The sequence below is a fragment of the Pusillimonas sp. DMV24BSW_D genome, assembly GCF_011388195.1.
In the GTDB taxonomy this organism is placed as follows: domain Bacteria; phylum Pseudomonadota; class Gammaproteobacteria; order Burkholderiales; family Burkholderiaceae_B; genus Neopusillimonas; species Neopusillimonas aestuarii.
On sequence record NZ_CP049990.1, the window covers coordinates 1,028,150 to 1,139,036 of the forward strand.

114 protein-coding genes, 2 tRNA genes, 3 rRNA genes and 1 riboswitch (2 of these 120 cut by a window edge) are annotated in these 110,887 nt (G+C 53.4%); of the genes, 68 read left to right on the forward strand and 51 right to left on the reverse strand.

The window, feature by feature from the left end; all coding sequences use genetic code 11:
• The 4 genes from G9Q38_RS04950 to lipA form a co-directional block, all read left to right on the forward strand.
• Positions 1-209: the 3' portion of a D-amino acid aminotransferase gene (locus tag G9Q38_RS04950; RefSeq protein WP_166128415.1), read on the forward strand. The gene continues 661 nt to the left of window position 1, outside the view; 209 of the gene's 870 nt are visible here — the last part of the coding sequence; the start codon falls outside the window, past its left edge; the stop codon is at positions 207-209.
• A gap of 7 nt (positions 210-216) precedes the next feature.
• Positions 217-492 (forward strand): DUF493 family protein, encoded by a 276-nt coding sequence (locus G9Q38_RS04955; protein WP_119442564.1) that lies wholly within the window; start codon positions 217-219, stop codon positions 490-492.
• Between the two features lie 5 nt (positions 493-497).
• Complete coding sequence (lipB, locus tag G9Q38_RS04960) at positions 498-1,136, forward strand: lipoyl(octanoyl) transferase LipB (protein ID WP_255455263.1); 639 nt, start codon at positions 498-500, stop codon at positions 1,134-1,136.
• Positions 1,137-1,252: 116 nt separating this feature from the next.
• On the forward strand, positions 1,253-2,224 hold the full coding sequence (gene lipA, locus G9Q38_RS04965) for a lipoyl synthase (RefSeq protein WP_370523882.1): 972 nt from the start codon (positions 1,253-1,255) through the stop codon (positions 2,222-2,224).
• A gap of 85 nt (positions 2,225-2,309) precedes the next feature.
• On the opposite strand, the gene G9Q38_RS04970 is transcribed toward lipA, so the two are convergent.
• Both G9Q38_RS04970 and G9Q38_RS04975 read right to left on the reverse strand, forming a co-directional pair.
• Positions 2,310-3,365, reverse strand: a complete 1,056-nt coding sequence (locus tag G9Q38_RS04970; protein WP_228276198.1) for a Rieske 2Fe-2S domain-containing protein — start codon at positions 3,363-3,365, stop codon at positions 2,310-2,312.
• 136 nt (positions 3,366-3,501) lie between these two features.
• A complete protein-coding gene (locus tag G9Q38_RS04975; RefSeq protein ID WP_166128427.1) occupies positions 3,502-4,212 on the reverse strand; it encodes a GntR family transcriptional regulator in 711 nt (236 codons plus the stop codon).
• Positions 4,213-4,460: 248 nt separating this feature from the next.
• On the opposite strand from G9Q38_RS04975, the gene G9Q38_RS04980 reads away from it, so the two are divergent.
• From G9Q38_RS04980 to G9Q38_RS05005, 6 genes are all read left to right on the forward strand, one after another.
• The gene (locus G9Q38_RS04980; protein ID WP_119442330.1) at positions 4,461-5,579 is read left to right on the forward strand and encodes an alcohol dehydrogenase catalytic domain-containing protein; all 1,119 of its coding nucleotides are present in this window, start codon (positions 4,461-4,463) and stop codon (positions 5,577-5,579) included.
• Between the two features lie 112 nt (positions 5,580-5,691).
• Positions 5,692-6,912: an amino acid ABC transporter substrate-binding protein gene (locus tag G9Q38_RS04985; RefSeq protein WP_166132318.1), complete on the forward strand. Its 1,221-nt coding sequence runs from the start codon at positions 5,692-5,694 to the stop codon at positions 6,910-6,912.
• A gap of 12 nt (positions 6,913-6,924) precedes the next feature.
• Positions 6,925-7,800: a branched-chain amino acid ABC transporter permease gene (locus G9Q38_RS04990; RefSeq protein ID WP_114420440.1), complete on the forward strand. Its 876-nt coding sequence runs from the start codon at positions 6,925-6,927 to the stop codon at positions 7,798-7,800.
• Positions 7,797-8,714, forward strand: a complete 918-nt coding sequence (locus tag G9Q38_RS04995; RefSeq protein ID WP_228276199.1) for a branched-chain amino acid ABC transporter permease — start codon at positions 7,797-7,799, stop codon at positions 8,712-8,714. The genes G9Q38_RS04990 and G9Q38_RS04995 overlap by 4 nt, the downstream gene beginning before the upstream one ends.
• Positions 8,707-9,441: an ABC transporter ATP-binding protein gene (locus tag G9Q38_RS05000; protein WP_166128430.1), complete on the forward strand. Its 735-nt coding sequence runs from the start codon at positions 8,707-8,709 to the stop codon at positions 9,439-9,441. The genes G9Q38_RS04995 and G9Q38_RS05000 overlap by 8 nt, the downstream gene beginning before the upstream one ends.
• On the forward strand, positions 9,434-10,141 hold the full coding sequence (locus G9Q38_RS05005) for an ABC transporter ATP-binding protein (RefSeq protein WP_166128433.1): 708 nt from the start codon (positions 9,434-9,436) through the stop codon (positions 10,139-10,141). The genes G9Q38_RS05000 and G9Q38_RS05005 overlap by 8 nt, the downstream gene beginning before the upstream one ends.
• Before the next feature lie 100 nt (positions 10,142-10,241).
• On the opposite strand, the gene G9Q38_RS05010 is transcribed toward G9Q38_RS05005, so the two are convergent.
• The gene (locus tag G9Q38_RS05010; protein WP_166128435.1) at positions 10,242-10,802 is read right to left on the reverse strand and encodes a cupin domain-containing protein; all 561 of its coding nucleotides are present in this window, start codon (positions 10,800-10,802) and stop codon (positions 10,242-10,244) included.
• 222 nt (positions 10,803-11,024) lie between these two features.
• Between G9Q38_RS05010 and G9Q38_RS05015 the strand changes: the two genes are divergently transcribed.
• Both G9Q38_RS05015 and G9Q38_RS05020 read left to right on the forward strand, forming a co-directional pair.
• Complete coding sequence (locus tag G9Q38_RS05015) at positions 11,025-11,603, forward strand: amino acid synthesis family protein (protein WP_166128438.1); 579 nt, start codon at positions 11,025-11,027, stop codon at positions 11,601-11,603.
• A 56-nt stretch (positions 11,604-11,659) separates the two neighbouring features.
• Positions 11,660-13,240 carry a bifunctional 3-(3-hydroxy-phenyl)propionate/3-hydroxycinnamic acid hydroxylase gene (locus G9Q38_RS05020; protein WP_166128442.1) on the forward strand — a complete coding sequence of 527 codons (1,581 nt, stop codon included), beginning with the start codon at positions 11,660-11,662 and terminating at the stop codon, positions 13,238-13,240.
• Positions 13,241-13,260: 20 nt separating this feature from the next.
• On the opposite strand, the gene G9Q38_RS05025 is transcribed toward G9Q38_RS05020, so the two are convergent.
• On the reverse strand, positions 13,261-13,803 hold the full coding sequence (locus G9Q38_RS05025; protein WP_166128444.1) for a cob(I)yrinic acid a,c-diamide adenosyltransferase: 543 nt from the start codon (positions 13,801-13,803) through the stop codon (positions 13,261-13,263).
• Positions 13,804-13,875: 72 nt separating this feature from the next.
• Here G9Q38_RS05025 and G9Q38_RS05030 point away from each other — a divergent pair, with 72 nt between their 5' ends.
• On the forward strand, positions 13,876-14,184 hold the full coding sequence (locus G9Q38_RS05030; protein WP_166128447.1) for a copper-binding protein: 309 nt from the start codon (positions 13,876-13,878) through the stop codon (positions 14,182-14,184).
• A 14-nt stretch (positions 14,185-14,198) separates the two neighbouring features.
• Here G9Q38_RS05030 and hslU read toward each other — a convergent pair whose 3' ends face one another.
• The 5 genes from hslU to G9Q38_RS05055 form a co-directional block, all read right to left on the reverse strand.
• Positions 14,199-15,530, reverse strand: coding sequence for an ATP-dependent protease ATPase subunit HslU (hslU, locus tag G9Q38_RS05035; protein WP_166128450.1), 1,332 nt, complete (start codon positions 15,528-15,530; stop codon positions 14,199-14,201).
• Between the two features lie 15 nt (positions 15,531-15,545).
• A complete protein-coding gene (gene hslV / locus G9Q38_RS05040) occupies positions 15,546-16,079 on the reverse strand; it encodes an ATP-dependent protease subunit HslV (RefSeq protein ID WP_114420448.1) in 534 nt (177 codons plus the stop codon).
• Between the two features lie 147 nt (positions 16,080-16,226).
• Positions 16,227-16,676: an RNA polymerase-binding protein DksA gene (dksA, locus tag G9Q38_RS05045; RefSeq protein WP_114420449.1), complete on the reverse strand. Its 450-nt coding sequence runs from the start codon at positions 16,674-16,676 to the stop codon at positions 16,227-16,229.
• 43 nt (positions 16,677-16,719) lie between these two features.
• A complete protein-coding gene (locus G9Q38_RS05050) occupies positions 16,720-17,781 on the reverse strand; it encodes a CobW family GTP-binding protein (protein ID WP_166128452.1) in 1,062 nt (353 codons plus the stop codon).
• 166 nt (positions 17,782-17,947) lie between these two features.
• Entirely contained in the window at positions 17,948-18,448 is a 501-nt protein-coding gene (locus G9Q38_RS05055) for a Fur family transcriptional regulator (RefSeq protein WP_166128455.1), read from the reverse strand.
• 231 nt (positions 18,449-18,679) lie between these two features.
• Here G9Q38_RS05055 and G9Q38_RS05060 point away from each other — a divergent pair, with 231 nt between their 5' ends.
• From G9Q38_RS05060 to G9Q38_RS05070, 3 genes are read left to right on the forward strand one after another with little or no spacing between them, the layout of a single operon-like run.
• Positions 18,680-19,396, forward strand: a complete 717-nt coding sequence (locus G9Q38_RS05060; protein WP_166128457.1) for a metal ABC transporter ATP-binding protein — start codon at positions 18,680-18,682, stop codon at positions 19,394-19,396.
• Positions 19,397-19,440: 44 nt separating this feature from the next.
• Positions 19,441-20,283 (forward strand): metal ABC transporter permease, encoded by an 843-nt coding sequence (locus G9Q38_RS05065; protein ID WP_370523903.1) that lies wholly within the window; start codon positions 19,441-19,443, stop codon positions 20,281-20,283.
• Between the two features lie 22 nt (positions 20,284-20,305).
• On the forward strand, positions 20,306-21,256 hold the full coding sequence (locus G9Q38_RS05070) for a metal ABC transporter solute-binding protein, Zn/Mn family (RefSeq protein WP_166128463.1): 951 nt from the start codon (positions 20,306-20,308) through the stop codon (positions 21,254-21,256).
• Positions 21,257-21,279: 23 nt separating this feature from the next.
• Here G9Q38_RS05070 and xerC read toward each other — a convergent pair whose 3' ends face one another.
• The 5 genes from xerC to G9Q38_RS05095 are packed head-to-tail and all read right to left on the reverse strand — an operon-like array spanning position 21,280 to position 25,539.
• Complete coding sequence (gene xerC, locus G9Q38_RS05075) at positions 21,280-22,242, reverse strand: tyrosine recombinase XerC (RefSeq protein ID WP_166128465.1); 963 nt, start codon at positions 22,240-22,242, stop codon at positions 21,280-21,282.
• A gap of 1 nt (position 22,243) precedes the next feature.
• Positions 22,244-22,897, reverse strand: a complete 654-nt coding sequence (locus G9Q38_RS05080) for a DUF484 family protein (RefSeq protein ID WP_166128468.1) — start codon at positions 22,895-22,897, stop codon at positions 22,244-22,246.
• Between the two features lie 17 nt (positions 22,898-22,914).
• Positions 22,915-23,790 carry a diaminopimelate epimerase gene (gene dapF / locus G9Q38_RS05085; RefSeq protein WP_228276200.1) on the reverse strand — a complete coding sequence of 292 codons (876 nt, stop codon included), beginning with the start codon at positions 23,788-23,790 and terminating at the stop codon, positions 22,915-22,917.
• A gap of 8 nt (positions 23,791-23,798) precedes the next feature.
• Entirely contained in the window at positions 23,799-24,689 is an 891-nt protein-coding gene (locus G9Q38_RS05090) for a lysophospholipid acyltransferase family protein (protein WP_166128470.1), read from the reverse strand.
• A complete protein-coding gene (locus tag G9Q38_RS05095; RefSeq protein WP_166128473.1) occupies positions 24,679-25,539 on the reverse strand; it encodes a lysophospholipid acyltransferase family protein in 861 nt (286 codons plus the stop codon). The genes G9Q38_RS05090 and G9Q38_RS05095 overlap by 11 nt, the downstream gene beginning before the upstream one ends.
• 250 nt (positions 25,540-25,789) lie before the next feature.
• Between G9Q38_RS05095 and metK the strand changes: the two genes are divergently transcribed.
• From metK to metF, 5 genes are all read left to right on the forward strand, one after another.
• The gene (gene metK / locus G9Q38_RS05100; RefSeq protein ID WP_119442313.1) at positions 25,790-26,953 is read left to right on the forward strand and encodes a methionine adenosyltransferase; all 1,164 of its coding nucleotides are present in this window, start codon (positions 25,790-25,792) and stop codon (positions 26,951-26,953) included.
• Between the two features lie 14 nt (positions 26,954-26,967).
• The gene (locus G9Q38_RS05105) at positions 26,968-27,183 is read left to right on the forward strand and encodes a DUF1289 domain-containing protein (RefSeq protein ID WP_166128475.1); all 216 of its coding nucleotides are present in this window, start codon (positions 26,968-26,970) and stop codon (positions 27,181-27,183) included.
• Positions 27,184-27,247: 64 nt separating this feature from the next.
• Positions 27,248-27,329, forward strand: a riboswitch (S-adenosyl-L-homocysteine riboswitch).
• A gap of 75 nt (positions 27,330-27,404) precedes the next feature.
• Positions 27,405-28,820, forward strand: a complete 1,416-nt coding sequence (ahcY, locus tag G9Q38_RS05110; RefSeq protein ID WP_166128478.1) for an adenosylhomocysteinase — start codon at positions 27,405-27,407, stop codon at positions 28,818-28,820.
• A 60-nt stretch (positions 28,821-28,880) separates the two neighbouring features.
• Positions 28,881-29,219 carry a phage holin family protein gene (locus G9Q38_RS05115; protein ID WP_119442312.1) on the forward strand — a complete coding sequence of 113 codons (339 nt, stop codon included), beginning with the start codon at positions 28,881-28,883 and terminating at the stop codon, positions 29,217-29,219.
• Positions 29,216-30,049: a methylenetetrahydrofolate reductase [NAD(P)H] gene (metF, locus tag G9Q38_RS05120; RefSeq protein ID WP_166128481.1), complete on the forward strand. Its 834-nt coding sequence runs from the start codon at positions 29,216-29,218 to the stop codon at positions 30,047-30,049. The genes G9Q38_RS05115 and metF overlap by 4 nt, the downstream gene beginning before the upstream one ends.
• On the opposite strand, the gene G9Q38_RS05125 is transcribed toward metF, so the two are convergent.
• Positions 30,042-30,665 (reverse strand): 5-formyltetrahydrofolate cyclo-ligase, encoded by a 624-nt coding sequence (locus G9Q38_RS05125; RefSeq protein ID WP_166128483.1) that lies wholly within the window; start codon positions 30,663-30,665, stop codon positions 30,042-30,044. The genes metF and G9Q38_RS05125 overlap by 8 nt on opposite strands.
• 29 nt (positions 30,666-30,694) lie before the next feature.
• Between G9Q38_RS05125 and G9Q38_RS05130 the strand changes: the two genes are divergently transcribed.
• Both G9Q38_RS05130 and G9Q38_RS05135 read left to right on the forward strand, forming a co-directional pair.
• Entirely contained in the window at positions 30,695-32,710 is a 2,016-nt protein-coding gene (locus G9Q38_RS05130; protein ID WP_166128486.1) for a lytic transglycosylase domain-containing protein, read from the forward strand.
• On the forward strand, positions 32,710-33,849 hold the full coding sequence (locus G9Q38_RS05135; RefSeq protein WP_166128489.1) for a tRNA nucleotidyltransferase/poly(A) polymerase-related protein: 1,140 nt from the start codon (positions 32,710-32,712) through the stop codon (positions 33,847-33,849). The genes G9Q38_RS05130 and G9Q38_RS05135 overlap by 1 nt, the downstream gene beginning before the upstream one ends.
• 24 nt (positions 33,850-33,873) lie before the next feature.
• On the opposite strand, the gene G9Q38_RS05140 is transcribed toward G9Q38_RS05135, so the two are convergent.
• The 3 genes from G9Q38_RS05140 to G9Q38_RS05150 form a co-directional block, all read right to left on the reverse strand.
• Positions 33,874-35,058 carry a class I SAM-dependent methyltransferase gene (locus tag G9Q38_RS05140; RefSeq protein ID WP_166132321.1) on the reverse strand — a complete coding sequence of 395 codons (1,185 nt, stop codon included), beginning with the start codon at positions 35,056-35,058 and terminating at the stop codon, positions 33,874-33,876.
• Positions 35,059-35,285: 227 nt separating this feature from the next.
• Positions 35,286-35,918: an NAD(P)H:quinone oxidoreductase gene (wrbA, locus tag G9Q38_RS05145; RefSeq protein WP_166128491.1), complete on the reverse strand. Its 633-nt coding sequence runs from the start codon at positions 35,916-35,918 to the stop codon at positions 35,286-35,288.
• A 71-nt stretch (positions 35,919-35,989) separates the two neighbouring features.
• A complete protein-coding gene (locus G9Q38_RS05150; RefSeq protein WP_166128494.1) occupies positions 35,990-36,688 on the reverse strand; it encodes a pirin family protein in 699 nt (232 codons plus the stop codon).
• 116 nt (positions 36,689-36,804) lie between these two features.
• Here G9Q38_RS05150 and G9Q38_RS05155 point away from each other — a divergent pair, with 116 nt between their 5' ends.
• Entirely contained in the window at positions 36,805-37,698 is an 894-nt protein-coding gene (locus G9Q38_RS05155; protein WP_166128496.1) for a LysR family transcriptional regulator, read from the forward strand.
• A gap of 32 nt (positions 37,699-37,730) precedes the next feature.
• Positions 37,731-38,399: a nitroreductase gene (locus G9Q38_RS05160; protein WP_228276201.1), complete on the forward strand. Its 669-nt coding sequence runs from the start codon at positions 37,731-37,733 to the stop codon at positions 38,397-38,399.
• Here the strand turns inward: G9Q38_RS05160 and G9Q38_RS05165 are convergent.
• From G9Q38_RS05165 to rpe, 8 genes are all read right to left on the reverse strand, one after another.
• The gene (locus G9Q38_RS05165; RefSeq protein WP_228276202.1) at positions 38,361-39,803 is read right to left on the reverse strand and encodes a DEAD/DEAH box helicase; all 1,443 of its coding nucleotides are present in this window, start codon (positions 39,801-39,803) and stop codon (positions 38,361-38,363) included. The two genes, G9Q38_RS05160 and G9Q38_RS05165, sit on opposite strands and share 39 nt — an antisense overlap.
• 311 nt (positions 39,804-40,114) lie before the next feature.
• On the reverse strand, positions 40,115-40,840 hold the full coding sequence (locus G9Q38_RS05170; protein WP_166128500.1) for a uracil-DNA glycosylase: 726 nt from the start codon (positions 40,838-40,840) through the stop codon (positions 40,115-40,117).
• 36 nt (positions 40,841-40,876) lie between these two features.
• The gene (gene trpC, locus G9Q38_RS05175) at positions 40,877-41,665 is read right to left on the reverse strand and encodes an indole-3-glycerol phosphate synthase TrpC (RefSeq protein WP_166128503.1); all 789 of its coding nucleotides are present in this window, start codon (positions 41,663-41,665) and stop codon (positions 40,877-40,879) included.
• A complete protein-coding gene (gene trpD, locus G9Q38_RS05180; RefSeq protein ID WP_119442301.1) occupies positions 41,662-42,696 on the reverse strand; it encodes an anthranilate phosphoribosyltransferase in 1,035 nt (344 codons plus the stop codon). The genes trpC and trpD overlap by 4 nt, the downstream gene beginning before the upstream one ends.
• A gap of 15 nt (positions 42,697-42,711) precedes the next feature.
• Positions 42,712-43,275: an anthranilate synthase component II gene (locus G9Q38_RS05185; protein WP_119442300.1), complete on the reverse strand. Its 564-nt coding sequence runs from the start codon at positions 43,273-43,275 to the stop codon at positions 42,712-42,714.
• Positions 43,276-43,297: 22 nt separating this feature from the next.
• Positions 43,298-44,818 (reverse strand): anthranilate synthase component I, encoded by a 1,521-nt coding sequence (trpE, locus tag G9Q38_RS05190; protein ID WP_166128506.1) that lies wholly within the window; start codon positions 44,816-44,818, stop codon positions 43,298-43,300.
• A 277-nt stretch (positions 44,819-45,095) separates the two neighbouring features.
• Positions 45,096-45,764, reverse strand: coding sequence for a phosphoglycolate phosphatase (locus G9Q38_RS05195; protein WP_166128508.1), 669 nt, complete (start codon positions 45,762-45,764; stop codon positions 45,096-45,098).
• Entirely contained in the window at positions 45,761-46,474 is a 714-nt protein-coding gene (gene rpe / locus G9Q38_RS05200) for a ribulose-phosphate 3-epimerase (protein ID WP_166128511.1), read from the reverse strand. Before rpe ends, G9Q38_RS05195 begins: the two co-directional genes overlap by 4 nt.
• Before the next feature lie 94 nt (positions 46,475-46,568).
• Between rpe and apaG the strand changes: the two genes are divergently transcribed.
• The 4 genes from apaG to G9Q38_RS05220 are packed head-to-tail and all read left to right on the forward strand — an operon-like array spanning position 46,569 to position 50,352.
• Positions 46,569-46,943: a Co2+/Mg2+ efflux facilitator ApaG/CorD gene (apaG, locus tag G9Q38_RS05205; protein WP_114420478.1), complete on the forward strand. Its 375-nt coding sequence runs from the start codon at positions 46,569-46,571 to the stop codon at positions 46,941-46,943.
• Positions 46,944-46,983: 40 nt separating this feature from the next.
• Positions 46,984-48,270: a murein transglycosylase A gene (gene mltA / locus G9Q38_RS05210; protein ID WP_205962340.1), complete on the forward strand. Its 1,287-nt coding sequence runs from the start codon at positions 46,984-46,986 to the stop codon at positions 48,268-48,270.
• A complete protein-coding gene (locus tag G9Q38_RS05215; protein WP_166128516.1) occupies positions 48,267-49,439 on the forward strand; it encodes an FAD-dependent monooxygenase in 1,173 nt (390 codons plus the stop codon). Before mltA ends, G9Q38_RS05215 begins: the two co-directional genes overlap by 4 nt.
• A gap of 40 nt (positions 49,440-49,479) precedes the next feature.
• Positions 49,480-50,352: a DsbC family protein gene (locus tag G9Q38_RS05220; protein ID WP_166128519.1), complete on the forward strand. Its 873-nt coding sequence runs from the start codon at positions 49,480-49,482 to the stop codon at positions 50,350-50,352.
• A gap of 35 nt (positions 50,353-50,387) precedes the next feature.
• On the opposite strand, the gene G9Q38_RS05225 is transcribed toward G9Q38_RS05220, so the two are convergent.
• A complete protein-coding gene (locus G9Q38_RS05225; protein ID WP_166128521.1) occupies positions 50,388-51,044 on the reverse strand; it encodes a TetR/AcrR family transcriptional regulator in 657 nt (218 codons plus the stop codon).
• 132 nt (positions 51,045-51,176) lie between these two features.
• Here G9Q38_RS05225 and G9Q38_RS05230 point away from each other — a divergent pair, with 132 nt between their 5' ends.
• Together G9Q38_RS05230 and G9Q38_RS05235 are read left to right on the forward strand one after the other, a co-directional pair.
• Positions 51,177-52,256, forward strand: a complete 1,080-nt coding sequence (locus tag G9Q38_RS05230) for an aromatic ring-hydroxylating dioxygenase subunit alpha (protein WP_166128524.1) — start codon at positions 51,177-51,179, stop codon at positions 52,254-52,256.
• 31 nt (positions 52,257-52,287) lie between these two features.
• Positions 52,288-53,460: an ABC transporter substrate-binding protein gene (locus tag G9Q38_RS05235; RefSeq protein ID WP_166128526.1), complete on the forward strand. Its 1,173-nt coding sequence runs from the start codon at positions 52,288-52,290 to the stop codon at positions 53,458-53,460.
• A gap of 27 nt (positions 53,461-53,487) precedes the next feature.
• On the opposite strand, the gene G9Q38_RS05240 is transcribed toward G9Q38_RS05235, so the two are convergent.
• The gene (locus G9Q38_RS05240; protein ID WP_166128529.1) at positions 53,488-54,420 is read right to left on the reverse strand and encodes a LysR family transcriptional regulator; all 933 of its coding nucleotides are present in this window, start codon (positions 54,418-54,420) and stop codon (positions 53,488-53,490) included.
• A 136-nt stretch (positions 54,421-54,556) separates the two neighbouring features.
• On the opposite strand from G9Q38_RS05240, the gene G9Q38_RS05245 reads away from it, so the two are divergent.
• The 14 genes from G9Q38_RS05245 to G9Q38_RS05310 all read left to right on the forward strand — a co-directional run bounded on the left by G9Q38_RS05245 (position 54,557) and on the right by G9Q38_RS05310 (position 65,958).
• Entirely contained in the window at positions 54,557-55,819 is a 1,263-nt protein-coding gene (locus G9Q38_RS05245; protein ID WP_166128531.1) for an aromatic ring-hydroxylating dioxygenase subunit alpha, read from the forward strand.
• 2 nt (positions 55,820-55,821) lie between these two features.
• Positions 55,822-56,292 (forward strand): aromatic-ring-hydroxylating dioxygenase subunit beta, encoded by a 471-nt coding sequence (locus tag G9Q38_RS05250; RefSeq protein WP_166128534.1) that lies wholly within the window; start codon positions 55,822-55,824, stop codon positions 56,290-56,292.
• Between the two features lie 7 nt (positions 56,293-56,299).
• Positions 56,300-56,620 (forward strand): non-heme iron oxygenase ferredoxin subunit, encoded by a 321-nt coding sequence (locus tag G9Q38_RS05255; RefSeq protein ID WP_119442292.1) that lies wholly within the window; start codon positions 56,300-56,302, stop codon positions 56,618-56,620.
• 134 nt (positions 56,621-56,754) lie between these two features.
• Positions 56,755-57,678, forward strand: coding sequence for a branched-chain amino acid ABC transporter permease (locus G9Q38_RS05260; protein WP_370523883.1), 924 nt, complete (start codon positions 56,755-56,757; stop codon positions 57,676-57,678).
• A gap of 3 nt (positions 57,679-57,681) precedes the next feature.
• Entirely contained in the window at positions 57,682-58,689 is a 1,008-nt protein-coding gene (locus tag G9Q38_RS05265) for a branched-chain amino acid ABC transporter permease (protein ID WP_166128537.1), read from the forward strand.
• Complete coding sequence (locus tag G9Q38_RS05270) at positions 58,686-59,453, forward strand: ABC transporter ATP-binding protein (RefSeq protein WP_166128539.1); 768 nt, start codon at positions 58,686-58,688, stop codon at positions 59,451-59,453. The genes G9Q38_RS05265 and G9Q38_RS05270 overlap by 4 nt, the downstream gene beginning before the upstream one ends.
• Complete coding sequence (locus tag G9Q38_RS05275) at positions 59,450-60,163, forward strand: ABC transporter ATP-binding protein (RefSeq protein WP_166128542.1); 714 nt, start codon at positions 59,450-59,452, stop codon at positions 60,161-60,163. The genes G9Q38_RS05270 and G9Q38_RS05275 overlap by 4 nt, the downstream gene beginning before the upstream one ends.
• Positions 60,164-60,170: 7 nt before the next feature.
• Positions 60,171-61,076, forward strand: coding sequence for a LysR family transcriptional regulator (locus G9Q38_RS05280; RefSeq protein ID WP_166128544.1), 906 nt, complete (start codon positions 60,171-60,173; stop codon positions 61,074-61,076).
• Positions 61,077-61,245: 169 nt separating this feature from the next.
• Entirely contained in the window at positions 61,246-62,148 is a 903-nt protein-coding gene (locus G9Q38_RS05285) for an NAD(P)-dependent oxidoreductase (RefSeq protein ID WP_228276203.1), read from the forward strand.
• Positions 62,145-62,459 (forward strand): NIPSNAP family protein, encoded by a 315-nt coding sequence (locus G9Q38_RS05290; protein WP_166128547.1) that lies wholly within the window; start codon positions 62,145-62,147, stop codon positions 62,457-62,459. Before G9Q38_RS05285 ends, G9Q38_RS05290 begins: the two co-directional genes overlap by 4 nt.
• Before the next feature lie 15 nt (positions 62,460-62,474).
• Positions 62,475-63,398: a VOC family protein gene (locus tag G9Q38_RS05295; protein WP_166128549.1), complete on the forward strand. Its 924-nt coding sequence runs from the start codon at positions 62,475-62,477 to the stop codon at positions 63,396-63,398.
• Between the two features lies 1 nt (position 63,399).
• Positions 63,400-63,774 carry a YciI family protein gene (locus G9Q38_RS05300; protein WP_166128552.1) on the forward strand — a complete coding sequence of 125 codons (375 nt, stop codon included), beginning with the start codon at positions 63,400-63,402 and terminating at the stop codon, positions 63,772-63,774.
• A gap of 18 nt (positions 63,775-63,792) precedes the next feature.
• On the forward strand, positions 63,793-64,740 hold the full coding sequence (locus tag G9Q38_RS05305) for a fumarylacetoacetate hydrolase family protein (RefSeq protein ID WP_166128554.1): 948 nt from the start codon (positions 63,793-63,795) through the stop codon (positions 64,738-64,740).
• 39 nt (positions 64,741-64,779) lie between these two features.
• Positions 64,780-65,958, forward strand: a complete 1,179-nt coding sequence (locus G9Q38_RS05310) for an ABC transporter substrate-binding protein (RefSeq protein ID WP_166128557.1) — start codon at positions 64,780-64,782, stop codon at positions 65,956-65,958.
• A gap of 49 nt (positions 65,959-66,007) precedes the next feature.
• Here G9Q38_RS05310 and G9Q38_RS05315 read toward each other — a convergent pair whose 3' ends face one another.
• The gene (locus G9Q38_RS05315) at positions 66,008-66,496 is read right to left on the reverse strand and encodes an Lrp/AsnC family transcriptional regulator (protein WP_166128559.1); all 489 of its coding nucleotides are present in this window, start codon (positions 66,494-66,496) and stop codon (positions 66,008-66,010) included.
• Positions 66,497-66,618: 122 nt separating this feature from the next.
• Between G9Q38_RS05315 and mdeB the strand changes: the two genes are divergently transcribed.
• The 6 genes from mdeB (at position 66,619) to rrf (ending at position 75,264) form a co-directional block, all read left to right on the forward strand.
• Complete coding sequence (gene mdeB, locus G9Q38_RS05320) at positions 66,619-69,318, forward strand: alpha-ketoglutarate dehydrogenase (protein ID WP_166128562.1); 2,700 nt, start codon at positions 66,619-66,621, stop codon at positions 69,316-69,318.
• Positions 69,319-69,810: 492 nt separating this feature from the next.
• Positions 69,811-71,349 (forward strand): 16S ribosomal RNA (locus tag G9Q38_RS05325).
• A 103-nt stretch (positions 71,350-71,452) separates the two neighbouring features.
• Positions 71,453-71,529 (forward strand) — tRNA-Ile (locus tag G9Q38_RS05330).
• A gap of 12 nt (positions 71,530-71,541) precedes the next feature.
• Positions 71,542-71,617, forward strand: a tRNA-Ala gene (locus tag G9Q38_RS05335).
• Positions 71,618-72,055: 438 nt separating this feature from the next.
• Positions 72,056-74,941: ribosomal RNA gene (locus G9Q38_RS05340) — 23S ribosomal RNA — on the forward strand.
• A 210-nt stretch (positions 74,942-75,151) separates the two neighbouring features.
• Positions 75,152-75,264 (forward strand): 5S ribosomal RNA (gene rrf / locus G9Q38_RS05345).
• Together the 16S, 23S and 5S rRNA genes with 2 tRNA genes alongside form the textbook arrangement of a ribosomal RNA operon.
• A 63-nt stretch (positions 75,265-75,327) precedes the next feature.
• On the opposite strand, the gene G9Q38_RS05350 is transcribed toward rrf, so the two are convergent.
• Positions 75,328-75,993, reverse strand: a complete 666-nt coding sequence (locus G9Q38_RS05350; RefSeq protein WP_166128564.1) for an outer membrane protein — start codon at positions 75,991-75,993, stop codon at positions 75,328-75,330.
• A gap of 185 nt (positions 75,994-76,178) precedes the next feature.
• On the opposite strand from G9Q38_RS05350, the gene G9Q38_RS05355 reads away from it, so the two are divergent.
• From G9Q38_RS05355 to G9Q38_RS05365, 3 genes are read left to right on the forward strand one after another with little or no spacing between them, the layout of a single operon-like run.
• Positions 76,179-77,126 carry a pseudouridine synthase gene (locus G9Q38_RS05355; RefSeq protein ID WP_228276204.1) on the forward strand — a complete coding sequence of 316 codons (948 nt, stop codon included), beginning with the start codon at positions 76,179-76,181 and terminating at the stop codon, positions 77,124-77,126.
• A 58-nt stretch (positions 77,127-77,184) separates the two neighbouring features.
• Entirely contained in the window at positions 77,185-77,874 is a 690-nt protein-coding gene (locus G9Q38_RS05360) for a YggS family pyridoxal phosphate-dependent enzyme (RefSeq protein ID WP_166128567.1), read from the forward strand.
• Positions 77,875-77,910: 36 nt separating this feature from the next.
• Positions 77,911-78,915, forward strand: a complete 1,005-nt coding sequence (locus G9Q38_RS05365) for an amino acid ABC transporter substrate-binding protein (protein WP_166132325.1) — start codon at positions 77,911-77,913, stop codon at positions 78,913-78,915.
• A 32-nt stretch (positions 78,916-78,947) separates the two neighbouring features.
• Here the strand turns inward: G9Q38_RS05365 and G9Q38_RS05370 are convergent, their stop codons facing one another.
• Positions 78,948-79,418 carry a hypothetical protein gene (locus G9Q38_RS05370; RefSeq protein WP_166128570.1) on the reverse strand — a complete coding sequence of 157 codons (471 nt, stop codon included), beginning with the start codon at positions 79,416-79,418 and terminating at the stop codon, positions 78,948-78,950.
• A 54-nt stretch (positions 79,419-79,472) separates the two neighbouring features.
• On the reverse strand, positions 79,473-80,690 hold the full coding sequence (dprA, locus tag G9Q38_RS05375; protein WP_166128572.1) for a DNA-processing protein DprA: 1,218 nt from the start codon (positions 80,688-80,690) through the stop codon (positions 79,473-79,475).
• Positions 80,691-80,804: 114 nt separating this feature from the next.
• Between dprA and def the strand changes: the two genes are divergently transcribed.
• Together def and fmt are read left to right on the forward strand one after the other, a co-directional pair.
• Positions 80,805-81,317, forward strand: coding sequence for a peptide deformylase (gene def, locus G9Q38_RS05380; protein WP_228276205.1), 513 nt, complete (start codon positions 80,805-80,807; stop codon positions 81,315-81,317).
• Positions 81,318-81,322: 5 nt separating this feature from the next.
• Positions 81,323-82,264: a methionyl-tRNA formyltransferase gene (gene fmt / locus G9Q38_RS05385; protein WP_166128577.1), complete on the forward strand. Its 942-nt coding sequence runs from the start codon at positions 81,323-81,325 to the stop codon at positions 82,262-82,264.
• 14 nt (positions 82,265-82,278) lie between these two features.
• On the opposite strand, the gene rimO is transcribed toward fmt, so the two are convergent.
• Positions 82,279-83,595, reverse strand: a complete 1,317-nt coding sequence (rimO, locus tag G9Q38_RS05390) for a 30S ribosomal protein S12 methylthiotransferase RimO (RefSeq protein WP_166128580.1) — start codon at positions 83,593-83,595, stop codon at positions 82,279-82,281.
• 169 nt (positions 83,596-83,764) lie between these two features.
• Between rimO and rsmB the strand changes: the two genes are divergently transcribed.
• From rsmB to G9Q38_RS05415, 5 genes are all read left to right on the forward strand, one after another.
• Positions 83,765-85,069, forward strand: a complete 1,305-nt coding sequence (gene rsmB / locus G9Q38_RS05395) for a 16S rRNA (cytosine(967)-C(5))-methyltransferase RsmB (protein WP_166132326.1) — start codon at positions 83,765-83,767, stop codon at positions 85,067-85,069.
• Between the two features lie 21 nt (positions 85,070-85,090).
• Positions 85,091-85,669: a DUF4390 domain-containing protein gene (locus tag G9Q38_RS05400; RefSeq protein WP_166128582.1), complete on the forward strand. Its 579-nt coding sequence runs from the start codon at positions 85,091-85,093 to the stop codon at positions 85,667-85,669.
• Positions 85,666-88,005 carry a sensor histidine kinase gene (locus G9Q38_RS05405; protein ID WP_166128586.1) on the forward strand — a complete coding sequence of 780 codons (2,340 nt, stop codon included), beginning with the start codon at positions 85,666-85,668 and terminating at the stop codon, positions 88,003-88,005. The genes G9Q38_RS05400 and G9Q38_RS05405 overlap by 4 nt, the downstream gene beginning before the upstream one ends.
• A gap of 10 nt (positions 88,006-88,015) precedes the next feature.
• Positions 88,016-88,723, forward strand: a complete 708-nt coding sequence (locus G9Q38_RS05410; protein WP_119441304.1) for a response regulator — start codon at positions 88,016-88,018, stop codon at positions 88,721-88,723.
• A 71-nt stretch (positions 88,724-88,794) separates the two neighbouring features.
• The gene (locus tag G9Q38_RS05415; RefSeq protein ID WP_166128589.1) at positions 88,795-91,788 is read left to right on the forward strand and encodes an autotransporter domain-containing protein; all 2,994 of its coding nucleotides are present in this window, start codon (positions 88,795-88,797) and stop codon (positions 91,786-91,788) included.
• 4 nt (positions 91,789-91,792) lie between these two features.
• Here the strand turns inward: G9Q38_RS05415 and G9Q38_RS05420 are convergent, their stop codons facing one another.
• Positions 91,793-92,704 (reverse strand): methyltransferase domain-containing protein, encoded by a 912-nt coding sequence (locus tag G9Q38_RS05420; RefSeq protein ID WP_166128592.1) that lies wholly within the window; start codon positions 92,702-92,704, stop codon positions 91,793-91,795.
• A 76-nt stretch (positions 92,705-92,780) separates the two neighbouring features.
• Here G9Q38_RS05420 and G9Q38_RS05425 point away from each other — a divergent pair, with 76 nt between their 5' ends.
• Positions 92,781-93,515 carry a ComF family protein gene (locus G9Q38_RS05425; RefSeq protein ID WP_166128594.1) on the forward strand — a complete coding sequence of 245 codons (735 nt, stop codon included), beginning with the start codon at positions 92,781-92,783 and terminating at the stop codon, positions 93,513-93,515.
• 9 nt (positions 93,516-93,524) lie between these two features.
• Positions 93,525-93,995, forward strand: coding sequence for a tRNA (cytidine(34)-2'-O)-methyltransferase (locus tag G9Q38_RS05430; protein WP_166128597.1), 471 nt, complete (start codon positions 93,525-93,527; stop codon positions 93,993-93,995).
• Here G9Q38_RS05430 and G9Q38_RS05435 read toward each other — a convergent pair.
• The 4 genes from G9Q38_RS05435 to G9Q38_RS05450 are packed head-to-tail and all read right to left on the reverse strand — an operon-like array spanning position 93,992 to position 96,277.
• Positions 93,992-95,062 (reverse strand): NAD(P)H-dependent glycerol-3-phosphate dehydrogenase, encoded by a 1,071-nt coding sequence (locus G9Q38_RS05435; protein WP_166128600.1) that lies wholly within the window; start codon positions 95,060-95,062, stop codon positions 93,992-93,994. The two genes, G9Q38_RS05430 and G9Q38_RS05435, sit on opposite strands and share 4 nt — an antisense overlap.
• An 11-nt stretch (positions 95,063-95,073) precedes the next feature.
• A complete protein-coding gene (gene secB, locus G9Q38_RS05440) occupies positions 95,074-95,589 on the reverse strand; it encodes a protein-export chaperone SecB (RefSeq protein WP_114421347.1) in 516 nt (171 codons plus the stop codon).
• A 53-nt stretch (positions 95,590-95,642) separates the two neighbouring features.
• On the reverse strand, positions 95,643-95,900 hold the full coding sequence (gene grxC / locus G9Q38_RS05445; protein WP_119441300.1) for a glutaredoxin 3: 258 nt from the start codon (positions 95,898-95,900) through the stop codon (positions 95,643-95,645).
• Positions 95,901-95,947: 47 nt separating this feature from the next.
• A complete protein-coding gene (locus G9Q38_RS05450) occupies positions 95,948-96,277 on the reverse strand; it encodes a rhodanese-like domain-containing protein (protein WP_228276206.1) in 330 nt (109 codons plus the stop codon).
• Between the two features lie 174 nt (positions 96,278-96,451).
• Here G9Q38_RS05450 and gpmA point away from each other — a divergent pair, with 174 nt between their 5' ends.
• From gpmA to G9Q38_RS05470, 4 genes are read left to right on the forward strand one after another with little or no spacing between them, the layout of a single operon-like run.
• Positions 96,452-97,204, forward strand: coding sequence for a 2,3-diphosphoglycerate-dependent phosphoglycerate mutase (gene gpmA / locus G9Q38_RS05455; RefSeq protein ID WP_166128605.1), 753 nt, complete (start codon positions 96,452-96,454; stop codon positions 97,202-97,204).
• 5 nt (positions 97,205-97,209) lie between these two features.
• Complete coding sequence (locus tag G9Q38_RS05460; protein WP_166128608.1) at positions 97,210-98,562, forward strand: murein hydrolase activator EnvC family protein; 1,353 nt, start codon at positions 97,210-97,212, stop codon at positions 98,560-98,562.
• Positions 98,563-98,616: 54 nt separating this feature from the next.
• Positions 98,617-100,128 (forward strand): S41 family peptidase, encoded by a 1,512-nt coding sequence (locus G9Q38_RS05465; RefSeq protein ID WP_166128611.1) that lies wholly within the window; start codon positions 98,617-98,619, stop codon positions 100,126-100,128.
• Complete coding sequence (locus G9Q38_RS05470; protein ID WP_166128614.1) at positions 100,128-100,880, forward strand: HesA/MoeB/ThiF family protein; 753 nt, start codon at positions 100,128-100,130, stop codon at positions 100,878-100,880. Before G9Q38_RS05465 ends, G9Q38_RS05470 begins: the two co-directional genes overlap by 1 nt.
• Positions 100,881-100,895: 15 nt before the next feature.
• Here G9Q38_RS05470 and G9Q38_RS05475 read toward each other — a convergent pair whose 3' ends face one another.
• The 6 genes from G9Q38_RS05475 to G9Q38_RS05500 are packed head-to-tail and all read right to left on the reverse strand — an operon-like array spanning position 100,896 to position 104,901.
• Positions 100,896-101,627: a pyrimidine 5'-nucleotidase gene (locus G9Q38_RS05475; RefSeq protein WP_166128617.1), complete on the reverse strand. Its 732-nt coding sequence runs from the start codon at positions 101,625-101,627 to the stop codon at positions 100,896-100,898.
• Between the two features lie 2 nt (positions 101,628-101,629).
• Entirely contained in the window at positions 101,630-102,532 is a 903-nt protein-coding gene (gene argB, locus G9Q38_RS05480) for an acetylglutamate kinase (protein WP_370523884.1), read from the reverse strand.
• A 19-nt stretch (positions 102,533-102,551) separates the two neighbouring features.
• A complete protein-coding gene (locus tag G9Q38_RS05485) occupies positions 102,552-103,046 on the reverse strand; it encodes a TlpA disulfide reductase family protein (RefSeq protein ID WP_166128619.1) in 495 nt (164 codons plus the stop codon).
• The gene (locus G9Q38_RS05490) at positions 103,043-103,762 is read right to left on the reverse strand and encodes a BON domain-containing protein (RefSeq protein ID WP_166128622.1); all 720 of its coding nucleotides are present in this window, start codon (positions 103,760-103,762) and stop codon (positions 103,043-103,045) included. The genes G9Q38_RS05485 and G9Q38_RS05490 overlap by 4 nt, the downstream gene beginning before the upstream one ends.
• Complete coding sequence (locus G9Q38_RS05495) at positions 103,762-104,355, reverse strand: phosphoheptose isomerase (protein ID WP_166128624.1); 594 nt, start codon at positions 104,353-104,355, stop codon at positions 103,762-103,764. The genes G9Q38_RS05490 and G9Q38_RS05495 overlap by 1 nt, the downstream gene beginning before the upstream one ends.
• 54 nt (positions 104,356-104,409) lie before the next feature.
• The gene (locus tag G9Q38_RS05500) at positions 104,410-104,901 is read right to left on the reverse strand and encodes a YraN family protein (RefSeq protein WP_166128627.1); all 492 of its coding nucleotides are present in this window, start codon (positions 104,899-104,901) and stop codon (positions 104,410-104,412) included.
• Positions 104,902-104,934: 33 nt separating this feature from the next.
• Between G9Q38_RS05500 and rsmI the strand changes: the two genes are divergently transcribed.
• Entirely contained in the window at positions 104,935-105,867 is a 933-nt protein-coding gene (gene rsmI, locus G9Q38_RS05505; RefSeq protein ID WP_166128630.1) for a 16S rRNA (cytidine(1402)-2'-O)-methyltransferase, read from the forward strand.
• A gap of 7 nt (positions 105,868-105,874) precedes the next feature.
• Here rsmI and G9Q38_RS05510 read toward each other — a convergent pair whose 3' ends face one another.
• The 7 genes from G9Q38_RS05510 to lptA all read right to left on the reverse strand — a co-directional run.
• On the reverse strand, positions 105,875-106,927 hold the full coding sequence (locus G9Q38_RS05510; RefSeq protein ID WP_166128633.1) for a septal ring lytic transglycosylase RlpA family protein: 1,053 nt from the start codon (positions 106,925-106,927) through the stop codon (positions 105,875-105,877).
• The gene (gene rapZ, locus G9Q38_RS05515) at positions 106,924-107,793 is read right to left on the reverse strand and encodes an RNase adapter RapZ (RefSeq protein ID WP_114421333.1); all 870 of its coding nucleotides are present in this window, start codon (positions 107,791-107,793) and stop codon (positions 106,924-106,926) included. The genes G9Q38_RS05510 and rapZ overlap by 4 nt, the downstream gene beginning before the upstream one ends.
• 6 nt (positions 107,794-107,799) lie before the next feature.
• Entirely contained in the window at positions 107,800-108,729 is a 930-nt protein-coding gene (gene hprK, locus G9Q38_RS05520; RefSeq protein WP_119441289.1) for an HPr(Ser) kinase/phosphatase, read from the reverse strand.
• A 21-nt stretch (positions 108,730-108,750) separates the two neighbouring features.
• Positions 108,751-109,209 (reverse strand): PTS sugar transporter subunit IIA, encoded by a 459-nt coding sequence (locus G9Q38_RS05525; RefSeq protein ID WP_166128636.1) that lies wholly within the window; start codon positions 109,207-109,209, stop codon positions 108,751-108,753.
• Between the two features lie 172 nt (positions 109,210-109,381).
• Entirely contained in the window at positions 109,382-109,711 is a 330-nt protein-coding gene (gene hpf, locus G9Q38_RS05530) for a ribosome hibernation-promoting factor, HPF/YfiA family (protein ID WP_114421330.1), read from the reverse strand.
• Positions 109,712-109,871: 160 nt separating this feature from the next.
• Positions 109,872-110,663, reverse strand: coding sequence for an LPS export ABC transporter ATP-binding protein (gene lptB / locus G9Q38_RS05535; RefSeq protein ID WP_166128639.1), 792 nt, complete (start codon positions 110,661-110,663; stop codon positions 109,872-109,874).
• Between the two features lie 14 nt (positions 110,664-110,677).
• Positions 110,678-110,887: the 3' end of a lipopolysaccharide transport periplasmic protein LptA gene (gene lptA / locus G9Q38_RS05540; protein WP_166128641.1), read on the reverse strand. Its footprint extends 390 nt past the window's final position; only the last 210 of its 600 coding nucleotides appear in the window; its start codon lies off the right edge, out of view; it ends in the stop codon at positions 110,678-110,680.

The following is a 110,887-nucleotide window of genomic DNA, read 5'->3' on the forward strand; positions in this document are numbered from 1 at the left end:
AGCTGGCGCGTAACGCCGGCATTCCATTTGAGGCGCGTCCTGTTTCAGCTGAAGAGGTAAACAACGCCGATGAACTAATGTTAACGTCGGCAACCAAAGAAGTGTTGCCAATCGTGCGTTACAACGGTAATCCGGTTGGCACGGGTAAGCCCGGCCCGGTCTATGCGTTACTGCGGGCAAGTTACGATCGTGTGATAGAGAGTCTTTAACATGGCCATGCCCCCAATTCCTCCTGAGCAATCTTTAATTGAGTACCCTTGTGACTTTCCGATTAAGGTAATGGGTAAGGCTCATCCGGAGTTCGCGCAGGTGCTTACAGAAGTGGTGCTGCAGTTCGATACGACATTTGACCCCGCAACGGTTGAAATGCGGCCAAGTCGCAGCGGAAACTATTTGGGTCTGACGTTTACCGTAACGGCAACCTCGCGCGAACAGCTCGACGACCTCTATCGTGCGCTGCATGGTCATCCTATGGTGTCGATTGTGCTGTGATCAATGTGAGGTGGTTGCCGCGTCCCGCATCGTATACAACAGTCTGGCAAGACATGCGGGCGTTTACCGAAGCACGCACATCTACAACAGGCGATGAAATCTGGTTGGTTGAACATGAACCTGTATACACCCTAGGGCTGGCCGGGAAAGCGGAGCATGTGTTGAACCCAGGCGCGATTCCCGTTGTGAGAACCGACCGTGGCGGGCAGGTTACTTATCACGGTCCCGGCCAGGTTGTGGCCTATTGTTTGTTCGATCTTCGTCGCTATGGTTTGTACGTTAAAGAATACGTAAATCGGCTGGAAGAAGTTGTTATTAACCTGTTGCATGCTTACGGCCTGGAAGGGGCGTGTCGCAAGGCGGGTGCGCCCGGCGTGTATGTGCCCATCGATGATCGCACAACGAAACAACTGGCGAAAATCGCGGCTTTGGGCATTAAAGTACGTAACGGTTGCACCTATCATGGCGTTGCCCTGAATGTGGAAATGGATTTGACCCCCTTTCTGGGTATTAATCCGTGCGGCTATGAAGGCTTGGTAACGGTTGATCTGGCCGGCTGTGGCGTGCATACCACTGTTTCAGAGGCGGGTAATTTGCTGGCCCGGTATTTGTTGCAGGCTTTTCCTGCGCGTGAGACAAGTTGAGCCCCTTTTGTTGTCAAGGGGAATTGGCCTTTCCGGCCGATGGGGCAGTAGAATAGGGTTTTTACCAATATAACCGGCACACGGCAACGTGTTGCGAGACAGAAAGGATGAAGTCCATGACTGATTCAGCTGTGGGTCAGGCCGCTACAGGCTACGACCCAACACAGAAGCAGAAATCTCAAGCCAAAACGTCGCGGATTCCAATCAAGATCGTGCCCGCTGAACGGTTGAAAAAGCCCGATTGGATTCGGGTTAAAGCTGCCGCACCCGGTTCTCGCTTTTACGACATCAAGCGGATTTTGCGTGAGCATAATTTGCATACGGTTTGCGAAGAGGCGTCGTGTCCCAACATAGGTGAGTGCTTTGGTAAAGGCACGGCGACTTTCATGATTATGGGCGACAAGTGCACGCGTCGTTGCCCTTTCTGTGATGTGGGGCATGGACGCCCCGATCCGCTGGATGAAAAAGAACCGGAAAATCTGGCTCGCACTATTGCCGATCTCAAGTTGTCGTATGTGGTGATTACTTCGGTAGACCGTGACGATTTACGCGATGGCGGGGCGGCACACTTTGTGGAGTGTATTCGTCAAGTACGTGCGCTGTCGCCAAAGACACAAATCGAAATTCTGGTGCCTGATTTTCGTGCGCGGCTGGAACGCGCTTTGGGTATCTTGAACGCTTGCCCTCCCGATGTGATGAATCACAATCTGGAAACGGTGCCCAGATTATATAAACAGGCTCGTCCGGGCTCCGATTACCACCACTCCCTTAAATTGCTTGCGGAGTTCAAGGCGCTGCATCCCGACGTGCCCACCAAGTCGGGCTTGATGCTGGGTTTGGGCGAAACAGATGAAGAGATTCTGGAAGTCATGCGTGACATGCGTGAACACAATGTCGATATGCTGACGATTGGCCAGTATTTGCAGCCCTCTGAGCATCACTTGCCGGTGGTTCGGTATCCGCATCCCGATACTTATGCCATGCTTGAAAAAGAAGCATATGCCATGGGCTTTACCCATGCTGCGGTCGGTCCAATGGTGCGATCTTCCTATCACGCCGATCAGCAGGCGCATGCTGCAGGCGTTTAATTCAATATTGTCGGCAGTTAGGTAAGTTGAGCGTTATGGTGAGTTTAAAAAGCCATCCCGATAATAGTCGGGATGGCTTTTTATCTTAGGCCTTTGCCGTTTCAGCTTGGGGTGTTTTTGAGTCTTCTATCTCAAGCAGTTTCAACAAATTACGGCGAACCTTCACTGATGCGATGTCGTTAGACATCAGTACAGGGTCAAGATCGAAGAACTCCTCGCCATTCATTTCCTCCTGAACGCCCTGAATGATGGGACCGTCTTCCAGTTCGAAGGCGTCGCGCATGGCTTTGAGCTTCATTGCATTGAAGTCGGCGTCGTCTTCCAGGTGGTTGCGTCGTGTTGCGAAGAAATAGTGGGTGCTGTCTTCGGTTTCGGGCGTACAGGTATGCAGGTCGTAGGCGCCAACCCCCTGTTCAAAAGGTGTGTCGCCTTGCGCGCCGCCGACGGAAAGCTGGATGTTGGCAGGCGGCATCCACTCAACGGTGAAAAAGTGTCGCGCTTCGGCCTGAGGATCGGGCAAGAAGTGAGACAGAACAAAGATCGGGGGGGTTTGTTTCCATTCCCAGCGTGCAAATACGGAGCGTTCTGTTTCTTTTACCTCAGGAATGATCGGTGATAGTTGTCCGCGGGTGGAGATGGCGTCGCCGTGGACATGGTCGATATGGCTTAGGTCCATCACGTTATCGATCATGAGCTGGTAGTTGGCATTCATGTGCATGTGGGTATAGCCAATGCCGGTGGGAGGGCCGTTATCCAGGGGGCTGTAGTCGGGCAGTTGTGCCGGGTCGGCTGGTTCGTCGCCCATCCAAATCCAGATAAAACCGTATTTTTCCTGCAAAGGGTAAGTGGGAACCTTGGCCGCTTTCGGTATGTTGCCTGAGCCGTGCGGGTTGTGCGTGCATTGGCCGGTGCAGTCAAACTTCAGGGCGTGGTAATGGCATACGATTTGGTCGCCGTCGCGTTTGCCCAGGTGCAGAGGAGCGAAGCGATGTGGGCAGCGGTCGCGCATGGCGACCGGGTCACCGTTCTGTTTGCGGTAAAGCAACACATTCGTGCCTAATAACTTACGGTGAAATAGATCTTCCGGGCCAACTTCGCTGGACAAGGCAGCGACGTACCACGCATTTTTCAGGTAACGCATAAGACTCCTCCGGGTATGGTGCATGCCATACGGTTTATTCAATTAATAAGCGCGCAAAAAAAAGCGCATGACAAAGGTCATGCGCAAATTCTATGCATAAAATTGATTTTTATGTATCAGGGTTTTTGCTATGCTTTTATCTGGCGATTGCGATTTCCTGATCGGCCTCATGCATGGCAAGGACGCTTTCCATCACGCTTTGCTCAGTACCGCGAATGTGCTTTTTTAACAGCGAGACGGCAGCGCGTTTGTCGCGTTTCAGAACCGCTTTCATGATGAGTTGATGTTCCTGATTCTTTTTGCGGTGTGCTTTGCGAAAACGTGCGGAATAGCGCCGATATCTTTCTGCATTGTCGAAAAGTTGTTCGATAAGATTCAGTAGCAAAGGCGAGGAGCAGCCGGAATAAATGGCCAAGTGGAATGCGCGGTGGCGCTCCGACCACGATTCATCCAGCGCAATAGGCCCTTCGCTGAGCCTTTGTTCCGCCAGCCGAAGGCTGTGTGATGCAGCCACGATGCGCTCCTCCCATTCATCATCGCCGCTTTCCATGGCGTCTTTCAACGCTTCTGTTTCAATCAGTAGACGCACACGAGTAAGGTCTTTCAGACCGTCAATTGACAGCGGAGCAACGCGAAAACCGCGATTTTCTATAGAACGAACCAGGCCTTGTTCGGCCAGTCGTGCCAGTGCTTCGCGTACTGGGCTACTACTGAATCCATAGCGTGAGCTGAGCTCGTCGACGCGCAGGCGCTCTTCCGGCGGGAATTCGCATTGAACAATGGCCTTGCGCAACGTGCGGTAAGCCTGTTCGGTAAGCGGATAGTTTGCAATGTTGTCTGAAGCCATGGCTGATCTCGACATATTGTTTTGGCGTTGTTGACGAATCCGAATTGTAGATCATGCGCTCTCGTTTGGTGGTGGGGCGGCGGGTATACCCTTGTTAGTAAAAACCCTTGTGCTCAAAAGTATGTTTTATGCATAGAAATTGTGTTTAAATAGTTTTTGTCATGAAAAGATAACTTTAAGCTAACTCTTGTAAATCGCTTAGCAAACATATCGCCTGAGAAAAAAAGGCGCAGCAACAAGGAGACAAAATGTCCATTCCAAAGACAATGAAAGCAGCCCGCATGCACGACGTGGGTTCCCCCATGAAAATTGAGGAAGTGCCGGTGCCCGAAGTGCGTTCCAACGACGTACTGGTTAAGGTTCATTCGTGTGGCATCGTGCCTAATTTGGGCAACGTGCTGAAAAACTGGACAACCTGGTTCCCGGAGCGCCCATTGCCACCTCTGCCGGCTATTTTCGGCTTGGATCCTGCCGGTGAAATTGTGGCGGTTGGCTCTCAGGTTCACTACTGGCAGCCTGGTGATCGCGTTTACGTGAATCCCGGTCGTCACTGTGGCGGGTGCCGTGCGTGTCGCGATGGTCGTCATGAGCACTGCGAGTACTACACCTTCAACGGTTACTTTGGTTTCAGCGAAAAGTCTTTGAAGATTTTCGATGACTATCCTTATGGCGGTTTGTGTCAGTACATGACCGCACCTCAGTATTCGCTTGTATCCCTTCCCGATAGCGTTTCGTACGATCAAGCTGCGCGTTTGGGCTATTTGGGTACGGCGTACGCCGGTTTGCGTAAAGCGCAAATTCGCCCCGGCCAAACCGTCATGGTGAGCGGTGCAAGCGGCACGCTGGGTCTGGGGGCTATTCTGCTGGCCTTGGGGATGGGGGCGACTCGTATCCTGGGTGTGGCGCGTAATAAAGAGCTGTTGGCCCGCGTTAAAGCGCTGGCGCCTGAGCGCATCGAGGTCAAGTCCATAAATGATAATGAATCAGTTGAAGACTGGGTTCAGCGCATGACGGCAAACGAAGGGCTCGACCTGTACGTCGATTGCATTGGGCCGGGCGGTGGTCATGACATCTTGTTGTCGGCAATGCGTGTGCTCAAGCGTGGCGGCAAAGCCGTTGATATCGGCGCCATTGCAGGTGATGTGCCGGTTGACTTGCACACCGTCATGGATTTGCAGCAAACGGTCATTGGTTCGTGCTGGTTCACTGCGGCGGAAGGTCAGGATATGGCCGATATGGCGGGTGCGGGAACATTGAATATGTCTGTATTCGAGCATGTGGCCAGTCCTCTCGAGCAAATCAACGAGGCGATTTCCGGTATTGAAAATCGCAGCGGCGGCTTTAGTAATTTTGTGATTCACCCTTAACGGTTGTCGTCGGAAGCGACCGCTTTTATTTCCCCTGCAACCCTTGCTGCCGGATATTCATGGCAGCGGGGAGCAGATTACGCAGTATTCAAACAACAGGAAGGAGACAGGTATGGGAAATCGATTCAGCCGGCGTGACTTTGTGAAAGTGGCAGGGGTGTCTGCCGCTGCAATGGCCACGCCAACCATTTCGTTTGCGCAGGCAGATCGTGACACTTTGCGATTTGGCTGGGCAATTTCAAAAACCGGCCCGTTTACTGCTGGGGCCAGTTCCACTCAAATCCCCAATTATCATTTATGGGTGGATGACGTCAACAAGGCCGGCGGCCTGATGGTAGACGGTAAAAAGAAGTTGATCGAGGTTTTTGAATACGATGACCGCAGTCAGCCCGAAGAGGCTGTTCGCGCTATTGATCGTTTGGTTAACCAGGATAAAGTCGACTTTTTGCTACCGCCTTGGGGAACCGGCATGAACATGGCTGTTGCGCCTGTGTTTTTCCGTAATAAGTTTCCCATGATTGCGCCCACCTTCATTACTGAGCGCATGCCCGAACTCGTTAAGCGCTGGGATAATGTTTTTGCCTTGTTGCAACCCAATGCCCCCTACGGGACGGCGATTGTCGACGTGCTTCAGGAAATGCGCAAGGCAGGCAAAATCAATAATCGCGTAGCGATTGTGAACGTAACCGACCAAGGTGGTATTGAACTGGTCAAAGCGGCACGTGACGCTTTCGCCAATACCGATTTTGAAATCGTACACGAAGCCGGTTATCCCATTGGCACTCAGGATCTCACGCCAATTATCACTGCCGCCCAGCAAAGCAATCCCGACGTATTCCTGGCATTCAGCTATCCGCCCGACTCCATGGGGCTCACTGAAGCAGCGAGGGTGCGCGGCTTTAATCCGAAGGTGTTCTACATCGGTGTGGGTTCGGCGCTGCCTATTTACCGCAAGCGCTTCGCGGCGGCAACGGAAGGTGTCATGGGCCCAGGCGGCTGGAACCCTGAAACCCCGGAACTGCAAGCCTATATCGAGCGCTTCCAGGCTCTGAATGGAGGGCTGCCCGACCAATGGGTCAGCTATCTGTGTTATTCGGGTCTGCAGGCTTTGGGCCAGGCTATCGAAACCGTGGGAACGGTTGATCGCCCTGCAATTATCAAAGTGCTTCAGCAGGAAACCTTCGAGACGATTTCCGGCCCCTTGCGCTTTGAAAACAATATTGCACGCGATGCGTGGTTGGTTGGTCAGTGGCAGGGCGATACGTTCTGGGGGGTTGCGCCCAAAGATCGGGAAGGTGCCAAGCCTATTATCGATAAGCCAAACTGGAGCTAATCCGGAGTTAGTATGCCCTTAATTGATGCTTTATTATTTGGGCTAACCTTGGGGGGAGCCTACGCCTTGCTGGCGCTAGGCTTCAACCTGCAATACGGCGTGGCGCGAATTCTGAATCTTGCCTATGGCGAGATGCTGATTCTTGCTGCGCTGGTTGCTATGGTTATGTTTACCCAGTTGGGAATCTCACCGCTTATTTCCACTATTTTATTGGGAACGCTGGCCGCGATACTTGGCGCGTTTCTCTACCGTTACGCGCTGGTACCGCTGGTAAAGCGAAGCCGCAGCCAGGAAGAGCTTGAAGGCGACAGTATTCTTGCAACTTTTGGATTGTTGTTCTTCCTCCAGGGAGTCATGCTCGCGCTTTTTGGCGGCAACTATCTAAGCTACTCATTCTTGTCGGTTGCCGTCGATGTGCTGGGTACAACCGTATCGGCAAATCGCCTTATTGCGCTTTTGGCAGCCATTTTGTTTGCCCTGGGGCTTTATTGGATTCTGTTGCGAACGCGGGTAGGTACGGCTTTACGCGCTGTTGCAGTGAACCCCGGCGCTGCGCCGCTGGTGGGTGTGAATGTTATTCGGATTGCCATGTTGGGCTTTGCCCTGGGCACCGGGATGGTGGCGGCAGCGGGCGTCTTGCTAAGCATGTTTTCTACGTTCAGTGCGACGATGGGTGTGGTGTATACCATGAAAGCCCTGATTGTCGTCATTATGGGTGGCGTGGGCAATTTTGTGGGCTGTGTTATTGCCGCATTAATGTTGGGGCTCATTGAAAGTTTTGTGTCGGCTTATGTTGATTCGGGCTTAACCCTGGCTGCCAACTACGCTATTTTCCTGCTTGTGCTGATTTTCCGTCCCGCCGGTTTGTTCGGGAGGGCGGTGTCGTGAAACAGTTGAATCCATTATCCATTGTCTTGTTTGTTGTTGTCTTTGGTGCGCTGGCCGTTGTTCCCCAATTTACCAACGACTATATTGTTTCCCTGCTGATTGGTTTGCTAATGTATGCCAACCTGGCCACTGCCTGGGGGGTGTTTTGTGGCACAACCCGGCGTGTTTCACTCGCGACAGCAGCTTTTGTCGGGGTGGGATGCTATACCGTCGCCTTGTTTTCAGAAACACTACCCTGGCCGCTGGTGCTGGTGTTGTCGGCTGTATTTGGCGGGATCCTGGCTTTGTTGATTGGTTTATGTACCTTGCGTTTGTCGGGTATGTACTTCGTGATTTTTACTTTCGGTGTGGCGGAAATGATTCGCCAGTTGGTGAATTGGTATGAGTCCAATATCAGCGGGTCTGTGGGGCGTTATATCTTTCTCGACGTGACGTCGGCTGAAATCTATTGGCAGCTTCTCATTTTGTTTGCCCTGGTGTGGATCCTCGGTTTCTGGCTTTCGCGTTCGCGGCTCGGTTTCGCCCTGCGTTTAATCGGCGAGGACCAGGTTGCCGCCGGCAATTGTGGCATAAATACGGTTAAGGTTCGGTTGCTGGTATTTGTGGGTACCTCAATGATTATGTCGGTGGTGGGCGCAATTATTGCGCCGCGTTGGGCCTATATTGAACCCTCGATCGCCTTCAATGCGCTAGTGTCATTCCAGGTATTGGTCATGGCGTTGTTGGGTGGGATTGCGCTGTATTTTGGGCCGGTTATCGGCGTCGTGCCACTCATTCTGGCTTTTGAAGTATTGACCAAATATTTTCCGGATCATTTCAGCATGGTGCTGGGGGCGATCTTTCTAATTATTGTGTACTGGTTGCCAGGCGGTATTCTCGGCTTGTTGCGGCGATGGGGGGCGATTCGTGGCTGATGCATTACTCCAGGTAAAAGGCCTTGAGCGTCGGTTCGGCGGATTAAGAGCCGTTGACGGCTTGTCGCTCGAGGTTCAGGCCGGTGAAATCTTAGGGTTGCTGGGGCCAAACGGTTCCGGCAAAACAACCGCAATTAATTTGATCAGCGGCGTGCTTGTACCTAATGCAGGCTCGATCAAAGTTAACGGGCACGAAGTGGCCGGTATGCCGTCGTATCGCATTTCGTCATACGGGATCAGTCGTACCTATCAACTGGTGCGGTTGTTTAGTGGCATGACCGTGCGACAAAACGTGGTGGCGGGCATGGCGTTTGTTCACGATCATGAGTTCGGTTCGCGGGCCGATGAAAAGGCCGACGCCTTATTGGCCAAAGTAGGGCTTGCAGGCCAGGGCGATACCCTGGCTGGTGACCTTACCTATATGAATCAGAAGAAGGTCGAGCTCGCCCGGGCATTGGCCAGTCGGCCCAAGTTGCTGTTACTCGATGAATGGCTGGCAGGATTAAACCCAACTGAGCTTATTGATGCCATGAAGCTCGTTGCCTCAATCAGGGAAGAGAATATTTCTATTGTCATGGTAGAGCATGTAATTGAAGCGGTTCGTTCTTTATGTGACCGCTGTGTCGTAATGAGCGCAGGCATGCCGATTGCTTCGGGTACACCGGCCGAAGTGCTGGCCGATCCGGAAGTGGTCCGGGCTTATCTTGGAGAAGACGAGGATGCTTGAAGTTAAGGCATTAAGTGCCTGGTATGGCATGCATAAAGCGTTGGATGATGTTTCCTTGAATGTTCAGCGCGGTGAAGTGGTGACCGTGTTGGGTGCAAATGGTGCGGGGAAATCTACATTGCTGAAGGCGCTGGCTGGGCTGATTCCTGTGTCGGCAGACGCGCAAATCAATCTGGACGGGCGATCTTTGTGTTCGCTGCGTGACTTCGAGCGTGTTGAGGCGGGTATCGCGCTTGTGCCCGAGGGGCGGGGTATTTTTGGTGAACTAACGGTGCGTGAAAACCTGTTTATGGGGGCTTACCCAAAGCGGGCACGCGTTGGTGAAACCGAAAACCTGGAACGCATTTTGTCGTTGTTTCCTCGTTTGAGCGAGCGCCTCTCGCAAACGGCAAGAACAATGAGTGGCGGTGAGCAGCAAATGGTCGCGATTGGCCGTGCGCTGATGTCGAGTCCCGAAGTTCTATTGTTGGATGAGCCTTCGTTGGGGTTGTCTCCGCTTATGGTTTCCGAGTTGTTCAAAACACTTGCCCGTGTTTGTGAAACAGGCGTCACCATTCTGATGGTCGAGCAAAATGCAAAGCGAAGCTTGAAATTATCTGATCGAGGCTACTTGATTGAGCAGGGCCGGATTGTTGGGACGGGAGCAGCGCAAGAGCTTTTGAACGACGAATCGGTAAAGAAGGCTTATTTGGGGGGATAGCACGCTGGTTGGTTTACCGCCTGGAAGCACAGCCCCCTGCCGTGAATTGCCGTGTAGCGGCAAACAACCGACAGGGCGCTGTGATTTTTGCTGTGCGAACTTATTGCCGGCGTTCGGCGCCGATCAGTACAAACAGCATGGTGGCGGCGTCAGTGCCTTTATTACGCCAGCCGTGACGTGCGCCATTTTGGATGACGACATCGTGTTTTTTCAGATGTAGTTCCTCACCCGTGCCCAGGTCCAGCCATATTTCACCGTCCAGAACGACGGCGTAGTCGACGGTATCCGTCGTGTGCATGGCCGGATCGTCCATTTCGAATGTTTGCGCCAGTCCGGGTGTTTTTTGGGCGACTTCGGCACCGAATGCCGCACCGTCGAACGAAGGATCACCCATTAAAGCGTCGGATGGAAAGGTGACGATCATGAAGCGGGTGCCGCCGACGGGGGGCAGGAAGTTTGTGGTGGGTTGTACCGGATCGGTCGCCAGTTCGGCGTTGCCCACTTTTGGCTGCGACGGCGTCGCCCATAAAAGCGTGTTGGCAAAGGCTGGGTGGTTGTCGAAAGTACGTACTGTTTGCGTGTCGCTGATTACGCTTGGCTTGCCGTTTTTGTTGGCAATGACCACGCGGCGGATAGGTTGGGGTGAGGTGGCTTGAACCATATGGGTCTCCTTCTGAATTTTGTGCGTAATTTTAATAATTATGTATATTATTTTATGGAAGGGCAATAGGATTAACCCCAGATAATACGTTCTGCACAATGATCAGAGGGCCTTTTTATGGTTAATACTTATGCATAAAATATTTATTTATGCATTAAAATAAGAAATGCCAACGGTGTTCAACCGGCTTTTTTCGCTCCATTTAATTCGGAACCTATAACCATGTCACTTATCGATATCCGCAAGCAAAGCTTGAATATTGAAACCATCTATCACGAGGGTGGACCGCGGTCAGCGCATCCAACCCGGGTGGCAACGGCTTGTGCCGTTATCCGTAATCCTTATGCCGGCACCTATCAGGAAGACTTAATGCCGTTTATGGCGGCGTTGCGCGAGTTGGGCAAAACGCTGTCTGCCGAGCTGGTAAACGCGCTCGGGGCCGACAATATCGAAGTGTATGGCAAAGGTGCGATTGTGGGCGTGAATGGCGAGCTTGAGCACGGTGCGGTATGGCATGAGGCCGGCGGTTGGGCTTTGCGTGCCGCGTTGGGTGAACCCAAAGCGATGGTGCCTTCCGCCAAGGCTGTGGCGGCTGCCGGCTATCGTTTGATCGTACCGTTGCATTATATTCATGCCTCTTATGTGCGCAGTCACTACACCATTGGTGAGGCGGGCATTCAAGATGCGCCGCGCCCTAATGAAATTCTGTTTGCGTTGCTTGCGGGCACGGGTGGTCGTATTCACGCACGCTTGGGTGGTCTGGCCAAAGAGGCCGTGAGCGTTCATGATGGGCAACGGTAATTTTTGTGCACACAGGTTCGACTGGTCGCGACGCCTGGAGCTGAAAGGTAAGTAAGATGAAGCACTACGATGTCATTATTGCGGGCTATGGGCCAACCGGCGCCACGCTGGCGAATTTGCTGGTTGCGCGGGGGCTTCAAGTGGCTGTTTTCGATAAGCTGCCCGACTTATACCCCTTGCCTCGGGCGATTGGAATAGACCACGAGGGTTTGCGCATCATGCAGGAAGTTGGGATTGCCGATGCGCTTCAGGATTTTATAGCGCCTTATCGGCCCAGCGAGTATCGCGGTGTCGATGGTCAACCCATCCTGCGCCTCGATGCCGCGCCTGCCCCGCACCGTCTGGGTTGGGCGCCCAATTATGTTTTTAATCAGCCCGCGCTGGAAAGTGCTTTGCGTAATCGCTTGTCCAAGCAAGACGCAGCGCATATTTTTCTTGAGGCTGAGGTGATCGATAACGGGCAGGATGCCGATTCGGCCTGGGTAGACGTCAAGCTGAAAGGCGAAACGCAAGTGACTCGATTCACTGGTTCCTATTTGATTGCTTGCGATGGTGGCGGCAGTCCTATCCGCAAGCGTTTGGGTATCGAGCTGGAGGATCTGGGTTTTGATGAGGCGTGGCTGGTTATCGATGCGATCGTCAACGACGAAAAGTTGGCGCAGTTGCCCGATACCCAGGTTCAGTATTGTGAGCCTGATCGTCCCTGCACGTTTGTGGTGGGACCGGGGAACCATCGGCGTTGGGAAGTGATGTTGCTGCCCGGCGAGCAAAATTCGGGGGATTATCCCGAAGAAGTGTTGTGGCCCATATTATCCCGGTGGTTGAAGCTGGGTGAGGGTCGCTTGTGGCGCCATGCCGCTTATCGCTTTCATGGGCTCGTAGCGCGCCACTGGCGTAAAGGGCGCACTCTTCTTGCCGGCGATGCGGCGCATATGACCCCGCCGTTTATGGCTCAAGGAATGGTTCAGGGCATGCGCGATGCGCTTAATCTTGCCTGGAAGCTGGAGTGGGTATTAAAAGGGGCCGGAAATGATGCTCTTCTCGACTCTTACGAGCAGGAGCGTCATCCGCATGTGGTTGCCACCACGCGCGCGGCAATGGAGCTGGGTCGAATTATTTGTGAACGAGACGCCGATAAAGCCCGTCGTCGCGACGCAGACCTGCGCGCGAAGCAGGGTGGCGTCGTTAAAACAACGATTCGTCAGAACATGATTCCAGGTTTGACGTCCGGCTTGATCGACATAACTGCGCCGGGCGCAGGAACATTGTTTCCCCAGCCGTATGTCACTGTTCATGAGTCGGGTGAGCCGCGTTCAGGTTGGCTGGATCAATTTGTTCAGGGCCGTTCTTGTCTGTTATCGATCGGCCTGGTTTCCAAAACGGAGTCCGATCAGTTGCACAACCTGGCGCAACGAATCAATGCAACGTTGGTATGCATCGGCGCCGACGACAATAGGGCGTCGCCGTATTCAGGCATTTGTGTAACGGAAGAAGAGGCGGTAATGGCGCCCTGGCTTGAGTCTTTGAATTGCCGCTACGTCATTTCACGACCCGATCATTATGTGTATGGGGCCGCGCCCGACTTGGCGACGCTGGAAAATCTTGTTAATCGTTATGTGCGCGACTTGGGCGGTTAAGGCGTGAAGCGACAGGCGAATTAGCCTTCTTTACCCGGGTTGCGCCACATTTCTTCTTTTTCGTTAAGTGTGCGGGCCAACACAAAGCATAAGTCGGAGAGCCGGTTCAAATATTGTTTTACAGGGTCCGAGACCGCCTCATGTTCGCTTAGCGCGATAACATTACGTTCGGCGCGACGACACACTGTGCGGGCCACATGGGCCAAGGCCGTGGCGCGGGTTCCGCCGGGCAAAACAAACTCTTTCAATGGTGCCAGCATGGCATTGAATTTCTTCAACGCTTGATCCAGTCGGGCAATTTGCTCTGTTTTTATGGCAGCGTAGCCGGGAATGCACAGCTCGGCGCCGACACTAAACAAATCGTTCTGAACTTGGCCAAGCAGCGTGTTGATTTCTTCAGGCAGTGGCTCGGTTCGCCATAAACCAATCATGCTGTTCAGTTCGTCGACATCTCCCATGGCCTGAACGCGTCGCGCATGTTTGTTGATACGGGTGCCGTCACCCAGTGCGGTGGTGCCGTCGTCACCGGTGCGTGTTGCGATAACTGACAGTCTGTTTGCCATGATGGATGCTCAGTGTTGGTATGATGTCATTGAATGGATTGTAATTTCTCTAATAAAAGCAGGGGTAGCGCAATGGTTTGGTCGCGCAGAAAAGCAATTTCCGGTTTGGTGGCAATGGCCGGCATATTAACGGCGTTTTCGTTTGCTCCGGTTCGGGCTCAGCAGGCCACAGCCTCCGGGAAAGTGCGTCGGGTGAATCCGTCGGCCGGTAAAATTACCATTATGCATGGTGAAATCGTCGAACTTAAGCTTCCCGCCATGACGCTTGTTTATCGCGTGGAACCGCAACTCATCCAGGAAATTCAGCCCGGCGATCAGGTCACGTTTACGGTGGTCCGCCAGAATGGCGATTACGTGATTATTGAAATTCGCAAGGGCTGATTACACCATGGTTTTTACAGTACGTAGCGCGCAAGGTCTTCTTTGCCGGCCACGTCTTCCAGTTGGTTGTTTACATATGTGGTATCAATAACAACCGTTTTCCCGCCATTGGATGTTGCCTCGTACGACAATTCCTCAAGCAGTTTTTCCATTACCGTATGCAAACGTCGTGCGCCGATATTTTCAGTGCGTTCGTTTACTTCATAAGCCAGCTCGGCCAGGCGCTGAATACCGTCGTCGGTGAATTCCAGATTTACTTCCTCGGTTGCCATGAGCGCCCGATATTGTTTGGTCAGTGACGCGTCAGTGTCACACAGTATTCGCACAAAATCCTGAGCTGTTAGCGAATCGAGCTCTACACGGATCGGAAACCGGCCCTGCAACTCCGGGATCAGGTCGGATGGTCGAGCCAGGTGAAACGCTCCCGAAGCGATGAACAGAATGTGATCGGTTTTCACCACGCCGTATTTGGTGTTCACGCTGGTGCCCTCCACCAATGGCAAAAGGTCACGTTGAACCCCTTGGCGGGACACATCACCACTGGTTTGTTCCTGTCGGGTGGTGATTTTGTCGATTTCATCCAGGAACACAATGCCATTTTGTTCCGCGTTGGTAATGGCGGTGCTGCGTAGCTCTTCTTCATTGACGCGTCGGGCTGCTTCTTCCTCGGTAATAAGACGGAAGGCCTCCTTAACCGTCATTTTCCGGGTCTTTTTCTTTTCCCGTCCCATGCCTGCGAACATGCCTTTAAGCTGCTCGGTCATCTCTTCCATGCCCGGCGGCGCCATGATTTCCATTTGCGGCATGGGTTGTTCAACTTCAATTTCGATTTCCGTCTCGTCGAGCTGACCTTCCCGCAGACGTTTGCGGAACGTTTGCCGCGCCGCATTCTCTTCGCGTTGTGGCTGTCCGTGCGCATCGCGAGGGGGAGGTATCAGGACATCAAGAATTCGGTCTTCCGCCGCATCTTCAGCCTGGGTTTTGACCCGTTTCATTTCAAGCTCACGGGTTTGTTTGATGGAAATGTCGACCAGGTCGCGAATAATGGTGTCGACATCGCGCCCGACATAGCCCACTTCAGTGAATTTGGTCGCTTCAATTTTGATAAAAGGGGCGTTGGCCAGCTTGGCCAGGCGTCGCGCTATCTCGGTTTTGCCGACCCCGGTGGGGCCGATCATGAGAATGTTCTTTGGCACGATCTCATTACGCAGCGGCTGAGGGACCTGCTGGCGGCGCCAGCGGTTACGCAAGGCGACGGCTACGGATCGTTTCGCTTTCTTTTGGCCAACAATGTGCTTGTCGAGTTCGGAGACAATTTCCCCGGGGGTCATGTTCAGGGCGGACATAAATTTGCTTTTCAGTTACAGGGTTTCAATAACGTGATTCTGGTTCGTGTAAATGCACAGGTCGCCGGCGATACCCAATGATTTCTTTACAATTTCCTCGGCGGAAAGGTCGGTATTCTGTAATAGTGCCAATGCAGCCGATTGCGCGTAAGCGCCGCCGGAACCAATGGCGGCTAAACCATACTCGGGCTCAAGCACGTCGCCATTACCACTGAGGATCAGGGAGTGCTCTTTATCGGCCACAATCAGCATGGCTTCAAGCCGGCGCAAAACCCGATCTGTGCGCCAGTCACGAGTTAGCTCGACAGCTGCGCGCAACAAGTGGCCCTGATGTTTTTCCAGTTTCCCCTCAAAGCGTTCCTGTAGGGTGAAAGCATCGGCGGTGGCACCGGCAAAACCGGCCAGTACTTTGTCGTGAAATAAACGGCGGATTTTCCGGGCCGTTCCTTTAAATACGATATTGCCCAGGGTTACTTGACCATCGCCGCCGATGGCCACCTGGTCGCCGCGCCGAACGCAGACAATGGTAGTAGCGTGAAATTGTTCCATATTCCTTCCTTTGAACGCTTTATTTGGGGCTGAAAGAGAAACTTTCAAGCCCCTTTCAAGGGTCGGGCGTTAAGGAAATAAAAAACGGCACTGTGTTTTTCGACACAATGCCGTTTTGTTTATGGTGAACCCACCGGGGCCGGCTATTTAGTCGCCATAAAGTTTTTGCCGCATTTCACGCCGCTCTTGTGCTTCCAGCGAGAGGGTTGCGGTTGGCCGTGCAAGCAGACGGGGAATGCCAATGGGTTCGCCCGTTTCCTCGCACCACCCATACGTGCCACTGTCTATCATCGTGAGCGATTGCTGAACTTTCTTCAATAGCTTGCGTTCACGATCACGCGTGCGCAGTTCCAGCGCATGCTCTTCTTCAATGGTGGCGCGATCGGCGGGGTCGGGAACAAATTGGGTTTCACGCAGGTGTTCGGTTGTAACGCCGGCGTTTGTCAGGATGTCTTGCTCAAGCTGTTTGAGCCGATCACGGAAAAAGGCCAGTTGTGCCTCGTTCATATAGTCGGACTCGGGCATGGCTAACAGTTCTTTTTCGGTGAGCGGCTTGGCTTGCGCTTCTTCTTTGGTGTTGCCTGATTTGGTGGCCATGATGTACCCCTAAAAATAGACGTCTTGTGCTTAATAATAAGTGTTAAGCAAGACAATTATCCAGGCCCTGACGGAAAATGTCTTCGGGCAGTTTTCGACCAATAAAAACCATTTTGGTTCCACGTTTTTCATTGGCTTGCCAGGCTTTGCCCGGCTCGGCACCCATCATCATGTGAACCCCTTGGAACAGCATGCGACGGTTAATGCCTTTTATATACAGAATTCCTTTGTAGCGCAGAAGGTCGGGCCCATAAACCTGCACGATGCCCCCCAAAAACTCTTCCAGTTTTTCCGGGTCGAATGCCTCATTTGAACGATATACAAACGCCCCGATTTCATCGCTGTGATGCGCGTGATGGTGATCATGGTGATGCCCGTGATGATGGTCGTGCCCATGGTCGTGATCGTGTGCCGCGTCGGGGTGGGTGTCCGCCAGGAACGCCGGGTCGATATCCAGGATCGTGTTCAGGTTAAAGCCGCTGATGTCGAGCAAGTCTTTAATGTCGGCTTCGCCGAAATGCACCGTTGTGATGGGCGCGCGAGGGTTCATATGCACAATGCGTGAACGCAGTGCTTGAAACTCGTCGTCGCTTACCAGGTCTTTCTTGGAAACCAGGATGCGGTCGGCAAAGCCTACTTGCTTCTGGGCTTCTTCCTGTTCGTTCAGCGTTTCCATGCCGTGCTTGGCGTCGACAATGGTAATGACGGAGTCGAGCCGATAGTATTCGGCGATGTCGTCATCCATGAAAAACGTCTGGCATACCGGGCCCGGGTTGGCCATGCCGGTTGTTTCAATCACAATGCGGTCGAAGGCGATGTCGCCGGCTTTACGCTTGGCGCGCAGCTCGCCAAGGGCACGTTGCAAATCGCCGCGAATAGTGCAGCACACGCAACCATTGCTTAATTCGATGATTTGCTCGTCGCTTTCCTGAACCAGCAATTCGTTATCAATGCTTTCCGGTCCGAACTCATTTTCAATAACGGCAATGCGCTGCCCATGGTTTTCCGACAGCAAGCGCTTAAGCAGGGTGGTTTTACCGGCGCCAAGAAAGCCAGTAAGGATGGTGACGGGCACCATATTGTCAATTTTCAAACCGGTGGTCATAACAGCTCACAACGCACAGCCCTAAGAGGGAAAAATAGATTCCCGAATCATTTGGGGATGCATAAAAAAATATCAACGTGCGATTACAGCACAGGCCGGCGCCAAGAGCAAACGGTTTGCTTAGTTGTTGTATTTCAAGCGTTTTTTGGTTCGGGTTAGTACTGACTCATGCCAGAGGTGTTTCATGTTGCTGACTACTGTGTCGTTGCTGATGGCAACGATTGCATAAAGCCCGCAACTCGGTTTCGTGGTGTTCCAGAACAAAGCCCGCACTGGCCACTTTGCGTGCCAGTTTCTTGTGAAGCTCAGGGTCGCTGAATTCTGCAACCGCGCCACATTGGGTGCAGATGACCAGGATGTCGTGAGGCTCGCCGGCGGCATCCATGCAGGCTGCCCATGCGTTGACGGCGTCAAGTCGGTGAATAAGCCCTTCTTCAATTAAGAAGTCCAGCGCGCGGTAGACGGTGGGAGGAGCGGCGCCGGGCTGAAATTCCCGGATTTCTTCCAGAAGCTCGTAAGCTTTCACACTACGCTGTCGCCGCAACAAAATTTCCAGTACTTTGCGTCGAATAGGCGTGAGTCGGCGTCCTCGCTGGCTACAAAGCTTTTCCGCAGTTTTTAATTGTTTGGCGATGCCCGAGGACAATTCGCTGGCTTGACGAGGCATAGTGTATCCGTGTGCCGTATGTTATAACATTACTCTAGCAACGTTGTAGATTCAACTTCTCATTATCCTCAATTATGTCTGTTTTTGCTCGATCTGTGCGTCAACGTCAACCATATCGCGGCTCCATCGTTCTGTTTTCCGCTTGGGCTCGTGCATGGCGTACTGCAATCGTGGTCGCTTTTTTATGGGCGGTGACGGGCTGGGCCATGCAGTGGTGGTAGGTTGCGGCTTATGAACCAGGCGATGATTGAGCTTGATGAGGTTTCGTTGGGTTGGCGCGATCGTGTTGCGCTTCGCGATGTGTCCGGTCGTTTTGTGCAAGGGTCCTTAACGGCTATTGTCGGGCCGAATGGCGCGGGTAAGTCAACCCTTGTTAAGGCGTTGATGGGGCAATTAAGCCCGTTAAGCGGCGAGATCCGTTTTGCGCCCGACGCCCAAAACAACGTGGCCTGTTTGCCGCAGCTTGGTGAGCTTGACCGAAGTTTCCCGATTAGTGTGTATGACCTTGTCGCCATGGGGGCGTGGCGACGTACTGGGTGGTGGAAGGGTTTTGGCCTATCTGAACACGACCGCGTGTTGCAGGCACTTGATACGGTAGGTCTGGCAGATTTCAGCCGGCGCATTATTGGTACGCTTTCCGGCGGGCAGCTTCAGCGCGCCTTGTTTGCACGGTTAATGCTTCACAACGCTAGCGTGCTGATTCTCGACGAGCCGTTCGCCGCCGTCGATCGACACACAACGGACGACTTGCTGGAACTGTTACTGATTTGGCACAACGAGGGGCGTACGGTGATTGTCGTATTGCATGATCTTGATTGTGTCCGTAACTTGTTCCCAGAAACCCTTTTGTTGGCGGGACAGGTTGTTGGTTGGGGGCAAACCGCGCAGGTGTTAACCACCGAGAATTTGCACCTGGCGCGCCACTTGTGCGCAGGAGATTACCTGTGAGCGGAATCGATTTCCTGTTCGTGCCGTTCACAGAGTTCGCATTTATGCGGCGTGCGCTGGCGGGGTCGGTTTCATTGGCATTTGCAGCCGGTCCGCTTGGTGTCATTCTGGTGCTTCGACGTATGAGTCTGATGGGCGACGCGATGGCACATGCCATTTTGCCGGGTGTGGCGGTTGGTTTTTTAACGGCGGGGTTGTCGTTATGGGCGATGGCGCTGGGCGGATTGGTAACCGGGTTGCTGGTGGCTATATTGGCCGGGTTTGTGTCGCGTCTGACGCCATTACGTGAAGATGCCAGCTTTGCGGCTTTTTATTTGGTTTCCCTTGGTTTGGGTGTATTGCTGGTGTCGTTGCGGGGCTCCAATATGGATCTGATCCATGTTTTGTTTGGAACAGTATTGGGTTTGAATGACGCATCTCTTTTATTGGTGACATCAACGGCCTCGGTGACACTATTTGTGTTGGCGCTGATTTTGCGTCCTCTGGTTGCGGAATGTCTTGATCCTGCATTTATGAGGGCGGAAAAAGGGTATGGTTCCATCAGCCATATGGTGTTTTTGGTTCTGCTGGTAATGACGTTGGTGGCGGGTTTTCAGGTTTTAGGCACGCTCATGGTAGTGGGCATCATGATGCTGCCCGCTGCTTCCGCCCGGTTTTGGGTGCGCTCAGTTGTGCGACAGATGGCCATGGCTGCATTCATTGGTGTTGCGGCCTCGTACTTGGGGTTGTTGTTTTCTTATTACCTTAATGTGCCTGCCTCGGCAGCCATTATTCTAACGGCGGGCATTTTGTATTTTGCTTCAGTTGTGGTGGGGCCTCAAGGTGGTTTGATTCAGGTTGCGCGCCAGTATCGCGCGCGGCGTTATCTATCAAAAATAGCGAAATAATGTGGGTAAAGCGGAGTAGAGCATGAGGTTAGGCGGTATTTCCCTGCGTTCGGCAGCAGTCAAGCGTTTATGTGTCGCTGCGATGCTCATGTTTTTCGCCGGCGCACTTTCGGCGGCGCCGGTGCGGGTTGTGGCGACGTTTTCCGTTTTGGGTGACATGGTCTCCGTTATTGGGGGAGAAAACGTCGAAGTGGTCACCTTGGTTGGCCCTGAGACGGACTCACATGGGTTCGAGCCTACCGCACGCGAAAACCGCATGCTTGCGCAGGCTCAAGTCCTGGTGTCGAACGGGTTGGGCTTCGAGGGGTGGTTGCCGCGTTTGGTAAAGGCTTCCGGCTTCGATGGCCTGGAAATTGTGGCGTCCAAAGGGGTGGAGCCGCGCCTGCTGGCTTCGCATGATGACGGCCATAACCACGACGGTCATGATCATGGCGATAATGGTGATGTCGACCCTCATGCCTGGCAAGACTTGGCCAATGGTATGCAGTATGCACGGAATATCGCCAACGGTCTGGCGCGCATTGATCCTGCGCATCGCGCCAAGTATCAAGAGCGTGCCCGGGTATATATAGAAGAAATGCAAAAGTTGCATGACGAAATCAAAGGGCAGCTAGAGGCAATTCCCGAGCAGCGGCGCCGCGTTGTTACGGCGCACGATGCTTTTGGATATTTCGGTCAGGCCTATGGTGTGACCTTTATTCCTATTGCGGGTATCTCTTCCGATGCCGAGCCGTCGGCCCGGGAAATGGCAGAGATCATTCGGCTGATCAGGGAAAGCAACGGTGTGGCTTTGTTCGATGAAAATGCGACCGGTGCCTCACGTATTCTGGAGCAGATTGCTCGTGATACCGGGCTTAAAGTGGGAGGGGTCCTTTACTCCGATACACTGGCGTCGGTTGATCAGCCGGCGGGCACGTACTTAGGTATGTTCAAGTGGAATGCGGGCCGCGTGCTGTTTTCAATTAAACCTTGAGTGTCGGGTGTGGGCCGACGCTGCTATTTGTTTTTGCGTGTGGCCCGTGGGTGGGCCTGGTCGTAGGCTTTAGCCAGGTGTTGGAAGTCGAGACGCGTATAAATTTGGGTTGTGGAAATATTGGCGTGCCCTAATAGTTCCTGTACCGCTCTTAAATCTTGTGCCGACTGCAGCATATGGCTGGCAAAACTATGACGCAGGCTGTGCGGGTGAACGTTTACCGGCAGGCCCAGCCGATGCACCAGTTTGTTCAATTGCAACTGAACGACACGCGGGCTAATGCGTTTGCCTCGCTCGCCCAGGAAAAGAGCGGCCTGGGTGTCGGCATTGGGTTCGTTGGGTTGTAATGTGTGGCGTACTTCAAGCCATTGTTGTATTGCGCGGACCGCGTGGCGCCCTAACGGTACCTGACGTGTTTTCCCGCCTTTTCCGGTAATCGTTGCCTGGGCGCTGGGAAGGTCAATCCAACTGATGGAAGTGTATTGATCGGTACGATGGTAACGCCAGTCGAGGCTAACCAGTTCCGCCAGACGCAAACCACTGGAATACAGAATTTCAAACATGGCTTGATCACGATGCTCGATGTTGGACTCAGGCGGCGGCAGTCCGGGCCGGTCGAGCAAGGCCTGTGTCTGTTCAACGGAAAGCGCTTTGGGTAATTGGCGGGCTGCCTTAGGGGCACGAACGCCTTTTGCCGGGTTTTCGTTTAAGCCGGCCTGCGGAGCCCACCACTGATAAAAGCCACGCCACGCGGCAAGTGCGCGGGCCAGGCTGCGGGGTTGATGACCCTGGCTGCGCAGGCGGGCGATGGTGCGTCGAATGTGGTCTTCACGCAGGTTTTCCAGCCTGGTGTCTGGGTTCAGTGTAATCAGCTGCGCCAGATCGTGTTCGTATGCCTGCAATGTATGGCGCGAATACCGGTGATTCGTTTCCAGGTGAATCAGCCATTGACGCACAGGTTCGGGCAGTGCGTTCACGGCGTTCATCCTATTTCAAACGGGAAAGGGCGGCCGAGGCCAGCGAGCTTAATATTTCCAGGAATGCGGTGCCCATGTCGGGCTGGAAGCGCTCTTTGTCTTCTGCACCTAAAACCAGCAAGCCAAACACACCTGAATCGTCTTTCATGGGGACCACCGCGAGCGATTGGGCGGGTGCGTTCAGCCAGGCCAAAACAGGCTGGTCGGTAACCGGCCCGCAATAGGGTGCGTTAAGGGCGTTTGCATATTGTTTTATTTCTTCCGTAATGCCGTCGGTGAAATGCGTGTCATTGCACTGTGAAAGCCCCCAGACTTTCAGCGTGGTGTTGGGTAATTCAAACAACGACGACAGGTGTTCGACAATTAACTGAGGCAGGCGCTCGGCTTGTGGTTCGGCCAGCATCCGGCAGCACCAGCTTGTAAGGGTGCGACTGATTTTTTCGTTGCCTGATGCGTTGTTGATTAAACCCGACAGGCGCCATTCAAGGTCTTTGGTTTTGGCGCGAAGCGTAAGAATTTGGCGCTCACCCAAAGAAATTGCCCGTGTTTCATGTGGGTGCGGGACCCGTAACTCAGAGAATACTTCTGCGTGCTCCTGGAAAAAATCAGGGTTGCTTGCCAGAAAACGGGCGATTTCTTCGGGGGTGAAGGTGGAGGCGCTCATGTGCCAATTATCCTTGTTCAGTCGTGTTGCGTAAGCTTATCAATGTCGACCCGCCCGGTAAACACAGTTGTTGCGGGGCCGGTCATATAAAGGTCGGGATTCGCCCAGTCGATTGTTAGCGTGCCGCCCCGGGTATGCACTGTTACCGGGTTGTCGAGCAGGCCGCGTCGTATGCCTGCCACCGCTGCTGCGCAGGCACCCGTGCCACATGACAAGGTTTCACCTGCACCCCGTTCATACACGCGCAATTTGATGGTGTGGCGGTCGACCACTTCCATAAAACCAGCGTTAACACGTTGGGCAAAGCGTGGATGCGACTCAATTAGGGGGCCAAGTTCCGCTACGGGTGCGGTGGCGATGCTTTCCACAACTTGAACAGCGTGTGGGTTCGAGATGGCAACCAGCGAAATACGAACGGGAGAGGCACAGGCCGTTAACGGTAACTGCCAGACTGTGTCTTCACCTTGTGTTTCATTGCTTAAGGCCGAAGTATCGAAGTGGACATCGGCGGGGGTGAAACGCGTTTGGCCCATGTTCACTACAACTTCACCGTTGTCGGTTTCGGTTAATACAATCAGGCCGGTTTGTATTTCGGCTTTTAAGGGGTTTCGTTTTGAAAGCCCTTGCTCGTGGATGAAGCGGACAAAGCATCGGGCGCCGTTACCGCAGTGCTCCACTTCACTGCCGTCTGAGTTGAACACCCGGTAACGAAAGTCGGCGTCGGGGTGCGATGGTGTATCGACCAACAGGATCTGGTCGGCGCCAATACCGAAATGACGATCTGCCAGCGCACGGGCGCGTTGTGGTGTCATCTCGATTGGCTGGCGTATGCCGTCCAGGACAATGAAGTCATTGCCTGCGCCGTGCATTTTGGTGAATGTCCAGATCGTCATGGTGTTCACTAGTAAGGTTTGGGGCCGTCGTTGGGGCGTGTTTTGAAGCGTCGATGAACCCAATAGTACTGCGCTGGATCTTCGCGCACCCAGTCTTCAATGAGCCGGTTGATGCGCGCGGTGGCAGCACTAAGGTCGTCGGTGCCGGGGAAGTCGGGTACAGGGGGCAGAATACGGACATTGTAGACCCCGGTTGCCAGGTCAAGATTACTAATAATGGGCAATACTGCGGCATCCCAGGATTGTGCGATTTGGGCGGTACTGGGTAGTGTCGCTGCAGGCACGCCGAAAAATGGAACAAATACGGCGCCCTTCGGGCCGAAATCCATGTCAGGCAGGTAATAAATGGGGATGCCCTGACGCAACAGTCGTATCAACCCGCGAATGCCGTCTTTGCGACTGATCAGGAATGATTCGTTGAAGCGCGCGCGACCTTCCCGCATGAGTGCGTCGACATCATGATCACTCGAAGGCGTGTAAAACGTGGCTGTGCGCTTGCTGTGCATGGTCAGCCTTGAGCCGGCGGCGTCAAGCCCGACAAAGTGCGGGGCCAGAACCAATATTTTGCGGTTGGCCTGTAGCAGCGCATCGAAGTGTTCCAGCCCGCTTATTTTGACTGTTCGGGCAACGCGGTCGGGATCGCCAAACCAGATAAGCCCGCGGTCAATAATGGATTGCGCCAATAAATAGAAATGCCGATGCAGCAGCGCTTCGCGTTCTTGATCGTTAAGGTTTGGGAAACACAGCCGCAAATTGGTACGCACAATATGTGCGCGTGATCGCATGAGCCGGGGGGTGAGCCACCCAAGAATACGTCCCCATCGCAAACGTGTTCGGGTTGGGCAGCGGCCAAAATACTCAAAAACGGCGCGAAGAAGTGTGGATTTACTAAGAGTCATGTGTTGCATTGCTGGGCTGAGGAGGCGCGCCGGCCGGGGTTTTGTAGCGGTTGTAGCTCCAAAGATACTGTTCGGGAAAGCGTCGGATCAGTGTCTCCATGGTTTGGTTGATAAGCGTTGCCTGCGCGAGCGCATCGGTAGGGAATGGGTCGGGCAGGCGAACGTAATGGATGCGCCAACCTTTACCTTGAGGCAGGCGTTCGCCTGCCGTCATGATGACAGCCACGCCGGTTTGTGCCGCGAGTTTTCCGGCTAAAGTCATGGTGTAGGCGTGGCGCCCAAAAAAGGGAGCCCACACACCTTCGCCTTCCCCCGGCGCCTGGTCGGGCAACATTCCTACCGCTTCGCCTTTTCTAAGCGCCTTAACGAATTCTTTCACCCCTTGTCGGTTGGCGGGTACCGCACGCAAGCCGGGTGCATTACGCGCGCTTTCCATAATGGGAGCCAGAATGGGTTTGCGGGGGGGGCGGAACATGACCGTAATAGGTCCATGCCGGGTTAAGTAACGCGCGGTAATTTCAAAGCAACCCAAATGGGGTGTGAGATAAAGTACGCCGCGCCCTTCTGCCAGCGCGGTCTCTACAACGTGGTTGTCGTCACTTACTACCAACGCCAGGCTTTCTTCATTTTTAAGCCAGACTTTCGGCAACTCCATGATCATCGCGCCGGCTTGTGCGGCCGATTCCAGGGCGAAAGCGGGGTTGGTGTAACCGGCTTGCTTTGCGTTATCTTGTAGACGCTCCCGATATTTGTCGGGAAAGCGATACACCATTCGCCCGCCTACGCGCCCCAGGGCGTGCAAAACTGATAATGGTAGAAACGACAATAAACGAAACAGAAAAAGCAGCATGGCGGCTTATAAGCGCAAAATATGAGCATAAACAGTACAACTTGCTATTTTCGCTTAAAATAAAAAATGTCGCCGAGTTAACCGACAACTTGCGGGGCGACAGCCGCTGGTTAATTTTTTGACCGAAGGCGTACTATTCCGCTAAAGCGTCGCGCCCAGATCGCAACTGCACAGGCAGGTATCAGAGGTGCAACGCAATGTTCAACCTCAGTGCCGAAGTACACGGCCTTAATTTATAAGGATGTCTGCTGTGTCCAGTAACGATTTTCTGTTTACCTCTGAATCTGTTTCCGAAGGCCACCCCGACAAGGTTGCCGACCAAATCTCCGACTCCATTCTCGATGCTATTTTCGAGCAGGATCCTTTCGCGCGTGTTGCGGCGGAAACGCTGTGCAATACCGGGCTGGTCGTCTTGGCAGGGGAAATTACTACAACTGCGAATGTCGATTACATCCAGGTGGCCCGCGATACCATCAAGCGTATCGGCTACGACAACACCGATTACGGTATCGACTATAAAGGTTGTGCCGTTTTGGTGGCGTACGACAAACAGTCGCCGGATATCGCCCAGGGGGTCGACCGCAACCCTGAACAAAACATGGATCAAGGCGCCGGAGACCAGGGCTTGATGTTTGGGTACGCCTGCGACGAAACCCCCGACCTCATGCCGGCCCCCATTTGGTATGCCCACCGTTTGGTTCAGCGTCAAAGCGAACTGCGCAAAGATGGCCGCTTGCCCTGGTTGCGTCCCGACGCCAAGTCACAGGTTACCTTCCGCTACGTCGATGGCAAGCCTGTTGAGGTTGACACCGTTGTGTTGTCGACCCAGCACGCACCTGAAATTTCCCAGGCCGATATTCGCGAAGCCGTGATCGAGGAAATCGTTAAGCCCATCATTCCCGAAGGCCTGCTTACCGATAAAACCAAGTTCATGATTAATCCCACCGGTATTTTTGTGATTGGTGGCCCTCAGGGTGATTGCGGCTTAACCGGTCGGAAAATTATTGTTGACACTTATGGTGGCGCCTGCCCGCATGGTGGCGGGGCATTCTCGGGCAAAGACCCGTCCAAGGTCGATCGTTCGGCGGCGTATGCAGCACGTTATGTGGCCAAGAATGTGGTGGCTGCCGGATTGGCGCGCGAGTGTCAGGTGCAGATCAGTTACGCCATCGGCGTGGCCGAGCCGATTAACATCACCATCCATACCAACGGCACCGGCGTGATTCCCGACGACAAAATTGCGTTGTTGGTGCGCGAGCATTTCGACCTGCGTCCCAAAGGCATTATCAACATGCTTAACCTGTTGCGCCCCATTTACAGCAAAACCGCTGCCTATGGCCATTTCGGTCGCCCTGAACCGGAATTTACCTGGGAAGCCACCGACAAGGTCGATGTGCTCAAGAAAGCGCATTAATCAAAAGGTACTTTGTGTCTGATTCTGTCCGTCACCCCGACAACAACAGTCGTTTAACGCCTACCGATTCGCCTTGCGTGGCGGTGTGCTCGACGCTGTACGACGATATTTGTCGCGGGTGCGGCAGAACAGCCATGGAAGTGGCCAATTGGGTGTTTTTATCCGAAGAAGAAAAGCGCGCTGTTTGGGAGCGCATTAAGGCCCAGGGATATCCCCGGCGAAAATCTTGACGTGAATGCGGTGAAGCGTTGGTTCCTGCCTGGAAATTCGCCGCAACTACGTTACAATAATGGCTTCCCTGAGGGGCGCTGCGACGGGTTTTCCCGCTAGGCTCAGGGTCATCCACTTCTTTTTAGTACAACGGCGCTCATCATTACCTGCACGGCAGGCGACGATGGGCAAAAGCGTTGTTCATCTCGTTGGCTTAAGCAGGTTTAGGGGTTTTTCCACCATGAACACTGTTGCTGACAATTCCGTACAAGACTACATCGTTGCCGATATCGGGCTGGCCGAATGGGGCCGCCGTGAAATCGCCATTGCCGAAACTGAAATGCCGGGCCTCATGGCCACGCGTGAAGAGTATGCCACCGCGCAACCGCTGAAAGGCGCACGCATTGCCGGTAGCCTGCACATGACCATCCAAACTGCTGTGCTTATCGAGACGCTGGTTGCGTTGGGCGCCGAAGTGCGTTGGGCATCGTGCAATATTTATTCCACGCAAGATCACGCCGCGGCCGCTATTGCTGCTGCAGGCAACCCCGTTTTCGCCATCAAGGGTGAAACGCTGGAAGATTACTGGCAATACACCCACAAAATTTTCGATTGGCCGGGTGAGCAGGCCAATATGATTCTCGATGACGGCGGCGATGCCACATTGCTCTTGCACCTCGGTGCAAAGGCCGAGAAAGACCTCTCCGTGTTGAATAACCCCGGCAGCGAAGAAGAACGCGTTCTATTTGCCGCCATTAAGGCCCAGTTGCAAAAGGATGCCAATTGGTATTCCACACGTTTGGCGCAAATTAAAGGCGTTACAGAAGAAACCACCACCGGCGTGAACCGTTTGTATCAAATGGCCAAGAAGGGCGACCTCGCTTTTCCAGCCATCAATGTGAACGACTCCGTAACCAAATCCAAGTTCGACAACCTGTATGGTTGCCGTGAGTCATTGGTCGACGGTATCAAGCGTGCCACCGACGTGATGGTTGCCGGTAAGGTAGCCGTTGTTGTGGGCTTCGGCGACGTGGGCAAAGGTTGTGCACAGGCGTTGGCGGCCTTGCGTGCTCAGGTCTGGGTAACGGAAGTTGACCCCATTTGCGCGCTGCAGGCGTCTATGGAAGGCTACAAAGTGGTCACCATGGAAGAGGCATGCGATAAAGCCGATATATTCGTTACCGCTACCGGTAATTATCATGTCATTACGCGTCAGCACATGGAGCGTATGAAAGACCAGGCTATCGTTTGCAATATTGGTCACTTCGATAACGAAATCGACGTCGCCGGTATTGAAGATCTCGAGTGGGAGGAAATCAAACCTCAGGTTGATCACGTCATTTTCCCCGACGGTAAACGCATTATTTTGTTGGCGCAAGGGCGTTTGGTGAATTTGGGTTGCGCAACGGGGCACCCCTCGTTTGTCATGTCGGCCTCGTTCACCAACCAAACGATTGCGCAAATCGAGCTGTTCACCCGTGGTGAGGCCTACCAGAACGGTCAGGTTTATGTGCTGCCCAAGCATCTCGATGAAAAAGTGGCCCGTTTGCACTTGAAAAAACTGGGAGTCAATCTTACGCAGTTATCCCCGGAGCAAGCCGATTACATTAACGTGTCGGTCGACGGTCCTTACAAGCCCGATCACTATCGTTATTAAGCGTTGAATCGGTTGTTCAAGCATTAAAGGTTTTTTCACCTTGCCAACAGGAGGTAGACCATGGAGTTGTTGCTCATCTGGGTTTTAAATGCGGTTGCATTGTTAATCGTGGCTTATATTTTGCCGGGTATTACGGTTGCATCGTTTTGGTCGGCACTCATTGCCGCTTTGGTACTGGGTTTGCTCAATACTTTGGTCAAGCCGCTGTTGGTTTTGCTTACGTTGCCTATCACAGTGGTTACGTTAGGCCTGTTCCTGTTGGTCTTGAATGCGCTGGTGTTCTGGTTCGCGGGCTCCATTTTGCGCGGGTTCCAGGTTAACGGGTTCTGGTGGGCTTTGTTGGGAGCACTGATTTACAGCATTATCTCGGGTTTCTTGTCGGGGCTGATTTCAAAATGAGTTCTTCATGGGCGCTAAGCCTAGAGTTTTTCCCCCCGCGCGATGAAAACGCGCGGGGCAAACTAACTGCAGCAGCCAAAGAGCTGGAAGTATTAAACCCTGCCTACGTTAGTGTTACGTTTGGTGCCGGCGGCTCAACGCGCGAAGGTACGGCCGATGCGGTCGACCTGCTGCAGAAATTGGGCTATGAAGCTGCACCGCATTTATCTTGTATTGGTGCAAGTCGCTCTGTATTGGGCGACATACTCCAGTATTACAAAGACCAGGGGGTACGCCGCCTGGTGGCGTTGCGGGGCGACCTGCCCTCCGGCATGGGGATGAACAAAGGCGAGCTGCATTACGCAGTTGATCTGGTTCGGTTTATTCGTGAGCAAACGGGTGACTGGTTCCATATTGAAGTGGCGGCTTATCCTGAAGTCCACCCCCAGGCTAAAGGTGCGCAGGCAGACTTGAATCATTTCGTTGAGAAAGTTCGTGCCGGTGCCAATAGCGCCATTACCCAGTACTTTTTTACTGCGGATGCGTATTACGATTTCGTTGATCGTGCGCGTGAAAAGGGGGTGGGTGTGCCGATCGTGCCTGGGATCATGCCCATTACCAACCATAACCAGTTGGTTCGGTTCTCCGACATGTGCGGCGCAGAAGTACCACGCTGGATTCGTCAGCGTCTCTCCGATTATGGCGATGACCTCGCCTCGATTCGGGCGTTCGGGGCAGAGGTCGTGACCCGTTTATGCCAGGATCTGCTTGATCAGGGTGCACCGGGGTTGCATTTTTATACCTTGAATAATGCCGGTGCAACGCTGGCCATCGCGCGCCGGCTTACTTAAGCGCCCACCCTTTGTCGGTTAGGATTGCATTAAGCGGGTAGTCGTGGTTCATGGGCGTGTGTTGCACGCCCATTCGTGCCAGGTCGCCGCACGCCCATGCTACGCCCATGGCGTATGGGCTGTGGCCGGTTTTCTTTAAATGGGCGAGTGTGCGGTCGTAGTAACCTTTGCCATAGCCAATGCGGTCTCCTTTGCGGGTATAGCCCAGAGTTGGAACTAATACGACGTCGGGTGTGGGGGCGACAGGCCCCTGGGGCTCGGAGATTCCAAATGCGCCGGCTTGCATCGGTGTATCGGGCGTCCAGACACGAAACTCCAAGGGCTGGTTAGGCCCGGTTACCACGGGTAACGATACAGAGATTCCTTCTTCCTCCACCCACTGGTATAACAGCGGCTGAAGTTGAGGTTCTTCAGGCATCGACCAAAAAGCAGCGACGTTCTGGTAGGTCGGTTCGCCCCGTTCTTCCTGTTCGGCGCGGGTGGTGGCCAGCCAGGTATAGAGCCTGCCCCGAATCAACAATCCTCCGCGACGGGTTTCAATGGGGTCTTGCGCTGCGCGAGCGGCTTTGAGACGATCACGAATAGCGTCGGGATTATTCTCTATACTGTCAGTCATGTTGGAAATTCTGCAAGGTTGAAACAAAGATGGTGTTCAAGCAGTGTCAACGGTATCAGAAATTATGGCGGCGTGCCGGTCTTGGTTTGCTTCTGGCCGGTGTGCTTGGCTCTGCTGGTTTGGGTCCGGCGGCGGCACAGGAAGATGTCGAGGTCATCAACATCACGATCCGGCCCGACCCTTCTCTTCAGGCTGTGATCCAGGCTCGCGAAGCGATGCAGAGAAAGCGTTGGGATGAGCTTGAGGCATTGGTGCCGCAGGCTTCGCAGGCGCCGCTTCTGGGTTCTTATGCGGAGTATTGGCTATTGCGCCGCGACCTCACCAATCCGGCAACGCCGGTGCCAACCCAGCGTCTTGAGCGCTTCATGGCCACTAACGAAGACGCTTATCTTGCCGACCGTATTCGCTCCGATTGGATTGTTGCAGCGGCCCGATCGGGCGACTATGCAAAAGCAGTCGAGTTGGCCCCTGTGGTTGCCAGCAACTCTCAGGTGGATTGCGCAGTTTTGTTGTCGCGACATATGCTGGGTGAACGGGTTAACGGCCAAGTGGCGGTTGATACTTTTGAACCTGTGAGTCTTTGCTGGATGATGCTCGATGAGCTGGTCGATAAAAATATTGTCGGCTGGAAGCAGCTTGAAACCATGCTTAGGGCGACGCTGGAAACCAGTAAAACCGGTAATGCACGACGTTTGGCGGCACTGATGTTCGATGCGGGTCAGATGAAGTCGTATGCCGCGTTCATGAAGAACCCACGGCAATGGCTGGCCGGGCAACAAGCGCCCAAAACAACGGCCGACATCGCGCTGGTCACGTTGGCTTTATCGCGCCTCGCGCGCAACGACCGCGAGGTTGAAACCGCTTATATTCAGAATAACTGGGTTTCCAGCATTCCCAAAGCTGATCTTGAGTGGGTGTGGGGGCAATTTGGACTGATTGCTGCGTTGAATGTTGAGCCCAATGCCGTTCAATGGTATCGGCGTTCAGGCAATATCCCCAAAACCGATTACAACCATGCCTGGGAGGTGCGGTCTGAATTGCGTCAGGCCCCCATCGACTGGGTTCAGGTAAGTCGCGCGATTCAGAAAATGACGCCGCGTCAGCAAGCCGAACCCGTATGGGTGTACTGGTATGGCCGTTCGTTGGCCGCACAAGGCAACGAAGCCGCCGCGCGGCAATATTATCAGTCTATTCAGAACGATTACAGCTTTTATGGGCAATTGGCGAACGAAGAGCTGGGTCAGCCTATTCCCATTCCGCCGGCTCCTGCGCCCGTGACGGCTCAGGAATTGGCGGAAGCGCGAGCGAATCCCGGCTTGCAACGGGGTATCAAATTGTTCGATTTAGGTTGGCGTGCCGAGGCTGTGCCCGAATGGAACTTCACACTCCGGGGCATGACAGACCGTCAGTTATTGGCGGCGGCCGAACTGGCGCGCGAAGAACAAATTTTCGATCGCGTGGTGAATACGTCGTTACGTACTTCCAGTATTGCTGATTTCTCCCAGCGTTTTGTGGCACCGTTTGAAGGTCGTGTCAGTGCGAAGGCGCGTGAAATCAACCTTGACCCAGCCTGGGTGTATGGGTTGATTCGTCAGGAGTCTCGCTTCATTACTGACGCCCGTTCGCGTGTGGGTGCATCAGGCTTGATGCAGCTTATGCCCGCTACGGCGCGCTGGGTTGCCCGCAAAATAGGTATGTCAGACTTCAACCCATCTAGGGTGAATGATTTTGATGTCAATACCATTTTGGGTACCCAGTATTTGAAAATGGTGCTTGACGATCTGGATGGCAGTCAGGTGTTGGCCACTGCGGGCTATAACGCCGGGCCGGGTCGCTCGAAACAATGGCGTGCGAAATTGTTGGGCCCAGTGGAAGGGGCTGTTTTCGCGGAAACAATACCGTTCACGGAAACGCGGTTGTACGTAAAGCATGTTTTGTCGAACGCCGTTTACTATGCCATGTTGTTCTCCGGTCAACCACAATCGTTGAAAGCGCGCCTCGATACGATCAGCCCGAACCGCTCGCGACGTACGAATTTGCCCTAATGGTTCATCCCGTGCCCACGTTGCCTGTTGTTGCGCCTGACCCTTTAATCAGCGATTTACAGGCGTATATCGTTGGAGGGGCGGTGCGGGATGCCTTGCTGGGCATGCCCGCCGGGGATCGTGATTGGGTCGTGGTGGGCGCCACGCCCGAGCAAATGGTGCAAAAAGGTTTTATTCCCGTCGGTGATGACTTTCCGGTTTTCCTGCATCCGAAAACGAAAGAGGAGTATGCATTAGCCAGAACCGAGCGCAAGTCGGGTCGGGGTTATAAGGGTTTCACTTTCTATACCGGCCAAGACGTGACCCTGGAAGAAGATTTGAATCGTCGCGACCTGACGATCAACGCAATTGCGCAAACCCCCGGTGGTCAATTAGTTGATCCTTTGAATGGGTTCGCAGACATTGAAGCGCGTGTTTTGCGCCATATCGGTGAGGCATTTTGTGAAGATCCTGTGCGCTTGCTGCGTTTGGCACGTTTTGCGGCCCGTTTCACGCATTTTTCCATTGCACCGGAAACGTTAAACCTGGCGCGTCGGCTTGTGATCGATGGTGAGGTTGACGCATTGGTTCCAGAACGAGTTTGGCGCGAGGTTAGCCGCGGGTTGATCAGTGAGGCGCCGTATCGCATGTTCGACGTTCTGGCCGAAACAGGAGCTCTGCAACGTGTTATGCCCGGTTTGAGTTTCGATCGAGCGGCACGCCGAAGTCTGCAATGCGCTGCGCGCCGCCATTTGCCTTTGGCCAGCTGCGCGGCGTTATTTTGTGTTTCCTCACCTAATCCAGACACGGTTTTGCGGGCCGTCAAGGCACCATCGCACTGTGTGGATTATGCGCGTTTGTTGCCTGTTATGGGGGCGCAGTTGGGGGTGGCCAAAACCGCCGACGATTATCTGGCGCTTATTGAGCAATGCGACGGCTTGCGCAAGCCCGAACGCTTTCTTGACTTGGTTGCAGCGGCTTGCTGTTTAGGTAATCAGTTTTCCGGCGTTGAAGCATCCCTGAGTCAAACCTGGGCGGCGCGCTTAGATGCCGTAAGGTCGGTCGATGGGGGCTCGATTGCCAAACGGCATCAAGGCAAGCCGCAGGCAATTAAAGAGGCGGTGAGGCAGGCAAGGTTGGCAGCGCTTGTCGGCACGTAGGTGCCGGTTTTTTATATGTGCCGTTCACAGGCGATGGCGTCTGTCGCCGCGCTCAAAACCTATTAACGGTGGATCGATATCCCGACCCAATACCATTACTTTGAACAATTCCCCCATTTCGGCTTCCGATAATAAGGTTTGAGCCGATGCCATCAGGCGTGCCTGGTCGACTGCGTCGGGTTTTGTGGTTTGTGCCAGTTGTTCAACGAACCCCGAGTTGATCAGGAATCGGGCTTGCGAGGTATAGCCCAGCACATCAAGCTTGGCCTTAACTGCCGCATCCGCTATCGCGGTGAAGTCGACATGGGCGGTGATGTCTTGCAAGCCTGCATAGACTAGTGGTTCGGCATGGGTGTGGTGGCGGAAATGGCACATCAGGGTGCCCTGGGCCCGTTGTGGGTGGTAGTACTCGTGGCGCGGAAAACCGTAGTCCACGATGATGGCGGCGCCTTTTTGCAGCCACTGGCCCAGCGAATCAATCCACGCTTCCGCGCGCAAATTAACTTCAGAAGTGTATCCCGGTAACGGTGGCATGCGCGAGCGCACGGTTTCAGTCAGTTTTGTTGATGCGGGGCGCTCAGCCCATGAAAAGGGTGTGCCCATGGTGACCCCTTTTTCCATGAGTTGTCCCTTCTCATTCCAGCGGAATACCGAGACTGGCATCGCATCGAGTACCTCGTTCGCCACCACGCAGCCTTCGAAATGTCGGGGGAGCTTGTCGCGCCATTGAACATCGGCTTCGAGTCTATTAAGCCTTTCGCCCTGGCGCTCACGCAGTTCGGCAGATACCTCGATAATGGTGTATTGCGGCTCTATGCCCATTTCCCGCAGTGCCACGATAATGCTGGAGGCCAGGGCGCCGGAACCGGCACCAAACTCTAGAACATGGTTTGAGCCTGATAGGCGGAGCACCTGGGCGATCTGTTGCGCCAGTGCACGTCCATAGGCTGGGGTCAGTTCAGGCGCGGTCGTGAAATCACCCGGCGTATCGGGGTTGGGAAATTTCTGACTGCCCGCGACGTAATAGCCTAAGCCCGGTGCGTAGAGCGCCAAGTCCATATACGTTTCAAAACGCATGAAGCGATCGGGTTGCTGACGCAGCTTTTCCTGAATGGCTGCAACGACGTTTTGGTAGTGGGTCGTCGAATTGACGTCGAGTGCAGGCAGGCCGGCCGGTATTTGAATCGTTGGGACTTCGGAGTTAGGCATGGTGGGGCTGGGTGTTCGGGTTGACGGCTTTTTGCCGTGTTTCAGTCGATGCAAGGAAACACACATCGTAATGAAAAACCCCGCCAACAGGCCCAGTATGGCGCCAACGACAAAGTTGTCGAAAATAAGCCATAAGGGTACTGCCAGCAGCAAGGAAGTGAGCAGGGGTTTATTGGCGAGTTCTTTCATGCCCCGCCATTTTATCCCGCTCACGAAACTTAAAGCTTTTAAGCTGCTTCCTCCGCCAGCGCCTCACGGCCAACTCTCAGTTCACGTGCCATTTGGGCCACGTGGCGCCCCTGGAATCGGGCGCCGTCCAATTCATTTTCACTGGGCTGACGCGAGCCATCGCCATTGGCAATGGTTGACGCGCCGTAAGGGGAGCCGCCGGTAATCTGAGTGTTGTCGGTTTGACCCTGGAACGAATAAGGGAGGCCGACTACGCTCATGCCATGGTGCAGCAATACGGTGTGAAAGGTTAACAAGGTGCTTTCCTGGCCGCCGTGTTGTGTTGCGGTTGAGGTAAAGACACTGCCTATTTTGCCAACCAGCTTACCCTGCGCCCACAAGCCACCGGTTTGATCCAGAAAGTTTTTCATTTGTGCGGCCATGTTACCGAAGCGCGTCGGCGTACCGAAGATAATGGCGTCGTATTCGGCCAGTTCTTCAGGCCGTGCAATGGGCGCTGCCTGTTCAAGCTTGTAGTGGCCCGCTTTGGCGACGTCTTCGGGGACAAGTTCAGGCACGCGTTTGATATCGACCTGTGTACCTTCTACGGCGCGGGCGCCTTCGGCGACGGCTTGCGCCATGGTTTCAATATGACCATAGGTTGAATAATATAAAACAAGCACTTTTGACATGGTGTTGACTCCTTCAGAGATCAGTTAAGTTTTAAAATTGGTTTCGGTAGAGCCCCGGCGGGGCACAATGTTTAAGGCAAATCAAAGAGCAGAATTTCGGCGTTGTCCCCTTCACTCAGCAACAGCGCCAATTCATCCAGTACTTTTAAGCCGTCGCCGGTTTTCAGTTCGTGGTTGTTCACTTTGATGCTTCCCTGGGCAACATGCACGTATGTTTGGCGCCCGAATGGTGGTGCGTACTCAATGTGTTCATCGCCATTGAGCAGGGTCGCGTAAATACGTGCGTCTTGATGCAGAAAGAGGGCGTCGTCGTTAGGGTCTCCAGATGCCAGCAGTTTCAGTTGGCCACGCTTTTGCGCATCTTGTATGTGACGTTCCTGGTAGGACGGCGTCACGTTCTGTTGATCAGGCAGTATCCAGATTTGCAGAAAATGTACCGGGTCGTTTTGCGAAGGATTGAATTCGCTATGTTGAACGCCGGTACCTGCGCTCATTAACTGCACGTCGCCCGGCCTCAGGGTTGAACCTGATCCCATCGAGTCGCGGTGTTGGAGCGCGCCTTCCAGCACATAGGAAAGAATCTCCATGTCGCGATGCCCGTGGGTACCAAATCCTTGGCCCGGCTGCACGGTATCGTCGTTAATCACACGCAGGGCGCTCCAGCCCATGTGGGCCGGATCGTGGTAATGGCCGAACGAGAAAGAGTGATAACTGTTGAGCCAGTCGAGTTGAACGTGACCGCGCTCGTTGGCATGACGTACTTCGATCATGATGTGCTCTTGTTTAAGTTAAGTTAGGATCCATTCTATATTCGATAAATGTGATAAAAAAGCGCTAAAATTTGATTATTAATATCGAATAAATAGATATATTCTGCGTGAACAGAATGGATTACTTAAAAACAACCCTGGAGCAATGGCGCGCACTGGCGGCGGTAGTGGAGCACGGCGGCTTTGCCCAAGCGGCTCAGGCATTGCATCGAAGCCAGTCTTCCATTAGTTATTTGGTGGGCAAGTTGCAGTCGCAAATCGACTTGCCTTTACTGGAGGTGGAGGGACGCAAGGCACAACTTACCGATGCGGGGCATACACTGTTGACGCATGCTCAGGAGTTGTTAAGCGACGCCTATGAGCTGGAAGAACTGGCGCGTCGAATGGGGGCGGGTTGGGAGGCTGAGTTGCGCCTTGTGGTTGATGTCGCCTTTCCCAAAGCCGTGTTGGTACAGGCGCTGAAGCGTTTCTCTCAGGAGGCGCCCTTTACCCGCCTGAAACTCAGCGAGGTGGTGTTGTCGGGGGCGGAGGAAGCGTTGCTCGATCAGGAAGCCGACATGATGATTGGGGCTTATATCCCCCACGGACATCTGGGGCAGGTCTTGTTGAACGTGCCGTTTATCGCCGTTGCATGCCGCGACCATCCCCTTATTCAATTAGGTCGTCCTGTCGGTGAAGACGACTTGAAGCGACATATGCATATCGTGGTGAGAGATTCCGGCACGCAGAACCCGCGTAACGAGGGCTGGTTGGGCTCGACACAACGCTGGACGGTCAGTAGTCTTGAGGCGTCGGTGTCTTTGGTGGCTGGGGGCCTGGGGTTTGCGTGGTTGCCTCAGCATTTGGTTGAGCCCTATTTAACTCAGGGTATGTTGGTGCCAATCCCCGTTGAATTAGGTCAGATACGCCAAACACCGTTGTACCTGGTGTTTGGAACGGGGGCGCAAACCGGGCCCGCTGCGAGTTGCCTGGCGGGCATACTGCAGGAATTAGGTCAGCAAGAGCGCTAGAATGGCGCCATTGAAACGAGATGAAGAGCATTATGGAAACGATTGAGTCTATTCTTCAGGCACGCTACAGTTGTCGGGCCTATCAGCCGCAACAGGTACCACGGGAAACCATTCAGGAAATTCTTGATCAGGCGCAGCGTTCCGCGTCATGGTGCAACGTGCAGCCATGGGAAATATTGCTGTTGGGGGGGGAGGCAACGCGCCGATTTGGCGATGCTTATTACGAACATGTTCAATCGCACCCGGCGAATCCTGATTTTCCCTGGCCCGAGCGTTACGAAGGGGTGTATCAGCAGCGTCGTCGCGAATGCGGGTACGCTTTATACAACACGTTGGAAATTAAAAAGGAAGACCGTGAAGCCACTCAGCGACAAATGCTGGAGAACTACCGGTTTTTTGGCGCGCCGCACCTCGCACTAATAACAACTCCGAAAAAACTGGGTGTATATGGGGCGGTTGATTGCGGTATTTATGTGGCCAACTTTATGGCGCTGACGCACAGTCGTGGGCTTGCCTGTATTGCACAGGCAGCCGTAGCATCGCATCCCGACTTTGTGCGTGATTATTTCAATTTGCCGGAAGATCGCTTGCTGGTGTGTGGCATTGCCTTTGGTTACGAGGATGCCACCCAGAAAATCAATCAATATCGAACCACGCGCGACTCAATCGACCACGTGGTTCGATGGGAAGGATTTAATTAAGCAAACTGCGCATGGCGTGGCGCAGGGCGACGGCCCTGCGGCTTGGCGGCGTGTGCTGGGGCGACCCGCCGGTTTGGCGTACGAAGTTTGGTTTGCACCGTCGGGTTTGCCGGGCCGGCTACGTCCGCTACCGTTTTTCTCGAACGGGCTGTTGCCATAGGCTTTTTTGGTGAAACCCTCTTTGGCTTTACCAGGCGCGCCGCCAGGCTTACGCTTACCGGCAAATTTGCCTGCACGCTTAGGGCCGCTTGATGCAGTTTTCTTGGGCTCCAAACCGGTAATGGTTTCAGATGGAATGGGCTGCCCGATAAAGTTTTCAATGCGGCGAATTTTGTAGCGTTCGGCATGGGTTGCCAACGTATATGCCAAACCGCTATTGCCTGCACGGCCGGTACGGCCAATGCGGTGGGTATAGTCTTCCGGCTGCATGGGCAGGTCGTAGTTAATGGCATGGCTGATGCCTTGTACGTCGATGCCGCGGGCGGCAACGTCGGTGGCAACCAGAATACGCAGTTTCTGACGTTGCAGCAGGCCAAGTGTACGGGTGCGCTGGCGCTGATTCATGTCGCCATGCAAGGCGGCAGCGGTGTAGCCTTGGTCTGATAGTTTTTCAGCCAAGTCGTCTGCGCCACGTTTGGTTGCCGTAAATACAATCGCCTGGTTCAGGCGGCTGTCGCGCAACAAGTGGTCAAGCAACTGCATTTTGTGCTTGTTATCGTCGGCGTACAGCAGGCTTTGTGTAATGTTGGCGTGCTTCTCTTTCTGGCCCGATACTTCAATGCGAACGGGTTCGCGCATCATTTTGGCGGCAAGCGTTGCAATGGAGCCATCCAGGGTTGCCGAGAACAGCAGTGTCTGACGTTGCTTGGGCGCAGCGGCCACAATGGCTTCAATGTCTTCAATAAAGCCCATGTCCAGCATGCGGTCGGCTTCATCAAGTACCAGTGTATGAATGTTCGACAAGTTGATACGGCGTGCGCGCAAATGGTCGATCAGGCGTCCGGGTGTAGCTACCAGTACGTCGACACGGCGCGACAGTGCTTTGATTTGGGCACCGTAAGGCATGCCGCCAACCACAACCGCTGTATGCAGGCCTTTAATGCCGGCGCCATAGCTTTTTGTTGCTTCGGCTACTTGCATAGCCAGTTCACGTGTGGGTGTCAACACCAGCACCTGAACGTTTTGACCCTTTTTGTTTTCCGCTGCAGCCTGTGCAATACGGTTCAAAGCAGGCAGCATGAATGCCGCTGTTTTACCACTACCGGTTTGTGCCGATACCATTAGGTCGAGGCCTTCCAATGCTTTTGGAATGGACGCCGACTGAACGGGGGTAGGGGCGCTGAATCCGGCGCTTTGCAAGGCAGATAGCAGTACGGGTTCGAGACCCAGGGTTTCGAAAGACATGAGATATCCTTTGCCAATGAAGGCATTGTCAGGGAACGGGGGAGTTATCCGGACCCGGTTGATTGAACATCGTGCCGACCAATCAACCTAAAGGACATCGTTATGTTTAAACGAGGAAACGACCAGGCTTGGGGGTCAGGAATCGATGGCGTTGAGCATGGGTGATTCTGGAATGAGCCAACTGCTAGTATGCGGCAGGGCCGCAAAAAAATGCCAACGCTTAAAAATGCAGTGGCCGCAGTATAGACGCGGAATGCGACCTAGGGATAGTACTAATTTGTAACAGTCGTGAAGGTGACACGTTGTTTACGTTACCAGTGGATGGGTGTTTGCCCTTGTTTTACTAACCATTGGTTCGCCGATACAAAATGGTTGCAACCCAAAAAGGGAACAGGCGGGCGACGCGCAGAGAGTGGAGAAGGGTGGTTGGCTTTCAATATCAGGTTGTTGGGCGCTTCAGGCACGCAGCCGGCTTTTTGCTGTGCATGGTTCCCCCAAAGCATAAAAACTTTGGGTTGAGGCAGCGCGCCGGCAAAGCGGATAATCGAATCGGTAATGGTTTCCCAACCCTTACGTGCATGCGAAGCGGGTTTGCCTTGTTCGACGGTTAATACGGTATTAAGCAACAGAACGCCTTGCTCCGCCCAGTGGGATAGGTCGTGCGCGGGCGATCGTAAAGCATCCGGCATACTTCGATGCAGCTCGCCAAATATATTGCGCAAACTGGGGGGGCACGGTGTGGTATCGGGAACCGAAAATGCCAGACCTTGTGCCTGGTTCGGCCCGTGGTAGGGGTCTTGTCCCAAAATGACAACCCGGATGTTTTCCGGGTGAACCAGTTGTAACGCTTTGAATACGTTTTTCGGAAAAATCGTGGCACCGTTCTGAAGCCGTTGGCTTAGAAACGCGTCGAGCGCTTCCAAGCAGCTTTTTTCCGGGCTTAAAGCACGTTGCCATTCAACCGGGAGCGCCCGAAATTGCTCAAGCACCCCCCCTATGTATTGGTTGTCGTATTGAACGGATACAGAATGCGGCATCAGGTAAGTTTTAAAGTGTTATGCGCACAGAGGGTGTCAGAAAAAGAGTTCCTCCAGGGCTTGACCCGGCTCTTCGGCGCGCATGAATCGCTCGCCTACCAAAAAGGCATTCACGTTATGGCTGCGCATGAGTTCAACGTCTTCGCGGGTGTGAATGGCACTTTCCGTCACAACCAAACGATCTGCGGGAATGAGCGGCAGCATGTCGATGGTGTTTTGCAGAGACACTTCGAAAGTGCGCAGATTCCGGTTGTTGACGCCAAGCAGTTTCGATTGCATTTGCAGGGCTATTTCCAGCTCATCACGATCATGCACTTCAACCAGCACATCCATGCCCAGTTCCAGTGCCAGGCTTTCCAGTTCAAATAATTGCGACCGATCCAAAGCTGCCACAATCAATAGAATGCAGTCCGCGCCGAGTGCGCGGGAATGGGCGATCTGGTAGGGGTCGATCATGAAGTCTTTGCGCAGGATGGGGAGCGAGCATGCCGCCCGCGCCTGGCGCAGGTAATCGTATGAACCCTGGAAATACTGCACATCGGTGAGTACGGACAGGCAGGCGGCGCCGTGTGCCGCATATGAGCTCGCAATATTGGCAGGGTTGAAGTCTTCCCGAATCACACCTTTTGAGGGTGACGCTTTTTTTACCTCGGCAATGACCGCAGGCTTGCCTTGTTCGATTTTGCTTTCCAAGGCATTGATGAAGCCACGCAGATCTTTGCGGCTTTGTGCTTCGCGCAAGACCTCGGCTTCACTGCGCATCTGGCGCGCCGTAGCGACTTCGGTCTTTTTGGTTTCCAGTATTTTTTTAAGAATGTCACTCATGACTTGAATTTCCGGGTATACGCGGCGAATGTTTCCAGTTGTTCGCGCGCGGCGCCGCTGGCAATGAGTTCAAATGCCAGTTTGACGCCTTCTTTCATTGTTTGGGTGCGGTTGGCGGCATAAATGGCCAAACCTGCATTGAGCGCAACGATATCACGAGCCGGGCCTTCGACATTATCCAGAGCTTCCCTTACCAGGGCTGCGGACTCTTCCCGGTTATTAACTTTAAGCGAACGGTTTGAAGACATCGTGACATTAAAGTCTTCCGGGTGAATTTCATACTCATTGATTTCACCGTCTTTGAGCTCGCCAATGAGCGTGGGCGCGCCCAGCGAGACCTCGTCCATGCCGTCTTTGCCGTGTACGATCAGAACGTGCTTGGATCCGAGGCGTTCCAATACCCGTACCTGAATGCCGACCAGGTCGCCGTGAAATACGCCCATCAACTGGTTACCCGCCCCTGCAGGGTTGGTGAGTGGCCCAAGGATATTAAATATGGTTTTGATGCCGAGCTCTTTGCGGATGGGGGCCACATACTTCATGGCGCCATGGTGGGCCGGGGCGAACATGAAGCCCATGCCCGTTTCGGCAATACACTCTGCAATTTGTTCGGGCGTGAGTTCAATGTTCACACCGAGTGCCTCAACCACGTCGACACTGCCCGACGATGACGAGGCACTGCGACCGCCATGTTTGGCAACTTTAGCGCCTGAGGCGGCGGCAACGAACATGGCCGCCGTGGAGATGTTGAAGGTGTTGCTGCCATCGCCGCCGGTGCCGGCCATATCCAAAAGTTCATCCGGGTTGGGCGTTTCCACTTTTGTGGCGAATTCGCGCATGACTTGCGCTGCGGCAGTGATTTCACCAATGGTCTCTTTCTTTACGCGTAGGCCCATGATCAGGGCGGTGGCCATTTGTGGCGACATTTCACCACGCATCAGGGTACGCATAAGCTGCAACATTTCATCGTGGAAAATCTCGCGGTGCTCTACGCAACGGGCCAAGGCTTCTGTAGGGGTAATGTGAGTCATTTTGCTTTCCTTTTTCTATATTTTAAGAAATCGTTCAAGCAAGGCGTGGCCATGCTCGCTCAGGATGGATTCGGGATGAAACTGTACGCCGAAGATCGGGTCGGTTTTGTGACGGATACCCATGATTTCACCATCGTCGGTTTGCGCGGTGATTTCCAGGCAGTCGGGCAGGGTGCTGCGGTTGATCGCCAGAGAGTGGTAACGCGTAACGGTAAAAGGAGACGGTAACCCGGTGAAAATGTCTTCGCCCTTATGTTGAATGGGTGAGGTTTTCCCGTGCATAAGGGTTTGGGCCCGCACAATATCGCCGCCGAAAGCCGCTCCGATTGCCTGGTGTCCCAGACAAACACCCAGAATCGGTACTTTCCCGGCCAGCGCCTGAATCAGTTCAATTGAAACGCCGGCTTGATCCGGCGCACAAGGGCCGGGCGAGATACATAAACGATCGGGCTGCAGTGCCAGCAGTTCAGGTAGAGTGAGTTGGTCATTACGAACAACGTGAACCTCTTCCCCCAGTTCGCCAAAGTAATGCACCAGGTTGTAGGTGAATGAGTCGTAGTTATCAAGCATAAGCAGCATTTTGTGTCTCCGGCGACGGGGCTTAAATGGGTTCGTCTAAACCAAATTGGACTTTTTCAGCGGCGCGAATCAGCGCGCGTGCCTTCGCTTCAGTTTCCTGCCATTCTTTTTCCGGGTCCGAATCAGCCACAATGCCGGCTGCTGCCTGAACGTACAGCATGCCGTTTTTAATGATGCCGGTACGAATGGCAATGGCCACGTCCATTTCACCGCTATAGCTTAGGTAACCTGCCGCACCACCATAAATGCCGCGGCGAACGGGTTCCAGCTCATCAATAATCTCCATCGCGCGCACTTTGGGGGCGCCGGTTAACGTGCCGGCCGGGAAAGAGGCCCGCAAGACGTCCATATTGCTCAGTTCCGGCTTCAGTTCACCGCACACGTTGGACACCAGGTGTTGCACATGAGAGTAACGCTCAATGGCCATGGTTTCGGTTACTTCAACCGTACCGGTTTTAGCCACGCGCCCGACATCGTTACGAGCCAGATCAATCAGCATCACATGTTCCGCCCGCTCTTTCGGGTCGGCTTGCAGCTCTTCAGCCAGGCGCATATCTTCGGTCGGGGTGGACCCGCGAGGACGCGTGCCGGCCAGCGGGCGAATAGTCACTTTAGTGGTTTCTTCCGCACCTTCGCGAACCGTTTCCTGACGCACCAGAATTTCAGGCGATGCGCCCACGACGTGAAAATCGTCGAAATTCCAGTAGTACATGTACGGTGAGGGATTGAGCGAGCGCAGGGCGCGATACAGCGAAAGCGGGGAGTCGCGAAACGGCTTTGAGATGACCTGACCTACTTGTACTTGCATGACGTCACCGGCCTCAATGTATTCTTTTGCCTTATGTACGGCGGCCAGGTAGTCTTCTTTTTCGAAATCCCGGTAGGTGTCGGTTTGCAGGCTGGCGTAAGCGTAGGGAATCACCACTGGTGTACGCAGTTTTTGTCTCAGTGCTTTAAGACGCCGTTTGGCCTGAATGTAGCTTTCCGGTTGCGCGGTGTCCGCATACACCAGCAAATAGGTTTTTCCGGCCAGGTTATCCACAATAACCAGTTCGTCGATATGCAGCAGCATCAGGTCGGGTGTACCTTCGCCCTGCCCTGAAGGGAAGGGTTTTACGGCCGGCCCCAACTTTGGCTCCACGTGTCGCACAGTGTCGTAGCCGAAGTAGCCGGCCAAGCCGCCTGCAAAACGTGGCATGCCCGGCCGCAGCGCGACTTTGAAACGGTTTTGGTAGCTTTCCACGAATGCCAGCGGGTCGCCCTCATGAGTTTCAACCACTTTGCCCTGTTTCAGCACTTCAGTTTTGTTGCCGGTGGCCCGAATCACTGTATGTGCCGGCAAGCCGATGAACGAATAACGGCCAAAGCGCTCACCACTGACAACAGACTCCAGCAGACAACTGTTGCGTCCGCCCTCCGGCGAGTTATGGGCCAGTTTCAAATAAATGCTTAAGGGCGTATCCAGGTCGGCATAGGTTTCAGCAATGAGCGGTATACGGTTGAAACCTTGAGCTGCAAGTGCATTGAATTCTATTTCTGTCATGGTGTTCTCTGTTGGAGTTACTGGGAAGCACGCAGCGGACAGAAACTAAAAAGCCCGGCTACGTGTGTAGATCCGGGCTGGATTCAAACTGACTTTTAGCGCGAAAGTTGCTTTTTAATTTCGCGCCAGGAGACGATTCACCGCGACCCGGAACACAAACGCCACCAGCGCCAATAGGCGCCGACGATTGTGTAAAGGGACTGTGAACGATTCATAAAAAACTTTGAGTACAACTTTCAAACAGGAGACCCAAGCATAAGCACTGAAGATCACCGGGTTAATGGCGCGTGGCCCAACAGGCCGCTGCCTCAATGGACGAAACTATATCACTGACTTTCAGATTTTGCACATTTTGTCCGTTGTTATATCCGTAAGGAACGGCCAAAACGTCGATTCCTGCCGCATTCGCGGCTTCCGTGTCATGGGCGGAATCACCTATTAGCAGGGTATTTTCGGGGGTGACACCCAATAAGTTGCATGCATGCAACAGTGGCATGGGGTGCGGTTTCTTTTGGCTGCAAGTGTCGCCGCACACAACATGCTCGAAGTAGTTGTGCAAACCACAGGCCTGCAACAGGGGCAGAGTGAATTCGCTGGGCTTGTTGGTGACCACTGCCATTTTTATTTGATGGTGCCTAAACAGGTTGAGCCCTGTAATGACACCGTCGTAAACGGTTGATTTTTCGCCATTAACCCGATGGTAGTGCTGATTGAACAAATGCAGGCCTTGTTGGATTGTTGCGTGGTCCGGCTTTTGATTCAGTTGCGTTGATAATGCTTTCCTAACCAGGTTCTCAGTGCCTTTGCCCACGTAGCGCGCAATGACATCTTGCGGTAGCGGGCGCAGACCCATTTGAGTGCGCATGGCGTTGGTGGCATCCGCCAGGTCGGGTATGGTGTTAACCAATGTGCCGTCAAGGTCGATCAGGGCGGCGTGATAGGTCATGGTTGCGTCAATTCCGCATTGTTTTCACCTTTGGCAATTTCTTGGCGCATGGTGTCAATGACATTTTTGTAATCGGTTTGACCGAAAATGGCTGAACCCGCTACAAAAGTATCGGCGCCGGCAGCGCGTATTTGGGCGATATTGTCCACTTTCACGCCACCGTCCACTTCAAGCAAAATAGGTTGTCCACCCAGTTGTGTCCATTGGTCGATTTTGTGCCGTGCCTGTTTTAGTTTTGCCAGCGTTGTGGGAATAAAGCTTTGCCCTCCAAAGCCTGGATTGACAGACATCAACAGAATGATGTCGAGTTTTTCCATGACGTAATCCATCCAGTCCAGGGGTGTAGCGGGGTTGAAAACCAAACCTGCCTTGCAACCGTGATCCTTAATGAGTGCCAGGCTGCGATCGGGGTGGCGTGAGGCTTCGGGATGAAAGGTGATGATGTCGGCGCCTGCCTTGGCAAATTGCGGGATAATGTCGTCAACCGGCTCAACCATCAAGTGAACATCGATGGGGGCGGATGTGTGTGGCCGAATTGCCTGGCAAACCATCGGCCCGATGGTAAGGTTGGGAACATAATGGTTGTCCATAACGTCAAAGTGAATCCAGTCGGCGCCGGCCTCAACGACATTGCGAACTTCTTCACCCAGGCGCGCAAAATCGGCGGATAGCAGGCTGGGAGCAATACGGGTGGTGTTGGATATCGACATTTATAACCGTCCTGAAGCGACCCGCTGAAATTTCGGGCCGGAATGTGACATTATTGCGGATGACATTAGTATTTCAATTCCACGGAAAGGCTTTATGAAACCATATGATCTGAGTATTACGGTAACCCCTCAGTATCTGCCGGAGCAGTCTAAACCTGATCAGCAGCATTACGTTTTCGCTTATACCGTACGCATTACCAATAATGGTGAGCATGCCGCCCAGGTAATCAGCCGACATTGGATTATTACCGATGGCCGGCAGAATGTGCAGGAAGTGCGTGGGTTGGGGGTGGTTGGGCAACAACCGCTCTTGGCCCCGGGCGAAACTTTCGAATACACCAGTGGTTGCCCCTTGCCCACACCGCATGGAACCATGAAGGGCTCGTATCATTGCGTGGGTGACAACGGTATTCCGTTTGAAGCCGAAATTGCCGAATTCGTGTTGGCCATGCCGCGCACACTGCATTGAGATTGTACTGATGACCGCATTTTCCTGCTCTGGAGTTTCCGTGAACCGGCTGCTGCCCGTATTTTTGTTGTCGATTTTTTTGGCTGCCTGCACCACTACGGCGCCTGAGCCGCCACCTTCGGTTGCGCCGGCCGAGCCCGTTGAGGACATTTCGGTGCGGCCATTGCAGGTACCCGAACTGACGTCATTGCCGGAAACGCCGGCCCGTTCCCTTGCCGGAAAGTTTCAGGCCGTTGAATGGGGGGCGCTGCCAGGCTGGCAGGACGACAATCTGAATCAGGTGTGGAAGGCGTTCGTTAATAACTGCAAAGGCTTAATGCGCCCCGTTTCAGGATCATTAACCATGCCGGCGCGTGCTACCCCTCGCGTCTGGCAACCCGTCTGTGCCGAGGTATTGATGTCCGGCCTGCCCGAAGAGGGCTCTACCGATACAGCGATGATTCGCGCGTTTCTGCAACGGCACTTGCAACCCTGGCGTTTGCTTACAGGCACTGGTGAAATTGCGCGCAACACAGTCACGGGTTACTACGAACCTCTTATTTATGCATCCCGTGAACGTACAGGAGAATATCAGTGGCCGTTGTACGCGTCGCCGGACGATTTGCTTACGATTGACTTGGGTACGGTTTACCCAGAACTTGCGGGAAAAAGAATTCGCGGCAAGCTCGACGGCCAACGGGTGGTCCCATACGACACAAGGGCGCAAATCGCGCAGTCCGGTGATCCTCCGCCGGTCATCGTCTGGGCAAACGACCCGGTCGAAGCTTTTTTCCTGCAAATACAGGGTTCGGGTCGGGCGCAATTGCCCAATGGTGAAACCATTCGTTTAGCTTACGACAACCACAACGGCCGTCCGTATGCTTCTATCGGTAAATGGCTTGCCGATCAAGGAGAGCTTCCCTTGGCACAGGCTTCCATGCAAAATATCAAGGCGTGGGCGAAACGTAATCCTCAGCGTGTTCAGGAAATGTTGAATGCGAATGAGGCCATGGTGTTTTTCCGCGAGGAAGCCGTTCTTGACCCTGAGTTGGGGCCCAAAGGGGCGTACGGCATTGCGCTGATCGGGGGGCGGTCAATTGCGGTCGATACCTCTTTTGTGCCCCTGGGGGCGCCAGTGTATCTGGCCACCACTTATCCTGCGTCGCCAACCCCATTGCGTCGTCTGGTGTTTGCGCAAGACACCGGCGCGGCCATTAAGGGTGCGGCGCGGGTTGATTATTACTGGGGTTTTGGCGATGACGCCGGTGCACAAGCCGGCAGAATGAAACAAAAAGGCGAGGTTTGGGTGCTTTGGCCACGACAAGCAGGTGCACCCTCGGCACGATGAAAAAGACGGATATCGCGGTTTGCGGAACCGGCATTGTGGGTTTGGCTACGGCTTTGGGCCTAACGCGCGCCGGATTTCGTACTGTTCTGGTTGGCCCGCAGCGTGTTATTGCACCGGCCCGGCCCGATTGTTTTGGTGCCCGGGTTTATGCCATTTCGCCCGCCAGCAGGCGTTTTCTGGAGTCGTTGGGTGTTTGGTCGCTGCTTGACGCTTCTCGGGTTACGCCGGTGGAAGCCATGCAGGTTTTCGGCGACGCCAGTGGGCGCCTTGAGTTGAATGCCTGGCAGGATGCGCAGGACGTCATGGCCTGGATTGTTGAGTCAGACGAAATAGAGCGTGCGCTTACACAAGCGGTGCGGGTGTTCGGGGTTGAGTGGCTGGATGATCGTTTTGTTGCTTATGATGCGCCAGGCAGAATTTGTACTGAATCCGGCTCACTTATCGAGGTGGATTTGGTGGTGGGGGCCGAAGGGGCACGCTCAGCCGTTCGTGAGGCGGCGCACATAAAATCCTCTTCGCGTGCCTATGATGAAATGGGGGTGGTTACCCATTTGCATGTCGAGCGACCTCATCAGAATACGGCTCTGCAGTGGTTTACTGCAGAAGGCGTGATTGCATTCTTGCCTATGCCGAACACGCAGGCAGGTGCGCAAGTTTCATTGGTTTGGTCTATGCCCAAAAAAGCGGCTGAGCCTTTGTTGGCCATGGCGGAAGACCAGGCGCGCAATTGGCTGACTACCCATTTGGCCGGGCTCAATCATGAATTGGGCCAGGTTCGGGTGGCGGCGCCTGTATTGGGTTTCCCCCTTTTTCTTGAATCCAGCGATGTGATCGCGCCCGGCGTGGCATTAGTAGGCGATGCCGCGCATCGGGTCCACCCTTTGGCGGGGCAGGGTTTGAACCTTGGCTTGGGCGACGTCGCTGCGTTATTGAACGTTTTACGCGAAAAGCCGTCATATCAGCGTGCCGGCGATTTGCGGTTGTTGGCGCGTTATCGCCGCGCGCGTGCGGAGCCTGTTTTTATGATGCGCTTTGTCACCGATGGTTTGCATCGTTTGTTTTCGTCCCGTTTACCACCGGTCGTGATGGCAAGAAATGCCGGGCTATCCATAGTGAATAGCGTGCCGATGCTTAAGCGTCAACTTATTAAAGGCGCTTCGCGCCATTAAGGTGCGCCGTTGCCGAGGCCAAGTTTTTCAAGGAGATTTCATGCTGTTGAATTGGGTGCGCAAAGTGCTTCCCGCTGCTGTATGCGGTGTTTTGTTTGCAGGCGCAAGCGTTGCGCAATCATTGGAGCAACAAGAATACCCTCCGGGTCAGCAGGTGCAAGAAACCGCCCCTGCTGAAGGGTCAGGGCAAAACACATCAAACTCATTGGCCGCTTCTCAACAGGAAGCGCTTGAGCCTGTGGTTGAGCCTGATCTGGTCAAGACGCGTTTCGAGAATCGTTTTCCCGGCGTCGAAATTGTGGCTGTTCGTCGTACGCCATTCAATGATCTGTACGAAGTGCAGGTTGGCAATGATTTGGTGTATAGCGATGCCGAAGTGCGTTTTGTCATGCAAGGGTCGCTGATTGATGCCGTCGACCGTATTGATTTAACGGCCAAACGCCTGCACAGCTTGAATCAGGTCAATTTCGACGAATTGCCGCTCGATAAAGCCATTAAACAAGTCACCGGGGACGGCAGTCGAGTCATGGTGGCATTTGAAGATCCAAATTGCGGTTATTGTCGTCGCTTGCATCAAACACTAACCCAAATCGATAACGTGACGGTTTACACGTTATTGTTTCCCATACTTTCGCCTGACTCACATGAGAAAGCGCGCGATATCTGGTGTGCAGAAGATCGTGCTGCTGCGTGGCGTCAGTGGATGCTCAATGGTGTCAAGCCTGTACAGCGTGAATGTGAGACACCAGTAGCGGAAATTACCGCCCTTGCGCGCAAGTTGCGTATCACGGGTACACCAGCTTTGTTCTTCCCTGATAACACGCGTATAAATGGCGCCATGCCTTTGGAAAATTTGCGGGCGAAGCTTGAAAGCCAGGATGAGGCGGGGAGTCAGAGCGCACAAGCTCAGTAGTGCGACCGCGCTCGCGGTGGGCGATTGCCAGGCTATTAACCGGTTTGCTCGCCCGACACCCGTTTCAAGGGGAACTGCTTCTTGATTGTTTTAACCCACTCTTTAAGGTAGTGGTCGAAATACGCTTGATCTTGTTGCCACAGCCGGTGTACCGCTAAGCCTCGCACCATGTTCAAGGTTAGGTTCAAAATGGTTTTTGCCTGGGTGGGTGTGTAACCCGCTTCGCGGAATACCTTCAACCACAAGGCGTTTGTTGTGGCCCGATAATTTTGCATGACCGGAATAATGCGTTCCATGAGTTGTGGGTCTGTACGGGCGGCCACAATAATTTCAATGGCGGCCAAATACGGCCAGTCGAAATAAACGCTTAAACAGTCGGTCATGAATCCTTCGATAGGATTCTTGATGGCTTCTGATGTGCGAGCCACCCGTTGCCCACGCTCAATGCACTCATCGTAAACGGCTGCCGTGGCGGCAATCACAAGTTCTGCCTTCGATGCGTAATGGTGGACAAGCGCACCATTGGACAATCCCGCACTGGTGGCGACTTCTTTTGTTGTCAGGCCGCTGTAACCTCGGCGCATCAATACGTCGATGGTGGCTTTAAGCAGTTTCTCTTTTGCTTCGCGGCTTCGTACCTCTTGGGTGCGACGGCCGGTTTTTGCAACATGGGTTGCTTTCTGGGTTGGCATCACGTTTACGCTTCAATTTAATGTCACGCAGATTATATAGATATATAGGGTAATTTCGGATAAATAAAAAACAAACCGTTCACTCTGTTTGTGTTAAATTTAAAAAAACAGATGACGTTTTAGGAGACAAAAATGCCATTCGTAAAGAATGCCTGGTACGTTGCATGCTGGGCTGATGATGTAAAACCAAATGAAATGTTCGCCCGTCAGTTGCTCGGCGAGCAGGTTGTGTTTTACCGAAACGCCGCCAAAGAAGTGGTGGCATTGCAAGACCGCTGCCCGCACCGTTTCATTCCTCTGCATCGGGGTAAATTGGTTGACGACAAGATTGAGTGTGCCTATCACGGACTGCAATTCGACTGCACAGGTAAGTGCGTCAAGAACCCGCATGGCGACGGAAAAATTCCTGCTGCCGCGCGCGTGAAACGCTATCCAGTAGTGGAAAAGCACCGCATGATCTGGATATGGATGGGAGAGGAGTCCGCAACAGAGGACACCATTCCTGATTACAGCGTGATGGATAACACTGAAGGCTTCCAAACCAGTTTCGGTTACCTGGAGATCCCGGCGAACTACCTGTTAATGGGCGAAAACTTACTTGACTTGAGTCATATAACTTATTTGCACGACGGATATTTAGGTAGCCCAGAACAAGTGGGGGCAGATCAAGTCGTGGAAGAGGTTGGTAATGAAATCCATTGCAAGCGCTGGATGCCAAACGTGTCGATTCCGGGCATCTTTGACCTTCTTTATCGTCAAGACGGAAAACCAGTTGATATGTGGACCAATATGCGCTGGCTTCCACCCAGCTGTTTTTTGCTTGACACCGGTGCTCACGAGGTTGGCGGGCAACGAGAGGATTACGGTTGGTACTACGGAATTCATATCCTGACGCCCGAAACAGAGAAAACCACGCACTATCATTTTGCCGCAGCGATGCCACCGGGAACGGATCTGCCGGCTGAGGTCGATGAAAAGTTTCGTAAGTTAAGGCGCTATGCGTTTGAAATGCAGGACCAGCCCATTATCGACGCGCAGCAAAAGGCAATGGGTGATACTGAATTCTGGGATATGAAGCCGGTGTTGTTGGGTATAGACGCGGGGCCTGTGCGGATGCGGCGGACCATTCAGAAGATGCTTCAGGATGAGGCCGAACGCGTTCAGGCGCAAAAAGGCCAGCGCACAACGAAACCGGAAACAGCGGTTCAGTAAGTCAGCAAATAAATAAAACCAGGAGACGAACATGACTCGGATATTAAAAAGCACACTGTACGCATCCCTCTTATCTCTTGCAGCAACGGGTTTTGCTTCGGCGCAGGAGCCGATCAAAATTGGATTTATGGGTGTTTTATCCGGGCCTGCTGCGAGTGTGGGGCAGGACCAGTTAGACGGCTTTAATTTGTTGTTGGAGCAAAATGGCGGCAAGCTGGGTGGCGTGCCCATCGAACTTATTCGTGAAGACAGCCAAATGAAACCGGGCGTGGCCAAGCAAGTAGCGCGTAGCTTGGTAGAGCGGGAAAACGTACCTATTATTACGGGTATCTCGTTTTCAAACATCATGATGGCGATTCACAAATATGTGACTGATAACGAGGTATTTCTAATCGGCTCAAATGCGGGGCCGTCCCAAATTGCGGGCAAGCAATGTTCGCCTTATCAGTTCATTACTTCATGGCAGGGCGATCAGGCTGCAGAGGCGGTCGGGCAGTACGCTACCGACAAAGGGTACAAGAATATTGTGGTGTTGGCGCCTAATTATCAGGCCGGCAAAGACATCGTTTCAGGCTTCAAGCGCTACTATAAAGAGCCGCTTGCCGAAGAGCTCTACACGCCTTTGAATCAGTTGGATTTTTCAGCAGAGTTGTCTTTGCTCAATGCTGCGCAACCCGATGCGGTTTTTGCATTCTATCCAGGCGGCTTGGGCGTGGCATTTGCCAAACAATATTCTCAAGCCGGCTTAATGGATCAGTATCCATTGTTAACCACGTTTGTTGTCGACGCGTTATCCCTTCCTGCGATTGGCGACACTGCGTTGGGCATTATCAGCGGTGGCTTCTGGGCCCCGGATTTCGAGAGCGCGCAAAGTCAGGCATTTGTGAAAGCATTTGAAGAAGAGTATGGCCGGATTCCCTCCAACTATGCTGCGCAAAGTTATGATGCGGCGCTATTGCTCGACTCAGCCATTGCGAAAGTGGGTGGCAACGTTAAAGATAAAGCCGCTCTCATGAAGGCGTTGAAGGAGGCCGACTTCGAGTCTGTGCGGGGAGATTTTGCGTTCAACAATAACAACTTTCCAGTTCAGGGCATGCATGTGATGGAAGTGGTGCGTGACGACAAAGACCGTTTGAATCTGAAAACAATTGGCACACCGTTTAAATCTTATAAAGATGCCTACCATGAGCAATGCCCGCTTTAACGGAATCGCATGTTTGGAGTGTGCAGATTAAAGGCGCTCTTCCGGCGGCCCCTGAATGGAAGTGGCAAACAGGTTGAAAATGAGTTGCCGAAGCCATTGGTTGCCCGGGTCACGATGATACCGGGCATGCCAGAACAGGTTGATTTCCACTTTTGGCAAATCAATCGGATGCGCAACATAACTCAAGCTCAAAGGGCTTGCATACCGTAAGGCATAGAGTTCCGGAACGGTGGCAATCATGTCTGAGGTTTGCACAATGTGGCCAACAGCCACAAAGTGTGGAACAAGCAGACGGATGCGGCGTTTGCCCGTTCCGCTCTCGATTATTTCGTCGGCCCGGTCGTGCCCTGTTCCTTCCGAAACAACGCGCACGTGTTCCGAAGCGAAAAACTCGCGCCTGGTAATCGCACCTTTGTCTAACGCATGCCCTTTGCGAAACATACAAACATAACGTTGCAGGAAAAGTCGTTGTTGATGAAATCCGGTAATCAATTGAGGAAGAAGGCCGATGGCCAGGTCCACCTGCCCGGCCTCCATGGCTTCTCGCAGGCTGCCGCGATGGTCACGAACAGTGCTAAGAGTAACGTCAGGTGCAATTTCGTCCAATGCGGCCATCAAGCGGGGAAGGAACTCAATTTCACCCAGATCGCTCATGCCGATAATGAATTTACGCCGACTTTCGTAGGGGCGAAACTCAGACTGTTGATTCAGTGTTTCATACAAAAGCTCAAGCGCGTGGTTTACAGGTTCCGCCATGGCACTGGCGTACGGCGTGGGCATCATGCCTTTTGGAGTGCGAATAAACAAGTCGTCTCGGGTCAGCTGGCGCAAACGCTTCAGCGAATGGCTGACTGCGGGCTGGCTCAGCCCCAAACGTTCCGCCGCAGCCGATACGCTGCGCTCCACGAGAAGTTCCCGGAACACCAAAAGAAGATTCAAATCAACGTCTTTGAGTTCCATTATTCACCCTATGAATATTCATAATTAATTAAATTCTATAGGTAAATGGTAATGCCTTCTTTATACTTTTTGGTTCACGCTGATTTAATGCTGCCGCCAATCGAGAACAATGGCATTTGCAGCCAAGGAGAGAACAATGAATCAGGTTCCTGAAGTGTTTCCCAAAAATCCGAAATGGGAAGGAGAAGGTAAAAGTCGTATTCCTTTTTGGGCCTACACCGACTCGGATATTTACAAGCGCGAGTTGGAGCGTTTGTTCTACAAAAACCATTGGTGTTACGTGGGGCTGGAAGCCGAAGTCCCGAATCCCGGCGATTTCAAGCGTACCGTCATTGGAGAGCGCTCCGTCATCATGACGCGTGATCTCGACGGTGAAATTAATGTCATTGAAAACGTCTGTGCGCATCGCGGCATGCAGTTCTGTAGAAAGCGCCATGGCAATGCCAAGGAGATGGTGTGCCCGTATCACCAGTGGAACTACAGTTTGAAAGGTGATTTGCAAGGCGTGCCGTTTTTGCGTGGGGTAAAGCGCGACGGGCAGGTGCAGGGCGGTATGCCCAAAGAGTTTAAAACTAAAGAACACAGCCTGAATAAGCTTAAGGTGGCCACGCGTGGTGGGGTTGTGTTTGCTTCTTTCGACCACGATATCGAAAGTTTTGAAGATTTTCTCGGGCCCGAAATTCTTCATTATTTCGACCGCCTTTTTAATGGTCGGCAGCTGAAGATACTAGGTTATAACCGCCAGCGTATCCCAGGTAACTGGAAGCTGATGCAGGAAAACATTAAAGATCCTTACCACCCAGGTTTGCTGCATACTTGGTTCATTACTTATGGTTTGTGGCGGGCCGATAATAAATCCGCCTTGCGCATGGATGATCAGCATCGTCATGCTGCAATGATTTCCACGCGTGGCAATGCGCAAACAAAAAATGAGGTAACCACGGGCATTACCAGTTTTAAAGAGTCGATGGAAATCAACGACAAGCGCTTGCTCGATATCGTGCATGAAGACTGGTGGGGTGAGCCCACGGCGGTCATGATGACGATCTTCCCCAGCGTGATTTTCCAGCAGCAGGTGAACAGTGTTTCCACACGCCATATTCAGCCCGATGGGCATGGGTCTTTCGATTTCGTATGGACGCATTTCGGCTTCGAGGATGACACGCCTGAAATGACGCAACGCCGTCTGATTCAGGCCAATTTATTCGGTCCGGCTGGTTTCGTTTCCGCCGATGACGGCGAAGTGATCGAGTTCTCGCAATCGGGGTTCGAGCAAAAACCCTACCATCGTGCGCTTGCAGAGCTTGGTGGTTACGACGCCGAAAACACCGAACATATGGTGACGGAAACCCTGATCCGGGGTATGTATGAATACTGGCGCAAAGTCATGGAGATTTAATCATGGACCTGCAAACGTTTATTGCTTTGAACAAACTCTATGCCGATTACGCTGCGACTATTGATGCAGAAGACTGGGATGGCTGGTCGGAGTACTTTGTTGAAGACTGTGAGTATAAAGTGCAGCCACGCGAAAACTTCGAGCGCGGCTTTCCGCTCGCAACGATGTGGTTTATTAGTAAAGGGATGTTGAAAGATCGGGCTTTCGGTATTTCGGAGACCTTGTTTCACGATCCTTATTATCAGCGCCATGTCGTTGGAGCCCCCCGCATTCTTAGTGCGGAAAACGGTGAGATTCACTCAGAGGCGAACTATGCCGTATTCCGTACGAAATTGAACGGCGAGTCCACTGTCTTTAATGTGGGTCGCTACATCGATCGAATCGTACAAACCGATGAAGGCTTGAAATTCAAGTCACGCTTTTGTATCTACGATTCCGAAATGATTGCTAACTCATTAATTTATCCAGTTTGAGGTTTGTATGGCAGATAACAATTGGGTCGACGTTCTTGATTCCGGGGCGTTACCTGAAGACGACGTGATTGGCGTGGAGGTTCAAGGCCGCGATATTGCAATCTATGAATGCGAAGGCGAGTATTTCGCAACCGATAACATCTGTACTCATGGACACGCTCGTTTGTGTGACGGCTTTCTGGAAGATGGTGAAATCGAGTGTCCCTTGCATCAAGGCCGCTTCGATATTCGCACGGGAAAAGCCCTATGTGAGCCTCTTACAGAGGATATCCGGTCTTATCCCGTTAAGGTGGAACAAGGCCGGGTATGGCTTCAGCTTGAACAGTAAGTATTAATAGGATTAATAGACTTGGTCCTCGGTATTCTTCTACACTGAGGCCGCATAAATTAATCACCAAATAAACGGCCGTTGTATCTGAACTTATTAAAACAACACAGCGGCCCACCAAAGGACGAGACAAAATGTTGAGTGCAATGCTGGTGTTTTCCCAGTTGCTCAACGGTCTGCAATATGGCGTTTTGCTATTTTTGCTTGCGGCCGGTTTGACGCTGGTTTTCGGCATCATGAGCTTTGTGAATCTGGCTCATGGGGCTTTGTACATGATGGGCGCTTATTTCGCCGCCCTGACTTTCAAACATACCGAATCTTTAACGTTGGCATTCGCGGCGGCGGTGTTCGGCAGTATTCTGCTGGGCATTGTGCTTGAGCGTCTGGCGGTGTCCAAATTGTATTCGCGTGATCACCTAGACCATGTGCTGGTAACGTTTGGGCTTGTGCTGTTTTTCAATGAAGTCGTTCAGATTCTTTGGGGCACGCAACCCTACTTCCTGCCGGTGCCGGGTTGGCTCGACAGCACCATTAGTATTTTTGGGGTGACTTACCCTGCCTATCGTTTCGCCATTATTGTGGTGGGATTGCTTGTTGCGGTGGGCGCCCATGCCTTAATTCATCGCACTCGTCTGGGCATGCTCATTCGGGCCGGTTCGGTCAATCCACGTATGGTGGGGGCTTTGGGCGTCAATATCAAGTTTTTGAATGCCTTGTTATTTGCGTTGGGTGCCGGTTTGGCCGGGCTGGCCGGCGTCATGGCCAGCCCGATTCTGGCCATTCAGTCGGGCATGGGTGATCACGTGCTTATTACCACTTTGGTTGTGATTGTCATTGGTGGTATCGGCTCGGTTAGTGGCGCGTTTTATGCCGCTTTAATTGTCGGGGTGGTCGATACCCTGGGAAGGGCCTTTCTGCCTCTTATATTCAGAGGCTTCATGGAGCGAGATTTGGCTAATGCGGCAGGCCCGGCAGTGGCTTCCATGCTGATTTACGTGTTGATGGCGGTGGTGCTGGCCATGCGTCCTCACGGTTTGTTTGCACCAAACAGGGGCTGAGGCATGACCAATACATTCAAGCTTAATTTCAACCGGCTGTTGCCGTTCATTATTTTTGCCGGTTTGGTGGTGGTGCCTTTTTGGGGCTATGCCACCGACAGTAGTTTTTATGTGGCATTCTTCGCGCGCGTCATGATTTATGCGATTGCCGCTGTGGCCTTGAACCTGGCGTTGGGATACGGTGGGTTGATTAGTTTGGGGCATGCGCTGTTCATGGGTTTGGGCGCTTATAGCGTTGCGATTCCTGCTTTCTACGGGATCGATAACGGCTGGTTGCAATTGCTTATTTGTATCAGCAGTTGTGCCGTTATTGGCTATATAACCGGCGCAATCAGTTTGCGCACGACCGGTATCGGTTTCATCATGATTACCCTGGCTTTTGCGCAAATGGGGTATTTCCTATTTGTGAGCTTGAAAGTGTACGGCGGCGATGATGGAACCAGTATCGCCAATACCAGCCAAATGCTGGGCTTGAACCTGGGAGACATTTACACGGTTTATGTGGTTGCGTTCCTGGTGCTTATTCTCTCGGTTTGGTGGATGGCGCGGTTACGTGCCTCCCCGTTTGGCATGGTCATTCGGGGTGCTCGACAAAACGCGCGCAGGGTGAATGCAATCGGGTTCCCCGCCCGCCGCTATCTTATCGGGGCATATGTTCTGTCCGCAGTGCTCTGCGGTATTGCCGGGTTCCTGCTGGCTAATCTGAATGCCTTTGCCTCACCTTCGTTGATGTCATGGATTATTTCCGGCGATCTCGTGGTCATGCTGGTCTTGGGCGGAATGGGTAGTGTTTTAGGGCCGTTATATGGCGCGTTTGCGTTCCTGGGGCTGGAAGAGATCTTGAAAATGATCACGACGCACTGGCTGGCGTTGTTCGGTTTGGCTATTGTGTTTATTGGCTTAATGGGTAAAAAAGGTATTGTTGGATTCATGGATGACCTGACATCCTGGTGCCGGCCTGGTGCCGGAAAGAACGGTACGGCTAGCGCAACTGAAAAGGAGGCGTCATGACAACGATTGCCATGCAGACACAAGGTCTGGTGAAGCGTTTTGGCGGCTTGTTGGTAACGGATTCCGTTTCGCTCGATTTGCGGCAAGGTGAATTGCATGCCGTTATCGGTCCGAATGGAGCGGGTAAAACCACATTAATTAATCAGTTAACCGGTGAGCTCTTTTCCGACCAGGGCGAAATTATGTTTGGCGGCCGGGAGATTACTTCATTGCCGATATCCGAACGGGCGCGGCTGGGGTTGTTGCGCTCGTATCAGATTACTTCTATTTTTGAAGAATTTTCCGTTCTTGAAAATGTGGTTCTGGCGGCAATGGGTGCCAAAGAGCACGGCTTTTATTTTTGGAAGCCGTTATTAAGTTGGGGCCGACATGTGCAAACCGCAAATGACGCGTTGAAGATCACCAATTTGGTTGACAGGGCGCAGGCTTGTGCCGCCGAGTTGGCCTATGGTGAGCGGCGCCAGCTTGAGTTGGCCATGGCGCTGGCTGCAAAGCCCCAGGTTTTGTTGCTGGATGAACCTATGGCAGGGATGAGTCCGCAAGAATCCGCCGATGTCATTGAGATGCTGAAAAGGCTCAAGAAAACGCATTCCATTTTGCTGATCGAGCATGACATGGATGCGGTTTTTGCCTTGGCGGACCGCATTACTGTGCTGGTTTACGGCAAAGTGCTGCGCACCGGCACACCCGATGAGATTCGAAATGATCCCGAAGTGAAGTCAGTTTATTTGGGCGATGAAATTACAGAGCAGGCGGCAACATGAGTCGTTTATTATCAGTACAAGACATCCAGGCTTCTTATGGACACGCTCAGGCCCTATTCGGGGTCTCATTCGATGTCGACGCGGGTGAGGTTGTAACGCTGCTGGGGCGCAACGGTATGGGGCGTTCAACCGCCATCAAGTGCTTGTTCGGCTTGCTCCCGGTATCGGCCGGGTCAATTGCTTTCAGAGATCAGCCCGTACACGCGTTGCCCTCATACAGCATCGCCCGGTTGGGCCTGGGTTTGGTGCCCGAAGGGCGTCAAGTGTTTCCCAATTTGTCGGTTGAAGAGAACTTGGTCGCAACAGCCCGTGCGCCGGTTGATGCTGCGATCGAGCCTTGGACGCTTAAACGTATATATGGGTTTTTCCCTCGGCTCGAAGAACGTAAATCGAACCTGGGTAGTCAGTTGTCGGGCGGAGAGCAGCAAATGCTGGCAATAGGCCGCGCCCTGATGACTAACCCGCGTCTTTTGGTGCTGGACGAGGCGACCGAAGGGCTGGCGCCTATCGTTCGTGCCGAAATCTGGCAGGCGCTGACCGCGCTCAAGAAAGAAGGCGTGTCGCAAATTGTGGTGGATAAAAACGTCAGTGCCCTGACTACATTCGCCGATCGACACTATATTCTGGAAAAAGGCCGGGTTGTATGGAGCGGCACGAATGCCGATTTGAAGCAGAACCCCGACATCGTGCATCAATACATGGGGGTTTAAAGTTTCGATGAAAGACCTGAATCTGCTCTACGTTTTTGAAGCGATGTGGCGCGACAGGTCTGTGACTCAAGCCGCCGACAACCTGGGTGTTACCCAGGCGGCGGTTAGTAGTGCTCTGAAGCGTTTGCGACTTGAGTACGGCGACAAGCTTTTTACTCAGGTAGGGCGACGTATGGAACCGACTCCTTACGCCGTCGAGCTGGCTCAGCCCCTAATGGGGGCGTTGGCAATGGTGCGCAAGGCGTCGAACGTCCATACCCCATTCGATCCTACCGCAGCACGTCGTCAATTCACCATTCGTACACGGGATATCGGTGAGGTCGTGTACTTCCCTCGTATTCTGCAAGAAGTGACCAAAGTTGCTCCTGGCGTGCGCATCCGCACCACCTTCCAGCCGATTGATGACACGCTGAGCGGTTTGGCTACGGGGCGCATTGACCTGGCCTTGGGTTTCTTGCCGTCTCTTGAAACAGCCATCCACCGAAAAGTATTGTTTAAACAATATTATGTTTGCGTCATGCGCAAGGGTCATCCGCTGGCTAATAAGAAGCTCACTCACGACCTGTTTCGACGGCAGCACCATTTATTGGTGGAGTATTCCGGTAGCGGCCATCTGGTTATTGAGAAGGCTTTGATTGAGGCGGGCGCGCGCAACAACATCAAACTAAGACTGCCTCAGTACCTGTCTGCGCCCCATTTTATTATTTCGTCGGATATGGTGTGGTGCGCGCCGGTGCTTTTGGCGGAAACGCTGGCGCAGCATTACGACTTGGTGATCAAGCCGGTGCCGCTGGAGTTGCCTACTTTTGAGATTGCACTTTATTGGCATGATCGGTTTCATCGTGACCCGGCCAATAAGTGGTTGCGTGAGTTAATTGCCCAAATTTATGGGGCTACATTGGCGGGAAACTAAGCCGTACGGTGTTTTTCCAAGTGGCTATAAGTCCGCTCCAATAATTTCTGCAAGGCTCGACCACTCAATGTATAAATGGTGTTTATACATCATCATCAATCCGACGCTATAGCTTTGGCTCACCCTACTCTCTAGAATAAGCATTAAAGGAAAATACCAAGGAGACAAAGTGGCCAATTTACCCGAAGCAGTTGGGTTAATCGGTATTGGTCAGGTGGGTTTGCCGATGGCAACAAACCTGATTAAGTCCGGCGTTCGCGTAGTAGGCTATCGTCGTTCCGATACCCAGGCGTTTGTCGAGGCGGGTGGCGTGCTTGCTTCTTCACCTGTGCAGGTCGTTGAGCAAACAGACGTTGTCTTGTTATGCCTGCCCAATGAACAGGCTGCGTCGCACGTTCTGGAAGGTGAGAACGGCATATTAAATTACCTTTCGACCTCCAAAATTCTGATAGAAACGGGAACCTATAGCAAAGAATTCAAGCTGTCCCAGGCCCAGAAAATTCAAGGTAAAGGCGCGCGTTACCTGGAAGCGGAAATCAGCGGCTCTCCCCCCATGATCGCCGCGCGTAAAGCGTCTTTCTACGTTGGTGGAGACGAGCCCTTGTTCCGCGAGTGTGAACCGTTGCTGCGCGCCATTACCGACCAGTGCTTTTACTTGGGCCCGTTGGGGTCGGCGGTCTCGATGAAATTGATTGCCAACTATCTCTTGGCTATTCATACATTGTCTGCGGCAGAAGCGATGAACATGGGCAAACGGGCCGGATTCGACCCGCACCTTGTTGCCAAAGTCATTCAAGCGGGGGCTGGGGCTTCCGCGATGTTTGGCGTGCGCGCACCGTTAATGGCAGAGCGTCGGTTCGACCCTGCGCCCGGACCCTTTACGACCCTCGAGAAATATCTCGATCTGGGGCAGAAAATGGCGGATGATCTGGGGTGCGCTACACCGTTGTTTTCAGCCGCTGTGCCTTACTTTAAGCGCGCGTTCGACGAGGGCGTGCAGCATGAGGATATTGCTGCCGTCCTTAAGTTTCTTGAGGCGGATTCGCGTGACCAGAAGGTGGGGGAAAAATGATTGTCGAGAAAAGAACGTACTGGATTCGACCGGGCAGCATGGGTGAGTTTTTGCGTTTGTACGAATCCGAAGGGTTGCCATTGCAAGGGCCGGCGCTTGGAAACCTGCTTGGTTACTTTATGGCCGAGGTGGGCGAGTTGAATCGTGTGATTCAACTTTGGGGCTACGCTTCATTTGAAGACCGGCAAACGCGTAAAGCAGCATTGGCCGGCCGTCCTGAGTGGAAGCGCTTTTTGGGTAAGGCCGGTCCACTGGTAGAACGTCAGCATAGCGAGTTACTTACGCCTGCACCTTTTTCTCCCATTAAATAATTAACAGGAGCCGTCATGATTCGGTCGTTGCATCACGTTGGTATCGTCGTTCCCGATCTCGAGATAGGGCGTGCGTTCTATGAACTCTTTGGCCTCGAGTCCCGCTCGGTAGGTAATGATTTGGTTTTTCGTTGCCGGGGGCGGGCACAGGATCAGGTGCGTTTGATTCGTGGCCCTAAGAAGAAGTTGGGTTATGCGTCGTTCGGCACGAACGGGGAAGGCATGACCAACATCATGCAGAATCTGCACCAAGCGGGTGTGCCTTTGAAGGACCCTCCTTTTGACATTGGTTATGAAGGGATCTGGTTTCAGGACCCGCATAACGACTGGGTGCATATTCATGTTGTCGAGCCTGCGTCAACCTCGCCCGAGCTGCCGCCTGAGATCAATGCCCATGGCCGATACCGCCGCATCGGTCAGCGTGCCTGTGATTTAACCACTCATGGAAAAAAAGCGCGGCCTTTGCGTTTGGGGCATTTAATCAAGTTTAGTCCCGATGTGGAAAAATCCACGGCGTTCTATACCCAGCTTTTAGGCATGAAAGTATCAGATCAGGCGCTCGATATTCTTGCGTTTTTGCGCGGGTCGGCAGGCGGCGATCACCATATGCTTGCGTTTGCAAAAAGTTCACACACCGGTTTGCACCACCTCAGTTTCGAAGTGTCCGATTTCGACGAAATCGCGATTGGCGCACAAACGCTTTTGCGCGCCGGTTATAAAGATGGGTTTGGCCCCGGGCGACACATTGGGGGGTCCAACTATTTCCACTACATTCGCGATCCTTGGGGCAGCCTGGCCGAATATTTTTGGGATATCGATGTCATCCCCGAAGACGCCGATTGGCAGCCTTTAAACGTTCCGCCAGATCAGCTTACCGCTGTTTGGGCGGCGTCCCCCCCGCCCGAAGACTTCGTTTTGAATTTTGAAGAGCCGGATTGATATGTTTACTCCCGAATCCAAGCGCCTGATTGATGGCATGTTGAACAAGCCTTTGTTCGTGGCTTTCAGAAAGCCGGCCGATTTGTCAAAGTTTGCGTCGGTACTGGAGGCCCATTTGAAATGGGCTGTGCAATCCGAGAAGCGGGGCGAGCTGTTTGCTTCGGGTCCCTTTGTGCAAGAGGGCGGCGTGCCGGGTGCGGCGGGGGGTATGTCAATACTTCGGGCCGCATCGGAAGAGGAGGCGAACGCTATTTTGTCGGGCGACCCCTTCATTAAAGAGGGTGTTTATACCGTTGAAGTGAAGAAGTGGATGCTGATGGAGGGTGGTTTTTCGGTCACGCTTCATTTCTCCGACCAAAAACATTTGTTGCGTTAACTGTTAGGAAATTCCGTCATGAAATATCAGGTGTTCACCTACCGTGGACGCCAGGGTGGAGCTCGCCCCGGTGTTTTGATTCAAGAACGTTTGTACGACCTCAGAGGTGTAATGGGCGAGGCTCATCCTGAGTGGTGCAGTGTGGACGATTTGCTGGCTGACTGGTCGGAGGCGCATCCGTTTTTACGGGAATTGGCAGATGACGTTGCTCGAAGTCCTGGGCATGCGAGCGATGCTGTACTGGTCTTGGATGACATTGAGTTTTTGCCACCACTCACGCGTTGCGGCGTGATTTATGCCGCAGGTGCCAACTACCGTGATCACGTCGAAGCGATGGGTAAGGCCATGAATATGAAATTGAACCTGGATCCGAAGGCGGACGGCCTTCCTCCCTGGCATTTCATCAAGGCAGGGCAGGCTGCTTTGTCGGGTCACAAAGAGAAGGTCCCGTTTCCTGCGCATAGCAATATGCTCGATTGGGAAGCAGAATTAGCAGTGGTGATCGGGCGAAAGGCGTCGAATGTATCGGTGGAGTCGGCGTTGGATTACGTTGCCGGATATAGCTGTGCCAACGACATGTCGGCACGCGACAACTTGAAGCGAGACCAAGTGGATGTCAGTTCGCCGTTTAGATTCGACTGGATTGGTCATAAATGTTTTAAAGGTGCGTGTCCTTTGGGGCCCTATCTAACGCCGGCGGAGTTTGCCGGGGATCCCGAAAATTTGGGGATCAAACTGTGGCTCAACGACGAGCTGCGCCAGAACTCCAGCACCTCAAATCATTTGTATACGGTGGCTGATCAAATTGCGTACTTGAGTGCCAGGCTGGATTTGTTGCCTGGTGACATTCTTTTAACCGGCACCCCGGCAGGCGTTGGGATGGAATCGGGGGTGTTTTTGAAACGCGGGGATGTGATGCGGGTTTGGATCGAGAGTTTGGGGGAGCTGGAAACTCGGTTGGTTTGATGGCGGCTTATTGACTTAAACACAAGGAAGGAGACAAACATGTTGCTAGAGAAAATATTGAAGAAATCAGTCATATCGTTGGCATTGGCTTGTGCCGTACCTGGCATGGCAATGGCCGATATCAAGATCGGCTTTCTGGGTACATTATCCGGGCCGTCCGCTGCGAACGGGCGTGATCAATTAGACGGGTTTCGCCTCGCGCTTGAGCAGTTGGGCGGAAAGTTGGGCGGCGTGGAAACGGAAATCGTGGCAGAAGACGATCAAATGAAGCCGTCCGTTGCGTTAACTGGCGTTTCGCGCTTGTTAGAGCGTGAGGAAGTTGATGCAGTGGTTGGCTTAACGTTTACGCACGTTTTAATGGCGTTGCAGCCTAAAATCGCTGAAACCGATGTGCCGTTTATTGGTACGATTTCGGGTCCATCCCCAACTGCCGGGGCGCTATGCAAACCTAATTTGTTCATTATGTCGTGGCAAAGCGATGCGCCGGCTGAGGCAATGGGTAAGTATATGCAAGATAAAGGCGTGAAAAGCATCAGCACGCTTACCCCCAACTTCGTTGGCGGAAAAGACAAAATCAGCGGTTTGCGTAATACCTATAAAGGGGAAATTATTGACGAAATATATACGCCCCTCAGTCAGCTCGACTTTTCGGCTGAGTTGACCCAAGTGGCAGTGAGTGATCCTGAGGGCGTTTTTATGTTTTATCCCGGTGGGCTCGGTGTCACCTTTATGCGTCAGTACAAGCAGGCAGGGCTTGCCGGCAAATTGCCCCTTTATACGGCCAACTCAATTGAAGGCGAAGACGTCGACGCAATGGGTGAGGCAGTGATTGGTGCATATGCCGCAGATACCTGGACGCCCGGCATTTCCAGCGAGTATTCGAAGAAGTTCGTGAATGCCTATCGCGAAAAATACAATCGCACGCCATCGGCTTATGCCGCATTCAGTTACGATGCCATGATGAAGCTGAATGCCGCCGTAGAGGCCTTGAAGGGTGATGTCTCGGATAAAAAAGCTTTTGTGAACGCCATTAAGACCGCCGATTTCGAGTCTTTGCGGGGCGACTTCAAGTTCGGCAATAACAATTACCCTGTCCAGGACTACCATATCTTCGAAATGGTGAAAGGTGAAAACGGTAAGCCAGATTGGAAGCTGGTTCAGGAAAACGTGTTGAAGGATCACGTAGATACATACGCTGCGCAATGCACGATGAGCTGATTACCTCCAAGTAAAGGGTTGCGCAACGCCCCGGGCAGAGTAATTCGGTTCACGCTCTTGTCGAAGGAGTGGGCAACGGCAACGCCGTTTGGTATTTCACCTGCTTAAGTGCAAAGCTTGATTTAATGTTCGACACGCCAGGTATCTTGGACAACTCATCAATAATAAATCGTTCAAGTGCCTGGATATCCGGAACCACCACCCTGAGCAAATAATCAGAGTCTCCGGTCATCAGATAGCACTCCATTACCTCTGGGTAGTTGCGAATTGCATTCTGGAATCGCTCAAGCGATTTCTCGATTTGCTGCTCCAGACGAATCTCAATAAACACACTAACGTTCAACCCAATCTGCAGCGGGTCTAGCAAGGTGACGTACCGTGAGATTACCCCGGCTTCCTCAAGTGCCTTGACTCTGGCCAGGCAGGGCGACGCGGAAAGGTTGACACGAGCTGCCAGTTCAGAATTCGTTAAGCGCGCATTGGCCTGGATTTCTTGAAGAATTTTCAAGTCTATTGAATCTAGTCTTTTTTTCCGCATAAATTGTTTTTTTTAGATTGATTTCAAAATAATATTCCGTATAACCATCTTTTTCTAAATGATAACAGCAGCACATTTTGTGGGTGCCTCACTATACTGATCTGATCGTTCAGGAGGTAAAAATGGTTAATAGCAGTGGGAACTTGCGCTTGAAAATGGCGCAGTCCGATGACGTTGATCCCGAGGAAACGCAAGAATGGCTGGAGGCGCTGGAGGGCGTTCTGGGGGCTGCCGGAAGTGATCGTGCGCTATTCCTTTTAAGTCAGCTAGACGATTTCGTGAAAGCGCATGGCATTAAACCGAATTCGTTACCGTACTCTGCCTATCGAAACACCATTTCTTTGGATAACGAAGGAGTCTATCCCGGCGATCTTGAGCTAGAAGAGAGAATTAGTTCCATAAACCGCTGGAATGCCTTGGTTATGGTGGTCAGGGCAAATAAAGCTTATGGCGAACTTGGAGGCCATATAGCCAGTTATGCATCCGTCGCGGAAATTTTCGAAATGGGATTCAACCATTTTTTTCAAGCGCGAACTGAAGCAAATGGGGGGGATCTGGTTTTTTATCAGCCGCACTCCGCGCCGGGGGTTTATGCGCGCGCGTTTCTTGAGGGGCGTTTAAGTGAGCATGACTTAAGTTTCTATCGACGAGAGTCTGTAGGCGGTGGGCTTTCCTCTTACCCGCACCCATGGTTAATGCCTGATTTTTGGCAGTTTCCCACCGGATCAATGGGCATAGGCCCTATCAATGCAATCTATCAGGCACGCTTTATGCGTTATCTTGAGAACCGGGGGCTTGCCCAGACGCATGGTCGACATGTTTGGGGTGTGTTCGGCGATGGGGAAATGGATGAGCCTGAGTCGATTGCAGGGCTAACTTTAGCTGCACGAGAACAGCTGGATAACTTAACGTTTATTATCAATTGCAATCTGCAGCGGTTGGATGGGCCTGTGCGTGGCAACGGGCAAATCATTCAGGAACTTGAGGCACTGTTCACTGGCGCAGGCTGGAATGTCATTAAAGTGATTTGGAGCTCAGATTGGGACCCGTTGTTCGCGCGCGATGCCAGTCATGCGTTGTTGCGCCGGTTCGCCCAAACAGTCGACGGCCAGTATCAAACGTTAGGCGCGAAAGACGGGGCCTACAACTCACTTGAGTTCTTCCAAAAAGACCCCGAGGTTCAGCGCTTGGTTTCGCATATGTCCGATAAGGATATTGATGGTTTGCGACGGGGTGGCCATGACTTTCGTAAGCTGCATGCCGCATTTTCAGCTGCGAAATCGCATGCTGGCCAGCCGACCGTGATTCTGGCGAAAACCAAAAAAGGTTATGGAATGGGCGGTGCCGGAGAGTCGCGCATGACAGCTCATCAGGCGAAGAAGCTGGATTTTGATGCTTTGAAAGCATTTCGTGATCGTTTCTCATTACCTTTATCTGACCATGAAGTAGAGACCCTTCACTTTCTTAAACCGGCGCAAGATAGCCCTGAAATGCGCTATATGCGTGAACGGCGGCAGGCTCTGGGTGGCGCCGTTCCTTCTCGCATAACGCGTTCAAATGAAGCGTTGGCTATCCCTGTCATTGATAACTATGCAAAATTTGCGTGCGAGGCCAATGGTAAGGAAATGTCGACAACAATGGCGTTTGCCCGCATGCTAAGTGGCCTGCTGAAAGACGCCAGCGTTGGTGAGCGAGTTGTGCCTATTGTTGCTGATGAGGCGCGTACGTTCGGGATGGCGAATTTATTCAGACAGATCGGGATCTACAGTCCTGATGGCCAACTTTATGAGCCGGAGGACGCGGGGTCGATGCTGACATACCGTGAGGCCAAAGACGGGCAGCTCCTGGAAGAGGGGATTACTGAGGCCGGTGCTTTGTCCTCTTGGGTTGCGGCCGCAACGTCATATAGCGTGCATGGCAAGGCTATGCTGCCTTTCTATATCTATTACTCCATTTTCGGGTTTCAAAGGGTGGGCGACTTGATTTGGGCTGCGGCTGACCAACGGGCGCGTGGTTTTCTGCTTGGCGCGACCTCGGGCCGCACGACGCTCAGTGGCGAAGGGTTGCAGCATCAAGACGGCAACAGTCATGTCATGGCCGCCATGGTGCCCAATTGTCGATCATATGACCCGGCCTTTGCGGGTGAACTGGCGGTCATTCTGGACCATGGCATGCGTCGTATGATTGAGGAGCAGGTTGATGAGTTTTATTACATCACCCTGACGAATGAAAGTTACGCGCAGCCGTCCATGCCCGAAGGTATTGAGAAGCAAATTGTTCAAGGCATGTATTGTTATCGGCGTGAGGTGTGCGACACAGAGGGCACGGCTGCACCAGTTCGTTTGCTTGGGTCGGGTGCGATCTTTCGTGAGGTGGAGGCTGCTGCGGAATTACTTAAAGTGGACTGGGGGATTTCCTCAGAGGTTTGGAGTGTTACAAGCTTTACTGAGCTGGCCAAAGAGGCGCGAGAAGCTGATCGCTGGAATCGGTTGAATCCGCAGGTATCGGTACGGGAAAGCTACGTCTCTGCGTGCTTGTCTGGAAGCGCCCCTGTTATTGCAGCCACCGATTATGTGCGTGCCTGGCCACAGTTGATAGCCGAGTATGTTGACGCCCGGTTTATTTCTTTGGGTACAGACGGGTTTGGTCGTAGCGATACGCGTGTGGCATTGCGTGACTTCTTCGAAGTTAACCGTTACCACGTTGTATTGGCCGCGATAGATGGTTTGGCGCGAGACGGTGTCGTGTCCAGAGCTCTTGTGAGCGAAGTAATCAGCAAATACGGAATCCAGCACAACCGAGCCCCATCCTGGTTGAACTAGTCTAGTCCCCAACTGGGGCGCCTGAGGGAAGGAAAGGCAGGGTCAACAATAGAAAGAAGAGAGAGTCGGCCAGGGTTGAATCAACAATATTTAATAAATTTCTGTCTTCTCATTTGACACTTCTTAAAAACTGCTTCATAATCTCGTTTCTTCGCTGCTTGAACAGCGCTTCACACGGCAAGTTAGGTGTTTTTAACTTGGTTAGTGCGGGGCAGTTGGGTTGGGTTAGCGAAACTGCTCTTTAACAACGAAACAACCGATAAGTGTGGGCACTTAAGCTACGTTGCTAAGTAGTGGCGCATCAGGGTTAAATGCCTGAGCCAAAGCAAGTAGTAAGAAGTGCTCGCAAGTGATGAAGTAAGAAGTCAAGGCGGTAGATGCTGGATTTTATCTGGTGTTTACTTTTAAGCCTGTCTTTTTTCTTTTGAGTGAGTACGCGACGTATGACCTGGTCTTTTTGAAGGACAGGAAATATGGCAATTAACAGGAATTAAACTGAAGAGTTTGATCCTGGCTCAGATTGAACGCTAGCGGGATGCTTTACACATGCAAGTCGAACGGCAGCGCGAGGTAAGCTTGCTTACTTTGGCGGCGAGTGGCGAACGGGTGAGTAATGTATCGGAACGTACCCAGTAGCGGGGGATAACTACGCGAAAGCGTGGCTAATACCGCATACGCCCTACGGGGGAAAGGGGGGGATCGCAAGACCTCTCACTATTGGAGCGGCCGATATCGGATTAGCTAGTTGGTGAGGTAAAGGCTCACCAAGGCTGCGATCCGTAGCTGGTTTGAGAGGACGACCAGCCACACTGGGACTGAGACACGGCCCAGACTCCTACGGGAGGCAGCAGTGGGGAATTTTGGACAATGGGGGCAACCCTGATCCAGCCATCCCGCGTGTGCGATGAAGGCCTTCGGGTTGTAAAGCACTTTTGGCAGGGAAGAAAGGGCGCTGGTTAATACCTGGCGTTGATGACGGTACCTGCAGAATAAGCACCGGCTAACTACGTGCCAGCAGCCGCGGTAATACGTAGGGTGCAAGCGTTAATCGGAATTACTGGGCGTAAAGGGTGCGTCGGCGGTTTGGCAAGAAAGGTGTGAAATCCCAGGGCTTAACCTTGGAACTGCACTTTTAACTGCCAGGCTAGAGTACGTCAGAGGGGGGTAGAATTCCACGTGTAGCAGTGAAATGCGTAGAGATGTGGAGGAATACCGATGGCGAAGGCAGCCCCCTGGGATGATACTGACGCTCAGGCACGAAAGCGTGGGGAGCAAACAGGATTAGATACCCTGGTAGTCCACGCCCTAAACGATGTCAACTAGCTGTTGGGGCCGTTAGGCTTTAGTAGCGCAGCTAACGCGTGAAGTTGACCGCCTGGGGAGTACGGTCGCAAGATTAAAACTCAAAGGAATTGACGGGGACCCGCACAAGCGGTGGATGATGTGGATTAATTCGATGCAACGCGAAAAACCTTACCTACCCTTGACATGTCTGGAAGGCCGAAGAGATTTGGCTGTGCTCGCAAGAGAACCGGAACACAGGTGCTGCATGGCTGTCGTCAGCTCGTGTCGTGAGATGTTGGGTTAAGTCCCGCAACGAGCGCAACCCTTGTCATTAGTTGCTACGAAAGGGCACTCTAGTGAGACTGCCGGTGACAAACCGGAGGAAGGTGGGGATGACGTCAAGTCCTCATGGCCCTTATGGGTAGGGCTTCACACGTCATACAATGGTCGGGACAGAGGGTTGCCAACCCGCGAGGGGGAGCCAATCTCAGAAACCCGATCGTAGTCCGGATTGCAGGCTGCAACTCGCCTGCATGAAGTCGGAATCGCTAGTAATCGCGGATCAGCATGTCGCGGTGAATACGTTCCCGGGTCTTGTACACACCGCCCGTCACACCATGGGAGTGGGTTTCACCAGAAGTAGGTAGCCTAACCGTAAGGGGGGCGCTTACCACGGTGGGATTCATGACTGGGGTGAAGTCGTAACAAGGTAGCCGTATCGGAAGGTGCGGCTGGATCACCTCCTTTAAGAGAAGTGCTTGGGGTTTGGTCTTGGTGGGCTGTTATTTGGTGGTAGTTTGAGTGTTCACGCTTATCGGTTGTTTTAGAGTTAGGGCAGATACAAGGGCTTGGGTCAGTAGCTCAGTCGGTTAGAGCACCGTCTTGATAAGGCGGGGGTCGTTGGTTCGATTCCAACTTGACCCACCACGTGCTTTACGGGGGGGATTAGCTCAGCTGGGAGAGCACCTGCTTTGCAAGCAGGGGGTCGTCGGTTCGATCCCGTCATCCTCCACCAACGAAGCTGTGGTTGTGCAGGTAGTGGTTGTGAAGGTAGTGGTTGTGTTCAGTGAACAGGGTCTTGGGTGAAGTTAAGGAGATTTAGCTTAATTCATCAGGATGTTGTGCACTGGTCATAGCGATATGGCTAGGTAGTATAAGTAGTACCCGTAGTATTTGTTCTTTAACAATGAGGAAGAAGCAACAATGACAAGTAGCTGTAAGTGGGCTGCGTGTTCTGGGGTGTATGTTTTACATATATTCGCCAGGGACAGGCAGACTGATTATAGATACGGGTTGTGATTGCATTGCAAATAAGTTCTGACTCAAGAGCGGAGTTGATTGGGCGACGTTATTCTTAGGGATGATGTGGTTTGATTGATTCAGTCTTTTGGAAGTGATGAACGGCATGAACACGTAAACTCAAGTTAGGAACCTATAGCCTTTGTGGTTATAGGATCAAGTGACTAAGTGCACATGGTGGATGCCTTGGCGATTACAGGCGAAGAAGGACGTGGTAGCCTGCGAAAAGCGGCGGGGAGCTGGCAAACGAGCTTTGATCCGCTGATGTCCGAATGGGGAAACCCACTGCGCGAGCAGTATCCTGCACTGAATACATAGGTGCAGAGAAGCGAACCGAGTGAACTGAAACATCTAAGTAGCTCGAGGAAAAGAAATCAACCGAGATTCCGGCAGTAGCGGCGAGCGAGCCCGGAGCAGCCTTGACGATTTAGCATTGCATATAGCCGAACGCTCTGGAAAGGGCGACCGTAGCGGGTGATAGTCCCGTAGGCGAAATGTGCGGTGTGGAACTAGGCGTCAGACAAGTAGGGCGGGACACGTGAAATCCTGTCTGAAGATGGGGGGACCATCCTCCAAGGCTAAATACTCGTAATCGACCGATAGTGAACCAGTACCGTGAGGGAAAGGCGAAAAGAACCCCGGAAGGGGAGTGAAATAGATCCTGAAACCGTGTGCATACAAACAGTAGGAGCCTCTTTATGGGGTGACTGCGTACCTTTTGTATAATGGGTCAGCGACTTACATTCAGTGGCAAGCTTAACCGAATAGGGAAGGCGTAGCGAAAGCGAGTCCGAACAGGGCGTTTGAGTCGCTGGGTGTAGACCCGAAACCAGGCGATCTATCCATGGTCAGGTTGAAGGCACGGTAACACGTGCTGGAGGACCGAACCCACTAATGTTGAAAAATTAGGGGATGAACTGTGGATAGGGGTGAAAGGCTAAACAAGCCTGGAAATAGCTGGTTCTCTCCGAAAACTATTTAGGTAGTGCCTCGCGTATTGCTGCTGGGGGTAGAGCACTGTTATGGCTAGGGGGTCATGGCGATTTACCAAACCATGGCAAACTCCGAATACCAGCAAGTATGAGCGCGGGAGACAGAGCACCGGGTGCTAACGTCCGGACTCAAGAGGGAAACAACCCAGACCGCCAGCTAAGGTCCCCAAAATTGGCTAAGTGGGAAACGAAGTGGGAAGGCGAAGACAGTCAGGAGGTTGGCTTAGAAGCAGCCATCCTTTAAAGAAAGCGTAATAGCTCACTGATCGAGTCGTCCTGCGCGGAAGATGTAACGGGGCTAAGCCAGTTACCGAAGCTGCGGGTGTGTATCGTAAGATATACGCGGTAGGAGAGCGTTCTGTAAGCCTGTGAAGGTGGCTTGTAAAGGCTGCTGGAGGTATCAGAAGTGCGAATGCTGACATGAGTAGCGATAAAGGGGGTGAAAAGCCCCCTCGCCGTAAGTCCAAGGTTTCCTGCGCAACGTTCATCGGCGCAGGGTGAGTCGGCCCCTAAGGCGAGGCAGAGATGCGTAGCTGATGGGAAGCTGGTTAATATTCCAGCACCGTCGTACAGTGCGATGGGGGGACGGATTGCGAAAGGTCATCGGGGTGTTGGAAGTCCCCGTTGCTGCACTATAGAAGGCGCTTTAGGCAAATCCGGGCGCGAAATTCAAGGGTGTGGCTGGATAAGACTACGGTCTTAAACTGATTGGAAGTGGTCCCAAGAAAAGCCTCTAAGCTCTAGCTGTACGAGACCGTACCGCAAACCGACACAGGTGGACGGGATGAATATTCCAAGGCGCTTGAGAGAACTCAGGAGAAGGAACTCGGCAAATTGATACCGTAACTTCGGGAGAAGGTATACCCTGGTAGTGTGAAGCGCCTGCGCGCTGAGCATGACGGGGTCGCAGAGAATCGGTGGCTGCGACTGTTTATTAAAAACACAGCACTCTGCTAACACGAAAGTGGACGTATAGGGTGTGACGCCTGCCCGGTGCCGGAAGGTTAAGTGATGGGGTGCAAGCTCTTGATCGAAGCCCCGGTAAACGGCGGCCGTAACTATAACGGTCCTAAGGTAGCGAAATTCCTTGTCGGGTAAGTTCCGACCTGCACGAATGGCGTAACGATGGCCACACTGTCTCCTCCTGAGACTCAGCGAAGTTGAAGTGTTTGTGATGATGCAATCTACCCGCGGCTAGACGGAAAGACCCCATGAACCTTTACTGTAGCTTTGCATTGAACTGTGAACCGGCTTGTGTAGGATAGGTGGGAGGCGCAGAAGAGTGGTCGCTAGACTGCTTGGAGCCGACCTTGAAATACCACCCTGGTCTGTTTGCGGTTCTAACCTTGGCCCGTTATCCGGGTTGGGGACAGTGCATGGTGGGCAGTTTGACTGGGGCGGTCTCCTCCCAAAGCGTAACGGAGGAGTTCGAAGGTACGCTAGGCACGGTCGGAAATCGTGCTGATAGTGCAATGGCATAAGCGTGCTTGACTGTGAGACTGACACGTCGAACAGGTGCGAAAGCAGGACATAGTGATCCGGTGGTTCTGAATGGAAGGGCCATCGCTCAACGGATAAAAGGTACTCTGGGGATAACAGGCTGATACCGCCCAAGAGTTCATATCGACGGCGGTGTTTGGCACCTCGATGTCGGCTCATCTCATCCTGGGGCTGTAGCCGGTCCCAAGGGTATGGCTGTTCGCCATTTAAAGAGGTACGTGAGCTGGGTTTAAAACGTCGTGAGACAGTTTGGTCCCTATCTGCCGTGGGCGTTGGATACTTGACGGAGCCTGCTCCTAGTACGAGAGGACCGGAGTGGACGTACCGCTGGTGTATCGGTTGTCATGCCAATGGCATTGCCGAGTAGCTAAGTACGGAAGAGATAACCGCTGAAGGCATCTAAGCGGGAAACTCGTCTGAAGATAAGGTATCCCGGGGGCTTGACCCCCCTGAAGGGTCGTTCGAGACCAGGACGTTGATAGGCTGGGTGTGTAAGCGCAGTAATGTGTTTAGCTAACCAGTACTAATTGCCCGTGCGGCTTGATCCTATAACCATGCAGGTTATGCATACAAGGTTTAGGTGTTAAGCATGCCGCTAAATGACATAAAGTCAAAAATCAATGGTCAAAACCAACGCAACGCACACAACCAAATAATCAAACCCGCAACAGCATACAAAGCACGGTTGCTTCTGACCTCATTGGCGCTTCAAGGGCCAGGACCTCAAAACCCATACCCTTGAAGCGCAACCCTTTACGCTTGACGACCATAGCAAGGTGGTCCCACGCCTTCCCATCCCGAACAGGACCGTGAAACGCCTTTGCGCCGATGATAGTGGATGTACATCTGTGAAAGTAGGTCATCGTCAGGCTCTTATACCAAAACGCCCCAACATCAAACATGTTGGGGCGTTTTACTTTGTTAGGACGAAAAGTTAGAATCTTGCGCCCACACCGACCAGAAAACTATATGAACTTGGTTTCATTTTGAAGGTGTCGTCGGGGTCGGTGGAGTCGTTGGCGCCTGCGGTCACACTTCCGTATGAGGCGTAAGTAGCCTCTGCAAACCCATATATATTTTTGTTGAATAAGTGGCGGCCCCCGATACCGAGCAACACCCCGTTGGCCGTTTCGCTGATTGAAGGGTCGCCTTCCGGGTGGATGGTGGCTTTAGCCTGAATCCAGCCCAGCTTAAGATAACCCATTGTGGTGTCATTGAAGGCGTAGCCGGGGACAATTGAAATAGACACTTGGTTTTTAAGTGTGCCTTTATATCCAGCGCCTGGAAGAGCCGTGCCATTGAACGTAATGTTGCCGCTGCCGGTATCCATTTTCAGGGGGTTGTACTCCAGCATTGCGCCAAGCGTAAAGCGTTCGTTCATGGCGTGTGTGTAGCCTACGCCGAAGTTCAAAGGCATTTTGCCGTCGGAAAGGTTTTGTGCGGCAAAACCTGGCTCTATTACGCCGGATAGGTCAATGCTGTTGTGTTGGTAGCCTGTTGATATTTGTGAATTGAACCCTTCAAAATTCTGAGCTTGTGCAAATACTGCGGGCGAGACAAAGATACCGAGCAATGCTCTTACGCGTAGCAGGTTTTTCATGTCGAGATGCTCCTGGTGGATACGGTGTGTATGAATGCAGACGCACGAGCGCAGGCTCCTAACGTTGGTTCACGTTATCATCCGTTAAAAGGTTTTTAAATTGTTTTTCGGCATTTTTCTGTATTAAAAGGGTTAGGGCCGGATATCGGTTGTGCCCTTGCAACAGTACGATACATAACCAGATTATGAGTTCTAAAAGCGCGAAATTAATGGCTTCGGCGCCTTTGCCCGTGAAAAACGGCGTGGCGCCCAGCAGGGTGTATCTGCAACCGGGGCCATGGCCCACCTTGTACGATTTTCTGGTGCAGCGGTTTCAGTACACCAATCCGAAGGTTATCTATGAGCGCTTGGTTCGGGGTGAGATTGTCGATGAGCTGGGGAAGCCACAAACCGCTGATGCGCCTTACCAACCCCGTCGCTGGCTTTGGTATTATCGTGATGTTCCTCCCGAAACCCCTGTCCCTTTTCAGTTACAGGTTTTGCACCGTGATGAAAAATTGCTGGTGATAGATAAGCCGCATTTTCTAGCCAGTATTCCAGGCGGCCGCTATTTACGGGAAACGGCGCTCACGCGTTTACGGCATGAGCTGGCCTTGCCCGATTTAAGTCCTTTGCATCGCCTAGATCGGGAAACCGCCGGCGTGATGATGTTGTGCATTGATCCTGCGTCTCGCGGCGCCTATCAGCAGCTTTTTCAGAATCGTGAGGTCAGCAAAGTATATGAAGCCGTTGCGGGCTATAACGATAAGCTTTCTTTCCCTTTAACCCGGCGTAGCCGGCTGGAAACAAGGAGCTGGCACTTTACGATGGATGAGGTTGAGGGGGAGCCCAATAGTGAGACCCGCGTAGAGTTAATTGAAAGGAAAGGCACACTAGGTTGGTATCGTCTCTTACCTCACACAGGCAGAAAACATCAACTGCGTGTACATATGGCCGGTTTGGGTATTCCTATAGTGAACGATCTTTTTTATCCTGCGCTGGCACCGCAGCCTGCATACCACGATTACCGCAAGCCTTTGCAATTATTGGCGCGACGTATTCAGTTTCAGGATCCTTTTACCGGCGAAACGCGTGCGTTCGAAAGTCAATTGCAGCTGGAATGGGCCGGTCGGTTTGATACGGCCTGCGTTTAACGGTGCTCAACCGGCATGCACTACAATCGTAAGGTCTGTATCAATAGCAAGTTGATTTATGCCTTTCTCCTTTCAGGAACGTCTTTCCAGCATTCAGGCGCGTATTAACGCTGCTTGCCAACGTTGCGGGCGGAATCCTGCTGAAATCATTTTATTGCCGGTGAGTAAAACATTCGATGCCCCTATCGTTCGCGAAGCCGTCGCAGCGGGGCTGCATCGATTTGGTGAGAATCGTGTACAGGAGGTTCGTGATAAAGCGCCGTTGCTCGAAGACCTGTCTATTGAATGGGTTCTGATTGGGCATCTGCAAACCAATAAAGCAAAAGATGCCGCGCAACTCGTGGGCGAGGTGCAGTCTCTTGATCGTTTGTCGTTGGCAGAAGCGTTGGATAAACGATTGACTAAGTTAGGTAAAACCTTAAGTGTCCTGATTCAGGTTAAGACGTCGCCTGAGCCCAGTAAGTTCGGGCTGGAGCCAATTGAATTATTGCGCTTTCTGGAACAGTTAAAGAACTACCCAACATTGCGACCTGCAGGTTTGATGACCTTGGCCATCCATTCCGACGATGAAGCTGCGGTGCGGTCCTGTTTTCGCACTTTGCGTGAACTTCGGGATCAGGCTGTTCAGGCAGGGCACGACACCGTGCAAAGGCTGTCGATGGGGATGAGTGGTGATTTCGAGTGGGCGATTGAGGAAGGATCAACTGAAGTGCGGATTGGTTCTTTATTGTTTGGTGAGCGGGGTTAGAAAATGACGCGGTTTTTGGGTAAGCTTCCATGCATTATGCGCAGCGCGTTGATCGGGCTGCTGTTTTTGTTGGCAAATACGGCTTCGGCCGACACACTTGAGGTCGTTCAGAAACGCGATGTCGTGCACTGCGGTGTTACTACAGGCTTTGCCGGCTTTTCGGCACCGAATGACAAGGGCGAGTGGGCCGGTCTGGATATTGACTTGTGTCGGGCGATTGCCGCGGCCGTGTTGGGCGATGCGAGTAAATTCAAGGCTGTTCCGCTTAACTCTCAACAACGCTTCACGGCTTTACAGTCGGGCGAAATTGATGTTCTGGTGCGTAATACTTCGGTTACGCAACAGCGTGATACTGCCTTGGGTGCGATTCACGCGGGCATTAGTTTTTACGACGGTCAGGGCTTCTTGATTCCCAAAGCTTTTGGCGTGAATAGCGCCAAAGCGCTGGACGGCGCATCTATTTGCCTGCAAACGGGTACGTCGAATGAAAACACGTTGGCCGATTGGGCACGAGCCAATAACATTACGTACAAACCGGTCGTTATTGAACAGTTCAATGAGGTGGTGAATGCGTTTGCCGCCGGCCGTTGCGATGTGTTTTCCACCGATGCCGCAGGGTTAGCATCCATTCGGGTTTCCCGCCTGAAGAATCCGGATGATTACCAAGTATTGCCCGAGCAAATTTCCAAAGAACCGTTAGGGCCTTTTGTGCGTCAGGGTGATGACACTTGGTTGAACGTTGTGAAATGGTCGCTTATGGCGATGTTGAACGCTGAAGAATTAGGCGTAACTTCAGATAACGTAGATGCGCATTTAAGCAGCACAAATCCGCGTATACAGCGTCTGTTGGGTGTAACGCCAGGTGCCGGTGCGAACCTTGGGCTTGATGAAAAGTGGGCCTATAACATTATCCGCCAGGTGGGTAATTATGGGCAAAGCTATGCCCGTAATGTCGGCATGGAGAGCCCATTGAAGATTCCACGCGGCTTGAATGCGTTATGGACTGATGGCGGGTTAATGTATCCGTTGCCGATTCGGTAATCGCTTTGGGCGGATGCGTGCGATTGCGAAAATTATTGCCGCTTGTACACCAGAGCGATTCGAGCGAATGCGATTTGTAATTCTTTGGTGCCACCCTGAAAAATAAACGGGCGGCCACGCCCGGTGAAGCACATGAGTTTTTTGGATGAAATAAGGGGAATGAATTTCGCGAATTGAATTTCTTCCCATTTCACGACGCGGCGCGTAATCCAGCTTTGTTCGATACCCTCTTCAGTAATACGGGTACGTGAAGTCGTCATGTAGCGCGCCATGACAATAAGTGCCGCATAGCAAAGCGTAACGCTGGCTGCGATATAAGGATTAACGTTCTGGCCTGCAGGGCTTGTGGCCGTACTAATAAACTGGATACCAATCACAATCAATATAAGCCAGGATGCAATTTTGATCCAGCCTGGCCACGAGGTGCCTTCGATTGGCAGGGGTTGGAGTTCCTGGATCAGTGCCGCGTGTTCTTCAGCGGTTGGGCGATTACGAGGCAGCATGGTTTGTTCTGAATGAATGTTAAAGCCTAATCATAGCGCGTCGAAGAAACGCAGTCAGACCGGTTGCCGTTGATATTGCCCGCTGGGCAGGCGTGCAACGTGCCCCTGTAGCTCCAGCACGGAAAGGGCTTGATTAAGGTTTGAAACGGCGATTCGAGAGCGTTGTTGCAATAGGTCGAACGAAATCGGGTCGTAACCCATGGCTTCCAGCACTGCATCAATATCTTCCTGATGGGCGGCTGTTTCGAACAAGGGTGTGATCAGACTTCCCTGTTCCTTAGGCGTCTGACTGTTCGGCGCCTGACCCCTATTGCCACGGCGTTGCGCTTTGGTGGTTGTGCGTGTTTGAGTCGTGGTGGATACGTTGTGGACCGAGGGATTTAACTCTTCAAGGATATGTTCGCCCGATTCCACCAGCTTCGCGCCTTGGCGGATCAGGGCATGACAGCCTTTTGACAGAGGCGAGTGAATAGAGCCGGGGATGGCAAATACTTCGCGCCCCAGTTCGGAAGCGAGCCTGGCTGTGATGAGCGAACCGCTTTGGAGCGCAGCTTCGACGACAACCACCCCGCGTGATAAGCCGGCAACAATGCGGTTCCGTTTTGGAAAATGGTAGGGCATGGCTTTTTGGCCGAGTGGAAATTCGGAGACCAGGGCGCCATATTCTGCAATATTGTGAGCCAAGGTTCGGTTGCGTGCCGGGTAAACGAGGTCGATGCCGGTGGCAAGTACGGCAATGGTGCCGGCGCCTTGAGGCCCTGCCTTCAGTGCGCCGTGATGCGCGGCGGCGTCGATGCCCGACGCAAGTCCGCTGGCGATGCACCAGCCGTGTTCGGCCAGAAATTGGGCGAAGTCATGCGCGTTGGTTTCACCTGCCGGTGTGGCACTGCGGGCGCCCACAATGGCCAATGAAGGTTGGCTAAGTAATTCGGGGTGCCCGTTTACGTACAACACCAAAGGTGGATCATGCATTTCCAATAATTGAGGTGGGTAGGTTGGGTCGGCCAGAGTGAGCAGATGGTGGCTGTCGGCGGACAGCCAGTGCATAGTGGCGTCTATGCGGTTTTGCAACATTGCATCGGGCTCTTGAGCAAGCCTGCTGGCCAATTTGGTGTCCAGATGCTTCATGAGTTGCATGGTTGATTGCGAGAAAATATCTTGCGGCAGCCCATAAACCGAGAGCAATAGGCGTGCTTGCGCCGGGCCCAGGTCGGGCTCAAGGGTAAGTCGAACCCAGGCGGCGGTTTCCTCGGAAGAGAGATTCATCGGCATGGCGCAAGTGTGCCATATTGCGCAAGCGGTGTGCAGGCGGGCGTGCTGCAATCATCCATGTTGGCATGAGCGCTGGTTGATATAATGAAAAACTGTAAAGAAAAGGTTTTAACCATGGCATTATTACCCATACTTCATTATCCAGATCCGCGCTTGCACAAGGTTGCCAAACCGGTGGAGAAAGTCGACGACCGCATTCGCCGACTGGTGGCAGACATGGCGGAAACGATGTACGACGCGCCGGGGGTAGGGTTGGCCGCCACTCAGGTCGACGTCCATGAGCGTGTCGTGGTAATTGACGTATCCGAGGAAGGCAATGACCTCAAGGTGTTGATCAACCCGGAAATTACCTGGAAAAGTGAGGAAATTCAGGTTTATGAAGAGGGTTGCCTGTCGGTGCCCGGAATTTACGACAAAGTCGAGCGTGCCGAGCGTATTCATGTCAAAGCGTTGAACGAAAAAGGTGAAGCATATGAGTTCGACGCCGACGGTTTGCTGGCGGTTTGTGTTCAACACGAACTCGATCATTTGCAGGGCAAGGTGTTTGTTGAATATCTGTCGTCGTTGAAGCTGAATAGAATCAAGACAAAATTACGCAAGCAAGAACGTGAAGCGTTGAAGGCCTGACCGTTATGCGAGTGGTGTTCGCCGGTACGCCGGAATTTGCCCGTTCCGCCCTGCAGGCTATCTTGCAGGCAGGCCATTCAGTACCGCTTGTGCTCACGCAGCCCGACCGCCCCTCGGGCCGGGGCATGAAATTAACGCCAAGCCCTGTAAAGCAGTGTGCACTCGAGGCCGGTATTCCGGCTTTACAGCCGCACAGTCTTCGGCTTGACGGCAAGTATGGCGACCAGGCGGCGCAAGCGCAGGCGGCTTTGCAGGCCGCCAATCCCGATGTCATCGTAGTGGCCGCCTACGGTCTTATCCTGCCCCAATGGGTGCTTGGTTTACCGCCATTCGGTTGTTTGAATATTCATGCCAGTTTGTTGCCGCGTTGGCGGGGCGCCGCGCCGATTCAACGCGCTATCGAAGCCGGTGACGCGCAAACCGGCATTACCATTATGCAGATGGATGAAGGTCTCGATACCGGCGATATGTTGTCTGTTTGGCCTATTCCCATCCGTAATGACCACACCGCAGCCGGCCTGCACGATGAACTTGCCGTGTTAGGAGGCAAGGCTATTGTGGCGGCGCTGAATGATTTACAAGATGGAAGCCTGCAGGCTACGCCCCAACCCGAAGAGGGGGTGACATATGCGGCGAAACTTTCCAAAGCAGAAGCGCTGCTTGACCTGTCGTTACCCGCTTCGCAGCTCGTGCGTCGTGTGCGTGCGTTTAACCCGTTTCCAGGTGCAACGGTACGTTTGCCGGGGTTGGCTGATGTGGTGAAAGTGTGGTCTGCGCAGGCGTTGCCTGTATCAGGTATATCCGGCAAGCCCGGATCGCTTGTTGCGGCAACAGAGCAGGGTATTGATTTAGCCACCGCAGACGGTGTTCTGCGCTTGCTGGAGCTTCAAAAGCCTGGTGGCAAGCGTCAGGCCGCCGGCCAGTTTATTCAGGGCTGGCGGCCTTAACCCAACGGGCTTTGTTATAGCGTTTCGGCGTACAGGTCGTACTCGTCGGAGTCGGTTATGCGTACTCTGACAATTTCACCGGCCTTGAGTTTGCGATCGGTGGTGACATACACATTACCGTCGATTTCCGGGGCATCGGCGCTCGACCTTCCAATGGCGCCTTCTTCTTCCATCTCGTCGATCAGTACATCAATTTCCTTGCCGACTTTTTGTTTCAGGCGTTCCGTGGAAATGGCCTGTTGGTGAGCCATAAAGCGTTCCCAACGGTCTTGCTTGATTTCATCCGGTACCGGGTCGGGCAGTTCGTTGGCTTTCGCGCCTTCTACCGGTGAGTATTGGAAACAGCCCACGCGATCCAGTTGGGCCTCGCTCATCCAATTAAGTAAATATTCGAAATCCTCTTCGGTTTCCCCTGGGAACCCGACAATAAAGGTTGAGCGTATTGTGAGTTCCGGGCATATTTGACGCCACTCACGAATCCGAGCCAGTGTTTTGTCGTCGAAAGCGGGGCGTTTCATTAATTTAAGAACGCGTGGGCTGGCGTGCTGGAACGGGATGTCCAGGTAAGGCAGAATTTTTCCCTGTGCCATGAGCGGGATGATTTCATTCACGTGCGGGTAAGGGTATACATAATGCAGACGCACCCATATGCCGAATTCCGCCAGTGCCTCGCAAAGCTGGGTCATGTGGGTTTTTATGGGGCGCCCATCCCAGAAACCGGTACGAAACTTCATGTCGGCGCCGTAGGCGCTAGTGTCTTGCGAAATAACCAGGAGTTCTTTAACGCCTGCATCGGCCAGGCGCTTGGCTTCGCTGAGTACGTCGCCAATAGGGCGGCTGACCAAGTCCCCGCGCAAAGAGGGGATAATACAGAAGCTGCAGCGGTGGTTGCAGCCTTCTGAAATTTTAAGGTAAGCGTAGTGACGTGGCGTTAATTTGATGCCTTGAGGAGGTACAAGGTCGAGATAAGGGTCGTGCTCGATATTCGGCGGTGCGGCTTCATGGACAGCCTGTACCACTTGCTCGTATTGCTGGGGGCCGGTGACTGCCAGAACGGCCGGGTGCACTTGCCGAATAACGGACTCCTCGACGCCCATGCAGCCCGTCACAATGACTTTTCCATTTTCTGCGATGGCCTCGCCGATAGCGTCGAGAGACTCCGCCTTGGCGCTATCGATAAATCCGCAGGTGTTCACCACCACGACATCGGCGTTGTCGTAATCGGGCGTGATTGCGTAGCCTTCGGTGCGCAATTGAGTAAGAATGCGTTCGGAGTCGACCAGCGCCTTGGGGCACCCCAGGCTGACGAACCCGACTTTGGGGGAATTCATAAAAACCTCTTGAAGCCTGTTAAGGCTTTGACAAAAAAAGAGATTTTACTGCGACGACGCGGGAACTGCGAATGGCGGTGATAATAGAGGCTAAATTGCTTAACACTTAACTAAACCAGGTTTGCTTCGCGTGCCCGACTCATCTTCACTTCCCTTGTCCGATTTAATTATGGCTGCCGCCCGAAATGTGCAAGCGGTCATGGCGGGCCAGTCGTTAACTGAAAGTCTGGCACAAACGTCGGGAGACCGGCGTGCCGCTGCGCAGGCACTGGCTTATCACTGTATGCGTCAGTTGGGATTGGCGCAGGCAGTTGGCGGGCATATGGTTAACCGAACGCCTCCAGACGCCTTGTTTCACGCTTTGTTATTGGTTTCAATTAGCCTGCTTGAAACGTCGATGGCGGCGCAGGCCGCACGTAAGAAAGGGCAAGCGATTCCTGTTTACTGGCCGGTGTATGACCCACATACTGTTGTCAATCAAGCTGTGAATGCAGTGTCGTCGCAGCGTCGTTTACAACCGTTTAAAGCATTGCTCAATGGTGTTTTACGGCGTTATGGCCGCGAGCGGGACGTGGTTCGAAATGCGGTGTTGAGTGATCCTCAGGCGCGCTGGAATTACCCTAATTGGTGGATCAGGCGGTTGCGTAAAGCTTACCCCGATGCGTGGCAATCGGTTCTCGAGGCGGCTAATGTTCCGGCCCCCATGATGTTAAGAGTGAACGTACGCAAGATTGCACCGGATGCATTTGTAGGAAAACTGGAGCACGCCGGTTTGAGTGCGCGCGTTATCGAAGGCGCTGCGGTGTTGTTGGAAACGCCCCGGCCGGTTGAGCAAGTGCCTGGTTTTAGTAGTGGGCTTTTTTCGGTTCAGGATGCCGCCGCTCAGCGGGCTGCCGTTTTGTTGGACGCTCAACACGGCATGCGGGTGTTGGATGCGTGTGCCGCCCCGGGTGGGAAAACAGCGCATCTTCTGGAGTTGGCCGATGTGGATTTATGTGCGCTTGATGTTGATGAGAGTCGTCTGGTCCGAGTCGGCGCAAATCTGGATCGTTTGTCGCTGATGTCAGAGCAGGTTACCCTGCAGCGTGCTGATGCCGCCAATTTAGATGCTTGGTGGGATGGCCGACATTTTGACCGGGTCTTGGCCGACGTCCCCTGCACTGCATCCGGGGTTGTGCGGCGTCATCCTGACATTCGGTGGTTGCGTCGAGAAGCCGACATTGCCCGGACAGTGTCTTTACAAGCAAGCATACTTGACGCATTATGGACAACCGTTAAACCCGGGGGGCGGATGCTTTACGTAACGTGTTCAGTATTTCCCGAAGAGGGTGTATTGCAGGCCGACCACTTTCAGGGTACCCATTCCGACGCCCAATTGCTGCCATCGCCGGGGCAGTTGCTTCCCGAGCCGTACGACGGCCTCAAAGGGTTATACGATGGTTTTTTCTTTGCCCTGTTTGCCAAGCGCGTGTGAGTCGTCAACAATACTGCCTTTATGATTGCACTATTTCATCGGCCCCTGCTTTTTATTATCGTCGCCTTCATGGTGTCGGTTGGGGTTGTATGTGCGCAGTCAACGCAATTTGTCAGTGTTGAACCCATCGTGCGCGATGGCAGTCTTTACATTGATGCAAATGCAGACATCGAGGTGACTGGTGAATTGCGCAATGCGGCTGAAAAAGGGGTGCCGCTCTATTTCACAGCCGATCTCGAAATCGTTTCGAGTCGCTGGTGGTGGTTCGACAAAGTGTTAGTCGACGAGCAACGCTCCTGGAGATTGTCGTATAACGTGTTAACCCAACAGTGGCGGGTTAGCGTAGGTGATTTAACTTTGCCTGAAGATACGTTTGATGATGCCTTGTCGTTTGTAAAACATATTAGGGGCTGGGCCGTTGGCAGCACCGATTTGTTTGATCCCGATGAAGAGTATGAAGGACGGATTCGTTTGCGTCTGGACACCTCCCGATTGCCCCGACCTGTGCGCGTGGACGCATTTAACAGCAGTGCCTGGTCAGTCATGACACCATGGAAAGACTTTCGTTTCTCAATCTCCCCGCCGGTTCAAAAGCCGTGAGATGGGTCGCGCGCGTAGCGCTGGTTGTCGCTGTGATCAGCGCGTTGGCGTTGCTCGGTCTATTGGCGTGGTCAACGGGTAACGCAACCCGTTATGCGCAATATTACGACCTATTGCTGGCGCTTAATGGCATATTCGCTCTGAGCCTGGTGTTTTGGGTTTTGGTGTTGGCTGTCAGGTTAATACGGCAAATTCGACGTCGACAGTTTGGCGCCCGATTAACGGCGCGTTTTGCCTTGTCATTCGCGTTAATTGGTGTCCTGCCAGGGGCACTGATTTATGTTTTGTCCGTACAGTTCATGTCGCGCTCAATCGAATCGTGGTTTAACGTACGGGTCGATAGTGCGCTTGAGTCGGGCTTGAGTCTGGCGCGGGTTGTGTTGGACCAGCAGTTACAAGAGCTTGAAGCAAAAGCGCAGGGGGTCGCCCGTCAGTTGCACGACTTAAACGACGCCGACATGACTTTGTTAGTGTCGCGCTTGCGTGAGGAGGCTGGTGTGGCCGAAGCGATGATCTTTTCCGGCAGTGGTCGATTGGTCGCCTTTTCAACATCCGATTACGGTAAGTTGATTCCCGACGGGCCTTCACCTCACGTGCTAAGTCAGCTGCGCGTTGCCCGATCTTATGCAGCCGCCGAGTCTGAAGATATGAACGATGCATCTGTACTGGGTAATGAACGGCATACGGGGTTGTTTTTGCGGGTGGTGGTACCCATTACGCGTATTGATCGCGGTTCCGCAGCGTTGGGTGTTGCGCCTGATGTGCGATGGTTGCAGTTTGTTCAGCCGGTGCCGGAACAGATTGCGCGTAATGCCGATCAGGTCCAGCAAGGTTTTCGTGATTATCAGGAGCTTGCTTTATCGCGCTTGGGTTTGCGTAAGTTATACGGCATTACGTTAACGCTGGCGTTGGTGTTGGCGGTGTTCGCCGCCATTGTTGTTGCGCTGGGCGTTTCGCGTCGTTTGGTGCGACCACTGCTGCGCCTGGCGGCGGGAACCCAGGCTGTGGGTGTGGGGGATTACCGTCCTCTGCCCGAGCCGCCTGAGCGTGATGAAGTAGGACAATTAACGCGCTCTTTCAACGCCATGACGCGGCAGTTGGATGAGGCGCGTCAAATGGTAGAAAGAAACCGTCATCAGCTCGAGCGTTCAAATGTCTACCTTGAGTCTATTCTGAGTCATTTGTCGTCTGGTGTATTGGTATTCGATGAAGGGTTCCGAGTGACATTGTTCAATCAGGGTGCGCAGTCTATTTTGCGCGTCGATTTGCGCTCGGTGAAAGGGCGTCCTTTGGAAACCGTTGACGGGGCTTTTAAATTGTCGCAATTGATTCGTGATGCGTTTGCTGCTCACGCGGCGGTTGAGTCTGAAAAGCCATATTGGCAGCAACAGTTCGAGCTGGAGATCGAGGGGGCTTCCAACCACGAATCACGTCATGATGTTGTCACCCTGCTTGCGCGAGGGACGCATTTGTCGATTGATGGACGCGGAAACGGGTATCTGGTTGTGTTCGATGACATTACCGAGGTGATATCCGCCAATCGCACGGTTGCCTGGGGTGAGGTTGCACGACGTCTGGCGCATGAAATCAAGAATCCGCTGACGCCTATTCAGTTGTCGGCTGAACGTTTAGCCATGAAGCTGGCCCCGCGTCTTGGTGAAACGGATGCAGCCATGCTGGAGCGTTCGACCAATACAATTGTTAATCAGGTTGCTTCGCTCAAGAAAATGGTTGACGATTTTCGGGAGTACGCGCGAACACCACCGGCCCAGATGCAAATGCTTGATCTCAATGCGCTGGTGTCTGAAGTGTTAACGCTTTATGGTTGGGATCCGAGCGTCGGCGCTTTGCGCGATGATCCGCGACATGTCAGAATTGAAGCGGAGCTGGAGTTGGGGTTGCCGGGTATTGAGGGTGATCCAACGCAATTGCGTCAGGTAATTCATAATCTGTTGGCCAATGCGCGCGATGCCATTGCCCTGGTTGATGATCCTGAGGCTAAAATTCGTGTTCAAACCAAATTAACGTATTCACGAACGGATGAAACAGGGGCAGGGTCCAAAGCAGTGCGCCTTACCGTGTCCGACTCAGGGCCAGGCTTCGAGCAACAGGTTTTGAATCGGGTTTTTGAGCCGTACGTCACCACGAAATCATCGGGTACGGGGTTGGGGTTGGCGATTGTCAAGAAAATCATCGAGGAACATGGCGGTCGCATTGATGTCTCCAATCGTCGAGAAGGCGGGGCGCGGGTATCGATTTTGTTTGCACGATTGGCGGATACGCCTGCTGCGCTGGACGAAGCGGCGCAAGGGTACGATAATGCCGAAAAAATATAGGTGAAGTTTTATGGCCAGAATACTGGTGGTTGATGACGAGGTAGGTATTCGCGAACTGTTGTCCGAGATTCTCTACGATGAAGGACATACGGTTGAGTTGGCAGAGAACGCGGCAGAGGCGCGTGCCGCTCGTGCGCGTAAACGTCCCGACCTGGTCCTGCTGGATATCTGGATGCCAGACACGGATGGCGTCAGTTTGCTGCGTGAATGGGGGTCGCAAGGCTTGCTGGATATGCCGGTGATTATGATGAGTGGTCATGCCACGGTCGATACGGCGGTTGAGGCGACGCGAATCGGCGCAGTTGATTTTCTGGAAAAGCCCATCACGTTGCAGAAATTGCTGAAAACGATTTCTGCCGCATTGGCAAGGCCCGTGGTGGCAAAAGCGGCATCGGTGCCTGCAGCCACGACCGCCTCTGCGCCGATGCCCGCAGGCGGAGGGGGGCAAGCCGACGTCTCTGACTTGGTCACAAATGCGGCGCCCGCTTTAGAGCTTGACCCGCATCAGCTTCAGCTCAGCAGCATTCCGCTGGATCAGCCTTTGCGTGAGGCACGCGACGAATTCGAACGAATTTATTTTGAGTACCATCTGGGCCGCGAAAATCACAGCATGACCCGCGTTTCCGAACGCACCGGCCTGGAACGTACTCATTTGTATCGCAAGTTGAAGCAATTGGGCATCGACGCGTCGCGTCGGCGTCAGTCTGAGTCACGTTAGTTTTATTCCAGGTTTTTCGCCTCCCGGCAAGGGAGGCTTTTTTTCGAATTGCTTTTGAGTTTTTGACCATAATGAAAAAAAATTTCCCGTGGAGACAAGCTGGGGCGGCGATTGTTTTGGCGCTGGCAAGTATAGGTGTCGCAGCACCCATTGCAGCGCAAACCGGTATCACTGGTTCGCCTTCGTCTTTTATTACGCCGGAATTTCTGGCCAGTCGCGCACTATTGCCCATTAACGCCCACTATGCTTACGCAAAGGGATACACGGGGAAGGGGGTGCTGATTGCCATTGTTGATAGTGGCCTGGATGTTGATCACCCCGAATTTGCGGGCCGTATTTCAGCGAAATTGCGTAATTTTTCCGATTTGGCCGGTCCGTACGATGTCAGCGACCTTGAAGCCAATGGCGAAATTGCCGGTCATGGAACGCATGTAACCGGGTTGGCAGGGGCGGGGCGTAATGGCTTCGGCATGCAGGGTGTGGCCTATAACGCCACTTTGTTGCCGCTGCGGGCAATCGATGGCTACACGGCAAACGCCCCTTTCAACGCCGTTTTGCACGCTGCTGAAAACGGCGCCCAGGTATTGAATGGGAGTTACGGCCCCGTTACGGCCGAAAAATTCATACAGGACGACAGTGGCCGTTGGGTACCCAACCCTACCTGGCAATTATTACCCACTCCAACACCCGCATTGTTTAATTCCGAGGCAACGTATGAGGTCTTAATGGAGGCCGCTGACGCTGATGTCGTCCTGGTTTATGCGGCGGGTAATGAGTATCAGGATCAGCCGAATGCGGCTGCCTTGCCGTCAGGTGCAGGCTTGTTGCCGCTGATCACGCCCGCTAATACGGCGTCGGGTCTGTACAGGTTTGTTGACGATAGTCTGGATTTAAACGTGCAGGATCCATCAACGTGGACATACATTTCTGCGTCTGACGCGCGTGTTGCGAACCTGGATTTTTCCGACCTTAGGGGTAAGCTTATTGTCGTCGTTTCTGCTGACCGTGAAGGCGAGATAGCCAGCTACAGTAATCGGTGCGGGGACGCTGCTGCCTGGTGTATTACCGCCCCCGGCGGTGATTTTCTGGATACGGCCAACTACTCCAGCGACGAAAGCCAATTGTGGTCAACTTATCCCTACAGTACATATAAAGACATGGCCGGTACGTCGATGGCTTCACCGGTCGTGGCAGGCTCCGTTGCAGTCCTTCGGGAAGCGTTTCCTTATATGACGGCGGAGCAGATTATCGAGGTTGTCCTCACAACCGCCAATAGCACTGGGATTTACGCTGACCAGAGTATTTATGGGCGCGGTTTTCTCGATTTGAAAACGGCGATTCAAGGGCCCATAGAGTTCGGCGCGTGGGGTTTTGGCAGCGTGTTCGATGTTAATACCCGTGGATATAACTCACTCTGGAGTAACGACATCCGGGGCAGTGGTGGCTTGATAAAACGCGGTGCCGGTACGCTTGTTATGTCGGGGCAAAATACCTATACGGGGGCGACTCAGATTCTGGGTGGGAAGCTCGTGGTGAACGGTTCAATTGCTTCATCTGCGCAGTTAACCGTTGGCGGGGAGGCCACGTTGGGTGGGAGCGGTGTTGTGGGTGACACGCTTGTTGCAGGCCGTGTAGCGCCGGGTAACTCGATTGGCACGTTAACTGTTGACGGCAACTATCAGCAGTTGGCGGGATCGGTTCTCGAAATCGAGATCAATGAAACAGGTCAGTCTGATCGTGTCAACGTAACCGGCTCGGCCGATATCCAAGGTGCCAAGCTCGAGGTGTTGGGGCTGCGCGCCGGGGCACTGGGCCAAGACTTTTCGTTCTTCTCTGCCGGCTCTCTGGCTGCGGGTAGTTTTTTCGACACCTCTGCCCTGAACCGGGCGTTTATCGATATGAGCACGGTGATGTCGGGTACGTCGTTCAATTTACAGGTTCGACGCAATAATGCGGCATTCACCAGTGTTGCAGAAACGGGGAACCAGCGCGCAACTGCCGCCGCCATTTCCGCGCAAGGCCTGGGTGGCGCAGCCTACGACGAATTCGTGCTTTTGCCTAACGTGGGTCAGGGCCCGGACGTACTTGATCAGTTTTCTGGCGAAATTTATGCGTCAGCGCAGAGTGCTTTGCTTGAGACCAGTGGCGCACTATATCGGGCGTCGACCAATCGACTGTTCAGTCGCGAAATGGGGGCGTCTTATGGTGGACCTTTGGGGCAGGTCAGTCGCAGCGTACCGGGAAAGCGGCATCAGCTGTGGATGCAGGCATTGGGAAGCTGGGGCAGTCTGGGTGCCACGGCGGATGCCCAACGTATGACCCGTTCGCTTGGCGGACTTTTGTTTGGTGGCGATACACCGCTCGGGCAGAGCGGCTATGCCGGGTTATCGATGGGGCTGACAACATCTTCTTATAACGCTGCCGGGAATAGCACTGCCGACACCGATGGTTATCATTTAATGTCTTACTTGGGCTGGTCGGCCAATCGTTTCAGCGTTCGGGGCGGTATCGGGCAATCATGGTACCGGATCGACACAAAGCGCAATATTGCTTATAACGGCCTGGGGCAGGCGCAGTCGAAAGCCAACGCAACTTCTACCCAGTTGTTTGCAGAACTGGCTTATGCCGTATCACAAGGTAATGTGGTCGTGGAACCATACTGGGGCGTTCAGCGTGTCTGGCTCTCACGCGATGCGTTCGACGAGTCCGGTAGCGCGGTTGCGCTTTCGGGCGATCAGAGTCGTCAAGCTGTTACCTTTTCACGTCTGGGCTTGCGTGCGCGTATGGCCTTATCGGACGATGCCGCTTCATCGACCCTGTTAACGGCAAATATCGGATGGCGACGCGCGTGGGGCGACTTAACCCCCGAAACACGGTTGCGTTTTGCCACCGGCCCAGGCTATACCGTCTCGGGTGCGGCGGTGTCGCGCGACGCGCTGGTTGCCGAACTAGGGGTTGAGGTTGCGGCTTCGGAGAACAGTACGGTGAGTCTGGGTTATGCGGGCCAGTTTGGCGGCGGTAGTCAGGATCACGGTTTGCAGGCAAGACTGGCCTGGCGGTTCTAGTGGCTTATGATTTTGGCCGGCGCCTGGTAATGGCGTCGACTGAAATGCGCGTTTCGTCGGGGGCGCTTTTAAACGATTGCGCGCGCCACGCGTGGCCGTAGGCAACTTCCAGTGTAAGGTGAATGGTTCCGTCCATCTGACGTTGCTTTTCCAGCGCTTCGATTAACTTTTCACGCCATTTTCGCCCTGGCAGCCCCGGTCGTCGGTCAATGCTGGGGTTACCGCCCAAAGTCCATAAATCTGATAATAATTTTTCTGCTGTTTTGAAGGTAAGCGTGATGATTTCCTGGTCCATGACCGGGTCGGTAAATCCATTTTCGACGAGCAAGTCGCCGAAGTCGTGCATGTCGACAAAGCTTGGCGTGACCGTTTGAATATCGGCGTCGATCAGGGCTTCGCGCAATTCTTTCAATGAGGCGGGGCCGAGGCAGGAAAACATGGCCAGGCCATTCGGCTTTAGAATTCGGCGCCATTCTGCAAATACAAGATGGGGATCGGGATGCCAATGTAAAGCCATATTCGACCAAATCAACCCGATGGACTCTGGCGGCAGGCCGGTTTTTGCCATATCGGCCCGCACGAAATGCGTTTCGGCGGCCGGCTTATTACGCAGGCGGTTCCATAGCCCTCTTTTGCCCGCATGGCGTGCAATGGCGGTATTTAGCAAAGGCCGGGATATATCGAGGCCGGTATATTGCGCTGCTGGATAGCGCGCACGTAAAGGCTCGACAGCGTGCCCGGCGCCACATCCTGCATCGAGAATAACGGAGGGGTTGCTGCGGATATAGCTAAGCCGCTGCAACATACGTTGTGCTATCTCCCCGTATAAAAATTGCGCTTCATCAAGCGGGGCGCGACGGGCAAATTGTTTTGCAACGTGCAGAGGGTTGAGCGGCAGTGACGGCGGTGATGACATATTTGCGTACTCGGCGCTTTGCATGGGGCATCAAGCGTGTTCTGATGCGATGTTGATACATTTTACAGGTTTCATTATGGCGCATAGTTGGTATTGGCGCGACTTGCGGCATGAACTGATGATGTGTGTACCCGGGAATTGTCCGCTGTGTCTGACTCGGACGTCGGCGGCTTGGTTGTGTGAGGGCTGCAGCCATGCGGTCTGTGGCTCGATGTTGTTTGGCGGACCACGCTGTCAGGCTTGTGCTTTACTGCTGGACGGCTTGGGAAGGTGTTCTGATTGCCGACATAAAGCGCCGGAGTTTCATTCGGTTGTGGCCGCGTTCGATTATCAATTTCCCGGAAGTGTTCTGATTCATCAGTTCAAACAGGGTCGACGTTATCTTTTGGCCGCTACTTTGGCGGAATTGCTCATTCCCCGATTGCAACGGCTTCAGTCGGCCACTTCAGGCGCTACAATCCTGGTGCCCGTGCCTGCCGGCCTTCGGGCATTGCAACAGCGTGGGTTTAACCCCGCAAGCGAGATTGCCCGTCATCTTTCGCGTCGACTGAGTTTGCCTTACAGAAATGTTTTGCTCCGCTCTAAAGAGGTCGGCCCGCAGAAACTACTGGGCCGCCGGCAGCGTTATGAACGGGTTCAGAGTTTGTATGGTTTAAGAAATTCGGCCTCGTTGTCCGGCTGTCACGTTTGGGTCGTTGATGACGTTTTAACCACGGGTAGCACGTTGAACGCCGTCTCCCATTTATTAATGCAGGCAGGTGCTGCGTCGGTACATGGTGTTGTACTGGCTCGCACGCCTTTGTCGTTGTGAAGAACTCTTATGTTTCATATTGTGCTTGTCTCTCCGGAAATTCCGCCCAACACAGGGAATGTCATTCGTCTGGCCGCCAATACGGGTGCGCATTTACATTTGGTTCGGCCACTTGGTTTTGAGCTCGATGATAAGCGTTTGAAACGGGCCGGACTCGACTACCATGAATGGGCAAATGTACAAGTGCACGACTCTTTGCCTGAAGCGTTAGCTACCATAGGGGTGAGTCAGGCCCGCTGTTTTGCCATGACAACAAAAGGCCGCGCACTAATGGGGCGCTTCGAGTTTCACGAGGGAGACGTATTCGTATTCGGCTGCGAAACAGCGGGTTTGTCGGCAGATCAACTGGCGCTGTTTCCGCAAGAACAGTGGTTCCGTTTACCCATGCGTCAGGGGCAACGCAGTTTGAATTTATCCAATGCGGTGGCGGTGACGGTTTACGAGGCGTGGCGCCAGACAGGCTACTTGGGCGGCATTTAAGTTCGTATGTTTTCAGCCTTGGCCTCACGGGCCAGAAGGTCGGAAACCGCTTGTTGAGGGGACACCCCCTCAAATAAAACATGACACACGGCTTCGGTAATGGGAAGTTCAACGTTATAGTGTTTGCCTAATTGCAGTGCGGCTCTTGCGCAGCGAACGCCTTCTGCTGTAATACCTGTTGCAAGAATGTCGGCTAACGGTTGCCCGTGGCCGAGCGCCAGGCCCACTTGTCTGTTCCGCGATAAAGGCCCAGTTGCCGTGAGTACCAGGTCGCCCAGCCCGGTTAGGCCGGAAAAAGTATCGGCCCGGCCTCCCATTGCCTGTCCAAGCCGCTGCATTTCCGCCAGGCCTCGCGTAATGATGGCTGCGCGGGCATTGGTGCCCAATTCGAGCCCGTCGGCGATACCGCACGCAATAGCCATGACGTTTTTCATGGCGCCGCCTACTTCAACCCCAACGATGTCCCGACTTGAATAGATCCGAACCGGTCCGCCGTGCAACGCCTCGGTTGTATCGTCGATAACGGTTTTTGAGTTGCTGGCGATAGTAAGCGCCACGGGGAGGCCTTGCGCCACTTCTTTGGCGAACGAGGGCCCCGAGAGCACACCGAGCCCAACGTTGCTGACGTCGCCCAGCGAAGCTTGTGCAATCTCGTGCGGAAGCCGCCCGTTTTCGGGGTCGAAACCTTTGCAGGTCCAGACGACACTGACGAACGCGCTGCATTGTCTTAAGTAAGGTGCAATTTTTGTGCAGACCTCTTCAAGGCCGGCAACCGGTACACCCAGAATAATGAGGTGATTGGTGACCTTCGGGTTGACGGCGCAAACATGATGTAACGCTTCATCAAGGTGACTGGTGGCTTTGAGTGCGGGCGGTAACACAATGTTGGGCAGGTAGCGCGTGTTCTGCCTTTGTTGGCTAATGGCGTGGGCGGTTGCGGCGTCTCGGGCCCAGAGAAGGGTATCGCTTTTCCGGCTCGCGATAGCGGCAAGCGCCGTGCCCCAGCTTCCCGCACCCAGTACGCTAACGCGTAACGGGTTGGGTGGGGTTACCGTGGTTGCATTCATTGCTTTGCGGGTTACTGCTTTGTTGCACCGGGTGGGATTTCAATACCGGCGCTTTGCTGCTTGTTCTCTTCGGCAGCTTGTGCCAAACGCTGCTCGTACAGCGACTGGAAGTTGACTTCAGCCAAGTGCAGCGCAGGCATGGTGGTGCGAGTGATTGCATCGGCAATGGTGGCCCGCAAGTAGGGGTAAAGCATGGTTGGGCACACAATTCCCAATAGTGGGTCAAGCTGGTCGGCAGGGATGTTGGCCGCCTCGAAGATACCGGCCTGAGTCGCCTCGACCAAATAAAGGGTTTTATCATTGATGCGGGTTGTGACCGTAACCTGGACGGTTGATTCGTAAATGGTATCCGCCAATTGCTGGCCACCTACATTGATACTGACTTCGACATTGGGCGCTTCCTGCTCCAGGAAAATCTGGGGCGCATTGGGCATTTCCAAAGACAGGTCTTTAACGTAAGTGCGTTGCAGGTTGAAGCTGGGGTCTTTTGCCTGACTGTTGGCGCCAGCCTGATCTTGTTCGGCCATATTGTGTTCCTGATAGGTTAATTACCCGTTTATAGGGGGATTTTGAAATGGTGTTAGTTGCTTAGCATGGGAACGAGCTTGTCGGCGCGATCAAGCGCGGCCAATTCGTCGTAACCACCGACGTGGGTGTCGTTAATATAAATTTGGGGTACGGTGCGACGCCCGGTTCGCTCCATCATGAGCGCACGTTGCTCCTGATCGGTGTCGATACGGATTTTTGTAATTTCGGATACGCCACGTTTTTTCAGCAGCATCTCGGCACGCACGCAGAAAGGACAAACGGCGGTGCAATACATTGTGACTGTTGCCATGTAAACCTCGGTAAAGTGTGAAACAGAGCTTGTGGAAAGGGTAAGAGTTAATGTTTACCGCTTACCGGCATGCCGGCGTCTATCCACTTGCGCAACCCTCCTTCAAGGGTAACGGCTTCTTTAAAACCATTTTTACGCAGTTTACCGGCTACCGTAGCCGATTCACGCCCATGTTCGCAAACGACGATAATAGGTTTGTCTTTGGGCAGCGTGCTCATTTTGGTGTCGATGTCGGCAACCGGAATGTTTTTCGCTTGGGGGATGCTGCCCCCTTTGAATTTTTCGTGGCTGCGTACGTCGATGAACACACCGTTGCTTTGATTTGCCAGTTGAACGGCTTGCGACACGCCGACTGCGCTCGCACGTGCGCCTTTCATAATCGTAGGCCACAAAAGCATGGCCCCGGATACAAGGGCTATTATTACAATATAAAGGTTGCTGTCGCTAAGAAGAAAGTCCACGATACGGTCCAGTTTGATTCGTCAAAAAAACTTCGATAATACGGGATTATAAAATGGACGCGCTTATTCAATTTTTAGGTAACTTGTCTCATGCATAAATTAGTACTCATGCGCCACGGGGAAAGCCAGTGGAATCTTGAAAATCGATTCACCGGATGGACTGATGTCGATCTGACTGAAACGGGTCGAATGCAGGCGCAGAAAGCGGGTGAACTGCTGAAAGCGGAAGGATTTGAGTTCGATCTGGCGTTTTCGTCGGTGCTCAAGCGCGCTATCCGGACTTTATGGATCGCCCTGGATGCCATGGACGCCATGTATACCCCGGTGGGGCTAAGCTGGCGTTTGAATGAGCGCCATTATGGCGCATTGCAGGGTTTGAACAAATCGGAAACAGCGGCCAAATATGGCGACGAGCAAGTGTTGGTGTGGCGTCGTGCGTATGCCATCGCGCCAAATCCACTTGAGCTCGATGATCCGCGCCATCCGCGCTTTGATAAACGCTATGCCAAGATCCCAGCCGATCAGTTGCCGGCAACGGAGTGTCTGAAAGATACGGTTAATCGCGTAGTTCCTTTTTGGAATGAGTCGATTGCCCCCGCCCTCAGGTCGGGTCGTAAGGTGCTGGTGGCCGCACATGGGAACAGTTTGCGCGCTCTGATCAAACATCTCGATGGTATTTCCGACGATGAGATTGTTGGGGTGAATATTCCCACCGGTCAGCCGCTGGTTTACGAGCTCGACGACGAGCTTCGTCCGATCCGTAACTATTATTTGGGCGATGCAGCCGAAATCGAAGCAGCGATGGCGGCGGTTGCTGCCCAGGGTAAAGCGAAAAAGGGCTAGTATTTATGCGGTATGCGCTTGGCTTGGCAATGTTGGCCTTATGGTCGACGGTCGCGGCGGCGGATCAAACTTCCGCGCAGCTAAAGGCACGCCAGGCGCAAATGCAACAACAGCAGGCCGAATTGCAGGACCGTATTAACACGCTCCAGAAAACCATTGAGCGTCAGGCACGCTCGCGCGAGGATGCGCTTGATCAGTTGAAGGCTTCCGAAACGGCCATTTCAGTGGTGGTGCGCGAGCTTGCAGAGCTGGCTGATGAAGAAAAACGTGTCACTCAAGAGCAGGAGCGATTGGCACAAAATATTGAGCAAACCCGTGAGCGGATCCAAGTTCAGCGTGACTCTTTGGCTGATCAGTTAAGGGCGCAGTATGCCGGCGGACTGTCTCCCTGGACTGCTTTGCTTTCCGGCGAAGATCCGCATCGCATCGGCCGTGAGCTAGCCTATTTGGGTTATGTCTCTCGCTCACAGGCACAGGCGGTGCGCAATTTGCAGGAAACCTTGGGGCAGTTGGAAGCGCTCACGCAGCAACTGGCGCAACGTGAGGCTGAACTTGTTGCCTTGCGGGCGCAAACCAGTCAGAAGAAAGCAGTACTGGAAGAACAAAAAGCTGAAAGGGCGCAGGTACTGGCTCGCGCTGAAACGGCTTTGAAACAGCGTCGAACCGAGGCTGAGACACTTGAGCAGGATGCGCAGCGGTTGGAGGGGCTGGTAGAGGGTTTACAAAGCGCGATTAAAGAGCAAGAGGCGGTAGAGCGTCGCGAACGGGAGCGATTGGCAGCCGAGCGCAGAAAGCGTGAGCAGGAGGCTGCGCAACGTGCTGAACGTGAGCGTATCGAGCGTGAGGCAAGGGAGCGCGAGACCGAGGTGGTTCGTGTTACGCCTTCCGAGCCCGTAACGACGGTTGAAGCGACTGAAGCGGAAACCACTCCTGAAGAAACCGCCGGCACCCAGGAACCAATTGCGCCGTTGTCGGGTCTGAGAAAAGGGCTTCCCGCACCGGTTCAGGGTCAGGTGCTCGGACGTTTCGGCGCTGAACGCCCGGACGGCGGCATTTGGCGTGGTGTGGTTTTGCGTGCCCCTGAAGGAACGGCAGTCCGCCCGGTTGCCGCTGGACGTGTGGTTTACGCCAATTGGCTGAACGGTTTTGGCAACTTGCTTATTGTGGACCACGGTGAGGGTTATCTAACTGTTTATGCCTATAACCAAAGTCTGCTTAAGAAAGTGGGGGAGCGTGTGGGGCCGCAGGATACGATTGCCAGGGTGGGCGCAACCGGTGGGCAGGTTGAGCCAGGCCTTTATTTTGAAATTCGGCATGGCGGTACGCCGGTTAACCCGCTGATTTGGTTGGCGCGTTAAGGTACTATAGGCGCAGCAGGCAGTTATATTGATGTTTTTAATACGGGAATGTGCATGGGCACTCGCAAAATAGGTCGGTTTGGGTTGGTTATGTCAGGTATCGTGGGCGGGGTCTTGCTCAGCCTGGGTATTTCGGCCGTGGCGCAACGTGGTGAACCGTTGCCGTTAAAAGAGCTACAGCAGTTTGCCAACGTTTTTTCCGCGATTAAATCCAGTTATGTTGAGCCATTGGGTGATAAAGACCTGATGGACGATGCAATTCGCGGCATGTTCAGCGATCTTGACCCGCATTCCGCTTACCTGGACCCGGAAGCCTTCAAGGAAATGGAGGCCATTACTCAAGGCGGTTTTGGAGGCCTGGGCATTGAAATTGGCAGTGAAGACGGTATGCCTAAAGTGATTGCACCTATCGAGGACACGCCCGCTGCCCGTGCCGGTATTATGTCCGGCGACATCATCACGCATATCGATGGCAAGCCTACCAAGGGTCTAACTCTAAGCGAAGCGGTTAAATTAATGCGGGGCGAACCGCAAACGTCCATTGTTTTAACCATTCGTCGCGCAGGCCAGGACAAGCCGCTTGTCGTGAAAATTGTGCGCGATATGATCAAAGTGCGTAGTGTGCGCAGCAAAATGTTGCCCGACGACATCGCCTACGTCAGAATTAGCCAGTTCCAGGAGCGCACGGTTTCCGATTTGGCCAAACAGTTAAGGGAGTTGGGTGGAGCCGGTGCGCCGAAAGGTATGGTGCTCGACTTGCGCAACGACCCAGGCGGCCTGCTTGATGCAGCAATTGGTGTGTCGTCGGCCTTTTTGCCGCCTGATGTCCTTGTTGTATCCACCAAAGGGCGTATTCCTTCAGCCAACCGCGAGTATTTCGCCAAGCCGGTTGATTATGTGCGTAGCTTCGGCGGCGGTATCAACAATGATTACGCGTTTCCTGAGTGGGCCAGAGCGGTGCCTCTGGTGGTATTGATCAATGTCGGCTCGGCTTCAGCGTCTGAAATTGTTGCGGGAGCTTTGCAGGATCATGACCGGGCCAAAGTACTGGGTAATCGTTCATTCGGGAAAGGTTCCGTTCAAAGTGTGTTGCCGCTGTCGGAGGACTCCGGCATCAAGCTAACCACAGCGCTGTATTACACGCCTAATGGCCGGTCTATTCAGGCAACCGGGGTAGAGCCGGACATTACTATCGATGACACCGCTCAGGGCAATCTGTTCCGTATTCCTCGTGAGGCCGATTTGGAACATCATTTATCCAATGGGTCATCGGCACCGGAAGTCGTCACGCCCACCGACGACGAGGAAGAGATCAATCCGGATATCAAAATGTTTGAAATTGGCGGCGAAGATGATTTCCAGCTTAAGCAGGCCGTTAATTTCCTTCAGGGCAGAAAAGTAAGTCAGAATGAGTTAGAGGCTAAACCCGCCACGGATGCGGAAAAAAAAAATGATGTAAGCCGGGTGGAGCCCGAACAAAGTACCCCTGCCCGTTTGAGTGACACCCCTTCCGGGACGGTGGAGCGCTATCGCGTTACGCCCGACGGCATGATCAAGGTGGAATAATGGATGATGCGCAACTCCTGCGATATGCGCGTCATATTCTTCTTGATGAGCTGGGTATCGAAGGGCAGGAAAGGTTGCTTCAATCGCGCGTTTTAATTGTGGGTGCCGGTGGGCTGGGTTCGCCGGCGGCGCTGTACCTGGCTGCCGCAGGGGTGGGGCATATTACGCTTGCCGACGACGACGACGTTGAGATCAGTAATTTGCAACGGCAGATTCTGCACGCTACGACGTCAGTGGGGCAACCCAAGGCCGAGTCAGGTTTAAAAGCGTTGGGGCGTTTGAATCCCGAGGTTGAAGTTGAGGCTTATGTTGGGCGCTTAAGCGGGCATTTGCTTGACGAGGCTGTTGCGCAAGCCGATATCGTGCTTGATTGCTGTGATAATTTTGATACGCGGCACGATGTTAATCGCAGCTGTGTTTCGCATCATCGTCCTTTGGTGTCCGGCGCAGCAATTCGTTTTTCGGGGCAGGTTAGTGTATTTGATATGCGACGTCCTGATGCCCCTTGCTACCAGTGTTTATTTCCACAGGCCGACGAGGCAGAGGAGATCAGTTGCGCTACAACCGGAGTGCTGGGGCCGTTGGTCGGGATTATCGGTAGTATGCAGGCGGCTGAAGCCATCAAGGTTATCGCGCAAATGGGGGAACCGCTGGTGGGGCGTCTTTTGTGTCTGGATGCGTTACGGATGCAGTGGAACGAAATTCGGTTTCGTAAAGACCCCGCTTGTTTGGTATGCGGCGCGGGTCACTAACAAGCGTTCGCGGTGTTAAACCCGTAACGGTCGTCTACCGGTTAATAATTGCCCCAGGCTGTTAACACGTAAGTTCACGTATTGGTTGCGGCCCCGGTGCGATGCGGAGAAGGGTGTTGACGGATGATACACATGCACGGTACGCATGCCGGTTTTCCGTGCCGCCTTCAGGTTCTTCAAGGTGTCTTCAACCAAAATAACCTTTGAGGGGGTGGTGCCTAAACGGGCCCGTATTTGTTGCATGAGCGCATGCGAAGGCTTGGGGCGGATTTTCCCTTGAAGGTGCATGTGGTCGATAGACCAGATCATATCGAAGAAGGGCAGAATCCCTAATGTCTGGAGCACGGTTCGCGCGTAGGTTTCGGGCGCGTTGGTGAGCAATATTTTCGTGCCGGGCAAACGCTGGAATTTGCGTATTAAACCGGTTTCTGAGTGAACTAATGGGCGTGGGTCGAAATCGTGGCTTAAGTCGAGGAACGTTTTGGCATGAATGCCATGGTGTCGTACCAGGCCGATAACAGTTGCGCCGTAACGTTTCCAATACAGGGCGCGCAAACGGTTCGCTTCAGCGTCGTTAACGCTTAGACTTTTCGCGACCGCTTCAGTCATCTTGCCGTCGATCACCTTAAAGATGGATTTCGAGCTGTCGTGCAGCGTATTGTCGAGATCGAACAACCATACCGGCGCGTTATGTGCGTAGGCACGCCGGGGCCGGTGCCGTGGAATGCGCAAGCCCTGCGATTTCATTGCTAGAAAGCGCTGATCATGGTTCCGACGCCGCGGTCGGTGAGTATTTCAAGTAACAGGCAGTGAGGAACACGCCCATCGATAACATGAACTGAATTGACACCATTGCGTGCCGCATTCAGGGCGGACGAAATTTTCGGCAGCATGCCGCCGGAAATGGTGCCGTCCTCAAATAGTTCATCGATGGTCTGGGCCGACAAGGTGCGCAGTAACTCGCCTTGCTTGTCGAGCACGCCGGGTGTGTTGGTAAGCATGACCAGTTTTTCGGCACCCAGTACTTCGGCCATTTTACCGGCGACCAAGTCGGCATTGATGTTATAAGCCCGGCCGTCTTCCCCATAGCCGATCGACGAGATGACGGGGATGAACTGATCGTCTTGCAGGGCCTTGACCACTGCAGGTTCAATACGGCTGATATCCCCTACGTAGCCGATATCCAGCCACTCGCCCGGCTTTTCTTTGTCTGCTATGAGTTTTTTATGCGCTTGAATCAGGCAACCATCTTTTCCAGTAAGGCCTACAGCCTTGCCGCCGGCTTCGTTGATCATCATGACGATGTCTTGTTGCACCTGTCCGCCAAGCACCCACTCCACGACTTCCATCGTTTCCGCGTCGGTGACCCGCATACCCTGAACAAACGCGCCTTCTTTACCAACACGTTTGAGGGCTTCATTAATTTGCGGGCCGCCCCCATGAACCACAACCGGGTTCAACCCGACCAGTTTGAGCAAAACGACATCGTGGGCGAAGCTGCGTTGCAACTCCTCTTCCGTCATGGCGTTACCGCCATATTTAATGACCACGGTTTTGCCGTGAAATCGGCGGATGTAGGGTAAGGCTTCAGAAAGTACCGCTGCTTTTACCGTGGCTGAATGAGACGAGTTGTCGGAGGAAGACATGTTCATGAGGGCGAAAATTGATTTGTTAGCCCGCCAGCGCTTGCTCGACGGTATTGATGAATTCGGCCTTATTGTAATTGCCCAGATAGCGTTTGACGATATTGCCCTGTTTGTCGATCAGGAAGGCGGTGGGTGTTAGCTGAACATTGCCGAACGCACGCGCAATGTCGCCGCTTGCATCGTGAACGACCGTAAAGGGAAGATTGCGTGTTTGGGCATAGGTGCGGACGTAGTCCACCGGGTCATAATCCATTGCGACGGCAACGACCTCGTACCCTTTTGGTGCGTATTGCTGATACGTTTCGATGGTGTCGGGCATTTGCTGAATGCAGGTGACGCAACTGGTGGCCCAGAATTTAACCAATACGACTTTGCCGCGCAAATCTTCGGTGCTGAATTGCTCGTTTTTTAACGAGGTAAAGCCCACTTGCGGCGCGCTGCGGGAGGGTGACGACAGTTGCCATGCAAGCAGCCCTACCAGGGCAATCGCGACAACAATACCAATTTTCAGTGCTTTCATTGGACGGGCATCGTTTGAACTTCAGGGTTGCTGGATGGGCTTGAAGCGGCAGGCTGAGAGGAGGTTGTTTGTTCACCGGACGGTGCCGCCTGATTGCCTTGCTGTTGGACCAGACTTTCGCGTGACACGATGGTAAACAGTTTGACGACTTCATTGACACCTTGCACGTTGGCTGCCACTTTTGCCGCCATACGTCCTTCTGTGTCAGTGACTTTACCCATGAGATAGACCACACCGCGTTCAGTTGTTACGACAATGGTGGCGGCCGGCACTTCTTTGGCTTCGATAAGGCTTGCTTTCACCTTGGTGGTAATCCACGTGTCGTTGGTACGAACACTTAATGGGGTAACGCTGCCGATGCGAACGCGATTGATCACTTCTTTGACGTTTTCGATACCTCGGGCAATGGCCTCGGCGCGGGCTTTATCGGCCTCGTTGGGTACATCGCCGTATATGAGAACCTTGCCTGCATACGACACGCTGGTCAGGCGGACATCGGGTCGGTCGTTGAAGGCCCGACCAACCTCGATTGAAAACTTCATTTCAATGGCTTGGTCTTCGACCTGTTCGCCTGCGGTGCGGCGATCAGTGGCCAAAAGAGCGGTGGTTGCGGCGGCTCCGCCCACAACCAGTGGTGCGCATGCTGACATCAGTGTGGCTACGCTCAGTAAAAATGCCACTAAGAGCGCGCGAGAGGAGGTAAATGTTGCAGTCATTAGAGCGAGTCTCCGAGTAAGAGGGCGTCGATTCCGTCACATAGGGCATGCAGCAGGATGATATGTACTTCCTGAATGCGCATGGTGCGGTCGTGAGGTACGCATAAATGGATATCGGTTTCGTAAAGCTGTTCACCGATTTTTCCGCCCCCTTTTCCAGTTAGGGCGATAACGGCCATGTCGCGGTCGTGTGCTGCCTCAATGGACCGCAAAACGTTGGGTGAGTTCCCGCTGGTGGAAATGGCAACGAGAATGTCGCCTGGTTGGCCGAGCGCCATGACTTGGCGTTCAAAAATATGATCGAAGCCGTAGTCGTTACCGACTGCAGTCATGATGGATGAGTCGGTATTCAGGGCTATGCCGGCCAGAGGAAGGCGGTCTCGTTCAAAACGGCCTACCAGCTCGGCAACAAAGTGCTGGGCGTCGGCGGCGGAGCCACCGTTACCGCATGCCAGTATTTTGTTATTGTTCACCAAAGCGGCGAACGCCATGTCGACCGCTGTGGCAAGGGGTTCCGCAAGCGCCTGGGAGCTCGCCTTGAAGGTATCGATAGCGTCGTCGAAATGCGACGACATTCGGGAGGTCATATCCATAAACGCTATTATCTCATGGTCGAAAAAGCCGGATGTAACGTTTTTTCGCGAAAGTTATACAGTTCGAAAGGCATCCTGAAGCCAGCAAAGCCGGCTGCCATTGAATGTAATGATATCGAAACGGCACGGCGGGGTTTGTTTGAAGTGGCGGCGAACAAGGTGAGGCAGCCAGAATTGGGCTGCCCGAATAACGCGTTTTTGTTTGTGCCGCCCTACTGTTTCGGCCGCCGAGCCGTAATTGGCGTTGCGCCGACAGCGTACTTCGATAAATACAAGTATATTCTGGTCGCGCGCAACGATATCGATTTCCCCAGCACGGCACTTAAGGTTGCGTGCGAGTACGCATAAGCCGTGTTGTGTCACATGATAACAAGCCTGGCTTTCGGCTGCGTGCCCCAATTGCTGGCTTGCGGATACGGGGGTGAAGGGCAGGGGCATGGCTGTTTTAGGCGTCGTATTTTTTCTGCGACGACGAATCGCCCTTTCCTGTGCTGATCGGATTACCTGTTCCGGGCTTAGTGGCTTTGGCAAAGAAGCGTCGCTCATGAAATTGAATAACTGTAACTAAGGCTGCCTAGTATGCGTGAAGAGAATGGGTTTGATGAACCCCCAATGTCGTGGAAACGTCTCACTGAACGGGTGGACCAGCAAGATTGGCCTGCCGGTGCGTTGTATGTCATTGCGACGCCTATTGGTAACTTGGCCGACTTGAGCCTGCGGGCTGTAGAGGCGTTGCGGCGATGCGACGTGATCGCAGCTGAGGATACCCGCTCCAGCCGCCAACTACTGGATGCCTGGGGGGTGAACACGCCCATGATGGCCGCTCATCGGCACAATGAGGCAAGTGCTGCCCAGGCCATTATTGGGCGTCTGCAGAAAGGAGAGCGGGTAGCTCTGATCTCCGATGCTGGTACGCCTGCCGTGAGTGACCCGGGGGCGCGGGTGGTGCGAACGATTGTTGCCGAAGGTTATCGCGCGATTCCGGTTCCGGGAGCCAGTGCAGTGATGGCGGCTTTGATGGTAAGCGGCGCTACAACGGATGACAACCCGGCTTATATGTTTGCCGGCTTTACGCCGCACAAAACAACGGCGCGTCAAAAGTGGTTTCGACGCTGGTCAGCAACCAATATGCCGGTTGTGTTTTTTGAGTCACCCCATCGTCTTGCCGCGTCGATGGGCGATTTGGCCGATGTGCTGCCCGGTGATCGTCTGGTGACGATTGCACGCGAGCTTACCAAACGGTTTGAACAGGTTGTGACGTTGCCGCTTAATGAAGTGCAGGCATGGCTGCAGCAGGATCCACATCATAGCCAGGGCGAGTTTGTATTGGTTTTGCATCCGTCACCTGATGCGCCTGATGAAGCGCCGCCGGCTTATGTGTCGACATTGCTGGATGCACTGTTGGAGGATTTAAGCGTGAAAGATGCCGCGCGGATTGCGGCGCGGGCAACGAATTTGCCCAAAGCAGATTTGTACCGCATGGCCTTGGAGCGCGGGAAGAATGAGTTGTAAGGCGACACTACCGCAGGGCAATTGTGGGTTGTGCCCCTAAAATTTCCTCAAAACGTAAAGCGGCATTCACCGCTTCCGTGCGGTTTGAGTATGGCCCGAGCTGAACCCGATACAGTGTATTCCCAGGGCTCACCTGGGCATTTTTATAGTCGATGGAAGCAAGTTCGGCATTGATCTTTTCGGCCAGGGCTTGTGCATTTTCAGCGTTGCTGAAAGCACCGAACTGAAGGTAAAACCCGGATGGTGTAACGGGTGGAACCTTACTTGGATCTGGATCAACGCTGTCGGCTTCCGTATCCGGCTGGATTTCGTTTGAGTCAGCCATTTCCGCCTGGAGTTGCATGGCAATCAGTGCGTCCGGCACGATGCGTTCGCTGACCGGTTCAGCGGGAATTGCCGGCTGCGGTGTTGCGGCCGAGGAAATGGGAGGCGTTGCAGGTTCCGATGGCATGGCGCCGACGCTGTTCTGCGCCTGGGCATATGTAGTGGGGCCACCGAAACGCCCCGCTCGGATATCGTCATGCGTAATCGCCTCGACAATCACCCGGCCGCTCCCCGGACCGATCAGCCCGAGCTTGGACGCCGCTACGTAAGAAAGATCAATAATTCTGCCGCTGTGGAAGGGGCCGCGATCGTTAATTCGCACAATGACCGAGCGGCCGTTTGCCACGCGTGTCACGCGGGCATAACTGGGTATAGGAAGTGTGGGGTGTGCGGCTGTCATGGCGTACATGTCATACGTTTCGCCATTAGCGGTTTTATTACCGTGAAATTTGCGTCCGTACCATGAGGCAATGCCTTCCTGCCGGAAGGGTTGGTCGCTTGACATAGGGATATAGCGTTTACCGAAAACCACATAGGGGCGTTTGGTAGCCCGGTGGTGGGGTTCAATACGCGGGGTGGCATCGGGTATGGCCTGGATATTGGCGGGGGGATCGCTGCCTGGGCCATCGTCTTTGTAGTAGCCACCGCGTTTACTACCCGATGAAGAACACCCTGCAATAATCAGGCAGAGCAGAAAAGCGAACAGTAGATACCCAGGGCGTTGCTTGTCATTCATGGCTGTTCAATGGCCGGAAGGTTTCGATGCCTGATCAGTAAAGGTGAGTGATCTGCAAACCGTTCGGCTAATTTTTCAACAACATACACCGAACGGTGTTGCCCCCCGGTGCATCCAATTGCCACGGTTAGATAATTGCGCGTATCTTGCAAATATAAAGGTAACCAGCGGCGGATGAAACCGGTAATGTCGTCCAGCATCTGGTTAACGTTGTTGAATTGCATCAACCACTGGGCCACGGCTTGGTCTCGCCCTGTAAGAGGCTTGAGTTCGGGGTCATAGTGCGGGTTTGGTAAACAGCGAACGTCAAAAACGAGATCAGAGTCGGCCGGCACGCCGCGTTTGTATGCAAACGATTGGAAGGTCAGTACGACGTCGGCCCGGCCTGCCTGAATCAGGTCTCGCATCCAGGCGCGCAATTGGCCCGGCGTAAGCTCGGAGGTGTCGATAACGTGTTCCTGGTCGCGCATCGGTGCGAGCAGCTCGCGCTCGGCGTGAATGCACTCAAGCAAGGAGGCCGATTTGCCTTCTTTGCGCAAGCGATCCGTAAGCGGATGCCGGCGGCGCGACTCGGAATAACGTTGCATCAGTGCGTGGTCACTGGCATCGAGGAAAATGGCTTTGAATTCAACACCTTGAGACCTGAGCCCGGTCAGGACGTGGGGCAGGGTAGCCAAATCGCCGGGAGATCGGACATCGATGGCAACTGCAATTTGTTTTAATTGTTCTTCGCGAACGGTATTAATGAATTCGTTGAGGAACTTGACGGGCAGGTTATCGACGCAGGTGTAGCCGGAATCCTCGAGTAAGCGTAAAGCAACTGATTTGCCTGAACCCGATATGCCTGTGATAAGAACAATTTTCATGGCGGTTTAGTCGGGTCGACTGTTTTCCATAATTGCCAAAGCCTGGCGCTCAATAAATTCGCCCATCGTGTCGATACCTCGTAATGACAGGATGGTGTTGCGAACCGCTGCTTCCACCAGGACAGCCAGGTTACGTCCGGCGGCCACTTGAAGCATGACCCGGCGAATGGGAGTGTCGAGAATATCCTGGGTCAAGTCTTGAACCGGAAGACGTTCGAAGTTCTCAGCATTGGCCCGGACGAGCTGGACAATCAGCTTCAGGCGCATTTTGCGTCGAACTGAGGTTTCACCAAATATGGTGCGAATGTCCAGAAGGCCGAGACCGCGCACTTCAAGCAGGTTTTGCAGCAGTGCCGGGCAATGACCTTCTATGATTCCCGGGGCGGTACGCGACAGCTCAACGGCGTCGTCGGCAACCAGCCCATGGCCGCGGGAAATCAGCTCCAGCGCCAACTCGCTTTTGCCCAGGCCCGAATCGCCCATAATTAAAACACCTAGCCCCAGAACGTCGAGGAACACCCCATGGACCGTGGTGCGTGGGGCCAGCCGTTTGCCAAGGTAGATGCGCAGAAGGTCGATAAGTTTTGCCGCTTCGACGGACGTCGAGAGGAGCGGGATTTGCTGGACATTACAAAAGTCGCGCAGGTCATCCGGGGCGTCGAGACTATCGGCCATTAGAATAGCCGGGACACCGCCTGCGACAAGGTCTTCCAGGTGGTGAATACGACGCTTGGGTTCAAAGCGGGTGTAGTACAGAAGCTCTTCCTTGCCGAAGACTTGTATACGCGATGGGTGGATCAGGTTCAGGTGGCCGACCAGGTCGGCACCGGCCATACCAACATCGGGAATAACGCGATGTGCGGCGCCCAGGCCTGCAATCCAATTAAAAGCGATTTTGTCGGTGTTGTCGCTGACCAGTTCTTGAACAGTGAGCATGATAATGGGCCGTTTGACGGGTTAGGTATGTTCAACTGTTGTAAGCAACTCGTGAACCCGTTCCGGGTCGGTTTCCGCTGACAGTGCCTCGCGCAGCTCTGTGTTGGACGCCATGCGTGCAATTTCCGCAAGCAAATCGAGGTGCATTTGTGTTGCCGCTTCGGGAACCAGCAGGAAAAACAATAAACCCGCCTGGCGCCCGTCGGCTGGATCGAAGCGTACGGGTTCGGCGAGCCGGTAAAAGGCGGCGATAGGTTCTTTCAGGCCTTTGATACGCCCGTGCGGAACGGCCATGTTGTGCCCCAGCGCGGTTGAACCGAGGCGCTCCCGCCCAATAAGACTTTGAAAAACCGCCGTTCGGGCGACGCCGTGATGGTTCTCGAATAGCAGCGCCGCCTGTTCGAAGGCCCGTTTTTTACTGGTTGCTTCGACATCGAGCACCACATTCTGCAATGGCAGGATACGCGACATTAAGTTCATGACGACCATTATATGAGCGGAAATGAAAATTCAGAAGGAAATTACAAATGCGAAAGCCCCAATCGGTAGCGGGATTGGGGCTGACTCATGAAGCCAATTAGAGCACATTTGACGTTATTCAGCACGGAAGTGCTCGCATTGTGACCAATTTGGCTTGAATGACGCGAAAACGCTATTGATCGACGGCAATTTCCTGCCGTTTGAGCGGCTCGTGAGCATGATTTTGTACTTTGTCTTTGTACTTGATCACTTGCCGGTCTATTTTGTCTGCCAGCAAATCGATGGCAGCGTATAGGTTTTCGTCGGAAGCTTCGCAGTGAAGGTCTTTGCCAGGCAAACGCATGGTGACTTCAGCTGTGTGCTTGAGACGCTCTACCGAGAGCATGACCTGGGTGTCGATAACGTTGTCGAAATGCCGGGCAACCCGAGCCATTTTCGTTTTAACGTATTCGTTGATAGCGGGAGTGACTTCAAGGTGACGACCGGTGATACTCAGGTTCATGTTGTGCTCCTATAAAAAACAACATTGCGCTTGGTGCGCCTGAATGAAAGAACGACTACCCCTCCTTTTTTTGTTGTCACGTGTTCAGTGTATCGTTTGTGGCGGGTAAATCAAGTAGCACAAGTACAGGGTTTGTTCGAAGTCAAAGTATGGGTGAAAATCACATACGGAAGTTTTTGCCCAGATAGACCTGGCGTACCGCCTCGTTGTCGATGATTTCGTCTGGATGACCATTGGTCAGCACTTTACCTTCACTGATAATGTAAGCACGGTCGCAAATACCCAGCGTTTCCCGAACGTTGTGGTCGGTAATCAATACACCGATATTCCGGCTTTTCAGGAAGTGGACAATACGCTGAATTTCAATGACCGCAATCGGGTCCACCCCTGCGAATGGTTCATCGAGCAGGATGAAGCGTGGGTTGGTTGCCAGTGCGCGTGCAATTTCTACGCGGCGGCGCTCGCCACCCGACAGAGAAATGGCGGTATTGCCACGTATGTGCTGAATTTGCAGTTCGTCGAGCAGCTCCTCAAGACGCTGCTTTATTTGATTGCCGGTAAGAGGCGTGCCACGTTCATCGATTTGCAGCTCCAACACGGCCTGAATGTTTTGTTCCACCGTGAGGCGACGAAATACCGAGGCGTCTTGGGGTAGATACGACAGCCCAATGCGGGCGCGTTTGTGCATGGGCATGGCCGTAATGGGAACGCCGTCGATTTCGATGCGCCCGGCATCAGTTGGGACAATGCCGACAATCATGTAGAAGCTGGTTGTTTTGCCCGCCCCGTTAGGGCCCAACAGGCCCACAACTTCACCACTGTCGACCGACAGCGAAACATCGTGTACAACGGTGCGCTTCCCGTAGGTTTTACGCAAACCGGTGGCGATCAGACTGCCTTTGGAGTCGCTGGCGGCGCGAACAGGTGCGCGGGATGTGGACGTGACTGCCATACTACCCTCTTCGCTTAGCGATTTTGGTTTTGCCGGCATTCCGCTGCTGCAGCTTCGGCCTTTGCACCCGGCGTGGCAACTGAACGGACCCGCCCACCTGCGGCAGATGAGTTTGGCCCGCCAAACGCCTTGTAAATACTGGTTGCCTGGTTATAAATAACCCGTTCCCCGCGGATGTTGTCGAGGCGTTTTCCACATACGTATTTGGTGACGATGGCCTGACC

Bases quoted from the DNA above. Each gene is read 5' to 3' on its own strand.
- G9Q38_RS04955 (WP_119442564.1), top strand. From the start codon at position 217: ATGCCCCCAATTCCTCCTGAGCAATCTTTAATTGAGTACCCTTGTGAC.
- lipA (WP_370523882.1), top strand. From the start codon at position 1,253: ATGACTGATTCAGCTGTGGGTCAGGCCGCTACAGGCTACGACCCAACA.
- G9Q38_RS04970 (WP_228276198.1), bottom strand. From the start codon at position 3,365: ATGCGTTACCTGAAAAATGCGTGGTACGTCGCTGCCTTGTCCAGCGAA.
- G9Q38_RS04975 (WP_166128427.1), bottom strand. From the start codon at position 4,212: ATGGCTTCAGACAACATTGCAAACTATCCGCTTACCGAACAGGCTTAC.
- G9Q38_RS04980 (WP_119442330.1), top strand. From the start codon at position 4,461: ATGTCCATTCCAAAGACAATGAAAGCAGCCCGCATGCACGACGTGGGT.
- G9Q38_RS04985 (WP_166132318.1), top strand. From the start codon at position 5,692: ATGGGAAATCGATTCAGCCGGCGTGACTTTGTGAAAGTGGCAGGGGTG.
- G9Q38_RS04990 (WP_114420440.1), top strand. From the start codon at position 6,925: ATGCCCTTAATTGATGCTTTATTATTTGGGCTAACCTTGGGGGGAGCC.
- G9Q38_RS05005 (WP_166128433.1), top strand. From the start codon at position 9,434: ATGCTTGAAGTTAAGGCATTAAGTGCCTGGTATGGCATGCATAAAGCG.
- G9Q38_RS05010 (WP_166128435.1), bottom strand. From the start codon at position 10,802: ATGGTTCAAGCCACCTCACCCCAACCTATCCGCCGCGTGGTCATTGCC.
- G9Q38_RS05015 (WP_166128438.1), top strand. From the start codon at position 11,025: ATGTCACTTATCGATATCCGCAAGCAAAGCTTGAATATTGAAACCATC.
- G9Q38_RS05020 (WP_166128442.1), top strand. From the start codon at position 11,660: ATGAAGCACTACGATGTCATTATTGCGGGCTATGGGCCAACCGGCGCC.
- G9Q38_RS05025 (WP_166128444.1), bottom strand. From the start codon at position 13,803: ATGGCAAACAGACTGTCAGTTATCGCAACACGCACCGGTGACGACGGC.
- G9Q38_RS05030 (WP_166128447.1), top strand. From the start codon at position 13,876: ATGGTTTGGTCGCGCAGAAAAGCAATTTCCGGTTTGGTGGCAATGGCC.
- hslU (WP_166128450.1), bottom strand. From the start codon at position 15,530: ATGTCCGCCCTGAACATGACCCCCGGGGAAATTGTCTCCGAACTCGAC.
- hslV (WP_114420448.1), bottom strand. From the start codon at position 16,079: ATGGAACAATTTCACGCTACTACCATTGTCTGCGTTCGGCGCGGCGAC.
- dksA (WP_114420449.1), bottom strand. From the start codon at position 16,676: ATGGCCACCAAATCAGGCAACACCAAAGAAGAAGCGCAAGCCAAGCCG.
- G9Q38_RS05050 (WP_166128452.1), bottom strand. From the start codon at position 17,781: ATGACCACCGGTTTGAAAATTGACAATATGGTGCCCGTCACCATCCTT.
- G9Q38_RS05055 (WP_166128455.1), bottom strand. From the start codon at position 18,448: ATGCCTCGTCAAGCCAGCGAATTGTCCTCGGGCATCGCCAAACAATTA.
- G9Q38_RS05060 (WP_166128457.1), top strand. From the start codon at position 18,680: ATGAACCAGGCGATGATTGAGCTTGATGAGGTTTCGTTGGGTTGGCGC.
- G9Q38_RS05065 (WP_370523903.1), top strand. From the start codon at position 19,441: ATGCGGCGTGCGCTGGCGGGGTCGGTTTCATTGGCATTTGCAGCCGGT.
- G9Q38_RS05070 (WP_166128463.1), top strand. From the start codon at position 20,306: ATGAGGTTAGGCGGTATTTCCCTGCGTTCGGCAGCAGTCAAGCGTTTA.
- xerC (WP_166128465.1), bottom strand. From the start codon at position 22,242: ATGAACGCCGTGAACGCACTGCCCGAACCTGTGCGTCAATGGCTGATT.
- G9Q38_RS05080 (WP_166128468.1), bottom strand. From the start codon at position 22,897: ATGAGCGCCTCCACCTTCACCCCCGAAGAAATCGCCCGTTTTCTGGCA.
- dapF (WP_228276200.1), bottom strand. From the start codon at position 23,790: ATGACGATCTGGACATTCACCAAAATGCACGGCGCAGGCAATGACTTC.
- G9Q38_RS05090 (WP_166128470.1), bottom strand. From the start codon at position 24,689: ATGACTCTTAGTAAATCCACACTTCTTCGCGCCGTTTTTGAGTATTTT.
- G9Q38_RS05095 (WP_166128473.1), bottom strand. From the start codon at position 25,539: ATGCTGCTTTTTCTGTTTCGTTTATTGTCGTTTCTACCATTATCAGTT.
- ahcY (WP_166128478.1), top strand. From the start codon at position 27,405: ATGAACACTGTTGCTGACAATTCCGTACAAGACTACATCGTTGCCGAT.
- G9Q38_RS05115 (WP_119442312.1), top strand. From the start codon at position 28,881: ATGGAGTTGTTGCTCATCTGGGTTTTAAATGCGGTTGCATTGTTAATC.
- metF (WP_166128481.1), top strand. From the start codon at position 29,216: ATGAGTTCTTCATGGGCGCTAAGCCTAGAGTTTTTCCCCCCGCGCGAT.
- G9Q38_RS05125 (WP_166128483.1), bottom strand. From the start codon at position 30,665: ATGACTGACAGTATAGAGAATAATCCCGACGCTATTCGTGATCGTCTC.
- G9Q38_RS05130 (WP_166128486.1), top strand. From the start codon at position 30,695: ATGGTGTTCAAGCAGTGTCAACGGTATCAGAAATTATGGCGGCGTGCC.
- G9Q38_RS05135 (WP_166128489.1), top strand. From the start codon at position 32,710: ATGGTTCATCCCGTGCCCACGTTGCCTGTTGTTGCGCCTGACCCTTTA.
- G9Q38_RS05140 (WP_166132321.1), bottom strand. From the start codon at position 35,058: ATGCCTAACTCCGAAGTCCCAACGATTCAAATACCGGCCGGCCTGCCT.
- wrbA (WP_166128491.1), bottom strand. From the start codon at position 35,918: ATGTCAAAAGTGCTTGTTTTATATTATTCAACCTATGGTCATATTGAA.
- G9Q38_RS05150 (WP_166128494.1), bottom strand. From the start codon at position 36,688: ATGATCGAAGTACGTCATGCCAACGAGCGCGGTCACGTTCAACTCGAC.
- G9Q38_RS05155 (WP_166128496.1), top strand. From the start codon at position 36,805: ATGGATTACTTAAAAACAACCCTGGAGCAATGGCGCGCACTGGCGGCG.
- G9Q38_RS05160 (WP_228276201.1), top strand. From the start codon at position 37,731: ATGGAAACGATTGAGTCTATTCTTCAGGCACGCTACAGTTGTCGGGCC.
- G9Q38_RS05165 (WP_228276202.1), bottom strand. From the start codon at position 39,803: ATGTCTTTCGAAACCCTGGGTCTCGAACCCGTACTGCTATCTGCCTTG.
- G9Q38_RS05170 (WP_166128500.1), bottom strand. From the start codon at position 40,840: ATGCCGCATTCTGTATCCGTTCAATACGACAACCAATACATAGGGGGG.
- trpC (WP_166128503.1), bottom strand. From the start codon at position 41,665: ATGAGTGACATTCTTAAAAAAATACTGGAAACCAAAAAGACCGAAGTC.
- trpD (WP_119442301.1), bottom strand. From the start codon at position 42,696: ATGACTCACATTACCCCTACAGAAGCCTTGGCCCGTTGCGTAGAGCAC.
- G9Q38_RS05185 (WP_119442300.1), bottom strand. From the start codon at position 43,275: ATGCTGCTTATGCTTGATAACTACGACTCATTCACCTACAACCTGGTG.
- trpE (WP_166128506.1), bottom strand. From the start codon at position 44,818: ATGACAGAAATAGAATTCAATGCACTTGCAGCTCAAGGTTTCAACCGT.
- G9Q38_RS05195 (WP_166128508.1), bottom strand. From the start codon at position 45,764: ATGACCTATCACGCCGCCCTGATCGACCTTGACGGCACATTGGTTAAC.
- rpe (WP_166128511.1), bottom strand. From the start codon at position 46,474: ATGTCGATATCCAACACCACCCGTATTGCTCCCAGCCTGCTATCCGCC.
- apaG (WP_114420478.1), top strand. From the start codon at position 46,569: ATGAAACCATATGATCTGAGTATTACGGTAACCCCTCAGTATCTGCCG.
- G9Q38_RS05215 (WP_166128516.1), top strand. From the start codon at position 48,267: ATGAAAAAGACGGATATCGCGGTTTGCGGAACCGGCATTGTGGGTTTG.
- G9Q38_RS05220 (WP_166128519.1), top strand. From the start codon at position 49,480: ATGCTGTTGAATTGGGTGCGCAAAGTGCTTCCCGCTGCTGTATGCGGT.
- G9Q38_RS05225 (WP_166128521.1), bottom strand. From the start codon at position 51,044: ATGCCAACCCAGAAAGCAACCCATGTTGCAAAAACCGGCCGTCGCACC.
- G9Q38_RS05230 (WP_166128524.1), top strand. From the start codon at position 51,177: ATGCCATTCGTAAAGAATGCCTGGTACGTTGCATGCTGGGCTGATGAT.
- G9Q38_RS05235 (WP_166128526.1), top strand. From the start codon at position 52,288: ATGACTCGGATATTAAAAAGCACACTGTACGCATCCCTCTTATCTCTT.
- G9Q38_RS05240 (WP_166128529.1), bottom strand. From the start codon at position 54,420: ATGGAACTCAAAGACGTTGATTTGAATCTTCTTTTGGTGTTCCGGGAA.
- G9Q38_RS05245 (WP_166128531.1), top strand. From the start codon at position 54,557: ATGAATCAGGTTCCTGAAGTGTTTCCCAAAAATCCGAAATGGGAAGGA.
- G9Q38_RS05250 (WP_166128534.1), top strand. From the start codon at position 55,822: ATGGACCTGCAAACGTTTATTGCTTTGAACAAACTCTATGCCGATTAC.
- G9Q38_RS05255 (WP_119442292.1), top strand. From the start codon at position 56,300: ATGGCAGATAACAATTGGGTCGACGTTCTTGATTCCGGGGCGTTACCT.
- G9Q38_RS05260 (WP_370523883.1), top strand. From the start codon at position 56,755: ATGTTGAGTGCAATGCTGGTGTTTTCCCAGTTGCTCAACGGTCTGCAA.
- G9Q38_RS05265 (WP_166128537.1), top strand. From the start codon at position 57,682: ATGACCAATACATTCAAGCTTAATTTCAACCGGCTGTTGCCGTTCATT.
- G9Q38_RS05270 (WP_166128539.1), top strand. From the start codon at position 58,686: ATGACAACGATTGCCATGCAGACACAAGGTCTGGTGAAGCGTTTTGGC.
- G9Q38_RS05275 (WP_166128542.1), top strand. From the start codon at position 59,450: ATGAGTCGTTTATTATCAGTACAAGACATCCAGGCTTCTTATGGACAC.
- G9Q38_RS05280 (WP_166128544.1), top strand. From the start codon at position 60,171: ATGAAAGACCTGAATCTGCTCTACGTTTTTGAAGCGATGTGGCGCGAC.
- G9Q38_RS05290 (WP_166128547.1), top strand. From the start codon at position 62,145: ATGATTGTCGAGAAAAGAACGTACTGGATTCGACCGGGCAGCATGGGT.
- G9Q38_RS05295 (WP_166128549.1), top strand. From the start codon at position 62,475: ATGATTCGGTCGTTGCATCACGTTGGTATCGTCGTTCCCGATCTCGAG.
- G9Q38_RS05300 (WP_166128552.1), top strand. From the start codon at position 63,400: ATGTTTACTCCCGAATCCAAGCGCCTGATTGATGGCATGTTGAACAAG.
- G9Q38_RS05305 (WP_166128554.1), top strand. From the start codon at position 63,793: ATGAAATATCAGGTGTTCACCTACCGTGGACGCCAGGGTGGAGCTCGC.
- G9Q38_RS05310 (WP_166128557.1), top strand. From the start codon at position 64,780: ATGTTGCTAGAGAAAATATTGAAGAAATCAGTCATATCGTTGGCATTG.
- G9Q38_RS05315 (WP_166128559.1), bottom strand. From the start codon at position 66,496: ATGCGGAAAAAAAGACTAGATTCAATAGACTTGAAAATTCTTCAAGAA.
- mdeB (WP_166128562.1), top strand. From the start codon at position 66,619: ATGGTTAATAGCAGTGGGAACTTGCGCTTGAAAATGGCGCAGTCCGAT.
- G9Q38_RS05350 (WP_166128564.1), bottom strand. From the start codon at position 75,993: ATGAAAAACCTGCTACGCGTAAGAGCATTGCTCGGTATCTTTGTCTCG.
- G9Q38_RS05355 (WP_228276204.1), top strand. From the start codon at position 76,179: ATGAGTTCTAAAAGCGCGAAATTAATGGCTTCGGCGCCTTTGCCCGTG.
- G9Q38_RS05360 (WP_166128567.1), top strand. From the start codon at position 77,185: ATGCCTTTCTCCTTTCAGGAACGTCTTTCCAGCATTCAGGCGCGTATT.
- G9Q38_RS05365 (WP_166132325.1), top strand. From the start codon at position 77,911: ATGCGCAGCGCGTTGATCGGGCTGCTGTTTTTGTTGGCAAATACGGCT.
- G9Q38_RS05370 (WP_166128570.1), bottom strand. From the start codon at position 79,418: ATGCTGCCTCGTAATCGCCCAACCGCTGAAGAACACGCGGCACTGATC.
- dprA (WP_166128572.1), bottom strand. From the start codon at position 80,690: ATGCCGATGAATCTCTCTTCCGAGGAAACCGCCGCCTGGGTTCGACTT.
- def (WP_228276205.1), top strand. From the start codon at position 80,805: ATGGCATTATTACCCATACTTCATTATCCAGATCCGCGCTTGCACAAG.
- fmt (WP_166128577.1), top strand. From the start codon at position 81,323: ATGCGAGTGGTGTTCGCCGGTACGCCGGAATTTGCCCGTTCCGCCCTG.
- rimO (WP_166128580.1), bottom strand. From the start codon at position 83,595: ATGAATTCCCCCAAAGTCGGGTTCGTCAGCCTGGGGTGCCCCAAGGCG.
- rsmB (WP_166132326.1), top strand. From the start codon at position 83,765: ATGGCTGCCGCCCGAAATGTGCAAGCGGTCATGGCGGGCCAGTCGTTA.
- G9Q38_RS05400 (WP_166128582.1), top strand. From the start codon at position 85,091: ATGATTGCACTATTTCATCGGCCCCTGCTTTTTATTATCGTCGCCTTC.
- G9Q38_RS05410 (WP_119441304.1), top strand. From the start codon at position 88,016: ATGGCCAGAATACTGGTGGTTGATGACGAGGTAGGTATTCGCGAACTG.
- G9Q38_RS05415 (WP_166128589.1), top strand. From the start codon at position 88,795: ATGAAAAAAAATTTCCCGTGGAGACAAGCTGGGGCGGCGATTGTTTTG.
- G9Q38_RS05420 (WP_166128592.1), bottom strand. From the start codon at position 92,704: ATGTCATCACCGCCGTCACTGCCGCTCAACCCTCTGCACGTTGCAAAA.
- G9Q38_RS05425 (WP_166128594.1), top strand. From the start codon at position 92,781: ATGGCGCATAGTTGGTATTGGCGCGACTTGCGGCATGAACTGATGATG.
- G9Q38_RS05430 (WP_166128597.1), top strand. From the start codon at position 93,525: ATGTTTCATATTGTGCTTGTCTCTCCGGAAATTCCGCCCAACACAGGG.
- G9Q38_RS05435 (WP_166128600.1), bottom strand. From the start codon at position 95,062: ATGAATGCAACCACGGTAACCCCACCCAACCCGTTACGCGTTAGCGTA.
- secB (WP_114421347.1), bottom strand. From the start codon at position 95,589: ATGGCCGAACAAGATCAGGCTGGCGCCAACAGTCAGGCAAAAGACCCC.
- grxC (WP_119441300.1), bottom strand. From the start codon at position 95,900: ATGGCAACAGTCACAATGTATTGCACCGCCGTTTGTCCTTTCTGCGTG.
- G9Q38_RS05450 (WP_228276206.1), bottom strand. From the start codon at position 96,277: ATGAAAGGCGCACGTGCGAGCGCAGTCGGCGTGTCGCAAGCCGTTCAA.
- gpmA (WP_166128605.1), top strand. From the start codon at position 96,452: ATGCATAAATTAGTACTCATGCGCCACGGGGAAAGCCAGTGGAATCTT.
- G9Q38_RS05460 (WP_166128608.1), top strand. From the start codon at position 97,210: ATGCGGTATGCGCTTGGCTTGGCAATGTTGGCCTTATGGTCGACGGTC.
- G9Q38_RS05465 (WP_166128611.1), top strand. From the start codon at position 98,617: ATGGGCACTCGCAAAATAGGTCGGTTTGGGTTGGTTATGTCAGGTATC.
- G9Q38_RS05470 (WP_166128614.1), top strand. From the start codon at position 100,128: ATGGATGATGCGCAACTCCTGCGATATGCGCGTCATATTCTTCTTGAT.
- G9Q38_RS05475 (WP_166128617.1), bottom strand. From the start codon at position 101,627: ATGAAATCGCAGGGCTTGCGCATTCCACGGCACCGGCCCCGGCGTGCC.
- argB (WP_370523884.1), bottom strand. From the start codon at position 102,532: ATGAACATGTCTTCCTCCGACAACTCGTCTCATTCAGCCACGGTAAAA.
- G9Q38_RS05485 (WP_166128619.1), bottom strand. From the start codon at position 103,046: ATGAAAGCACTGAAAATTGGTATTGTTGTCGCGATTGCCCTGGTAGGG.
- G9Q38_RS05490 (WP_166128622.1), bottom strand. From the start codon at position 103,762: ATGACTGCAACATTTACCTCCTCTCGCGCGCTCTTAGTGGCATTTTTA.
- G9Q38_RS05495 (WP_166128624.1), bottom strand. From the start codon at position 104,355: ATGGATATGACCTCCCGAATGTCGTCGCATTTCGACGACGCTATCGAT.
- G9Q38_RS05500 (WP_166128627.1), bottom strand. From the start codon at position 104,901: ATGAGCGACGCTTCTTTGCCAAAGCCACTAAGCCCGGAACAGGTAATC.
- rsmI (WP_166128630.1), top strand. From the start codon at position 104,935: ATGCGTGAAGAGAATGGGTTTGATGAACCCCCAATGTCGTGGAAACGT.
- G9Q38_RS05510 (WP_166128633.1), bottom strand. From the start codon at position 106,927: ATGAATGACAAGCAACGCCCTGGGTATCTACTGTTCGCTTTTCTGCTC.
- rapZ (WP_114421333.1), bottom strand. From the start codon at position 107,793: ATGAAAATTGTTCTTATCACAGGCATATCGGGTTCAGGCAAATCAGTT.
- hprK (WP_119441289.1), bottom strand. From the start codon at position 108,729: ATGCTCACTGTTCAAGAACTGGTCAGCGACAACACCGACAAAATCGCT.
- G9Q38_RS05525 (WP_166128636.1), bottom strand. From the start codon at position 109,209: ATGAACTTAATGTCGCGTATCCTGCCATTGCAGAATGTGGTGCTCGAT.
- hpf (WP_114421330.1), bottom strand. From the start codon at position 109,711: ATGAACCTGAGTATCACCGGTCGTCACCTTGAAGTCACTCCCGCTATC.
- lptB (WP_166128639.1), bottom strand. From the start codon at position 110,663: ATGGCAGTCACGTCCACATCCCGCGCACCTGTTCGCGCCGCCAGCGAC.